Source organism: Lachnospiraceae bacterium oral taxon 500 (genome assembly GCA_002999035.1).
Taxonomy (GTDB): Bacteria; Bacillota; Clostridia; order Lachnospirales; family Vallitaleaceae; genus W11650.
Map to the genome: position 1 here is coordinate 1,009,388 of CP027241.1, position 115,343 is coordinate 1,124,730.

Consider the following 115,343-nt stretch of genomic DNA (forward strand, 5'->3'; position numbering starts at 1 on the left):
CCCGGCTTCCCCGATGCACGGCCTTAAGCGACACAGTCAAGGTTTTGATCTGGCCGCTGCTGCTGTCCGTATAATTTTTATAAAGGGAGGTACCTTCGGTCAGAACCGTTCTTTTTCGGATAATAACTAACGGTTTATTAGCCAGTCCGGCTATTCTGGTGGCCAACGGAATTCCTTTGGTTTCAATGGTTGCAACATAATCGATCGTCGACAAATCATAGTAGGAAAGAATGCCTTTGCTCATTTTCTCCAAAAGATTGGGGTCATAAAAAAGGTCATTCATGTACAATAGATCGCCCACGATAATCCTGTCCGTATCCTGTAATCGCCGACACAGTTCCTCTTTGAGCCTTTGTAAATCTTCCGGGCCGAAATAGGGCTGAAACATTACTCCGCCGGCCGCTCCGGCCGTGGTCAGAAGTTTTCCTTCTCTGGCTGTCTGCAAATAGCGTTCAATCTCAGCCAAATCCTCACTGATGGTCGACTTGGACGTGTTCCATTTGTCAGCAAAATATTGCAGGCGAAATTGACGATACGGATTTTCTGATAGTTCTTTAAGAATAAAACTGTAGCGAATCGGTTTGGGTAATTTTTCTGACGCCGTTTTGCTATCTGCTGTCTTTGTGTTCAATTTTATTATCCGCCTCCCTTCTTGCATCCATGATACTCCGGTTTTTAGGAAACAATGAACAGACGTTTCAACCCCCCGGCTCAAACGCCCAATCATAAAAGAAAGCCGATCGCTTTGTTCTTTGCGTATCAAACGCAACCTACCGCTTCTATCCCCGCCAAGCCTCAGTCCCCCCTTTTCTATCGAACAAAAGGGAAGCCTTCTTGCTTCTGTCTGCCCATGCCGGAAGGTTTATTTCCATGCCGCCAAACTTGCCTTCTACATAGACATGAGAAACATTTCTATCGCCTATATGCAAGAAGTTTTCTTGTTTGCCTGTGTGTGAAAAGTAACTTTCCGCATTTTCCACATGAATGCATCGTCTGTCCGCGCCTCCGCATAAACGCTTTCAAGCCTTTTTGCATGCACAGCAAAAAAGCCTGATTCTTCTTACACTTTGCACAGACGTACGGTCGGCTTGCATATCTGCATAGCCGCTTGACAAGGTTTTCACGATAATTCACCACAGCGAACCGCCTTTACTGCTTCTATTATATCACAAAATATTGGAATTGGAACATCTTTATAGAAACTTTTTATAAAATATGCATATATATACGTATTGCCTAGTTTTTTTCTTTCCAAAAATATAAATCGCCTTTTTCCCGTCATTTTTACTATTTTTCTGCATGTTTTTCATTCATTTTTTCGCGATTCAACTCCTTTTCATTTTTGCTTTTGTTTTACTTGAATAAATGAAACGTTCCCATTATAATAAGATAGTGTGATCAAACTTTATTTCAGGGGGGAAAATTATGCTGGACTCTCATCCGCTCGAACTTAAAAAACTAAAACATGTGCATTTTATCGGCATTGGCGGCATCAGTATGTCGGCGCTGGCCATGATGCTGAAAAACCAAAATATTTCGGTTTCCGGCTCGGACTTTCATGTCAGCCCGACAACCCAGTACCTGTCGGAACAGGGCGTGACTGTTGCTTTCGGCCACAACCCGGACAATATTCCGCCGGAGACGGATCTGGTCGTTTATACGGCGGCTATCGCCGGCGACAATCCTGAATATCTGGCCGCCCAAAAGCGGGGCATTCCCGAAATCTCACGAGCCAAATTATTGGGCCGGATCATGCAGGAATACGCCAAGTCAATCGCCGTTTCCGGAACGCATGGCAAAACCACGGTTACCTCCATGCTCAGCCATATTTTGCTGGCCGCCGATACTGATCCGACCATTACCGTCGGTGCATACTTAAATAAGCTGGCCGCTAATTACCGGATCGGTAATTCCGAGTATTTTCTGCTGGAAGCCTGCGAATACTGCAACAGCTTTCATAATTTTTTCCCGGCGGTATCCATCATTTTAAATATCTCCGAGGATCATCTTGACTTTTTTAAGGATTTAAAAGCCATTCAGGCTTCTTTTCATCAGTTTGGCCTGAATACGAAGGATGTGATTATTCTGCATTCTTCCCTGCTGGCCGTACCGGCTTTGACTGAGGGCTGGACGCAAAAGCTGATCAGCTTTGCTGAGGGTGGAGACTACCATGCCGAAAACCTCCGCTACCAGACGGACGGCACGCCGGAATTTGACGCTTTTTACCGGGATCGGCTGCTGGGGCATATTCAGCTGTCGGTATTTGGCAGGCATAATGTGTCCAACGCGCTGGCTGCCATCGCCGCCGCCGATACACTGGGGATTCCTTTTACCGCCGTCCAAAACGGCTTAGCCGAGTTTCACGGTGCCGACCGGCGCTTTCAGAAAAAAGGCTGCTTTGCCGGAATCGACGTGTACGACGATTATGCTCACCATCCGGAGGAAATCGCCGCCACCTTGCAGGCTGCCGAAAAGCTGCCGCATAAAAGGCTGTGGCTGATTTTTCAGCCGCATACCTATTCCCGGACCAAGCTCCTGTTCGATGACTTTGTTTCGGTTTTGCAAAAACCGGACTTCCTGATTTTAGCCGATATTTATGCCGCCCGTGAAAAAAATACTTACGGCATCCATTCCAAAGATTTGGCGGACGCTATTTCTGTTCATAATCCGAACGCTTATTATTTGGAATCTTTTGACGAAATCGAAAACTTTGTGCTGGAACACGCTGAGCCTGGCGACTTGTTGATAACCATGGGCGCGGGAGACATTTATTTTGTTGGCGAAGCACTGTTATCCTTTTAGTTTTCCACATTATCCACAGAGTTGTCAACAGATTGAACACAGGAAAAATCCTTTAAATACTTGACTTTTTGATTACATCCCTTTATTTTAAAGGATTTCTTCCTTTTTCCACATGTTCGAAATTTGAAAACCGGCAAAACAGTATTTTTTGCCGAGTTATCCACAGAATACACACGGCGTATTTTCTGTCGTCTGTTTATTCTAATATCAGACTTGAGAAAAACATCTCTTTCCCGCCAGGGAAAAGGGATTTCATTTGTTTTGCTTTTTTGCTGGCGCAAGGAAAGGAAATCCTATGATTCGTATGTTACCCACAAGTCACCGTTTTACTCCCGTTCCGGATTCCTTTATTTTGGAATCCATGTCCAAGATGAGCAGCACGGTGATTAAGGTTTATTTATTTTTGCTCTATCAATTTAATCACAATTATGAATATCTTGATTTGGACGAAATTGCCGACCGCCTGAATCTGACCGAAACCGATATTTTCCGAGCCATTCGCCATCTGACAAAGGAAAACCTTTTGCTGTCCGAAACAAAAGACGGCAAGTACCTCTCCGTCGCTCTGCCGGAGATTACTCCCCCGGCAGCCGAAAGCCTTTGCCGTCCGGAACATTCCGGTCATACCGCAGGCGGCGGTCCGGATTTTAATGACCATACTGCCGTCATTGCCGCTGACAGGATTGATTTGTCTGCGCCGGCTGTATCCGGGCTTTTCCCGGCACAGTCTAATCCTCTTCCCTCGGAAGTGCAGAAAAGTGCAACTACTGCAGTTCCTGCCGAAGCGCAGCCAGACTTTTTCGCCAGCCAGGCAGCAAACTCGGTTTCAGAGGAAAGTTTGACCGCGCCTAAAAAACCGGATGATTTGGTGTCAGAAGTTTATTCGCCGGTCGCTAAACCGGCCACAGCTGATACAGCCACGCCAGTTATGGCGCCGGCCGCCGGACCGGCTGAACATAGGCCGGCCTATTCGGCTGAGCTAATTGAGGATTTTGCCAAAAATAAAGACGGCGACCAGTTAATTTTTTACACGCAAACACTGCTCAAAAAAAATCTGACACCAAATGATCTCCATATTTTATTTGGTTTAAAGGATTGGCTGAAGATGAGCGATACTCTGATTTATTTCCTGATTGAACACTGCGCGGAAAGAAATCATACCCATTTAAGTTATATTGAAAAAATAGCAATTGACTGGCATGAAAAGCAAATTGAAACTGTCGAACAGGCTAAAGACTACCTGGCTTCTTACCCCAGCTATTATTATACAGTGCTGAAAGCTTACGGTATTTATAATCTGGCCCCGATTCCGGCTCAAATCAAAATGATTGACAAGTGGCTCAAGAACTACCAGCTGCCTATGGATTTGATTGTTTATGCCTGTGAAAAAACCATTTTGCAGGCCGGCAAGCCCGAGCTAAACTATACAGACAGCATTTTAAAGGCCTGGAAAGAAAAGCAACTCCTCAGCCGGGAACAGGTTGACCAGGCCGAAGCCAATAAGCCGAAAAAAGCGCCGACCCAAACTGCCGCCGGCCGCAGCACCAAACAGGCCGCCGCAGTCAAAACCACGACTTTTAACAACTATACTCAGCGCCGCGAAGATTATGACGCAATTGAAAAGAAAGCTCTCGCCATGCGGATTCAAAAAAAGGAGTCGGAACAATGAACTTACGCGAAAAATATTTACAGGAAGCCCTAAAGGAACTGGCCGAACGACGACAGCGCAATCAACGCATCACGGATCAGCGGCATGAACAGATTCGGAAAGAACTTCCGGAAATAGCAGCCTTACGCCGCCGGTTAGCCGAGCGAACTGCCGCACTGGTTCAGGAAACAATGGATTCGCCTCAAAAAAAAGCGGAATTTACCGAAGAATTAGCCGCCTTACAGCGCCAAACCGCTGACCGCACGGCTGCTCTTTTGCAGACGCATGCGCTGCCGGCCGATTTTATGGAACCGGTTTATGATTGTCCCGATTGCCGGGATACCGGCTTTTTACCGGATCAAAGCGCCTGTGCCTGCCTGAAAAAAGCCTTTATCAAGCGGGCCTACCAGCAGTCGAATTTAATCCTGACCCTAAAACGCCATAACTTTGCGGCCTTTTCCTTTACCGTTTATGATGAGGCGACCGACCCGGAATACGGCATCAGTCCGCGGGAGAATATGCGGACAATTCTTGACGTCTGCCGCCGGTTCGCCGCTGATTTCGGAACAGGAAGCCGCAATCTTTTGCTGCACGGCCCTTCCGGTCTCGGCAAGAGCTTTTTGTGCAGCTGCATTGCCAAAGAAGTTTTAGACAATGGCTTTTCTGTGATTTATTTGTCCGCTCCCGAATTTTTCGGCTTTTTTGAAAAATATCATTTTCACCACGGCGAGGAAACGGTTGATTACGACTTTTTGGAATCTTTATATGAATGTGATTTGCTGATTCTAGATGATTTGGGTACAGAAGTGATTTCCAGCGTGACCCAGTCCGACCTTTTTCAAACCATCAACCGGCGGATTAACGAGCAAAAATGTACGGTTATTTCCACCAATTTCTCAATCAGTCAGTTGTCCCAGGTTTACTCCGAGCGTATTACCTCCCGGATTTTAGGCGAATATGAGCCGCTTCTGTTCTTCGGCAGCGACATCCGCAAACGGAGATATATGCAATAAGAAAACACCGATAATTCGCTGCAAACGAATTATCGGTGCGCTTATCTGAACTTATTGTCGCAGAAAATCCTACTTGTTCCACTACCCCAACCGATAAGAAAGCCGCTAAAAATGTTAAATTCCTAACATTTTTAGCGGCTTTTGCTCATACAAATAAATCGCTATGCGTACCTGTGCGCATTAAATACAGTATCAGTTCTTCTTCCCTTAATTCATAAATCAAAAGCCAGTCCGGAGCAATATGACATTCCCTACAACCTTCATATTTTCCTGATAAGGTATGGTCTTTATATTTTTTATCCAATATTTTGCCCTCGGAAATCGTCGTAACCACCCTCTCGAGCAAGTTTAAATCATATCCTCGCTTTTCAGCTAATTTATAGTCTTTTTTAAATTTATTTGACGGAAAAATTTTATATTTCTTCATTTTCCATCTCTTTCATAAAATCTCGAAACGCAGCATACGTTTTTTTATTAGGGACATTATACATACTTCTTGTTTCTTCAATCGCTTCTATCGTTTCTGCATTAGGCATATTTTTTGATACTACAAAAGGAATCGCCTGTTCTCTGAGCGCCTGTTTTATAAAAATGATGACAGCGCTGGATAAATTTAAACCTAAATCTTGAAATAACTCGTCTGCCTGCTGCTTCATTTCTTTATCCATCTCAATGGTAACATTTACATTCTCCATCATACGCTCCTTTCCAATATATTTTTATTGATTTCCCCCTTTGTTCCGCTACCCCAACCCATAATGAAAAATCCGCGCCCGGCCGGTATAATCGGTCACCGCCATGGCTATCCGGGTAAAAAGGCGAAGTTTCTGCTTTAGCTGCTGTCTGGCCGCGGTAAAAAACGGGCGCTCGTCAATCAGCCTGAGTTTTGCTTCTTCACCGAACTGGCGGCCGCTGTTGACATAAAAATACATCTCAGCCGAAGCATTGCCGGTTCTTTTGACGTAGCGGTTGGCATAGCGCAGTCCGGTTTGATTGGCCGCGTCAAAAATTAACTCGCCCCGCGGGAAAAGCGCTTTCAGCTCTCCAATCAGCCGCAAAATATCGGTCTTATGAAAATACTGAAACACCCCCGACACAATCAAAAGACTGGGCCAGACGGTATTGATTCCTTGCGCCCACTCCTGTGGCCGAAACAAATCGCCGCCGGTCAGCACTTCTCTTGCCTGCTCGCCCAGCACCTGACGGCGGCCGGCAATCACCTCGGGTAAATCAATCTCATAAAAAACAGCCGTCTCACTTTTTATCCGGAAATAAGCCGTTTCCAGTCCTGCACCCAAATTGATGATATTGCACGGCCCGGCCGCCCGGCTGATAAAGTCCCTGGTCATTTGATCCAAATTGTAATATCTGGCTACGGAAGCCATCATCATATATTCAGTCGAAGTTTGTTCAATCTTATCATCCGGCAAATGCTCCTGCAAAGACAGCGCCATCTGGTCATAAAAATACTCCGGAAAACGTTTCGATACATAAATTCGCGCCGTCAGCGGAATAAATAAGGTATCGGCTACCCCTTTCATCTACTCATCTCCAAACTTAATCCCAATCAATCTGGCATTGCGCACAATCGTCGAATCCGGATTGACACTCTTGGTTTTACCCGCTATTTCCCGCAGCGGAGTAGCAACATATTCATTATTGCGAACCGACACCGTTACGCCGTAAGTTCCCTCTTTAATCAGCTTAGCGGCGTAAGCGCCGATATTGGTCGACAGCACCCGGTCATAGGGCGCAGGCGAACCGCCTCTTTGCTGATGCCCCGGCACACAGGCTCTGGTTTCAAACCGGCTCTTTTTATTCAGCTCATCCATCAGAAAATAGGCAACCGACGGATAACCCCAAGTTTTCCGATAGGCTTCAAAGTCCTCTTTTTTCATGGCCGCTTCCTGCTTGGTCTTTGCGCCCTCGGCTACCGCGATAATCGTAAAATCCTTACCCTCTCTGGTTCTTTTTTCAATTGCTGCAATCACCGATTCAATGCTGTAAGGAATTTCTGGCAGCAGAATTACATCCGCCCCGCCGGCCATACCGGCGTGCAGCGTCAACCAGCCGACCTTATTGCCCATAATCTCAATCACCATTACCCGGTCATGCGAATCGGCTGTCGTATGAATCCGGTCAATCACCTCGGTCGCGATATCAACCGCCGACTGAAAGCCAAAAGTTACGTCCGTGCCGTAAATATCATTATCAATCGTCTTGGGCAGACCGATTACATTTAATCCCTCTTCCGCCAGCAAATTAGCGTTTTTATGCGTTCCCTTGCCGCCCAAAGTCACCAAACAATCCAGCTTTAATTTCCGGTAGTTTTCCACCATCGCTTTGACTTTATCCACTCCGTCCTCTTCAATCACCCGCATTTTTTTAAAGGGTGTTCTGGCCGTGCCCAAAAAGGTACCGCCCAGCGTCAGCAGCCCGGAAAAATCCCGGGGCGTCATCTCCCGCCACTTGCCTTCTATCAGACCCTTATAGCCGTTTTCAATGCCGATAATCGTACAGTCCATCAATCCATACGCCGCCTTAGCCACGCCGCGAATAGTCGCGTTCAGTCCCGGACAGTCACCGCCGCTGGTTAAAATACCGATTCTTTTTTCCATTGATAAAGTCCTCCTTCCTTGCTTTTCTTCCTATTAAAATACGCGGCCATTCCCATTGGCACAAAGTTCCGCCGGCAATGCCGGTTTCACTTCCTTTTGTCATAAAGCCTGTCGATTTTGATTTCCCGGCCGCGTGTGATCTAAATCATTGCATAGACTGCCTACTTGCTTTGTTTGGAACTTTCCCCGCTTTCTTTATCCGGCTGATCCGGCACAGCCGCCTCCATCGGCGGCTCCTGTAACAGGATAATCTGCGGCAGCATCTCACCGAACAGCGTCATGGCAGCTTCCCGGGTATAAATCTTATCCAGGTACTGATGATAGGTGGTCATTAAATATTCCGCTCCGTCCGAAAGCTTGAGATAAATATACTTATCCTTATAGGAATAATAAACCGGCTTGACTCCGGCCGGCAGTTTCCCGGCATAAGACAACTCCTCCTCAATATTTTCCAAAGCATCGGCATCAATATAAATCAGCTTTGGATCCTCATAGCTGTCGGTATATAAGTTCAAATTAAAGGCGGCATCCTGTGCCTGCAGTTCCTGAATGTTTTTAAAATTGCTGGCAGTCGGCAGCCATTGATCATTGATCTTAGAAAAAGCAACCGCCTGCACATCCTGCGGCTTTTCCAGAAAAGACAGCAAAACAAAGGCATCTTTGCCGTCATCTTTCATATAGCGAATAAACAACTCCTCGGTTTTAAAGCTGGCTTTGAGTTTATCGCAAATCGCCTGCCAAACGGCACTGTCCCGCGTCAGTTCTCCGGCCGGGGGAACATCCCGCTGATAGCGGGCCAGATAGGTTTGCTCATCGGCCACAAAATAACTGTCTTCCTTGATGACAATATAGCTGGCGGCATCAACAATATAAAGCACTGCCGGCTTCTTATCTGCCATATCCAGTCCAAAATGCAGGCGGCGGCTGATGCTTTCGGAAATCGGCAGATTCCAGGCCGTAATCACATCGGCCACGCTTACCGTCCGCAAACTTTTTTTCAGGAAAGGATAGCCGCTATTATAAAACTCTCCGCCGGAGGTTTCCATCCAAGCATGCGCTGTCTTGAGAAGCTCCCGGCCATAGCGGCTGATCGACTGCGCAATTAAATCGCTCCGCTCTTCCAGCAGCTCATCCGCCGAATATTTACCCGCCAGAAAAGGATAGCGGACAAAAGTCTTTTCTAAAAGTTCCGCATTCATCAGCAGTAAAAGTTCTTTAAACAGAGAATCTTTCGCAAAATAAGAAGCTGCCAAATCCTTTTTCAATTCAGCCGCCGAAGCGGGATAGGAAGCCAGAAGGCTCACCAGTTTTTTCTGCCTTGCGCTGCCGGTTTCAAAAATATATTTCACCTCATTTTCCGGCAGGCTTTTCAGCTCCATCAGAATTTCATCCAAACCCTGCGCCGCCAGCCCCAGCTCAACCGTAACCGCCGTTTCCTCCTGCCGCCAGCCGCTGCACTCCCAGCCATAGCGCTGAAAATCTGCATCCGGAATCGGAAGCCCTTTCGGCAGCGACGTTTGCAGCATCAGATTTAAAGCTTTAAACAGCCCTCCCGGCAAAGGCAAACCCAGCTTCCCCAAGGCTTTCGGCTGCAGCCGGTAGGTAATAAGCGCCTCATCCTCCGCCGGTACAAGCGAATAAAGCACAGGAATATAAAATCCCTGTACTTTATAATTAATCATTGCTTTGCCCGCCGCCACGTCAAATTCCAAATTATACACATTTTTTTCCGTGGTCAGCGCTTGCCTCGTCAGTTCTTCATCAATCCGCACCAGCGGGATTTGCAAAGCAAAACCCTGCTCCGCCGCAGAAAGCCGGCTGAGCGCATCATTTTCGGCAAAATAATCGCTTAGCCCCCGGCCGGCTTGCTCTTTGACCGGAAAGGTATTAAACTGCAAAACAGAAACAAATAACCCCAGCAGCAAAATAAGACCCGCTGCCGCATATAGGGCAATTCGAGCCGCTTTTGCCGGGCGCTTTGATGCGGCCGCAGGAGTTTGCTCTTCCGTTATATTTTCCGGTTCTTTGTTCATTTTCTTTTCCTCTTTTTCTGCTCTTCTGCCGTGATTTACAGGCAATAGCCGGTCGTCCGCGGATAGGGGATTACGTCTCTGATATTGCTCATGCCGGTCACATACATCAACATCCGCTCAAAGCCAAGGCCATAGCCGGCATGGCGCGTGCTGCCGTATTTGCGCAGTTCTAAATACCAGCCGTATTCTTCCTCATTTAAGCCCTTTTCCCGAATCCGGCGCAGCAGTTCGTCATAATCATCCTCTCTCTGGCTGCCGCCGATAATCTCACCGATGGCCGGAACCAGCAAATCTGCCGCCGCTACGGTTTTGCCGTCCTCATTCAGCTTCATGTAAAAGGCCTTAATCTCTTTCGGATAATCGGTTACAAACACCGGTCGCTTGAAAATCTTTTCCGTCAAATAACGCTCGTGCTCGGTCTGCAAATCACAGCCCCAATAAACCGGATATTCAAAGCTTTCTTTGCTTTCCTGCAACAGTTTAACCGCCTCGGTATAAGTAACGCGGCCAAACTCGCTGCCAGCCACCAGATTCAGTCTTTCCAGCAAGCCCTTATCAACATATTCGTTGAAGAACTTCATTTCCTCCGGCGCATTTTCCAGTAAATCGCGGATAATAAACTTAATCATCGCCTCCGCTACTTCCATGTTGTCATTTAAATCGGCAAATGCCATTTCCGGCTCAATCATCCAAAACTCGGCGGCATGCCGGGTGGTGTTGGAGCGCTCGGCCCGGAAAGTCGGGCCAAAGGTATAAACATTGCGGAAAGCCTGCGCATAAGGCTCAACATTTAACTGACCGCTGACCGTCAAATTAACGGGCTTACCGAAAAAGTCCTCTTTCATATTGACCTTGCCGTTTTCCATCGGCGGATTATCAATCGGCAGGGTGGTGACCCGGAACATATCGCCCGCTCCTTCGGCATCACTTCCGGTGATAATTGGCGTATGGACATAAACAAAGCCCCGCTCCATGAAAAACTTATGAATGGCAAAAGCCATCAGCGAGCGCACCCGAAAGACTGCCATAAAGGTATTGGTCCGCATCCGCAAATGCTCCAGGCTTCTTAAAAACTCAAAGCTGTGCCGCTTCTTCTGCAAAGGATAATCCGGCGTGGATTCGCCTTCCACCAGGGCGCTTGCCGCCTGCACTTCAAAGGGCTGCTTCGCCTCCGGGGTAGCGATCAGTTTACCGGTGACAATAAGAGCCGCGCCGACGTTTTGCCGGGTAATTTCCTGATAATTAGGAAGCTCCGCACCGACCACAATCTGAATTGTCTGCAGGGTGGTACCGTCGTTTAAGACGACAAAGCCAAAGTTATTATTGGCTCTAATACTGCGCACCCAGCCGCCGATGGTTACTTCCCGGTCAATATACTTTTCCGGCTCTAAAAAAATATCCTTTACCAAATCCATCTTCATAATCCTGTTCTCCTTTTACTTTCCGCAATTTTCCCGACTCCGCCTCGCCGTCTTATACCCGGCCATTTATGCGATTCCGTTTTCGTGACTACAGTTCAGGCAAGCAGGTATTTATGCATGATACAACCAAAAAGCTTTCCTAAACTATAAGTTTTTTTTAAGTATATCACAAACTAATTGGTATTGCCAGAAAAATATCGGAGAAAGAAGCGCTATCCATTGCTTGCTCTTTTTTTGTAAAATCCCAATATCTAAGGATTGAAAAAAATTGCTTTTTCTGTTAAACTTAGAAAGCATAGAAGGAGGCTTTATGATAAAATCAAGCAAAACACGGTATTTAATTTTATTTTGTACTTTTTTTTGGTGCGCTTTGCATAACTCCTTTGCCTGGGATAAAATACTGATTGGCTTTCTATTGGCGCTGTTTGTCAATTTTCTCTACCGGCGTTTTCTGGCCGGACCTTCTTCCCCTTCCCATTCGGTTCCTCTGTCCGTGCTTTGGCGCTATCCCTTTTTGCTGCTGGCTCAGATTGCAAAGTCCGGCTTTTTCACCGCCCGGCTGATTCTGCAAAACGATGTTGCGCCAGTGCTGGCGATTCTTCCCTGCCGGTTAAAAAATGAATGGCTGCGTACCATTGTAGCCAATTCCATTACCCTGACCCCGGGCCGGGTGTCGGTCGAACTGACGGCGGATCATTATATTGTGCTGTGTATCGGCGCCATCGGTCAAAATCCAGAAAATCTTTACCGCCAAATTGCCGAGCCGTTTGAAACGCTGCTGATGAAAGGGGATACCGATGCTTAATTTATTTCTGCTGGGACTGGTTATTTCCAGCCTGTTTCATTTAGGCAAGATCATCAAAGGGCCCTCGATTTGGGACCGGCTGCTGGGTTTTAATCTTTTTTCGGTGCATATTGTTTTGATTATTTTGTTTTATTCCGTCCGGACCGGACTTTATTATCTGATTGATATTGCTCTGGTCTACGCGCTGTTAGGATTTATTTCCGTTATGTTTATCGCCCGGTATATCGACAAGGATAAAGGAGGAAATGTATAATGCAGGAGATGCTGAGTTATCTCATTTTTGCAGCCGGTTTTATCTTTTTGGCAATCGGTACTTATGGGATGTGGAAAAATAATGATTTTTTCATCAATATTACCCTGTCCTCTTTTTTTGATACCATCGGCTTTCTTTGCCTCGGTCTGGGACTGATGGTTTATCTGGGCTTTCAGGCAGCCAGTTTAAAGGTGCTGACGGTTTTATTCCTTTTCCTGTTTTTAAATCCGCTGGTAACACATACGCTCGCTCGCTCGGCGAATCTGCTGAAAACGCCGGCCAAGGAGGCAGCAAATGATAAATGACAGTTTGATTTTGATTCAGATGATTTTGTTATTGTTACTGGTCGGGCTGGCACTGGGGGCAATTCATACCCATGCTCTGCGTCATGCGGTTATTTATTTGGGCGTTTATTCCCTGATCTCCTCCCTGATTTATCTGCTCTACGGAGCGGCTGACGTGGCCATCACCGAAGCCATCATCGGCTGTACGCTGTCAACAATTCTGTTTTTGGTGGCTTTAAAAAAATACCAGGTCTTTATTTTATATTATAAAACCGATACGACTAACGGCGGCGTACCTTATCTGCGCCGGCAAATCGAGCAGCAAATCCGTCGCTTTGCCTATGAGGTTCTGGATTTTCAAATGGAAATAACCATGACCGAGCTCCCGCCGGAGGTGATTTTATCCGATCATGACTTTGATATCTTTATTCATCACACCAACGAGGAAATCCGCTGCTACGGACTAAAGGACAATTATCATTTTTCCGCCTTAAAAAAATATCTGGAGCAAAGCTTTCCGGAAGAGCCGCTTCAGTTTGTGGAGGTAGAGGAAAGGAGTCAAGATGTTTCCTAAAAATACTTTGCGGATAGCGGTTGGACTTTTTCTCTTGTTTTTTGTGGTTTTTGTGATTTTCTACGGTCAGCAGGATTGGTTCGGAACCGGCTATCCTGCTTCGGCTTCGATTCGGGAATATTATCTGACTCATGCGCTGGCCGGTACCGGTGCGGAAAATGCTGTCACCGCAGTTTATTTGGACTACCGGCTGTTTGCTACCTTATTTGAAACCATGCTGCTGTTTTGCTCGGTTATTGCAGTTTTTTACTTTTCCCGGCACCAAGGAGATCATGAATGAACACATCCTCTAAAATTGTCAACAATACGCTTGATTTGATTTATCCGGCCATTATGATGTTTGGGCTGTATATTATTTTTAACGGCCATCTCCGTGCCGGCGGCGGCTTTCAGGGCGGAGCGGTCTTAGCCGGCGCCTTTATCGTCCGTTTTTTCGCCGACAGCTCGCTGCCGCTTTCCCTGGCGCGCTTAAACCGTCTGGAAAAGGTGTTTTATCTCTTGCTGGTGCTTTCGGCGGTGTTTTATTCCTTTTTGCTTTTGGGCGTTTTCCCGCCGGCCGTAAAAACCGCTTATTTAATGGGCATGAATCTATTAATCGGCGCCAAAGTCTTTTGCGGATTGACCATCATTTTCTTCCGCTTTACGCTGTTTGAAGCAAACTAGGGCAAAAGGCCGGAAAGCCGATGGCAGCTGACCGGCTAAAGGGGTTATGTCCTTTTCCCCGGGCAAACCGTTGGGAAGCCCAGCTATTTTGCTCGGAGGAAGCCCCCAGTTTAGTCCCCAAAAAGGCCGTTAAATCGATCACAACTAAGGAGAACTCATATGGGCATGATTATTGCTTTTTTATTATTTTTTATCGGTATTTACGGTTTGATTGCCCGGCGCAATATCGTAAAATCCATTATTTCCTTTGCTATCATGCAGTCGGCGATTATTCTTTATTTTTTAAGCGCCCATCATCAAAACGGTGCGATTCCGCCGATGCTTGAGACAGGCGCAGCGCTTCCTTCCATGGCTGACCCGCTGCCGCAGGCACTGATGATTGCTTCCATCGTCATCGGCGTCTCCATCACTGCCGTTGGCCTGACCATGTTTATGAGCCTATATTATCACTACGGGACAACCAACTGGGCAAAAGTCGCCTTAAAGCGGAAGGAGGAAAAAGAATGACCATCGCTCTTTTTTGGCTGGTACTGCTGCCGATTTTATTCGGCGTAGCCGCTTATTTATTGCCCTTAAAAAAAGCCGTCATTCCGGCGCTTTTGTTTCAGCTTGTGCTTTTGTTTCTGGCGGCACAAAACTTTTTGGCGGTCAAAGCCGAGGATATTCGGCTGGAAGTTCTGGGCGGCTATCCTCTGGGTGTCGGTATTTCTCTCAAATCCGACCCGATTTCGGCGGTCCTAATTGTCCTGACGGTATTTTTATTTACCAATATGATTGTATTCAGCTGCCGCAAGACTTATTTTGACCCGCTCTTCCGTCTGCTCTACTTTATGCTGGAAGGTCTGATTTGTGCTTTTTTCCTGTCCAATGACTTATTTAATATTTTCGTTCTGATTGAGGCTTCGACCATTATTGTCAGCATTTTGATTGTTTTTAAAAAACACAGCCGCTCGATTTATGACGGCATTATTTATCTGTTTACCAATTTTACCGCCGCTTCCTTCTTTCTGTTTGGTATCGGCGTTTTGTACCGCTATTTCGGGGTTTTGGATATTGACCTGCTAAGCGAACAGATTCCGCAATTTGCGCGGCCGCAGGCGCTTTACCTGCCCTTTGCCCTGATTGCCACCGGCCTTAGCCTGAAAGCAGCGGTACTGCCGCTCTTTAGTTGGCTGCCCAAGGCTCACGGCTCGCCGGCTTCACCCTCGGTCGTGTCGGCGGTTTTATCCGGCATTTATATCAAAGGCGGCTTATTTCTTTTTGTCCGGGTCAGCGCCATATTTTCCCCGGTCATTCCGGTCGGACAAATCTATCTGGTACTGGGGGCACTGACCTGCATTGCCGGATTTATTCTGGCTCTGAGTCAAACCGATATCAAACTGATTCTGGCATACCATACCGTCAGTCAAGTCGGCCTGATGATGCTGGGCATTTCTCTGGGAACAAAATACGGCTATTACGGCGCTTTTTATCATTTAATCAATCATGCCGTCTTTAAATCAACCCTGTTTTTAACCGCCGGCATCATGGTCGAGGAATACCATACCCGAAACTTATATCAAATCAAGGGCTTTTTTCAAAAGCAGCCGGCCGCCGCAGCCGCTACTTTGGTGGCCATGCTGGGGATCACCGGTGCACCGCTGTTCAGCGGCTCTTACTCTAAGTACCTGATTGCCAAGGGCGGTGCGGAGATTGCTTATTTTTCAATCTTAATGCTGATTATCAATTTGGGAACACTTTCTTCTTTTGTCAAATACGCCAATATTTTTCGGCGGCCGGACACGCCGGTAACGAGCGAGCGGCTCCCCTGGAATCAAACGCTGGTGCTTTTGGTTCTGTCGCTTGCCACTTTCTTAGGCGGAGTTTTCGGACCGGTGCTGACCGACTTTTTCTTTGGCGTGCGCAAAGACCTGTCCGCGGGCGATTATCTGCATAAGCTCTGGGTTTATCTGGCCTGTGCGGCGGCCTGCTATCTCTTTTACCGCTTTCTCTACCATCGTATTTCGCTGTTTAAGAAGCTCCGGCAAATGGAGTTTAGCTTTAATCAAATTATTTTACTGATGCTCATTTTTTTCTGCGGTATGTATTTTTATCTGACAGTTTTTGTCAGCTAATGCGGCACGACACTTGGCTGATTGATTCGATTTGATTCGATTTTCCACGGCGGCGGCTTGCTTTGCCAGCGGACTATCTGCCGCGCTATCATCGGCAGACGCAAAAAGTTGCTCTGACCGGCAGGAATGTGAAGCGGAGTTTCGCTAGTGTCGAATTATTTATAGCACCTTGCAACAATTAGATATCATAAGGGAAAAACTTATTATGCTTAAACTATGGGGAAAACTGATAAAACATCATAAAATTATCCGCGATGCGGTTTTGGATACGGCGCTGACCGATGATTCCGCCCGGACGGTACGGGCGGCGTTAAATGATTTCGCACTGGCTTTGGATATTGCCCGGCCGATTTGGCTGCCGAAAAATGAAGCGGATTTGACCCGGTTCATCGTCACCCGCTTTTATCCCGACCAATTTATGGAAAGCGTTGATTTTGACTGGTTGGAAATAGAAATTATCGGTGACGACCGGAAAAAAAATTAAAGTTCGGACTGCCTTTCTCCCGCAATCGGGGAAAAAAGCAGTCCGAACTTCCTATTTTGCTGTATTTATTCCAATTCATATAAACTGCCAAAGCGATACCCCGCTTCGTCCAAACCGGTAATGATATCCGCCAGCGCTTCGGTATTGGAGCTGCTGACCGCGTGCAGCAGGATAACCACACCGGGATGGTAATTGGCCATTACATGCTGATAGGCATAGTCCTTCCCCGGCTGATCCTTGGTATCCCAATCCTTATAGGCCATGCTCCAGAAAATACTGCGAAAGCCCAGCTTGCGCACGATGTACAAATCTTTTTCACTATACCGGCCGCTGGGAAAGCGGAAAAACGGATCCATTTCCGTGCCGACCACTTCTTTAAACTTATCTGCAACCTGACTAACCTCAGCAATGACCTGCTCATCGGTCTGAGTGGTAAAATCCGGATGCGTCTGCGAGTGGTTACCGACAACATGTCCTTCCTCTTTCATTCTTTTAACCAACTCCGGACTATGTTTTAAATAAGAGCCGGTGATAAAAAAGGCGGCTTTGATTTGCTTTTCTTTTAAGGTATCCAAAATCGCCGGTGTAAAGCCGTTTTCATAGCCTTCATCAAAGGTCAGATAAACCACCTTTTCCTCGGTATTCCCCAAATAATATGCGCCGTACTTGGCCAAATCCAATTGATAATAGCCCGTAACCGGCAGATGCTCTTTATTGCGTTTAAAACTCCAGGATTGAGCCTCCGTACTTAATTCCTCCATAGTAATCGGCGGGTTATATTCGGTCTGATTACTGAATTGGTTGACAATTTCCGGTCCGGTATTTTTAACCGGTTCCTTCTTCTTGTTTTCCGTTTCACCGGAGGTTTCCGTTTCCGCCGGACCGGTTTTTGCCGGTTCCTTTTCTTCCGCCTTTTCCGGCTCGCCCTTCTGCTCCGGCACAGGCTCCGGCTTGGTCTCCTCTGTCTTTTCCGCTGCAGTTTTATTGCTTTCGCCCGCTGTCGTTTTTTCTTCCACCGCCTTCTCGTCCGGCTGCTTTGTATCCGCCGGCTGTCCGCTTTCGGTTGTTTCTTTGGGCTGCAAGGTCTTGGCCTTATCCTGCGGCAACTCCATAGAACCGCAGCCGGTCAGGATCGCCCACACCAGCACCAGTGCCAAATATCGCTTCATCTTATCCCATCCTTTCCGGCATTTGCCTGCTACTGAATGTCCTCCATCTTTTCTTTAATAAATTCCTTTCCCGTCGCTCCGGCCATTATCGACACCAAAACACCGTCGCTGCCGATAAAAGCATTGGTCGGAAAAGCACTGATTCGATAAGCCTGCATAACTTCTCCGGTTTCATCAAACAGAACCGGAATATCCTTGGAGTAGCCCTGCTCGTCATACCAGCTCTTAAAATCTTCTGCCGACTGCTCACCGCTAAAACCCGGCGCGACAATGGTATAAATCTCAAAATCCCGTTCTTCCGCCGCCAGTTCACCTAAAGACGGCATACTTTTGCGGCACGGCGGGCACCAGGATGCCCAAAACTTTAAATACACCTTTTTGCCCTGCAGGCTGCTCAGCGAAACTTCCTCGCCGTTCATATCCTTTAAGGTAAAATCCGGCGCCGCTACACCCTTATTTTTGGCTTTGCCGCTTTCCTTCTCTGCCGCCTCCTGCCGGTCAGTATTTGTTGTCTCCGAACTCTGGTCTGCTGCTTTTTCCTGACCGCTGTTTGCTTGCGATTCGGTATTTTTTCCATTTTCACCGCCGCATGCCGTAAACAGCATAACCGCCAGCAAAACGCTGAAATATTTGATCCATGTTTTTTTCATAAAGTTCCTCCTTTTCAGTAAGTCTAAACTTCCAAATCCCGGCATCCTGTCCGGGACTTTCTCTTGGTTCATAAAAGTATGCGTCTAATACAACCACCTTTGCAGATAGGCCGTGATTTGATTCAAACCGTTGCTCATCAACAGGATTCCCATAAAAATGATCAGCCCGCCGCCCAGCTTTTTAAACAGCGGCAGGTGCTTCCGCAGGCCGCTGATTTTTCCCAGAAAAATATCGGAAAAAACCGAGATAACAAAGAAGGGAATCATCATTCCGGCCGCATAAATCAGCATCAAAAGCACCGACCGGATTTCCTGACCGCCGGCTGAGGACAGCGCCAGCACCGAAAACATAATCGGCCCGATACAGGGCGTCCAGCCAAAACTAAAGAGCAGTCCCAGCAGAAAAGCCGACAGATATTCATTGCCGATGCTCCTTTTCATCGTCAGTTTTCTTTCTCTTTCCAAAAAGTTCAGCTTCAAAACGCCGACCTGATGAAGTCCCAGCAGCACTACCACGCCGCCGGCCACCGGATAAAAATATTTGCCCTGCAAAAGCTGCCCCAGTACCCCGGCGCCAAAGCCCAACATCAAAAAGGTAACGGAAATGCCGAGAACAAATAATATTGTTTTAATCAATTTGCCGGTTTGGATTTTTAAACGGCCAATCGCCAAACTTTTTCCCCGCCCGCTTTCATCCGATAAAATGCCGATATAAACCGGCAGCACCGGTAAAATGCAGGGTGAAAAAAAGGAAAGCAAACCGCCTAAAAAAACCGCTCCGCTGTTAATTGCCTGATTCATATTCTTCCTTTCTTAACTTACTCTGCCACAGTTCGGACAAGCAGATCTGAAAAAGCTTATCTGAACCGTCATCTATCTTGGTCAAGCCTTCTCTTAACCGGCCGCCGAAAGCAAAACTTCCTGCCTGTTTCCTGGCAAGCGCCCCAAGAAAGCCTTTCACCGGTTAAGGGAATGGCCTTAGTATATCATACCGCCACTGGCTTTGCTATAAAAATTCGGTTAATTCTCACAGCAAATCTTAATCCTTTTCGACTGTTTTCAATGTTTAGACAAAGAAAGCCGGCATCGGATTCGGCAAAGCTTGAAAAAGCAATGGTTTCGGTTCGGCGGAGCTTATTTTATTCCTAATCATTTTCTAAGCTGATTGCGCTTGATTTTTAAAGTATTTTTGTTAAAATTGTAATAAAGTAACAGCAGTGTCAAAAGTATGAAAATCCGTTGCCGGACTTTGCCGCAAAAGGGTTTATCGCGTTTGACCATTCCGGAAAAATGCTGTTACGCGATTCCTTATCCATGTGGGGGCTGATATGAATAGAATAAATTATTTCCATTTGTTTATGGCCATGTTTTTAAATGCCTTCCTGCTCATTCCCTTTGCGCTGGTATGGCTTGGTATTTTTGTATTGGTTTTTTTCGGAATTTCCGGCTTTTTAGGCGGTATTTTTTTGCTGCTCACTCATTTGACCACTTTTCGCGTCACTGCCATTCCGGCTGCACTGTATGATAATTCCCTGATTTTATTTGCTTATGTTTTCTTTTTAATTGGACTGGGCGGCCTGCTGCTGTTGCTGATGGCTTTTGCGATTCCGACGGTTTTGGCTCTGGCCAGAAAATATTATCGCTGGAATCAAAGTTTTGTCCGGGGAGGCATTCGATGAAAAACAAAAAAACTGTTTTTTTATTTTTTCTTTCTCTTTTTTCCGCCTGCCTGATCATCGCCTGCGGGCTTTTTTGCACTTTTCTGTATCAGAATGGTCTGACCTGGTCCGAATATTGGCAAAACTCACAAGTCTACGGCAGTATTCCTCTGCCTCAGATTAAGTTCACCAAAGGCATCAGTACCCGGCATCAGGAGCTGACTTTTGCAGCTGTGCCCAAAATCGGTATTACCGTGGATATTGAAACGGTTTCTTTTGTTGAGGAAGATCGGCAGGATATTCTGGTGGTTTACGATTATCGTCACCCCAATTCACCGGAATATGATATTGATTTTAAAGCCTTTGTAAGTGCTGATTTGCTGCAAATCAGCGCCACTACTAAGGCCCGGCAGCAAAGTACCCTGCCGATTGCCACGATTACTTCCGACGGCATTTACCGTGGCTCGGTAGCAGTTCATGTCCCTACGGGCTTTCATTTGCAGTCGCTGGCTTTAACCACTTCCCTCTTAGACATCAATCCGTCGCTGTTATATGAAAACAGCGATAACTATGTCCTGTCATCTTTGATGGGCAATATTGATCTGGTTTTGTCCGCCCCCAAACAGCTGATTTCACTGGACGCCGATTTAGGAAATGTCTCGGTCGTAGCCAATGCGCCGGTGGAAAGTCTGGATTTATTTTCCAATCTGGGAAATTCGTATTTGAACTTTGCCGATTCTTTAGGGACCTTGTATATTATCAATGATTTCGGCAACAGTGTTATTCTTTTGGAAAAGGATCTGACCGCCGCCACCGTGCAAAGCAATGTCGGCGATATTTCACTGTTTCTGGCTAATCTGCCGGAATCTCTGAATATATACACGCTGACCGGCAATATTAGCGCTTATCTGTCGGAAAATTCAGTTTCTTCCGCCGATTCTTCCCAAGGCAGTACGAACAGCTATTTCCCGCTGACGACTTCAGAAGACCCAGCCTTTTCGTTTTTTTCGGCCGGCGGTAACATTCGGCTGCTGCCGCCGAAAAAAGAGGATTTAGATACTTTAAAGGCGGAAAATTATTCCGGCGACGCGACGTGGCCGGTACAAAAAACCGTTCCCGCTAATTCATTGGAGGAATCCCACCCCGCCAGCGGGAGCAGCATTTGGGTAAAGTAAAAATACAGTAAAAAAGAGAAGCAGCTATTACTCTACTTCTCTAATCATTCATATCATTTAGTTTTTTATACTTGTGCAACGCTCGTTGCACAAGTTAGCAAACAGTGGCTGTTAAATTCTTATACTACAAATACAATTCTATTTTTTTATTCTAATTCTCTTTCTATCTCTTCAATAGACGGTAAACTACTCTTTAAATTTTCCGGTAATGAATTTTGTAATTGATTTTGCCATTCTGCAACACCTATCGGCTTATTAAACCCTGCTAAAGAATACTCTACCACCGTTTTATTTTTACCTTTAACAAGCAATAAACCTATGGTTTGATTATCATCAGGGTATTTCAAAATATCATCAACTATATTCTGATACATCGTTAATTGACTTACAAAACCCGGCTCAAAATCACAAGCTTTTAATTCAATTACCACATAGCAACGCAGCTTCAAATGATAAAATAACAAATCTATATAAAAGTCTTGATCTCCCACTTCCATATGAACTTGTCTTCCAACAAAAGCGAACCCTTGACCTAATTCTAATAAGAACTTTTGTATATGCTCTATAAGTCTCTTTTCTATTTCTAATTCCCTGCGTGGCATATCCGTTCCCAAAAAATCAAATAAATACGGGTCTTTAAAACTTTGAACTACCATATCAGAATCCACTGGTGGTAATGTATTAGAAAAATTATTAATTACTTTGCCTGTTCTTTCTTTAAGTTTGGTTTCAATCTGAATATCTAAAACATCCTTGCTCCAACCATTTTCAATAGCTTTATAAGCATACCACAGTCTACTTTCTCCATCAGAAAGTTTATCCAACAATGATATGTTTGTTCTCCATGGTAATTGTGCAACGATCCGTTGCACAATTTCATAATCTCTCCAACAGTCTGCAAATTTGCGCATATATTTAATATTTCTTGGTGAAAATCCATTCATATCAGGAAATGCTTCTTTTAAGTCTTTAGATATTCTATCGATAACTTTAGCACCCCAGCCTTGTTGATTCTGCTTTTCTAAAACAGCTCGTCCAATATTCCAATACATGCAAATCATACTTGAATTTGCAGATAGTACAGCGGTGATTCTCCTATTTTTTATTTCATTCTTTACGTCTTCAATAAATCTAAAATATGTTTCATCCATTTCAGATAAATTGGGGGCAGCAGGAATTATAACTCCCTGCTTCTCTTTTCCTATATGTTTCCTTTTATCCATAATTAGCCGTTCTCCATTCGCTACTTTATATTTTATATTGTACTATAAATATTAAGTCTATTCAATATAATATTTATTTATACACCAAAAGGATGTAACAAATCGTTACCCCCTCTTAGTTTTTTGTCATTTCCTTACTTAAACTTCTTAATTCATCGAAAGTTAATTCCTTATAATTCTTAGCTGAATTCAAAACAGAATCCGTTGTATCGGGCAATCCGGCCATAACTTTTTTGTCCGAAAGGGATTGCTCCGTAATCCCCGGAACATTCGCTTTTGCCCTGCTCCGCAGGTCAATCGCTCATGTTCCGGCCCTGCCATATGTCAAAGCCTCTTTGCGTGCAAGCACGCCTTCGGCTTTGCCGCATACCTCACTACTTTTTTGTCCGAAAGGGATTGCTCCGTAATCCCCGGAACATTCGCTTTTGCCCTGCTCCGCAGGTCAATCGCTCATGTTCCGGCCCTGCCATATGTCAAAGCCTCTTTGCGTGCAAGCACGCCTTCGGCTTTGCCGCATACCTCACTACTTTTTTGTCCGAAAGGAATTGCTCCGCAACCCCCGGAACATTCGCTTTTGCCCTGCTCCGCAGGTCAACCGCTCATGTTCCGGCCCTGCCATATGGCAAAGCCCCTTTGCGTGCAAGCACGCTTTCGGCTTTTGACGCATGGCTCACTACTTTTTGTCCGAAAGCGATTGCTTCGCAATCCCCAAAACATTCGCTTTTGCCCTGCTCCGCAGGTCAATCGCTCATGTTCCGGCCCTGCCATATGGCAAAAGCTTCCGTCGTGCAAGCACGCCTTCGGCTTTGCCGCATGGCTCACTACTTTTTTGTCCGAAAGCGATTGCTTCGCAATCCCCGGAACATTCGCTTTTGCCCTGCTCCGCAGGTCAATCGCTCATGTTCCGGCCCTGCCATATGGCAAAGCCCCTTTGCGTGCAAGCACGCTTTCGGCTTTGCCGCATGGCAGGGCTTTCGGACAAAAAAAGGAAGCCTTCGGTTGGAAGGCTTCAAAGAATTATATTTATCAAAATAAAAGGGGGGATAATTTTTACAAGATTATAATACCAAGAAGTTGTTTCAAACAAATAACGAAGTTGTTAAATTTCTGTGAATTATAAATAGCTTGTCTGAACGGTCATTCCTGCCTTCTTGTCTGATAAAAGCCTGATTTTTCAGGCGCCTATCGCTGCCGGTTCGTGCTCTCCCGCTCAATCAGTTTGGTTGCAAATGTCTTTTTCAAATCTTGTCTTGGCAGCATATGCCCGCCCGCACTTTGATTCATACTTTCAATCAATTCAACGGCCGCCTTACTCATCGCTTCTTTTTGCTGCTCAATTGTGGTGATGCCTGGGGTCATCAGCCGTGAAATACTGGAATTATCTACGCCCAAAATCATGATATCTTCCGGAATCTTCCGGCCAAGCGTTTGGGCAATTTGGGCGGCTGTAGCCGCCAATCGGTCATTTCTGGCAAAAATCGCGTCAATTTGCCGGTTCTTTACCAAATATTCGGCAAATTGGCTCTGCCACTGCTGCTCATCATAACCGATAAAGGTTTTCGCTAAAATTTGCCCGTCCGTCAGACCGTGCCGGCGGCCAACTGCCTGAAAAGCCAAAAACCGGATATCCTTTTTTAAGTTTCTTTTTTTGAGCGGTTCCGCCAAATAGACGATATTTTTTGCGCCTTTTTGCCAAAGTCTTTCCAAAGCGTCCGCCACTCCCTGATACAGACCCGAATCAATCGTTGCCACCCCCGCCGGAATCCGATCGTATTTTTTAGTTAAAAACAATACCACCGGTGTACCGGCGCGGGCAATCTGGCGGATATATTCTTCTTTAAAGCCGGCGGAATTAATGATAATCCCGTCAAACTGACTATTGACCACTCTGGCCAAATAGGAATCAACATTGTGATATTTGCACAGCGACACCAAATAGCCTTTATCATAGGCGTATTGATCTAATCGGAATAAAATTTCGCCATAATATTCATCCAATACCATATCGGCAATCAGCAGAATCTGGCGGCTGCTTTTCTTGCGCAGAGCCCTGGCAATCACATTAGGGTGATAATTCAGCTCCGCCACCGCTTTTTCCACGCGCTCACGCTTTTCGGCCGCCACATAGCGGTTGTTATTGATCACATAAGAGACTATAGTTTCGCTGACACCGGCATACTTAGCCACATCCGCCCGGGTCACTCTTATGCTTTTTCCTTCCGCTCTCTGCTTTTGCACCTCGGCATCTTTCGCTTTTGGTTTCACTTTGTTCCTTTCTGTTTTCAGCCGGGCTAATTAATATTTCCGGTTATATTCCGTAATCGGCAGCCCGGTGGAGTAGCCGTATTCGCCAACTTCTCCCGCCTCCCGGTGACGGCTCCTAGCGTAGCCGCCGCAGTTCCACGATACCTTTTGCCGGTCTTTCCGCCATGGTCTTTTCTCCCAATAATATCCTCTAAGCGGATCGCGGGTGTCATTCTGCCAGTCAAGCAGCAAATCGTGCAGCTGGTTGCGAATGGCTTCACAGGCCGGGTCATCAATTAAATTGTGTATTTCATTATAATCTTCTTCTAAATTATAAAGTTCATCCTGGGTCATCAGGTTGACGGTTAATTTCCACTTACCCTTGACCACACAGCGCACCGGCTGGAATCCGCCCCAACCGTCATGGTCGACCTCGTAACGGTTAAACTCAACAAATACCGGCCGGCCTTCCTTTTGCCGGCTAATTTCCTTGTCGGTAAGATTAGGCAGCAGACTTTGCCCTTCCAAACTGTTCGGCTGTGGCAAACCGTAAAAATCCAAAATCGTCGGAACAACATCGACATGCGAAACCGGCATTTCCGTAGTAATTCCAGCTTCAATGCGATCCTTCCAGCGAACAATCAGCGGAATATTGGTGATTTCCTCATACATGGCCGGCCCCTTAGAATAAATACCGTGCGAGCCTTGCGCATCACCATGATCGGAAGTATACAGCACCAGTGCATCTTCGGCGTTTTTCTCCGCTGCCTGTAAGACCCGGCCGATTTGCGAATCAATGTAAGAGTTCGACCCCAGCAAACCAACGGAAAAGCCATCTCTTTTGCTGCCCTTAAGTTCTAAAAATCTTTCATGCCATACCTTGATATGATCCGGCAGCTTGGAAAAATCCATATGCTGATTCGGTTTTTGCAAATAAGGCTGATAAAACGGCTCATAAAATGACTTGGGTGACAGGAACGGATCATGCGGCTCATCATAGGAAACAACTAAAAAATAATCCTCATCCTTGTGCTTTTCTATAAAGTCAAGCGCTCTTTGTGTGCAGCGGTAGCCAAAAGTAAACTCCTCGCTGATGCCGTTGCCCTCCAGCGCCGTAGCCAGCATTCGGGAGCGGGCTCTGTCCTCGTCACTGTCCAATTCGTCCAAATAGTTACGCATATCGTACCAATAGTTCTTATCCCAGCCATCCGGGCAAATCCCGTCACCGAAGTAATCGCCTCCGTCCAAATGCCATTTGCCGATATAGGCGGTATGAATCCCCGCCCGGCTAAGGCGCTGGCCAATGGTCAGGCTTTGCTGCGACAGAGCCATGCAGTTGCCCAACATGCCGTTGGTATGCGGATAGGTACCGGTAAACAGCCCCGCCCGAGCCGGGCCGCACACCGGCTGCGTGGTATAAGCCGCCTGAAAAGATAAACCCTGATCGCACAAATGATCAAGACAGGGCGTATGCATATCCTCGCCCCGCTCGTTACAGCGGCTGATCATATCCCGCCTTTGGCTGTCCGTCATGATTAAAATAAATTGTTTTTTAGCCATCATTGCCTCCTTTTTTGATTTCATGCAGGCATGCGGATCTTCGGCTAGGCTCGTATTTTGCCAAGTTCAGAATGCTTGCCTGAATGGTAACTTCTTCTGTCTGCTTTTCTCCGCTTTCGCTCCGGTATACACACGAATGTACATTGCCCGAAAAAAGAAAACTATGCTTCTGCCGCTGCTTTTGGCCCGGCATCCGCCATTATCCAAAAAATCTATTTAAAACTTAATTTATTTTTTTTATAAAAACAGTTTATCATAATCTGCTGCAAAAGACAATAGGGAAAAAAGTTTATTCCTTTTCAGCCAGCAACCCGCTTAGCTGCTGAAACTCCACCAGCGACAACCTCTCTCCCCGGATATCTTCCGGCAGCGCCATTTCGCTGAGTGCCGCCTTTATTTTTTCCTTGGGAGCAATGCCCTTATTGCTGAGTGCATTGAGCAGGGTCTTACGTCTTTGCTCAAAAGCCGCGGCAATCACCCGAAAAAGATACTTTTCCGCCTGTTCGGAAAGTTCCGGGTAAAGGTCCGGTTCCGTATCCGCCGGGCAAGCGTCCCGACTGCCGGCCGAAATCCTTTCCGCCCCGGCACCGGGTCGGGTTTTAATCTGCAAATGCAGCACTGCCGACATCACCTTGGGCGCGGGTAAAAAGACATGCGGCGGTACCGTCATCACGATTTTTGGTTCCGCATAATAGGCGGCCGCCAAAGTAATCGCTCCGTAATCCTTACCTCCCGGCTGCGCCTGAATCCGGTCGGCCACTTCCTTTTGCACCATAATTGTAATCGTCCGCAGCGGCAGTCTTTCTTCTAGCAGCTTCATCAAAATCGGAGTCGTGATGTAATACGGCAAATTGGCCACCACTTTGATACTTTCTCCGGGGTATTTTTCCTGCAGATAGGTTTTCAAGTCCCATTTCAGCACATCGGCAAAGATCAGCTCGACATTGGAAAATTCCTTTAAGCTTTCCTTTAAAACCGGCGCCAGTTCTATGTCAATCTCAACTGCCGTCACCGCCTTGGCCGCCTCAGCCAGCTGGGCCGTCAGCCCGCCGGCACCCGGACCGATTTCAATCACCACATCATCTTTCGTAATACCTGCTTTTTCGACAATTTCCTCAAAAATCCGGCGGTCGGTAATGAAGTTTTGGCCAAACTTTTTCTTGAGGACAAAGCCATGCTCCTGAACCAGTTTTTTAGTATCCGCTTTCATTTAAAATATATTTCTCCACAATTTCCGCCACACCGCCTTCGTTATTGGTTCTTTCTGTGACGACATCGGCAACTTCCTTGACCTTGGGGTTCGCGTTTTTCATAGCCACACCCAGCCCCGCATACTCAATCATATAGGCATCGTTAAAGCTGTCCCCGATGCAGATCACCTCGCCGGCCGGAATATTCAGATGCTCCGCCAGATATTTGACAGCCAGTCCCTTGTTGGAAGTTTTATAGACTGCTTCCAGATATTCCGGTTTGGAGAAAAAGTAATGATATTCCTCGCCGAACTCTGCTTCCAATTCGCTGCGCAGCGTTTCCAACACTTTTCTGTCGGTGGAATTGAATAAAATCTTAATCGAATACGGCAGCACCGTTAAATCTTCGACTACCCGGCCGACCACGCCGGTATTGGCTTCGTATTGATTAATCCTCGGATCGTCTTGGTCAACCGTCAGGCCGTCACAATAACATTGAATAATCACCGGATACCGGCGAGCGATCATTATCATTTTTTTCAGGTTTTCACCCTTAATTTCATCCCGCCACAAAGTTACTCCGCCCAAAGTCTGCACCACCGCCCCGTTATAGGAAATAAAATAATCTTCATCGGTAAACAGATCCGTTTTTTTCATAATATTTTCCATTGACGCGCTTTCCCGGCCGGAGCAAAGCACCACATAAACACCCTTTTCCTTCGCCTGCCGCAGCGTGCGGAAATTGTCCGGATGAATTGACAAATCATCCGCTAATAAAGTGTCATCCAAATCAATTGCAATCAAACGATACATATTTTTTCCCTTTCTGTTTGCGGTTCAGACCGGCATAAGCACTATTTACTGGACAATCTTTCCCGTTCCGAAACTGCTTTTTCCAGCACTGCTTGTTCTTCCTTGGACATAACCTGATCGACCTCGCCTCTGACCACTTCCTTAGCATAAGAAAAAGAAAAATCCGTGCTGTGAATACTATTAATTAAAACTCCGCTGTTTTCCTCATTGAGCAGTGCCAACGCATAGGATACCTTGCCGCCCTGCGTGGCAAAAGCATCATACTTAATGAGTCTGACTTTTTTGATGGCTTTTTTCTCTTTAGCCATAAACCTGGTCAGTCGCCGCTTTTCTTCCTTACATTCCTGACTCAGCCGTTCCAATTCCATTCTTAATTCTTTTGCTTCTTGTTCTAAAGTTTTATCTAAAGCGCCGCTTTCATGCGCTTTTATCCGTTTTTCCAGTTTTCGATACCTGCTGTTTTGCCACAGCAGCAAGAATAAAATCAGTAGGATGCCCGCTGCCAGCACCGCAAGCAGGATGCTCTGATTGCTTTCTACCCATTGCCAAATGTTTTCCATGTCAGTCTTCCCTGTAGTGCAGAATATCCAAAATCCGCTCCAAATCTTCAATGGAAGTATAGTTAATTTCTATCTTCCCACTGTTGTTTTTACGAGTGGTCAAGGTTACTTTGGAGCCGAAATGTTCCGCCATTTTTCTTTCCACTTCTTTCATCTCCGGACTCAACTTAAGTGTCGCCGGCATCGCTTTTGTCTGCCGGGTCAGGCTTTTGATATAGCTTTCCGTTTCCCGGACAGATAACTGCTTATCAAAAATCATCATGCCGATTTCGGCCTGCTGCTGTTCATCACTGATCGCCAACAGACACCGGGCATGGCCCATGCTGATCATCCCTTCGGCCGTCATCTTCTGAACAGCCGGACTTAATGCCAGCAGCCGGAGTGTATTGGTAATGGCTGTCCGGCTCTTGCCAATCCGGGCCGCCAACTCGTCATGGGTCAGAGAAAACTCTTCCAGTAATCTCTTGTAAGCGCCGGCCTCCTCCATAATATTCAAATCTTCTCTTTGAATGTTTTCAATCAGGCTGACTTCGGCCAACTCTTTTTCCGTCAACTGCTTAATAATAACCGGCATTTCTTTTAATCCCGCTAACTTCGCTGCCCGCCACCGGCGCTCACCGGTAATGATCTCATAGGTTTTTTCCTTTTTGATCACCAAGATCGGCTGAAGCACACCGAAGTTTTTCATCGATTCAGCCAGTTCCAGCAAACTGTCTTCTTCAAAAGTTTTTCTCGGCTGCAAAGGATTCGGCTCAATCATTGACACCGGTAAAAAAAACACCTCTTTACCGGCTGCGATATCTAATTCCGACTCCTGCCGGTTTTCACCGAAAAGAGCGCCCACGCCCTTTCCCAGTCCTTTTCTTTTCATACTATCTCCTTTCGATTACTTCCTGCGCCAGTTCCCGGTAAGCAATCGCTCCTTTGGATGAGGGATCATATGCGGCAATCGGCTGTCCGTAGCTTGGTGCTTCGCTCAACCTGACATTTCTGGGAATAATCGTTTTGTAAATATTGGTATTTTTTAATTCGTTTTTTACTTCTTCCACTACTTCCAGTGACAAATTGGTTCTGGCATCATACATGGTAAAAACAATACCCTCTATTTCGAGCGATGGGTTCAGCCTTTCCTGAATCAGCCGAATCGTATACATCAGCTGTGATAAGCCCTCCAAGGCATAAAACTCGCATTGCAGCGGTACCAGCACGGTATCGGCTGCTGTCAGGGCGTTAATCGTCAGCAGGCTTAAGGACGGCGGACAATCAATCAGGATAAATTCATAGTCCACTTTGATCTCGGCAATCGCCCGCTTTAATATTTCGCTGTTATCCGGCACCCGGATCAGTTCAATTTCTGCCCCGGCCAGGTCAATATTTGCCGGTAAAATATCCAAATTGGGGTAAACATTTTCCCCGATAATATCATATATTTTTTGAGTCTGTAAAAAAACGTCATAAGTAGTCTGGGTTAAAGAAGCTTTATTCACACCCAGCCCCTGCGTGGTATTGCCCTGCGGGTCACAGTCAATAATTAAGGTTTTCCTGCCCGCTTCGGCTAAGCAAGCGGAAAGATTAACAGCCGTTGTGGTTTTTCCCACCCCGCCCTTTTGGTTTGCAATGGCAATGACTCTGCCCATAATCTCCTCCCGTTTTGTGTTCCTGTTTTGCATTCAATTCAGACCAGCCAATCACTTATATAATACGGCCAAAAAACCGCACTGTCCAAGGGCGCATCAAACCTAAAGATCCATTACTTACCGCCCGCCCTCATAATTTGTTGATATTTTGCGGCTGCCTGAACTGTAACTGCTTTTTAGTATATCATAATCCTTGACCGGATACAACACCAAACAAAAATGTTTCACGTGAAACATTTCCGGGTTTAACCCTTTATTGTTTCACGTGAAACATCTGTCTGCTTTATAATTTTGGTTGCATAAATCGGGGTGTCAATATTGAAATTCTTCCTCGCTAACACCATTGTTTGGCCGGCGTCCCTTGCGTTTTCGATAACTTCTGTTTCAACCGACAATCCAATAGGGTACCCTCAATCTGTCAGGCCTCCATTTCCGATAATTCTACCAGGCCTGTCTTAATCGCATAAATTGCCGCCTGCGTCCGATCGGAAACGTCAATCTTTTTAAAGATGTTGGAAATATGATTCTTGACGGTCTTTTCACTGATGCGCAGCCGAATGGCAATTTCTTTATTCAACATGCCGTTGGTTACTAATTTTAGAACCTGAATCTCCCTTTTGGTCAAAAAGGTCTTTTTCCCGGCCGGCGTCTTTGGGCTGAAATCATTCAGCAAATAAATCGCCATCGTCGGCTGAATATAAATTGAGCCGTTATGAACTGCCCGGATGGCGCTGGCCAAAGCGTCCGATTCACTGTCTTTCAGAACATAGCCTTTGGCCCCCAGTTCCATGGCCCGTCTTAAATATTCAACCTCATCATGAATCGTCAGAACAATGGTTTTCAGATTCGGCAGTTCCTGCTCTAATTTTTCCAGAGTCTGCATCCCGTTTAGTTTCGGCATATTGACGTCTAAAAGCAAAACATCAATTTCATCCCGATGCTGCAGGCAGTAATTAATAGCATCCTGCCCATTGCCGGACTGAGCAACAACTTCAATGTCACCTTCTAATTCCAGCACTTTTTTTAAACCTTCTCTGATCATAGCATGATCGTCGGTTATCATTATCCTGATTTTATTCATGCTTTCCTCCTTTTTTCATCCACCTGACCTAACGGGATCGAAATCTGAATTTTAGTGCCCGCTCCCCGTTCCGAGTGAATATTTATGTCGCCCCTGAGCAAGTCAACTCTCTCTTTCATAATGGATAAGCCAAAACCATGATCTATTTCTTTTTCGGCAAAAGAAATATCCGGCATACCAACTCCATCATCTTCAATCCGAATTAACAGATCATCTTTGTCAATATTTATCGCAATCTGGGCATTTTTTGCCTGCGAATGTTTTCTGATATTAGAAAGTGCCTCCTGAAAAATTCGATAAATCGTCAGGATCATCGTTTCGGACAAAGTAAAATTGCCTTCGCCCAGTTCCTCGCCCAGAATAAGCTGTAAGTTCCGATTGGGGTAATTCTTTTGAAAACTTTCCACATCTCGTTTAATCGTCGGAATCAGGCCCAAATCATCCAGCGACATCGGCCGCAAATCATAAATCAAGCGGCGAATATTGCTGATACTGTCCCTTAACTCCGATTTCAGAGAATTTAATTCTCTTTTGGCCAAATTAATATCCTTATCCAAAAGCTTAACGCTAAATTCGGCATTAATCAGCACCTGGGACAACTGCTGCGCCAAACCGTCATGCATTTCCCGGGCAATCCGGCGCCTTTCTTCTTCCTGAATTTGTAAAATCTTAATGCCCAGCGCCTGCTTATTATTGATATCCTCAATCGTATCGGTCATTTTTTTGATATTTCCGTTCAGCAAAGAGACGGCAATATTAAAATCACTGGACAGCTTTTCCGCCCGGTCATTTAAATCTTTGGTGCTGCGCAGCTGAATTTCCAAATCATTCCGCCGCCGAATGATGGTGCTTTCTTTATTCTTTTCAATTTCCAGCCTGACCCGCAACTGTTCAGTTTCCTCCTGCAGCCGACGCAGCTCTTCCTCGCTGTAAGTACTGATATTGATCAGTTTTTTCCGATTCAGGTCATAACTCTGATATAATTTATCGACCGAAGCAATCAGGCTTGATGTTTCTACTTTTAAATCAATTAATTCTTTCTCCAGATCATCATATTCCCTCCGGGCGTAATTGCGGATCTCATAAATTTCTTTTTCCCCATCCGTAATAAATTCAATCGTTTGGTTCAAGATCTTGTCCAACGCTTTGGTTGGCTTCGAATTAACCGCAGGAGGTAATGAGCCGGATTTTACTTCTTTTGTTCCCATCTGATTTCTATTCATTTTCTCCATTTTGTTTATTCCTTTATGATCTGACTTGATTGTCTACGCTCTGCTGTTTGCTTTGAGTATTTAGTACAGTATACCACAAAAAATTAATTTATAAAGGCTTTTTTGCTATCTTTTCTGAATTTCTGGGATATTCCGGCGGTGTTTTTTTCTGCTTCCGAATCAACGGAAAAAACCGCCGCGCATCCAAAATCCGATCTTCTTCCATCGCTGTCATTTCTCCGCCCAAAAGCGAAATCGCCCGCTCCGACTCCGGAAGTTCGGCCAGCACCTTCTCCGCCTTATAGGGGATAAAATAGCCGCCCGGCCGCACCAGCGGCAGGCAGTATTCGGACAATTTATTTAAATGACTGACTGCTCGAGACACGCAGTAATCAAAGCTTTCCCGCAGTTCCGGCTGACGGCCGGCGCTTTCGGCCCGACTGTTAAGAACTTTGGCATTTTTTAAATCCAGCGCAGCAATGACCTCTTCCAAAAAATGAATCCGTTTGGTTAAAGAATCCAGCAGCACCACCGTTAGTTCCGGCTCCATCACCGCAATCGGGATTCCCGGAAAACCAGCGCCGGTACCGACATCAATCAGCCGGGTACCTGGCTCAAACTGAAAATGCCGGTGTAGCAGCAGGCTGTCCCGCAGATGTTTTTCCAAAAAGTCCTGCGGCTCAGCCAATGCCGTCAGATTCATCACCTTATTTTTTTCGCTCAAAAGCTGATAAAACTGTTCCAACTGGCTAATCTGCCCATCTGTCGGCTGATACTCCTCCGCCTGCAAAATTTTTCTGATTTCCTGCTTCAAGTTTACCTCCCTGAACTGTGCCGAATACTGATATCATGTCTGCGAAGAGCTTGCCTGAACTGTAACACTACTTACTCAAATAAATCAGCAACACGGAAATATCCGCCGGCGAAACGCCGGATATCCGGCTGGCCTGCCCGATATTTAAGGGTTTTACTTGTTTCAGCTTCTGCCGGGCCTCCGTTCTTAAGTTCCCGATTTGATCATAATCAACGGTATCGGGAATCCTTTTATTTTCCAATTTTTTATATTTTTCAACCTGCTCGGTCTGACGGGCAATATAGCCTTCGTATTTAACCTGAATATTGACCTGCTCCAGCACTTCCTCCGGCAGCACCGCCCGCTCGCGGTCAACCGCCGCCAGACTTTCATAAGTAATTTCCGGCCTTTTTAACAGTTCATATAAACTGATACCTGACTTCACCGGCGTTGAGCCTTGGCTTTCCAAAAATTGATTCAGCTCCGGGGTACAGCCTAAAATCTTCTTGTGCAGACGCTCCACCTCCGCCTCAATTTCTTCTCTTTTCCGGCAAAACGCCCGATAACGCTCCTCCGGCAACAGACCAACCTGCCAGCCATAATCCGACAACCGCAAATCGGCATTATCCTGCCGGAGCAGCAACCGGTATTCGGCCCGCGAAGTCATCATTCGATATGGCTCATTCGTTCCTTTGGTGACCAAATCATCTATCAGCACACCGATATAGGCTTCTGACCGGTCTAAAATCAAGGGTTGCGTTCCTTTGACAAAAGCCGTCGCATTGATGCCGGCCATCAGCCCCTGGGCCGCTGCTTCTTCATAGCCGCTGCTGCCGTTAAACTGACCGGCGCTGAACAGCCCCCGAATCGCCTTTAACTCCAAGGTCGGCTTCAGCTCCAGCGGATCAATACAGTCATATTCAATCGCATAGCCGATCCGCATCACCTCGCAATGCTCAAAGCCCTTCAGTGTCCGAATCATCCGGATTTGCACATCTTCCGGTAAAGAACTGCTAAGGCCCGCCAGATACATTTCATTGGTATCGGCTGCTTCCGGCTCAACAAAAATCTGATGCTTTTCCTTATCGGCAAAGCGGACCACCTTATCCTCAATCGAAGGGCAGTAGCGCGGCCCCGTACCTTTAATTACCCCGCCGTAAAGGGGCGAGCGATCCAGATTGGCGGAAATAATCTCGGCCGTCTGCTGATTGGTATAAGCCAGCCAGCAGGAAATCTGATCCTTACGAATTTCTTCCCCCTTATTTTCAAAAGAAAACGGTACAATCCGCTCATCGCCCGGCTGCTCCGTGAGTTGCGAAAAATCAATCGTCCGCCGATCAACCCGGGAGGGTGTTCCGGTCTTAAAACGATTCAGCTTAATGCCCAAAGCCCGGAGGCCATCCGATAAATGATTGGCCGCCTGCAAGCCGTTCGGCCCGCTGGCGATGCTGACATCACCGTAAATACATCTGGCCTTTAAATAAGTACCGGTTGCAATAATCACCGCTTTTGCCTGATAAATACCGCCGGAAATGACTTTAACTCCCCGGACATTTTTCTGCTCATCCACAACAATATCAATTACTTCAGTTTGTTTAATCTTCAAATTCGGCGTATTTTCCAGGGTTTTTTTCATTTCGCGGGAGTACGCATGCTTATCGGCCTGTGCCCGCAACGAATGAACGGCCGGCCCTTTGGCCTGATTAAGCATTCGGCTTTGAATGTAGGTTTTATCAATATTCTTGCCCATTTCGCCGCCGAGCGCATCAACCTCCCGTACTAAATGTCCCTTTGAAGTACCGCCGATACTGGGATTACATGGCAGCATGGCAATACTGTCTAAACTGACGGCAAACAAAATCGTTTTCAAATTGCTTCTGGCCGCCGCCAGGGCTGCCTCCGCTCCGGCATGGCCGCCGCCGATCACAACCACGTCGGCCGAATCTATAATGTATTCTGTCATTTATTTTTCCTTCTTTATGTTTAACTCAACTTTCTCCCCCCCCTCATCGAAGTGCTCCGCACTTCTGTCCGGGCGGGCAATCTGCCCCGATCGAAAGCTCCGCAGTCTGCCTAAAAAAGACAGTTCCAGTTTTGCAGAACATGAGAAAGCTGCATTTTTAACCTATCGGTTCTTTATCATATTAACATATATTAACAATCTTGTCATCTAAAAAACAAATTTTTCACAATTGTATATCCCGGCTCAGATAAGCGGATATTTATACCTGATATGAGGGCACGCAGCACCGACTCTCCTCTGTCCGCAAAACTGCCTTTTTAGCCGACAACCTTACTTGCCGACACAAAAGCGGGCAAAAATCTGTGTCACCACATCATCTTCCACACTTTCCCCCAAAATCTTAGACAACTCCAAATAAGCTGCCTTTAAATCCAGCGCCCAAAACTCCTCACTTAAGCCCGCCTGAACCGACGCAATCGCCTGCCGCATCGCCGCCGCCGCACCGACTAAGGCCTCCTTTTGCCGGAGATTGGTAATATAAAGACCGTCCGATTGCTCTAACTGTCCCAACGCAAATAAATCGGTAATAATCTTTTCCAGATGGTCAATTCCATATCCGGTCAAAGCCGAAGTCTCAATCACAACCGCTGCCGGGTAATTCTCGGCAAAATAACGGCGATCAATTTTACCGGCCAAATCCACTTTATTTAAAATGAAAATACATTTTTTATCGCGGATTTCCTCTAAAATTCGGTGATCCTCCGCCGCCAAATCAGAGGAAGAATCAATCACAAACAGGATCAAATCCGCCTGATGAATGGACTGCAGCGATCGTTCTATCCCGATTTTTTCAACTGTATCACCGCTTTCCCGAATACCGGCAGTATCAATCAGCTTTAAGGTCAGACCGTTTAAATAATAATATTCCTCCAGCGTATCCCGGGTCGTGCCGGCAATATCGGTCACAATCGCCCGGTTCGCCCGCAGCAATGCGTTCAAAATAGAGGATTTACCCACATTCGGCTTACCGATAATGGCCGTCCGAATGCCGTCCTTAATCAGTCGACCGTTTTCATAGGTAGCGCCCAGCGTTTCCACTTCCTCTAAAATATCCTTGATCCCGGCAATCATCGCCGGCTGCTCCAGCGTTTCAAACTCATACTCGGGATAATCAATGCCGACTTCAATATTTGCCAGCAGCTGAATCATTTTTTCGCGCAGGGCAGTAACTCTCTTTTTCAACTCACCCGATAAATGCGCCGCAAATCCGGCCAGTTCTCTTTCCGTCTTGGCCGAAATCATATCCATGACCGCCTCCGCTTGGGACAAGTCCAGCCGGCCGTTTAAAAAAGCCCTTTTGGTAAACTCACCGGCGGCGGCCAGTCTTGCTCCGTTTTCCAGCAAAAGTTTCATCACTTTTTGCAGCACGACCGGTCCGCCATGACAGTTAATCTCGGCAATATCCTCTCGGGTATAGGTATGCGGCGCTTTCATCACCGATACCAAAACTTCATCAATAATCCGGCTGCTTTCCACGATATGGCCGTAATGAATGGTATGTGATTTTCTCTCTTTTTCCGGATTCTTCGGCCGGAAAACTTTATCTAAAATAGTCAGGCTCTCCGGTCCCGACATTCGAATAATTCCAATGCCGGCGCTGCCCGGCGGCGTGCTGACAGCTGCAATTGTATCTTCCATTTTTTTCTCCACCTTTTTATTTTAAGCTATAAACACAGGCAAAAATCCTTATGATATCCTTATATCGGTCAATGACAGGATAATCTTCACATATTTATCACTTATTTGCTAAATAATTCCGGAATCTTCCCACACCGCATCGTGATAATTCGTCAGAAAACCGACTCATTGGGAAACAGCACTTTACTGTCATTGCCGGCTCCTTCGGCTTCCTGCAGCTGCATCAAAAGTTTTTTTTCAACCCGAACCCGCTCATAATCTTCAATATCCATGACTACAAATCGTCCTCTGCCGTTTTTGGTCAGATATACCGGTTCTCCTTTGCGGCAGTTTTTCAAAACTTCGTTATAATTTCTCAAATCCGACACCGGTAAAATATTAGCCATATTCTTTCTCCTCCTCCTTAATTTCTAAATCTTTCTACACTTATATTATATCTAAAATGCTGTAAAATTCAACGTAAATTTTTACAGCATTCCTCACAACTATGAAACTGGAGTTTTGAATGTAAAAAGCCAAGAATAAGCATTGCTTAATCTTGACTTTCTTCTTTTATTCACTTAACTTTCTCCCGATCGAAGCGCCGAGCACTTCTGCCGGGCGGTAAGTCTTCCTAAAAAAGACTGTTCCGTTTTTGCAGAACACAGGAAAGTTGAATTATTCGTTTTCTCTTTTTTTGGGAACGATAATCACCCGGCGGAACGGCTCTTCTCCCTCGCTGTACGTTTCGATAAACTTGTATTTTTGCAGCGTGGAATGAACAATCCGTCTTTCATTTGAGCTCATCGGCTCCAGCGTAAACTTTTTGCCGGTTTTCTTAACCTTCATCGCCAGATTATTCGCTAGGGACTCCAAAGTCTTGCGCCGGCGATTGCGGTAATCTTCCGTATCCATCTTAATCCGAACATAATGATCGGAATATTTATTGACCACCAGTGAGGTCAAATACTGAACGGCGTCTAAAGTCTGGCCTCTTTTACCGATTAAAACGCCCATTTCTTCGCCTTCCAAATTGATGGATAAGGTATTTTTATCTTCCTCTGTCAACGTAATTTTCGAAGAAATATCCATTGCCTTCAAAAGATCGCTTAAAAAGTTCTCAGCGATATCTTTTAAGTTTACCTTCTTTGTTACTCTGACTCTTGCCAATTTTGAACCGAACAGTCCTAAAAGTCCTTTGGAACCTTCGTCTAATATTTCCACATCGACTTGATCCGAAGTCAGACCGAGTTCTACCAAAGCGTCCGTCACTGCCTCATCAACCGTTTTTGCCGATTTTTCAAGCGATTCCATTCTATCCTCCATTAAATAACTACTCCTTTCCCCTGGTCTTTCTTTTTGACCATCGCGCCTGAACTGTACATTTTTTTGACAAACACAGGAAAGAAGTATTCCTTAAGCTTTTTTTTCATCCAAATACTTATTGATCACAATCTGCTGTACCAACTGGAATAAAGTACCAACTAACCAATAAAGACCCAAACCCGCCGGCATGCTGATCACAAAAAAGCCGGTCACAAAAGGCATCGTATACATCATGGTCTTATTGGTCTGCGCCGCCTGATCGTTTCCGCCGGCATTTTTATCCATCGACAGCTTCGATACCAAAAACTGCGCCGCTACGTTTAACACCGGAATCAACACACCGATACTCATTAAGTTCGGGTTATCCGCTAAATTAATCCCCAGCAGATAATTGATCTTGTTAATATGCGCCAAAGAATCCGCTAAAACGGTAGACAGCTGCGGCATTTTCTCAAACAACAGGTTCCACTGATCGGTGGTAAACTTACTGAACAAATCAATCAAATGATTTTCCGAAGTCGGATCGAAGTTGGGAACTCCCAAACTTTTAAGGCCTTCGTTAATCTCCAACAAAACCGAACTGATTCCGGAAATACCCGAAATCTTAGACACAATTCCCAAATAAATATCCCTGACGCTTCCGATATAAGCCGGTAAATTCCTTAACACCTGAAACAAAGCCCAAATAATCGGCAGCTGAACAATCAGCGGCAGACAGCCGGAAAAAGGACTGGTACCATGCTTCTGATAAAGCTGTGATATTTCCATCTGCATTTTTTGCTGCGATTCCGGATCTTTTTTATTTTTATACTTATCCTGAATTTTTTTCATTTCCGGCTGAAGTTTCTGCATCTCGCGCATGGACTTTTGCTGTTTAAAGGCCAGCGGCAAGAGCAAAAGCCGGGTAAAAATGGTAAACAGGATAATGGACATACCTATGGATTCCAGCCCTAAGCCGTTTTTTAAAATATTATAGATATAATCCATTACTACACCGAAGAACCGGGAAATCGGTCCGATTATCGGTGCCGTCGACTGGGTCAACGAAACTAACAACATCTCTTTTCCTCCTTGTCAGGCACAGGATCATACCCACCCTTATGAAAAGGGTGACAGGACAATACCCGCCTGACCGACAAATAGGTTCCTTTCCAAAAGCCAAACCGCCGGTAGGCTTCCAAAGCGTAAGCGGAGCAAGTCGGAACATAAATACAACTTGGCCTTTTCAGCGGCGAAATATATTTACGATAAAACTTCACCAAAACGATTGCCAAATGACTTAACATATCTCACCTTTGCCCAATTCTTTTGCGTTTTCCGCTATCATCTTACGCAAGCCAAGCAAATGCAATAAAGTGGCTTCGATCTCCTGATAATTCTTTCCTTTTGCTGCCGCCCGAACTACGATCACAATGTCATAGCCGGCTTTGATTTTCTGCTGATTTAAACGATAGGCTTCTTTTACTAATCTTTTCAGTCGATGCCTGACAACACTGTTTCCGACCTTTTTGCTGACCGAAATGCCGATCCGATTTTCCGCCGTTTGATTTTTTAGGAAATATCCAATCAAATGCTTATTAACACAAGAACAACTATGATTATAAACCTGCTTAAACTCCTGATTTTTTTTGAGTGAACAAACCGATCCCACGGTAATCCTCAAAACTCTTCTGCTTAAAAAAGACCACGAATGTGGTCCTTATGCCGCGAGTTTCTTTCTTCCTTTTGCCCGTCTGCGGCTTAAAACATTTCTGCCGTTTTTGGTTCTCATTCTTTTTCTGAACCCATGTTCTACTTGTCTTTGACGCTTTTTCGGCTGATAAGTCATTTTCATAGCGGCGCACCTCCTCTTTTTCTATTTTTGCTTATTTTCCGATTGCTCTTCCAATAAGGCTTTAAGAAGTTGTTCTGATATTGCAATGCTCCGAAAATCGGATTTCATCGAAAGCTTTGAAAAAAAGCACTGCTTTTATTATAATAAGGCAAGGCCGCTTCGTCAAGTTTTTTTTTCTATTATCGCTAATTTTTCAACTTTTTTTCAACTTAAAAAAGTAATTTGTAAAAAAAAAGACACACTGCTTCCGCATGTCTTTATAACATATCTTAATAAGTCCTGCTTTTATTTATAAAAAGTACTTAACAATCGCATAAATAACAACCCCTACTGCAAATCCCAAGAAAAAAATTAATTTTTTTCCAGTTTTCATAATCCATACTCCTTTTTTGTTATTTTAAATAAATGGATTTTTTGAATAAATTGTTACTTTTTTCTTTTAAATGCTTTATATTAATTTATATTAACATTTTTTTGGTTTTTGTCAATCTTTTTATTTAAAATAGTTTATTTTTTATTTATTTTTTATCTGCCGGCGATATAGTAAAAACGGCAGCCGACTAAAAAACCGCATTTTCAGAGCATAGTATATTGACAAGCCATTTTTAAATTGTTACAATTGAACCATGCTGGAAGTCTATGCAGAATCTTTTACCCCATAACAGCTTTTCTTTTAAAAAGTAAAATGCTTTGTCAAAGCCACAAACTTAATGCACTTGTTCCACTACACTCATGCACGGGAGGATTCCAATGAAACTAAAAAGCAAAATGTTATTTTTAATCGGCGTTCCGATGCTGTTAGTTATGATTATTCTGACCATCGTTTCTTACAGTTATTCCCGATCTCTGCTGGTCAGCGAAAGCCGGGAAACCATGCTGGCTTTCGCTCAAAAATACGCTTCCGATATTGAAACCATCATTTCTGAAAAAAAAACCTATGTTGAACTCTCGGCCAATAATATTTCTAAGGAACAAAAAAGAGGACAGGCGCTTTTAAGTGATCTAACCTATTTAACCAACCATGTGGACGGCGCTTTAACTTTTTACGCCGGTTTTGCCGATAAAACCTTTTTGGACGGCTCCGGCTGGGTACCGGAAGCCGGCTTTGACCCGACCAGCCGCAGTTGGTACCAAGGCGCCATCGGCCAAAATACCGCCTATGTTTCCGATCCTTACATCAACGCCATTGATAACAGCATTGTAGTTGCCATTAGCTATAACTTAAACTACAACGGCCAATCGGTCGGCGTTTTGGGCGGCGATATTTCGATGAAAGATTTTGAAGCTTTAGTCAAGGCAATTCAATTTAAAAAAACCGGCAAAGCATATTTAATGAATAAAACCGGCGCTTTTATCATTCACGATCAGTATTCCCTAAACGATAACATGGCGACCGTCAAAAACGGCGAGCTGGCGGCGGTTGCCGGCAAGCTTTCCACTAAAGATCCGGCATTTTTATCCCATCAGGACAGCGGCGTTGACCGTTTTTACGCTATTTGCCCGATCAAAAACACCAACTGGGCCATTGTTTTGGAAGCGCCGGTCCGGGAAGTCATTCAGGTATCTTATGAATTAGCTCTTTTTATGGCAATAATTGGAATTTTTTCTATTTTACTGCTGCTGCTTATTATTTATTTGATTGCCAATTCCATTTCCCGGCCGATTATCCGGTTAAGCGAATGCATTCAAGGCATGACCCAATATGATTTTACCCTGTCGGATACTTCGCCGTCCGTCATTTATTCGAAAAATAAAGATGAAATCGGCGTCATCTCCAGAGCCCTGATTACCGTTAAAAAAACGATTCAGGAAATCATGCTGCAAATTACCGATATTGCCAGCCAGGTTTCGGCCTCGTCCGAGGAACTGACCGCTTCCAGCGAACATTCCGCCGATACCTCCCGGAATTTGGCCCGAACCGTTGAGGAAATTTCCAACGGCGCCGTCATGCAGGCCGAAGACATGCAAAAGAGCGCGGAGGCGATGCAAACCATGGACGGAGCATTAAGCGCCAATGAAACAATTATTCAAACCTTAAATACTACTATTAATGAGGTATCTTCGGCCAAAGAAAAAGGAATCTTGACGGTCGGCCAGCTGATTGCCGCCACGCAAAAAGTGAAAGACGCATCGGAAAAGATTCATGAAGTAATTTTAAATACTAATGACCGGGCTTTGCAGATTTCCTCAGCCAGCAATATGATTCAGTCTATTTCCGACCAGACTAATCTATTGGCTTTAAACGCCGCTATTGAAGCCGCCCGGGCCGGAGAAGCCGGCAAAGGCTTTGCCGTTGTGGCGGAGGAAATTCGAAAATTAGCCGAGCAATCCAATCTTTTTACCAAGGAAATTCAGGAGATCGTTCAGGGCTTAACCTCCAAAGTAACGGAAACCGTGGATATTATGAATATTGTCGGCGATACGGTCACCGAGCAAAACGATAAGGTCAATGAAACCCGGCAGTTATTCCATTTAATTTCAGCGGAAGTGGATAAAAATATGCAGGAAGTTGGCAACTTAAATCATTCGGTCAAAGAACTGAAGCTGACCAAGCAATCGTTGATCGGCATCATTGAAAATCTGTCGGCTTTGTCCGAGGAAAATGCCGCCGCCGCTCAGGAATCCTCCGATTCCCTGAACTCGCAGCTGAACTCAGCCCAAGAGGTAGCCAGTGCCAGCGCCAGCTTAGCGGCTCTGGCTCAGGATATGATTGAAATGATTAATAAGTTTAAAATTTAAAATAACTCCAATATGATTTTCAACTAACTTTTAAAAAGTCTTTATATGCCGGTATAGCCTGTTGTTTCATGGCTTTCCGGCATTTTAAATGGCTATCTGCCTTGCAATTTGTGTATAATTCTGCTATAATTATGTACAAAGAAAGGAGACGGATACTATGCCACAGATCAGACCGATTACGGATTTAAGAAATACTACCGAAATTTCAGAACTTTGTCACGCGAAGCGTGAGCCCCTTTTTATCACCAAAAATGGCTATGGAGATTTGGTGATTATGAGTATTGAAGCATATGAGGAAATGCTTGAAACGGCACAGATAGATATTGCGATAAACGAAGCGGAAAAGGAGTTTGCCTCAGGCGGTGAACTACTTGATGCAAGGGATGCGCTTTCGTCTTTAAGGAGAAAGCATTTTGAATAAATATATTGTAAAGCTCTATGCTCGTGCCTATTGGGATTTAGACGAAATCTATACCTATATCGCAGGTAGTTTATTAGAACCTGCCACAGCTTCTAAAATAATTGACGAACTGGAAAATACAATTTTCAGCCTGGAAACTTTTCCCGAACGTGGAGCGATTCGGCGTGTAGGTGCCTATGCAAATCAAGGGTATAGACAGCTGTTTTATAAAAATTATACCATCATCTATCGCGTACTGAAGGAAAAGAAAGAGGTGCATATCGTTACGGTGAGATATACACCAAGTAATTTCTAACAACTGAGTATTTTTCTTTGCCAAAACCGTCCTCTAAAAGCCTTGTATTTTATCTGATAAGGTACTCCTGCATTTCGCATTCATTATAAGATAATAAGATATTTTTTTTCTATTCCAATAATTTCACTACCCATTTTTAAAAAAAAGGTGTATAATCAGAAAGATATCATTTATTTTTAAAAAAGGAGTAGTTATCATGGACAAAACAACTATTACTATCATTATTGTGGTCGCCGCCATCTGGATTGTATTAACCATTTTCTTTGTTTGGCTGAATAAGAAAAGAAAAGGCAGTCAATCTTCTTTCCTGGAAAAAAACAAAGACAAAGCCATTTTGCATTTGTACTGCAAAAATATTACCATTGATGGCCGTGATCTTGCGATTTTTGAGCCGGTTACCGGCGAGTACGCTCAAAAAATCGTCGCCCTGCCGGCCGGCAGTCATACCATAGAGGGCGTGTTTGAAACGACGGAAATCACCATGACCGGCAAAAACCGAAACCTCGTATCGGAAAAGCTTTCCTTTGACCTGGATTTAGAAGCCGGCCATCAATATACCGCCGGGATGTATTCCTATCCGCCGGAAGAAGGCAAATCTGACTATGAGGGCAATGCCGGCAAAGACATTTTCACCATGCCGCTGACCGCTTATGAAGGCAGCAGTAAAGTCGCCGCCTATATTATCTGCTATCAGGAAGATTAAACTTAGGATCTTTCTAATTTCACTATTTTATTGCTGTACGGATCAAAATCAGAATTATGACTGACGGCAACCATCGTCATTTGATTTTTTTGCTGATATGCTGTCAGTCTTTGCAGTAGGATCTGCCTCGTTGCTTCATCAAGTGCACTGGTCGCCTCGTCTAAAATTAAAACTTCCGGCTTTCGCAGCAGCATCCGGGCTAAACCCAAACGCTGTCTTTCGCCGCCGCTGATATTTTTCCCATTTTCCTGAATGAAAAAATCCATGCCTTTCTCCCGGCAAAATTCATCCAGCACACAGGTTTTAATGACCTCGTCTATTTCCTCTTTGGAATAGGAATCTCCCAACAGTAGATTTTCCAAAATACTGCCCTCAATCAAAACCGTTTCCTGCTGCACTTGCAATACATGCTGATAATATTTGGACTGCTCATATTCCGAGACCGAAGTTCCATTATATTTGATGCTGCCGTCTAAACCTTTAAAACGAAGAAAGCGAGAAAGCAAGTTTAAAATCGTTGATTTGCCGCTGCCGCTTTCGCCTTTTATCAGGACGGTATCTCCCTTTCCAATAGTAAAATCAGCCGACAAAGAAACTTCCCCGCCATCATATTGATATATTTTAAGCTTAACTTCCATTTCTGCAAAGGCGGCCGGTTCTTTCTCTCCGTTTTCTTCCTGCCAAGGAGTATAAATATCCTTCATCTGGTCGTAAACCGTCTGTGCATTTTGGCGATCAACCACCAGCGCTGCCAATAAAATAATAGGCTGATTTAATTTCTGTGCTAGCAGAAGAAGTGCCACTGCCCCGCCCGCGGTAATCTCACCCATTTTAACAAACAACAAACTTAATGCAAAAATCAACAATGGTAAGGTATTGACCATAAAAGTCAGCATCGCATCACTTAATGCCATAAAGCGGCTTAATCCGCCGATTACTTCCTGATTGCCCCGCCGATGCAGGGCTTTTAAGCGATTATAAAAATAATCGCCATTATGCAGCTGGCAAATCAGCGGAAAGTTTTCTAAACAGGATTGCAGATACGAATGAAGCCTGCCGTATAATTTTTGCTGCCCGGCGGTAAACTGTGATTCCTTTTCCCCAAAATAGCGAGATAGAGCAAACACAATCAAAATAACCGCCAGCGTAAGCAAGGTCAGCGGCCAATGATAACGAGCCATTAAAACCAAATAAATCAGCAAAATAAGGGACTGCAAAACCATATTAACCGGCCCCTTCGACAGCCAATTAGAAACCACGGCAGTGTCATTATGAATTGCCGAAATGCTTTCGCCTAAGTTTTTTTTCTTATTGCCGGTGTAATTTTGCAAAAAAGCGGCAAAAGTATATTTTTTTAACTCCATTTCACCATAATAACCCAATGCCCGAAAAAAATACTGATCCAGAATAATTATGCCAATAGAAATAATTAAAATTCCCAAAAACTCTGGCGCCAGCTGCCAAAACCGGGAAATATCCATTTGCGCCGCCGTATCAATCAGCTTTTGCAGCCGGTCAATCAGCACCAAACCAACCAATTCATTTCCCATAAATCCAAAAATAAAAAAAATTCGTTCTTTCCAAAACTTACGATAAACGGATTTTAATTGATTCATACTGCTTTCTCCTGTCCCATCAAAATAAATTTAACTTTCCCCTGAGCAAAGTGCTGCGCACTTCTGCCCAGCGGGCGGTCTGCATGGACTCCACTTTCGGCAATTTGCTCCGCAATTTATCTATCGTTCCCACCCGCTGCCGAAAAGTGCAGCCTTTCTAGAAGCAACGAGCCCCTAATCGAAGTACTGCACACTTTAAATATAAATAATTTTATCACTATATTTTTCAAAATCCTGTTTATGACTAATCGCTAAAATTGTGATAAAATGGCGGCGAGCAAAGGCAGCAACATTTTTAACTACCATTTCCGCCGTGTCCGCATCAAGCGCACTGGTCGCCTCGTCTAAAATCAAAAGTTCCGGTCGGCGTAGCAATATCCGGGCAAGCCCTATGCGCTGCCTTTGACCGCCGCTTAAATTACTGCCGGTATTTTCAATCATATAATCCAGTCCGTATTGCTGAATAAAACTCTCTAAACCGCAAATCTGAAAGATTTCAGTGAGCTCCTCATCGGCTGCTGCTTGCTCCATTAAAAGATTTTCCTTGACGGTTCCCGGAAACAGCAGTGTATCTTGACTAACCAGCAAAATATGTTTATGATATTCCGTCGGTGGCAGAGTTTGAATATCCTGACCATTATAGCTAATCCAGCCGCTCTGCCTGTTTATTTTTTTCAAACCGGCTATGATTTTAACTAAGGTTGATTTGCCACCGCCGCTGACGCCCTTAATCGTACAAATATCGCCCCTTTCTATCGTAATATCTGTACTTTTCAACAAAACCCGGCTGCTGTTTTCCGGCTGGTAACTTTCTATTTTAACTTCAATTTTATCAAAAGGGGTCAATCCTGCTCCATTATTCTCCCCCCAAGATGCACTTTCTCCAATCACCGCGCCAATCCGTTTTTCAATTTCCAGCGCTGCGCTTTTCTGTGGCAAAAAATCAGCCAGTGTCTGCACCGAATCGGCAATTCGCATGGTCAAATCCATCATAATAATCGCTTTGCCAATCGTCGCCCGACCCAGCACTGTCAAAATCACCCCCATAAACAACATCAAAAAGGGAATGACTTCCGTTGAAAAAATAAGCTGAGAAATAAAAAAAGTCTGACTTTTCACTAATTTTTTTATGACCGGTAAATATTCTTCCTTCATGTAATCATCATATTTTTGACTGAAAAAAGACATCTTACCCAACTGCCGAACCGTATCAATACTTTTGCCAATATTGAGCATATATTGATTCAGGCGGCTCCCAACCGCTTGCTGCTGATTCTTATATTTTCCCATCCGGTCACTTAAATAATTCGCCAAAAATAAGCTGCATATCACCAGAAAAAACGCTGCCAGTGCTAAAACAGCATCTGTCCAAAAGAGAAAAAGACAAAAACTGGCTAAATTCACCGCTTCCAAAATTAACTGTAGCTGACCATGCGTCTGCCACGGCATCCATTCATACATATCGCTGGTCAAATGATATAACAGCGCTCCGCTTTCCGTTTTTTCAAAAAAAGCATATTCCCGACCAAGTACGTTTTTAACTGCCTGCGCCTGTCCTTCCAAGTTTCCGTTTTTTTCAAGCGAAGTTTTTAAATATTCCTTGATATAACGAAGAACCGACAAAAAGAAATATGCAATGAGGAGGCCCCCAAAAAACAAAGGCTGAAAAGTCATAGCATCAACAAAGCGCTGGGTATAACCTTCCATGATCAAGGTTACAGCCGTAAGCGCAATCGAGGAAACAGCCAAAGCTATCCTTTTTTGATTGATTTGTTTAGAAAACTTTATTTTCATGATAAAAACTTTTTCTCCAATTCATAACTCAACTTTTCCATGTTCGTCAGAACAGTCTTTTTTAGGTAGACCACCCGCCCGGAATCAAGGGAAAGTTAATACTGCTATTATATAAGATAAAAAAAGTATTTGTCAATAATCCTTTGCTTGCACTTCTGCCATAGTCCGAAAGATAAATTTAATTTTTCCTGTACTTAATTGCCTGTCAGATTTTCCCCTGTGGAAAAAGAAAAGAATATATTAAATAGGAAGAAACTTTTTTTAATATTTCTTTTATCCACAAAAAAAGCCGATCATATATTCGCTTTTTGTGGATAAGTTGTGTATAACTGACCTACTGTTAAAAACCGGAAACAATTCTATATTACTTTCCATTTTCCGATTTTCAGACTAAGATATCCACAGATTTATTTTTTCGGTCGGCAGAGGTTATCATCATAATCCTCAGGCTTATCCACAAAAAAAAGGATTGAAAAGGGAGTTTAGATAGAGTATGATAGAACGTAATCAATAAAGTAATATTTCAGCAAAAGGGGGGCTTTTTATGGATAACCCAGTCATCCATAATTGGGAAAGCATACAGCAGGTATTAAAAAATGACTTTAATATCAAAGAGCAGATTTATAATGCTTTTTTAGCTGATATTTATCCGGCTGAGGTCAGCGGCGACCAAATTTTAATCGAGCTGGAAAATACCGGCCATATCAGCTTTTTGGAAAACAATTACAGCAAAATCATTCAAGTTGCCATTTCGATGGTAACGGATAAAAACTATGAAATCCGGTTTTCATTAAAAAGCAAAAAATCGGAGAATACCGCAAAGGAGTCGGTCATTTCTTCAGATTATGATAATAATGAAGATGTTTACCATTTAAATAAACGCTATACTTTTGAAAACTTTGTGGTCGGCAGCAACAATAAGTTTGCCAATGCTGCCGCCTTAGCCGTTGCCGAATTTCCATCCAGCAGCTATAACCCGCTGTTTATTTATGGCGGTGTGGGTTTGGGGAAAACCCATTTAATGCACGCGATTGCTCATTATATTTTTGAAAATCATAAGCATTTAAATGTTCTTTATGTGTCAAGCGAAACCTTTACCAATGAAATGATTCAATCCATTCACTCCAATAAAAATGAAGAGTTTCGCAGAAAATACCGCAATATTGACGTTCTTTTAGTTGACGATATTCAGTTTATTTCCGGTAAGGAAGGAACCCAGGAAGAGTTTTTCCATACCTTTAATACCTTGCATGAGGCCAAAAAACAGATTATTATCTCGTCCGACCGGCCGCCCAAAGATATTGAAACCTTAGAGGAAAGACTACGTTCCCGTTTTTCCGGTGGACTGATTGTCGATGTCCAGCCGCCGGATTTTGAAACCCGGATGGCCATTTTAAAAAACAAAACGGACTTTGATTTGATCAATATTGATGATGATGTCTTAGAATATATTGCCAATAACGTTAAATCCAATATCCGTGAATTAGAAGGAGCGGTCAATAAAATCGTTGCTTTTAATAATTACAATCATAACAGAGCCGACCGGATTACCATGGACATTGCCGAAGAAGCATTAAAAGACAGCATTATCAGCGTAGGTACCAGCCTGATCAATCCCAGCGTTATTTTAAACATTGTGGCCGAGCATTTCAGCATCAGCAATGCCGAAATTTTAAGCAAAAAAAGAAGCAAGGAAATTGTTGAACCCAGGCAAATCGTAATGTATCTTTGCCGTAAGCTGACCGATGCTTCCTATCCTGATTTGGGCAAGTTTTTTAACCGCGACCATTCCACTGTCATCAGCGGCTACGAAAAAATCTGCGCCGAACTGAAAAGCAACCGCAGCCTGCAAAAAAACATGGATATCCTGATTAAAAAAATCAATAACCGTTAGCCCTCACAGTTTTACTGTTTCCGAAAGACAGAGTAAAACTTTGTGGATAAGCAGTCAGAAAATTGTCATTTACCTGTTCATAAGCTTTTTTTTAAACAGGAAGAAAATCAGGAATAAAAAACAAGCTGTGCATAAAAAAGAATAACTTTTTATTTTATAAAGAGATTTATCCCGATGCTGCCTGCCGCTCCCGGTAAGGAGCACAGATATTTACCCACATATACACAGACCCCTACTGCGACTGCGACGATAAATCATATTCTTTTTATATTTCGGGGCTGCGCCCCAAAAGCCTGTTGATATTCGTTCTGATTTTTTCAGCAGGGAAAATTGTACTCAATTGCCATTCTTTGCAAAACTAAGATAGTCTTTTAAGTAGATCACCTTAAAAGAAGTGCAAAACACTGCAACCACAGGAACGAAACCAATTACAAAATCAACAAGAAAGGACATACCATGCGTTTTAAATGTGATAAAGATAAATTAGCCGATGGCTTAAATATTGCGCTCAAAGCCGTATCCTCCCGTTCCACTCTGCCGATTTTACAGTCTTTTTTATTAAAGTCGGCCGGGGAAACGGTGAAATGTATCGGCAATGATTTGGAAATGGGAATTGAAGCAACCGTGCCGGCAAATATTGAGGAAGAAGGCATGATTGCCGTTAATGCCCGAATGTTTTTTGAGATCGTGAAAAAAATGCCGGACGGGGAAATTACTATTTCTTCGGATTTGACAACGGTCAAGATTGTTTCCGGCCGGTCCGAGTTTAATATCAATGCCGAGGACAGCAAGGAATTTATTATGCTGCCGCAGGTTGAAAAGAAACAGGTTTTGACTTTGCCGCAGGCGACCTTAAAAAAGAAAATCGGTCAAACTATTTTTTCCATTTCTTTGGATGATAACCGCAAGGTATTGCAGGGAGAATTATTTGATATTGTCGGCGATCGCCTGAACTTAGTGGCAATTGACGGTTACCGGATCAGTATTCAGTCCTTGGAGTTAAAACAAGAATATCCGGAAAGCTCGATCATCATTCCGGGCAAGACTTTATCCGAGATTCAAAAAATATTGTCACCGGAAGAGGAAGAGCAGGTGTCGGTTTATTTTACCGATAAGCATGTTTTATTTGAAATGGATCAGACAATTGTGGTTTCCCGGATTATTGAAGGCTCTTTCCCTAAGTATATGCAAATGTTTTCCGAGGATTTTAAGACCATGGTCGAGATTGACCGGCATAAGTTCCTTTACGGCATTGAAAGAGCGGCGCTTTTAGCCAGAGAAAGCAAGAAAGCGCCGGTTAAACTGGAAATCAAAGACAGTCGCTTGATTATTACTTCCAATACCGAGCTGGGTACGGTTTACGAGGAACTGGAAATCAATCAAAGCGGCGATGATATTACCATTGCTTTTAATCCGCGCTATCTTTTGGAAGCATTAAAGGCGATTGAAGAAGAAACGGTTAACCTGCGCTTTACCATTGCTTCCAATCCTTGCATTATTCGGCCGGCACTGGCGGAGAAAAGCGAAGAATATAAATATTTAATTTTGCCGATTCGGATGGTGGATTAGATGAAGCATGAGTTTTATTTAAAAACGGATTTTATTAAACTGGGGCAGCTTCTGAAAGCGGCCGGAATTACCGATTCCGGCGCGCTCGCCAAGGAGTGGATAAGGCAGGGCAGCGTTACTGTCGGCGGACAGGAGGAAACAAGGCCCGGCCGAAAGATTTATCCCGGCGATATCATTTTTGTCGATGGGCAGGAAATGGAAGAAATATATGTATTTAAGGGAACTGAAACTGAAGTCTTTTCGGAATTATGATGATTTGGTTTTGCCGTTTGCGCCGGGCATCAATATTTTTTATGGAGAAAATGCGCAGGGGAAAACCAATATCTTGGAGGCGATTTATCTGGCGGCAACCAGTAAGTCGCATCGAACCAATTTTTATCGGGAAATGATTCAAAAAGGGCAGGAGTTTGCCCATATTTCTCTGCAAATTCAGGGTGAGTACCGTTCGGAAAAAATAGATATTCATATCGGCCAAAATAAGCGGAGTATTTTTATCGGGCAGGCGCCGGTTCGCAAGTTGGAAGAGCTGTTGGGGAATTTGTATTTAGTTATGTTTTCACCGGAGGACTTGGAGATTGTCAAGGGCGGCCCGGCTGTCCGGCGGCGGTTTATTGATTTGGAACTAAGTCAAATCAATCCGTATTATTATTATCAACTCCGCCGCTATCATCGATTGCTCAAGCAGCGCAATACTTTGTTAAAAAACTTTCAAAAGAGCAGTCCCGATTTATCGGAAATTTCGGTTTGGGATGAGGAGCTGGCAAGGGCCGGCAGTGAAATTATCCGCCTTCGGCGCGAGTTTATCAGGCAGTTAGCTGAGATTTACAGGAAAAGACATTCTCAGATTTCCGGCGGCCGGGAAGAGGTTTTGCTGGTGTATGAAAATAATGTGGCTGAGGAGCAATTTTTAGATAAATTAAAAAGCCGGCTGAAAAAGGATTTGCAGCTGGGCAGCACCTATTACGGACCGCATAAGGATGATATTTTGTTTTCCCTGGGGGAAATGGATTTGCGGATTTACGGTTCGCAGGGACAGTGCCGGACGGCGGCTCTGTCGCTGAAGCTGTCGGAAATTGATTTAATCCGGCAAAATAAAAATACTGCGCCGGTACTACTGTTAGATGATGTTTTGTCGGAACTGGACGATTCCCGGCAAAAAAAGCTGATTGAAAACTTAAAGGAGATTCAGGTGCTGTTAACCTGCACCGGAGTAGAGGATTTTTTGCGGCAGAATTTAAAGGCAGACGCTTTGTTTCGGATTGAAAAGGGGCAGGTTTTTCCGCAGGATAAGATGTAAAGTGAGAAAGTTGAGTTATTAAGCAGAAAAAGATGGGAGTAAATAAAGTATGGAACAGGAATGTTTGCGGATATTAGGTTTTTCTGCCCGACCCTCGGAAAAGGAATTGAAAAGCGCTTATAAGAGGCTGATTAAGCAGTATCATCCCGATGTGACCGGTGGTGAAACCAGTCCGGAATATACGAAGGTTGATACGGCGTATAAGTATTTAACCGGTAAAATTAATTACCAGCAGGCAGAGGCAATTTTGTTCCCGGAGAAAAAGAATCAAAGAACGACCGAGTATCGGCGTGCCTATGATTCGGCTGCCGGACAGACATCTTTTGAAGATGAGTTTTTCCGGAACTTTTATCAGCAGCATTCGGAGGAGTTTGATGAAAACGGTTATTACCGGCATCGGTACTATACCTATGATCTTTCTTTTCTGAAATATGTGCCTTTGATTTTGCTGCTTATTTTTATTATCGTGATGGTGCTTTTTTTCAGTTTTTTACGTTTTTTATTTACGCCGCTGGGCTTTGTGCTGCTGGCCGGATATTTGATTTGGCGGGTGTTTTTAAGAAAAACAAGGTAGTTTTGTCACAAAAGGAGAAGGTTTTATGAGAAAAATATTGGTGGTTTCACATTCTAAATTGGCGCAGGGGTTTACAGCGGCAATGGATTTAATTTGCGGCTGCGGAAATAAAGTTGATTTTATCAATGCTTATGTGGATAATACGCCTTTATCCGAGCAGCTTAAAAGTTATTTTTCAAAATTAGATCCTGAAGCTGAAAAAATTGTTTTGACGGATTTGGCTTTTGGCAGCCCCAATAATGAATGTACGCCATATATTAAAACGCATGGGATTAAATTGATCAGCGGTATTAATCTGGCTTTGCTTTTGGCGATTGTGATGGAAGATGAGAGTACGGCGTTTAGTGATGACAATATAGAGCGACTGATTCAAGATGCCAGGGATGGAATTTGTTATATCAATAAAAAGTTAGAAGAAAATTCATATACGGATGATTTGGATTTTTAATAAGCAACTAAATTTTGATTTAATGAAAAAGAGAGGATATCATGGAAGCTAAGATAAAAACGCGAAGTGTGGGTTTAAAGATGATTTTAGCTTTTACACTGGCAATGCTTATAGTAATGTCGGCTATGGGTTTTTTGCTTTTCAGTGTATTCGGAACAACGAATCGAACTTCAATCGCAAACAGTTCGGTTGAGGTTCAAAAACAGGTTGCGCATTCGATCAAAGGTTTTATTGAGCGTTATACCTATGCCATCAAACTGTCCTGCGACGCGGATGTGATAAAAAATTCAAAGCGGTTGACAGAAGATACAGAGCCAATTTATGAACATTTAAACTCTTTTGCGACCAGCTTTGAAGGAATCCTGTCTTATTATTATGGTCGAAATGACGGGATGACCTTTAAGGAAACTGACAGAAGCGTTCCTGAGGGGTATGACCCCAGAAAGCGGCCTTGGTATATCGCCGCGGAAAAGAAAAATGGGCTGGTAATAAGCGATCCCTATATCGATGCGTTTACGGGAGAGCTTGTCGTTACAGTTTCAGCGCCGGTGAAAGGCAGTGACGGTAAGCTGGCCGGTGTTATGGCTGCGGATATAACGATAGCTACTGTTATGAAGCAGGTGGACTCAGTAACGATCGGTGAAAAGGGGATCATTAAATTGGTGGATTCGGAGCTTAATCTTGTAGCCACCAATAGCGATCCATATAAGAATGAATTTGGCAGCGAGCAGGTAAAAAATATTCTTTCACAAAAAAAATCGGAACTGGTTTCTTATACTTTTAACGGTGAAAAAAAGTATATGGCGGTAGTGGAAGTTCCGGAAACAGGCTGGTTTGTGGTCAGTATCATTCCGCAGGCGGAGCTGGAGAGAGGTCTGGGCAGTCTTGCAATCATTATAATTCTAATAACTCTTGCTGCGATTGTTCTTTTGGCCGCTATTATTATGATGATAAGCCGGAAAATAATAGAAAAACCGATTAAACAAATAATCCGGTCGTTCGAGACGGATGCAAGCGGAAGGATAAGCCTGACGGAAGTTGACTTAAAACAAAATGATGAACTTAAGATGCTGGCAAATGCGTTAAATGCTTTTGCCGAGCAATTAAAGGATACCATAGGGCGGATCGCGGAAACTTCCACAGAAGTGGCAAATACTTCAAAGAAGCTGAGGGATAAGGCTGAGGGCGGAAAAAAGACTACGGAAAATATAACGAAATCAATAGTAGATTTGGCAGAAGCTTCCAATAATTCGGCAACACAGACTGAAAGCGGGTTGTCAAAGATGATTAAGCTCGGCAATCGGGTTCAGGAAAATGAAGACCTGGCGGAGGATGTCGGCGGTTCTGTCAATGAAACAAAGATTGCCATAAGCGATGGTAAAAAGGTGATATTGAATCTTTCAAAGTCTTCGGATGAATCGCATTCGGCGATTATGGATATCTATGGCATAGTGAAATCGACAGCCGAACAGTCAAGGGATATTATTTCTGCAAATGAGATTATACGTTCCATCGCGGAACAAACGAATTTGCTGGCACTTAATGCTTCCATCGAGGCGGCAAGAGCCGGAGAGGCAGGCAAGGGCTTTGCAGTGGTTGCCGAAGAAATCAGAAAACTGGCCGAACAGTCCTCAAAATCGGCGGATGATATCCACAAGGTAGTTGATGAATTGGTAAGCAGTGCTAACTTTGCCGTTTCAAAGATGACAGATACCTTGGAGATAGTGAATGAGCAGCAGGGGAATGTACAAAATATAGAAGAAAAGTATATATTAATTGAGAATTCGATGAATAAGGTTGATCAGGTTCTTGTAAAACTGGGCATGTCCTTTACTGATATGAGATTGCTTAAGGAAGAGGTAATGCAAATATTTGAAAATCTGGCGGCCATAACCGAGGAAACGGCGGCGCTGGCGCAGGTGACTTCGCAGGGAGCCGACGAGCAGAACGCCAGCATTCAGGATTTTGCTGATGCGGCGGATGAGCTTTTTGCGATGGCGGACTCACTGAAAGGCGAGATCAGCAGATTTTCGGTGTAAAAGTTCAGGCAGCGAAATTAGATATGCCGTATCAGACACTGATTAACTTATATTTATTGGATTGTGTCAATAACAAAAGAGAACTGCGGATGACATGGGAATAAATATAGTATTATATATTACATTCTCATTACAAATCGGCGGAAATGATAAAAATAAGAAAAAAGCTTTATTTTAAAGCTTTTTTTAATTTGCATTTTTTGCAAAAAGGGCTTATAATAAAGAATAGTGTGAAGATGGGGGAGTTTGTTCTTTCCTATTTATTGTCAGAAAGTTTTGCGGATTTTCTGCAATGATATTTGATAAGATAAGATTATACAAAAGGCGATTGGTTTGAATACAGAGTTCCGGCCGGTCAGTTTGGAGGACACATGGATCAGGAAAAGGATCATTTGGAATATTCAGAAAAACAGATACAGATTTTGGAGGGCTTGGAAGCGGTGCGCAAGCGCCCCGGTATGTATATCGGCAGTACTTCCGCCAGGGGGCTCCATCATTTGGTGTATGAGATTGTCGATAATGCCGTTGATGAGGCGCTGGCCGGCAGGTGCAGTCATATTTTAACCCAGATTTTGCCGGATAATTCGATTCAGGTCAGGGATGACGGCTACGGGATTCCGACCGGTATTCATGAGCAAAAGGGGATATCGGCGGTAGAAGTGGTTTTCACCATTTTGCACGCCGGCGGCAAGTTCGGCGGCGGCGGATATAAGGTATCGGGCGGACTGCACGGCGTGGGCGCCTCCGTCGTCAATGCTTTGTCGGAATGGCTGGAAGTGACGGTTTATCAGGACGGCAAGGTTTATTTTCAGCGCTATGAGCGGGGCATTCCGCAAGCCCCTTTAACAGTGATTGGCGAAACGACGGAACGAGGAACTTTGGTTCACTTTAAGCCCGATCCTTTGATTTTTGAAGAGTTGGTATTTGAATACGATACCCTCAGGAATCGCTTACAGGAAATGGCCTTTTTAACCAAGGGTCTGTCGATTACCATTGAAGATTTGCGGCCGGAGCATGAAAAAACGGAGAACTTTCAGTATAAGGGCGGTATCAAGGAATTTGTTGCTTACCGCAACCGCAATAAAGAAAAGCAGTACGAAGAAATTTTTTACTGCGAGGATGTCCGCGACAATGTGTCGGTCGAGATTGCTTTTCAGCATAACGATACCTATGTGGAAAATATTTTTACTTTTGTTAATAATATAACAACACCGGAGGGCGGCACCCATTTAAGCGGTTTCCGCTCGGCTCTGACCAAGACGATGAATGATTATGCCCGTAAAAACAAGCTGCTCAAGGACAATGAGGAAAACCTGACGGGTGAGGATTTACGCGAGGGTATGACGGCGGTTATCAGCGTGAAGCTGGAAAATCCGCAGTTTGAAGGCCAGACCAAGCAAAAGCTGGGTAACAGTGAAGCCCGGACGGCGGTGGAATCGGTGGCTGGCGAGTATTTGACTTATTTTTTGGAAGAAAATCCGCGTGTGGCCAAAATCATTATCAATAAATCGGTTCAGGCGGCCAGAGCCAGAGAAGCGGCCAGAAAGGCCAGAGATTTAGCCAGAAGAAAAACGGCAATGGAGTCCAATTCCCTGCCCGGCAAGTTAGCGGATTGCTCGGAAAAAGACCCGTCCTTATCCGAGATTTTTATCGTTGAGGGCGACAGTGCCGGCGGTTCGGCCAAATCGGCCAGAGACCGGAAAACGCAGGCAATTCTGCCTCTGCGCGGCAAGATTTTAAATGTGGAAAAAGCAAGACTTGATAAAATCTTGGGCAATAATGAAATCAAGGCAATGATTACCGCTTTTGGCGCAGGTATCAGTCAGGATTTTGACCGGGAAAAGCTGCGCTATCATAAAATTATCATTATGACCGATGCCGATGTTGACGGTGCGCATATCCGGACTTTGCTGCTGACTTTCTTTTACCGCTATATGCCGGAGCTGATTGAAAACGGCAATGTCTATATTGCGCAGCCGCCGCTGTACCGGGTAACGAAAAATAAGAAATCGGAATATGTTTATGACGATAAGGCCCTGGAGAAGCATTTGGCGATCATCGGCCGGGAAGGAATCGAACTTCAGCGCTACAAAGGTTTAGGTGAAATGGATACCGACCAGCTGTGGGAAACGACGATGAATCCGGAAAAGCGGATTTTGCTCAAGGTTGAGTTAGAGGATGCGGCCGGAGCCGATGAGATTTTTACGACCTTAATGGGCGATAAGGTCGAGCCGCGGCGTGAGTTTATCGAGGCGCATGCCAAGCATGTGACGAATTTGGATATTTAGGAGGAAACATGGACGAAAAGAATCTTGACAGGATTATACCCATTGACCTGCAGGGGGAAATGAAAAAGTCATATATTGATTATGCCATGAGCGTCATTGCCGCTCGGGCGCTGCCCGATGTCAGGGACGGTTTAAAACCGGTACAGCGCCGAATCCTTTATTCCATGGCCGAGCTTGGAGTTACGCCTGATAAGCCTTACCGTAAATCCGCCCGTATCGTCGGTGATACCATGGGTAAATATCATCCGCACGGCGACAGCTCGATTTATGATGCGATGGCCAGAATGGCGCAGGATTTTTCCATTCGCTATATGCTGGTGGACGGCCACGGTAACTTTGGCAGTGTTGACGGCGACAGTCCGGCGGCCATGCGTTATACCGAAGCCCGTTTATCGAAGATCAGTATGGAGATGCTGGCCGATATCAATAAAGATACCGTTGATTTCGGGCCGAACTTTGACGAGTCCTTACAGCAGCCGCTGGTGCTGCCGGCCCGTTTTCCCAATCTTTTGGTCAACGGCGTAAACGGCATTGCCGTCGGTATGGCGACCAATATCCCGCCGCACAATATCGGCGAGGTGATTGATGCGGTGGTAAAAATCATTGATAATAAAGTAATTGATCAGGATACGGAGATTGACGATTTGTTAAAAATCGTCAAAGGCCCGGATTTTCCGACCTATGGCCGGATTTTGGGCAAATCCGGAATTAAAAGGGCATATCGCACCGGCCGGGGAAAAATCTTGGTTCGGGCCAAAGCTGATATTGAAACCTATGCCGGCAATAAGCAGCGGATTTTGGTGACCGAGCTCCCCTATCAGGTCAATAAGGCCAGATTGATTATGAAAATCGCAGAGCTGGTCAAGGAAAAAAAGATTGAGGGTATTGCTGATTTGCGCGATGAATCCGGCCGCAGCGGTATGCGGATTGTGATTGAATTAAAGCGCGACGCCAACGCCAATATTGTTTTAAATAAGCTGTATAAGCATACCTCAATGCAGGAAACCTTTGGTTTTAATATGCTGGCGCTGGTGGACAATGAGCCGAAAATTTTAAACTTAAAGGAAATGCTGACGCATTATTTGGCGCATCAGGAGGATGTCGTTACCCGGCGGACCAAGTATGACCTGAAAAAGGCGGAGGAAAGAGCTCATATTTTAGAGGGCTTATTAAAAGCGCTGGACGTAATTGAAGAAGTCATCGCCCTGATTCGGGCCTCGAAAAACGTAGCCGAGGCCAAAACCGGCTTAATGGAAAAGTTTGCCTTTACCGAAGTGCAGGCGCAGGCGATTGTGGATATGCGGCTGCGGGCTTTGACGGGTCTGGAAAGAGAAAAGCTGGTCAAAGAACTGGAAGAACTGCATGCTTTAATTACCAGATTAAAGGCAATTTTGGCTGATGAAAAGCTGCTCTTGGGCGTAATCCGGGAAGAACTGACGGTCATTCGGGAAAAATATCAGGATCCCCGCCGGACAGTCATTACCTATGACGAGGGCGAAATCAATCTTGAGGACTTGATTAAGGATGAACTGGCTGCGATTACGATGACCCATTTGGGTTATATTAAACGGATGCCGATTTCGGTTTATAAAAATCAGCATCGCGGCGGCAAGGGGATGAAGGGCGTATCGACCCGCGAAGAAGATTTTGTGGAGGATATCTTTATCGCCGCAACCCACAGCTATCTCTTTTTCTTTACCAATAAGGGCAAGGTTTATCGCCTGAAGACCTATGAGGTTCCGGAAAGCAGCCGGACGGCACGGGGAACGGCTTTGGTTAATCTTTTGCAGTTGGGGCCGGATGAGAAGATTACGGCGGTTGTGCCGATTCGCGAATACAAAGAAGATAATTATCTGGTGATGGCCACCAAAAAGGGAATGCTCAAGAAAACTTCACTGGATGAATATGCCAATATCCGCAGCAATGGCCTGCAAGCCATCAATTTGCGGGAGGACGATGATTTGATCGAGGTCAAGCTGACCAACGGTCAGGCTGAGATTTTCCTTGGCACCAAAATGGGGCAGTGTATTCGCTTTAGCGAAAGTCATATTCGCAGCGTTGGCCGGAACTCGATCGGCGTGCGCGGTATGAGCCTGAATCCGGAAGATGAAGTGATCGGTATGCAGCTCCTGTCGCAGGGCAAATACATTTTAACCGTATCGGAGAAAGGCTTGGGCAAACGGACAGATATGGCCGAGTTTACCCTGCAAAACCGGGGCGGCAAGGGTCTGAAGTTTTATAAGATTACCGAAAAAACCGGCTGCGTGATCGGCATGAAGGCGGTTGACGAAGACAATGAGCTGATTTTGATTACAAATGAAGGCATTGTCATTCGGATTAATGTATCGGATATTTCTGAGCTGAGCCGGATTACTTCCGGGGTCAAACTGATGGATTTGGACGCGGGGATTTTCATTGCCGGCATCGCCAGATTAAAGGCTTTGGAGGAAATCAGCGAAGAAATCGAGGAAAGCGAAGACGAAATGTTGGAATCGGACGAGGATTTTGACGATATTTCCGAGGCCGATGATGACTGGGAAGAAGACTTAGAGGACGCAGACGAGGATCTGGAAGAATAAGCGGCCGCGGCGGATTGCCAGGCAAAGCCTTGAATGGCAGAGCCTGGGATAGGCAAGCGCCGGGAAAAATGACAGAAAGGAGGCAAGGATGAAGCATTTATCAAGATGGATTGTTATGATTTTACTGCTGGCGGCATTTTCCGGGTATTGCAGCGCGTCTGCCGTGGACCGGGAAGCCATTCGCTCGATTCAGGAATTAAACCAGATCCGCAATGCCGAGTCTTTGCCGCCTCTGTTAGCCAATGACAAATTGGAAGAAGCGGCTGCCACTCATAACCGCTATATGAATTACGGCAATGTCCTGTCCTCGATCGAGGAAGCCGGCAAGACTTATTACCGGGGCCGCTATCCGTGGGATCGGGCGGCCTATGCCGGATATGACAAAGGTTATATCACGGAGATGATTGGCAAGGATTTTAATAATTTCAGTCAGGGCTGGAAAAAGTTTATGGGCGACCCGTATCTGCGCTACCAGCTGCTTAGCCCGAATTATACCGATGTGGGAATGGATCGGTATTTGGATTATTCGACCTATCTGTTAGGCGGCACTCAAACAGACAGTGTTTACGAGGTGATTTATCCCTATCATCAGCAGACCAATATTCCGGTCAACAATTTATACTATTTTGCCAAAAATCCCTATGAGCAGGCGCAAAGATACGGTTATCAGGGCTTTCCGCTGACGTATACCTATTATGGGGATAAGAAGGTGGAGCGGTTTGAAATTGAAAGCATTTCCTTAGTTCGGCTGAATACTTATCAGAATGTGCCGCTGACTTATTTGACCGATCAGCTGAATAATACGATTATTATTCTGCCGCTGGCAACGTTTGAGCACTTTTCCAGTTATGAGTTTAAGCTGAAAATGAACATGATTTTTACCGGCGGCAAAGTCCAGACGGTTAACCGGGTAACGCGGTTTACGACCGAAAGTTTGGAGGGTAATAAGAAACCGGAAAATGTCCGTTATCTGACTCGGGTCGAGTTTCTGAAAAAATTATTGCAGAGCCTGAAATATGAGACCAAAACCAATTTGGGTATTATTTTTAAGGATGTTAATCCGTCTTCTGCCGATTATAAGTATATTTATACTGCGTATGCGGAAAATCTGGTACAGGGTACGCCCAGCGGCGAGTTTTTGCCCAACGCCAATATCCGTGAGCAGGACGTTTATGTAATCCTGATTCGTGCCTATGAAAAGAAAAAGCGGCCGATTTTGCTGACTTTGCAGGACTCGCTTTCATTTCGAAATGATATCAAAGACGAATATGTGGTTGACCCGCTGCGCAAGGCCGTTAAAATCGGTTTAATTGATGCCGGCCGCCGCAGTTTTGATCCCAATCATTATTTGTCGGTGGCGGAGTTTGACCAGATTTTAAAGCGATTTGAGGAAGTTATACGCTAAGCCGCGTTCCCACGCAGTATAAGCGCAAAATATTCGACCGGATTCCAAATCAGCGGAAACCCGCCGGCAAAAACTTTGAATAAAAAACAAGCTAAAAACCCGAAAAAATATTGAATTTCTCATATTTTTTCGGGTTTTTGTGTGCTGCGCGTTTTTAAGGGGAAAAGTGCCGAATCCGCCGGCGGCGGAAGGGCGCAGCCGAACGCCGGATCAGGAATATAAGCGGCAACTTGGGATAATCCCATATCGGCAAAAGCTTAATATTTTTGGCATAAAATATGCCGGAATTTTGGCATGGCCATTTCGGCATAGCCGGTTGCATCGGCTGCCGCCGCAGGCTAAAATGAAAATATACAGACAAGGAGCGGCAATATGCGGATTTTCAGTAAAAGAGGATTTAAGCAATGCGGGCGGACAGATCCCGGATGCGGGAGGGAGGTGGAGTTTTTCACGAGATGCGGAAAACGGAGTTGGCGGGGGATTCATAGCGAAGGCGGAAAGAAGGAAAGACGGGAAAAACAAAAAGCAACAGGACGATGATCGCTCGGAAGTTTGAGTGAGGCCGGTGAAACTCCGGCCGGAGGGGAAAAGGAAATAGTAGCGGCGAAATAGAAAAAAGCAGGCGGAGCAAAAGGAACTTTTAACAACAGATTAGGATAATATGTCCGAGGATTTACTTAATCATGAAGGAGGTCAATCAATATGACTATCAGAAAAAAGCTTTTGGCAATCGTGCTTTCAATAGCAATGCTGTGCGGCCTGATGCCGGGCATGGCGCTGGCGGCAGAAAATGGTGAAAATCTGCTGCAAAATCCCAGCTTTGAAGACGGATTGTCCGGTTGGACAAATCCGGATAATGCATGGGTAGCAATACCGAATGTGCCAGGTTATTCGGAGCATAGTGCTGTTCATGGAAAATATTTCGTATGGGTTCCAAAGGCAGAGGGAAAAGATACTATTTGCGTATATCAGGATGTTGCGCTGAACGGACATAATCCCGGTGAAGTTCTGGAGCTAAGCACGCAAACCCGCAATTGGGATCAAACTCCTAGAGATGAGAGTAAAATAGTTCTGAAATTTTTAGATGCTGCCGGTAATGTTTTAAAGGAATATAGCCAGCAAGACAGTAATACTAAATGGCACAAATTAACGGTTTCGGGACCGTTGCCCGGCGGCGCTGTAAAAGCTCGTGCTGAGTTATGGGCAATAAGGCATACGGTGGATGCAGATGCATATTATGACGATGTTTCTTTAAAGGTTTTAGGAGGCACTGTGCCTGTCATAAATAATCAGGTTACCCCAAGCAGCAGCTGGTCCGGTACATGGAGCGCAAAAGGAGTAAGCGGTACAACAAACGATTTGGATTTAAATGATGCTTTTTATATCGAGCAAGAGGGAGAAGTTGTTTATATTACGTATTACAGCAGTGCGGAATCTAATACTGTTTACGGAAATATGAAAGGAAAAATCAATTCCGACGGCAGCATTACAGGATTAAACTGGTTTGGTGAAAATACAGGACAGCCTGATGTGACCGTCAGTATTACAAGAAGCGGTAATACAATGAAAATTATACGGACATATCCTAACGGCAGCCAACGCGATATTTTAGCAGCAGAGAAAATTGCCGACAGCTATCCGAAGGATAAAATTTTTACCGGCAACAAGAATGCCATTCTGGGAAATACAACAGAGCAGCCGGCTAATAATACAGTACCTACTCCCGACAATGCCGTACCGGTTACAGTTACCGGCGGAAAGAACCAAGCAACGACCTCCGTATTTAACGGAGTAACGGGCGTAACGGTCAGCTTTAGGACAAGCGGTGTTATCGGCTATAGGCTGTACCGGTCAGAAAGCGCCGGCAGCCTGGGGATATCGGTAACGGATTTTTATATCACAGCCAATAACTTTACCGATGTAAATGTAGAGCCGAACACAACCTACTATTATACTTTAAAAGAAGTGCTGGCCGAGGCTGATCCGTTAAATGGAAAGAGAGAGCAGATTGGCGACGTGCTCGCTACCTGGACGGTTAAGACAGCGGGAACGGTAGGACATGGCTTTGCCGATACATCAAAGACTCGTCATTTCATCATGCTGAAGATTGATGATCCGAAGATGAGCGTGGACGGAGAGGCGAAGGAAGTCGATCCGGGCAGAGGAACGGCGCCGATAATTTTAAGAGGACGGACAATGGTGCCGATCCGCTCGATAGTTGAAGCCATGGGAGGAAATGTAGGCTGGGATCAGGGAAGCAGAGAGGTTTCGCTCAAGGTCAGCAGCATTGATGTCAGAATGTGGGTGGACAAGAACGAGCTGACCAAGAATTCTACTAAGAGTAAGATCGATGTTGCGCCGAGCATAATCAACAACAGAACCTTCGTGCCGCTGCGATTCGGCACCGAAAATCTGGATTGTCAGGTTGACTGGATCAATTCCACGAAGTCGATCGTCATAGTTTGGAGCGAATAAATACTTACCTTTTTAAGCAATGCTCGCTCGGAAGCTTGAGTGATCCGGCCGCCGAAACTCCGGACGGAGGGGAAAAGGAAATAGTAGTTTGGAGCGAATAAATACTTCCTTTTTTAAGCAATGCTCGCTTGGAAGCTTGAGTGAGACCGGTGAAGCTCCGGCCGGAGGGGAAAGGAAATACAAGTAATCGGGTGCAAATGATTCGTTAAGGCTCTGCCTTTTGGCAGAGCCTTAATTTTTGTATGCCGTTACGCCGCCAGCAGCCGAATCAAGCCGATAATCACTAAATGCGCCGGATAAAAGATATAAAATCCCCATTTGACGAGTTTACTTTGCTTTCCGTTTGCGCTGGGCTGCCCGTTATAAAACATCAGCAGAAAAAAGGGAATCAAAAAGCCTAAGCTGATATAATTATCGGCGGAGCAATAGTAATCAAGCGTAAACTTTTTCTCATAAATCCACGACCAGAAGGGATGAGTAAAGAAAGACAAAACATCAAAATCAAACAGCGCAATTAGAAAATATCCGGCTAATTGATTTTTTAGACTGCCATAGAAAAAATCAAAAACAAGGATGAGAATAACGCCGGTCGTGCCGTAATCAGCCGGCAAGCTAAACAGGATTAAAAGATAAATAACCGCGATTTTTAAAAAGATATTTTTAATCTTTCGTCTGGCGCAGACCGCCAAAACGCCGAATAAAATGGTAAAGATAACATTCAGGCGCAAGGGGTTAAAGTGGTCAGACCAAGCATACATAAAGGGCAGGTAGCTGATCAGGGCAAAGAGCAGCAGGCGTAGCAGGTATTTTTTTAAATTTTTAGTATGATGATAGCCCTCCACCGCAGCAAAAAACATAATCGGCCCGGTGATCCGGCCAATCAAATCCATAACCGTATATAAAAAAACATGTTCGCCGTCGTCAAGAAAAGCAAGAGCGATATGGTCAATCAGCATGGCGGCAATGGCAATGTATTTTAAAGCGCTGATTGACAATCCGGTTTTGACGTTGGTTTGTTCGTTCATTGTAAGCTGGTCTCCTTTTTAGCCAGAGGATGATGGAGAAATGCAAGGCAAAGTCCACGTGGAAGAGTTTAGAAAAACCTACCAATTTATGCTATGTTTATGCTATAATAGACACGTCGTCGATAACCTTTGACCAATAGGGAGGAGGTGAAAAAAATATGGACGACGTGATAATTACTATTTTAGTCTCTGTACTATCCGATATTTTATCATATTATGTGATTAAATGGCTGGATAAAGATGACTAAGCAAAAGGGCAAGCGCGCCAATCGCTTGCCCTTTTTGTCATCAAAAAATATAAACGACATTGTGATAATCACTTTTTACACTTATACTATACCATTTGCTCCGGCTTTTTGTCAAGGAAAAAATCAGGAGAATACAGCAGCATAGATATAAAATTCCCATTTGACGAGTTTACTTTGCTTTCCGTTTGCGCAGGGCTGCCCGTTATAAAACATCAGCAGAAAAAAGGAAATCAGATAGCCCAAGCTGATATCATCATAAGCAGGGTAGTCAAGCGTAAACTTTTCCATGGAAACCCACGACCAAAAAGGATGAATTATGAAAATGTGCTAAAATTTTTCACGAATTCGGCGTTTGTTTCTTGATATCGCATGATAAAATGGATATAATATAAATAAGCGGCCAGAACAGGGGGAACATGTTCAAAAAGAATTTTAATTCGGCCGAATTAAATCAGAAGCGGGATATAATTTTTTACATTACTGCCTAAGCGCTAAAAATTCTAATAGGGTGTTAAAAAATAAAAAATAGAGCGGAGGAGAGTATCGTATGGGCAGAGAAATATTAAATATTGCTTGTCCGCAGTGCGGAGCGCCGGCCAAGTTTGACATTGTTCGGCAGATTTACCGGTGCGGCTATTGCGGCGGGCAGGTGGCGGTCGAGAACGTTCGCCGGCAAAAGGCGGAGTTTCAGTGGCAGCAAAGCCAAAGAGTCATGCAGTCAGCGAGGAGCTTTCCGATGGCGACCGCTTCCTGCACCGGCTGCGGGGCGACACTGGTATTTGAGAAAAATGAAGCGCTGTCGACCTGTGCTTTTTGTGGCCGGAGTTTAGTCCGGAAGGACTATGTTTATGACAACCGAATGCCGCAGAATATCATTCCGTTTGCCATCACCAAGGAAGAAGCGGTGCAGCTTTTGCTCGGCTGGTGCGATCAGAATCCAAAGAGGCCCGAAGCCGAGCATCTGCGGGGAAGGATAGCCGAGCTAAAGGGATATTACCTGCCCTATGAAATGGTGCATGGCCCGGTTCGCTGTCGGGTGAATAAAAAAGGAGAAACCGCCGCTTATGAAGCCGGCGGCTATTTGAACGATGAATTTGTCAACTGGTCCGCGCAGCTGGATAACTTGGTTTTAGACTGTATGGAGCCGTATGACCTGAATGCTCTCCGCGAATTTGATTTTTCCTATGCTGCCGGTCAGCGGATCAAAATCGCCGATATCAACGGAGCGGAAGCACAGCAGCGGCTTAACTCGGAAACCGCTGAAAATTACCGGGGCGGCATGGAAAAAATCTGGGGAACAAAAGATATCGACATTCTCGCCCAGGTTGATCCGGTGGTTAAAATTCCGGTGCTGCTGCCGGTGTATTACATCACTGACGGAAATGTGCATGCCGCCGTCAACGGGCAAACCGGTAAGGTTAGCGTGCGTGCCGAAAAAGAGACAAAATATATTGCCTTTCCGTGGTGGATGAAGGGTCTGTTGGTGCTGCTTGTCACCTGCGCTGCGCTTTATTCGGCTATTCTTTTGGGCAGTAAAGAGCCGGGAACGGCGCTGACAATAACCGGCATGGTGGCCTTTCTGTATGTAATTATATTTGCCGCCATGTTTGACGGCGCCAATAACCGGTTCAGCGTTATCAGGTATTGGGATATCTTTTCCTCCGGTGAGCAGACGTACCGGCGGGAGCGGGGAAAACTGATCCTGCGGGAAGATATTATCAAGCGCAAGATTGAAGCGCCGGTATTTAAGCACGTCTTAGACGGCAGAGAGTGGGTGGTCACCTATACCTTTCGTTCTGTGGCCAGAACCCTGCGCATGATTTTGCTGGGGCTTACTGCCATCTTTTTTCCGGTCATGATTGCTTTATTGGTCAATGGTTTTGATTTTTCCAGACTTTATCTTCAGGGATCGGCCGTTTGGTTCTGTATTGCGGTGCCGCTTGTGCCGATTATTTTTATCAAATACGGCATTCAATCGTTGTATGAATCGCCCCTGATTTATATTATATCCGAAAATGGAAAGAAAAGGCGTTACCGGAAAAAGAGCGGCATAAAAGGAAAGGATGTCTTAAACTTTACCAAGGAAGCTCTGTTTTCCGCTCCGATTTGTTTTTTGACTTGGTTTGCAGTCTTCGTGTTTGTTATGACCATATACTTTACCGCGTTTGGGATGGAGTAGGGTTAGGGGGGAATTTGGCAGGTTTAAAAAATGAAACCGCTGCTCGGGCAGGCGGTTTTCCTTTTGATGTTCGTTTGGAACGTCCTAATCAGGAAACGATAGCGACAATGCTCGAAGCAGAGCGGCTTGCCCGAGATCCGAATGGAAGGTTGGTAAAATTTTTGAAGGTTGTTGCTATTGCATGGCAAAACATGTATAATATAAGTGCAATAGCATGGAAAGGGGTGGATAATATGGCTGCAACAACTAATTTCAGCGTCCGCATGAATAGTGAAATTAAAGAACAATGCGAAGCCCTGTATGGTGAATTGGGTATAAATCTTACGACGGCTATCAATGTGTTTCTTCGGCAATCGCTCCGGGCAGGCGGTTTTCCTTTTGATGTTCGTTTGGAACGTCCTAATCAGGAAACGATAGCGGCAATGCTCGAAGCAGAGCGGCTGGTCCGAGATCCGGCAGCAAAACGGTATTCAAATGTTGAAGATGCACTGAAGGCGTTGAAAGAATGAGAAACTTGGATATTGTCTGGTCCTGCCTCTCGATGTAGACGGATTGCTCGCCGGGGCCGAGTTAAAACACGCTTCAAGTTTATGGGCGGAGATTTTCTAAATGAGCAAACTTTATGCTCGGCCGCCGGAAAGGAATAGGCTGCTGTGTGGAATTGGCGTAAGGGTCGAACGGAAATGCTGCGCATTTCCTGCCTCTCGATGTAGACGGATTGCTCGCCGGGGCCGAGTTAAAACACGCTTCAAGTTTACAGGCAGAGATTTTGAATTCGAGCGTGTTTTATACTTGCCTATTTTTTGAAAGTATAATATAATGAGGAAGTAGCAAAGCATTGTATGAAAAAAAGGGAGGATTTACAATGAAGAAATTATTTTCAATACTGCTTGCGTTGACTTTGATGTTGTCGATGGCGGCTTGCTCGACGACGGAAAAGAAAACGGAACCGACGACCGACACCAAGACGGAGACGGGAAATAAGACGGAAGAGACGAAAACGGACACGCCGAAAGCGGACGAGACAAAAGAAAAAACGGACGCAAAAGATGTGGAAGTAAAGAGCGTTTTTGATGTGGAAATTACCGACGCGATGAAAGAAAAAGCCAAGGACTTTTCGGTTCGATTAGTGACCGACCTTGGAGGAATTGATGACCGTTCGTTTAACCAGGGTACATGGGAAGGCGTTTTAAAGTTCAGCGAGCTGACCGGCGCCAATGTGAATTATGCTCAGTCCAATTCCGATGCAGACTATATTCCGAGCCTTTCTACTTTCTCGGAAGAAGGCCACGATTTAATCGTTGCCACCGGATTTTTATTCCATGATTCGATTCAGGAAGTTTCCAAGACCTTCCCGGATCAAAAATATTTGCTGATTGACTCGGTTGCCGAAGATTGCCCGAATGTTGTATCGGCTGTCTTTTCCGAACAGCAAGGCTCTTTTTTAGTGGGCGTAGCGGCTGCTCAGGCTGCCAAAGAAGCAGGCAAAACAGTTGTTGGTTATATCGGCGGTATGGATTTTGATATTATTCAAAGATTTGAAGCCGGGTATGAAGCCGGTGTGCATGCAGTTGACCCGAATATGGAAGTTAAAGTCGAGTATGTCGGCAGCTTTGATGATACGGGGAAAGCCCAGGTTTTGGCCAAGAAGCTCTATGACGAAGGCGCGTATGTTATTTATCATGCCTCCGGTGCAGCCGGAAACGGTATGTTTAAAGAAGCAAAAGAAAGAAGACTGGCCGGTCAGGATATTTGGACGATTGGCGTGGACAGAGATCAATACGAAGAAGGCATTTACGACAAGGATAATAATAAGTCCTGTACTTTAACCTCGATGGTAAAAAGAGTTGACGTGGCTTCCTTTACGACTGCTCTGATGACCTTAAAGGATGAATATCCGGGCGGACAGGTTTTGGTCTTTGACATGAAGAACGGCGGAATTGATATTCCGGCGGAAAATCCGAATATGTCAGCGGAATCGGTTAAGTTAGTCAATGAATATAAAGAAAAGATTAAGAGCGGCGAGATTGAAGTACCGGCCGTTCCGAGCAGAATAAAATAAGTTTAAAAGATTGCCGCCGGAAGGAGCAGAAAGCAGCTGCAAAGCTAGGCTATTTCTTCCGCAGATAAATACCTTTTGATTTGGAAAAGAAAAACGTCCGATGTGATGCGCATCGGGCGTTTTTTGCTGCCCTATGGTATCTTGGATATTTTTTACAAAAAAAATTAAATTTGATTGCCAAACAGGAGTAAAAATGATATAATAATTCCGGAAGTTAGTAAGACCAGTGGACAAACCAAATAAAGGATAAGCAGAATGAAGATTTTGAATCAGCAGATTATGAAAAATCATAATTTAAAAAAGATTTTTTCCCTGATCCTGCGTCATGGTTCCATTTCCCGGATTGAACTGGCAGCTTTGACTGAGCTTAGTAAGACAACAATATCTTCTTTGGTAGACAGCTTGATTCAAGGGAACTTCATTATGGATACCGGAGAGATTACCACTGGCCGACAGGGCAGAAAACCAAGTCTTTTGCGGGTGAATGCCGAAAAAAATATTGTGGCGGTGATTAATTGGCGCCTGGAGGAACTGGAACTGAGTTTGGTTGATATGAACGGCCAAGTCATTTATTATCAGCAACAGGAAATCGGCGGTCAAACAGATTTTGCGGAATTGATTCCACAGGCATATTATGAAGTTCTGGAACCGCAGATCGGCCGGCGCAACTTTTTGGGTCTTTGTCTGATTGTGCCCAGTATGCTGGATGTCAGCAGTTATCGCATGATTTCGACGGTACTGCCGGTCAGAGAAGAGGATGACGTACTCCGGCAAATTCATGAGAAATTAAAAGGAAAATTAACAGCGGTTTTTAATGATACCGCCTGTTATGCCTATGCTGAAAATGTATTCAGTCAGCGGGAGTTTGACACTTTTTTATTTATTAATATCAACAAAGGTGTCGGTGCGGTGATTGTGCAGGATGGAACCATGATTAAAGGCGAAGCCGGAATGCGCTCGCAGCTGGGACATTTTTCGATTGACCGCTATGGCAGTCCCTGTGTCTGTGGGAATCGAGGCTGTTTAGAAAACCTGATTGGGGAAAGCGCTTTGCTTAGCCGGGCAGAAAAATTGGGCATTGCCAAAGAATTATTGCCGAAAAACGAGAAAATCAGTTTTGAATATTTGGGTAAGCTGGCTGACGGCGGTGACCGGACGGCGATGGACTTTGTGTCTGGTCTGGCTGCTGATTTGGCTTTTGCCATCAGCAATGTACTGGTTATTTATAATACCGATCATATTATTATCGGCGGTAAAGGGCAAAGGCTGGGGCGGTATTATCTGCAGCAATTGGAGATGCATTTAAAAAAACAGGGATTTTTTATTTTTGTCTCCCGTGCCGGTGTGCGGTATACCGATTTGAGTGATGATGCGATTATGCGCGGGGCGGCACGTTATTATATTGATAAGTTTTATCAGTTTTTTGAGGATATGAGCGGATTTTTTGTAATTGAGTGAGTCAGCTTTGGCGAAAGGGTCTTTTATATTTAACCGATTGCTGCCGGGCAGTAAGTCGAAGCGCTTTATCCGGCGCTGCTGCCGGAAAGATGGTGCTTTTCGGCGGTGCCTGTGGTAAGCAATGGTGATACTGCCTGATGCGGCGGCCGGTAAGTCTGTCTATAGGCTGTACTGCCTGGCGGCAAGGTTTTGACCGGAGAAACGGAGTTTAAAACGAAAAACAGCAAGAACAGGAGGAAGCAAGATGATGAAAGCGGGAATTGTCGGCGTAGGCTTTATCGGCGCCGTTCATTTGGAGCAGCTGCGCCGGTTGGGCAATGTCGAGGTAGTGGCCCTGGCCGATGAGAGCCAGGCGGAAGAAAAAGCCCGGCAGTATTTTGTACCCAGAGGCTACCGGGATTACAAAGAGATGCTGGACAAAGAAGAACTGGACTGCGTCCATATTTGCACGCCGAACAACACGCATTATGAAATTGCCAAATATGCTTTGGAAAGGGGCGTCAATGTGCTTTGTGAAAAGCCGATGACGCACACGCTGGCAGAAGCCGATGAGCTGCGGAAGTTAGCGGCGGCAAAAGGGCTGGTTCACGCCATGAACTTCACATATCGTTTTTATCCGATGGCTTATCAAATGCGGGAAATGGTGAAAAGCGGAGAAGTCGGCGAGATTTATACCATTCACGGCAGTTATTTGCAGGACTGGCTGTTTTTGGATACCGATTACAGCTGGCGGCTGGAAAAGGCGCTGTCCGGAGATTCGCGGGCGTTTGCCGATATCGGCAGCCACTGGATTGATTTAGCGGAGTATGTGACCGGCCTTAAGGTCACGGAAGTGTTGGCGGATTTTGCTATTTTCCATAAAACCCGAAAAAAGCCGAAAAAGGCGATTGATACCTATTCGGGCATGGTCTTAAAAAATGAGGATTATGAAGAAGTACCGATTGAAACGGAAGATTATGCGACCGTGCTGTTTCATATGAATAACGGTGCGCATGCCTGCTGCAATATCAGTCAGGTTTATGCCGGCAAGAAAAATCAGCTGCGGCTGGCGGTCAGCGGTTCAAAATGCGCCATGGAATGGGATACCGAAAGATCCAATGAACTTTGGGTCGGCCGGCGCGAGGAAGCCAATCGGCTTTATACCAAGGAGCCGTCGATTTTAGCGCCGGATACCAGAAAGATTATCAGTTATCCGGGCGGCCATGTGGAAGGCTTTGCGGATTCCTTTAAGCAAAACTTCAAGCAGATTTATGCTCGGATTGCTTCCGGACCAAGGGGTGATTACGGCGATTTTGAGACCGGTTACCGAGAAATGGCTTTGGGCGAGAAAATTATTCAGAGCGCCAGAGAAAAACGCTGGATTGCAGTCGATTAAAAGCACTTGAATTAAAAAAGGAGAAAGTATCATGATGAAATTGGGCTTGGTTTCAGCGATTTTACCGGATTTTTCATTTGAGCAGGTGTTTGATTATGCGGCGGAAGTAGGTTTTCAATGCGTTGAGGTTTGCTGCTGGCCGAAAGGCAAGGCCCTCAGGCGTTATGCCGGCATCACGCATATTGATTTGGATGAATTAACGGCAGACAAAATGAAATATTATTTGGATTATGCCAAAAGCAAAGGCGTGGCTATCAGCAGTCTCGGCTATTACCCCAACCCGCTCAGTGCCGACGCTGAGGAATCGGAAACAGCGATTAAGCATTTGTACCGGCTGATTGATGCATCGGCGCAAATGGGCATTTATATGGTGACTACCTTTATCGGCAAAGATAAAAGCAAGACAGTGGAAGAGAATCTGGATTTGTTTGAAGCCAAATGGACGCCGATTATTCGCTATGCAGAGGAAAAGCAGGTGAAAATTGCGATTGAAAACTGTCCGATGCTCTACACCAAGGATGAATGGCCGGGCGGCAATAATTTAGCCAGTACGCCCCATATCTGGCGGGAAATGTTTCGCCGGATTCCCAGCGATTACTTCGGTTTAAATTATGATCCGTCGCATCCCTATTTAATTCAGGCCGATTATGTGAGGCCAATTTATGAGTTCAAAGACAAGCTCTTTCATGTTCATTTTAAGGATATTAAAATTTATCAGGAAAAATTAGATGAATACGGTGTGTTTGCCTATCCGGCGCTGTGGCATTCGCCTAAGCTCCCGGGACTGGGCGGCGTTGATTTTGCCGCTCTGTGCTCGGCGCTGAATGATGTGCGCTATCAGGGATATGCCTGTATTGAGGTCGAGGATAAGGCATACGAGGCATCCATAGAGGATGTTAAAAGAGGAATCGAGCAAAGCTATCGTTTTATGCGCCAGTTTGTATGAGATGAGAAGGCGTAAAGCGTTAGCCGAAGCCTGTACCTGATGGGGTAAAACCTCGGTTTTATCGCGGAAAGAAGATGGAACCGAAGAATTTATAAACCATTTCATTTTTATGAAATTTCTTTTGTAATAGGATATTGCCGGCAAATGGCGTTTTAACCGGCAATGGAATAGGAAAAAAGAGTTTATTAAGAATGAAAAAATAAAAATCAAAAAAAGGAGGATTTTTTATGAAGAAAGCATTGAGTTTATTTTTAACGCTCATGCTGGTCGCAGGTTTATTTGCCGGCTGCGGCGGCGAGACCAAGACGACCCAGCAGGAACCGAAAAAAGAGGAAACTCAGACCGCCAAGGAAGATGGAAAATCGACGGAGACTAAGACAGAAACGCCGACCGAAACCAAGACAGAGAAAAAGGGTTTTAAAGTTGCTTCACACAATGCCGTTATCGAGGGCAATCCTTACCGGGCAGTGTATGAAACACAAATGGCGGCGGCGGCTCAAAAAGCCAAAGAAATGGGTTTAATCAGCCAATTTGACAGCTTTGTCGCCAACAATGATCCGGCGCTGGAAGCGCAGCAGATTGAGCAGTCAATCAATGAAGGCTATGATATCATCATTGTTAACCCGATTGCGGCGTCGGGCCTGGATGCCTTGATTCAAAAGGCGACCGATGCCGGCATTACTTATATCAATGCGGACTGTATTTATGATTCCGACAAGATATTAAACGTGGTGGTTGATCAGGCGGCTTGGGCGGAGATTCAGGCGGATTATGTCATCAAAACTTTGGGCAAGGGCGCAAAAATCGTTCAGTTTAATGGTATTGACGGCAACTCTGCATCCGAGATTCGGAGTGAAGTTTGGCAGAAGAAGCTGACCGAAGCCGGGATTGATATCGTTAAGACCGTGGCTCACAATTGGAGCGACGTTGAAGCCAAGCAGCTGATGAATGAAATCATTGCTTCCGGCCTTGAGTTTGATGGAATTATCAATCAGGAAAGCGCCAATGGCATTATGGACGCAATTGAAGAATCCAAAATCGAGTATCCCAAGTGCATTACTTCTTCGGAAGAGGTTTCCTGGATTCGCCGGATTGCCAAAGTCAATGAAGACCATGAAGCATTTCCTTATATTGTAGTGGAGAACCCTCCGGGAATCGGTGCGACGGCATTGGCGATTGCTCTGAATATCAGAATGGGCAATGAACTGGACCCGGCGAAAATGAGCGGTGAAAATCTGATTTATTATACGCCGCAATGGATTATGACCTATGAGAACCAGAAAGAGCGGCTGGAAAGCATTGCTGATTTGCCGGATTCAACTTCCGTATCTTCGTTCTTATCGGTGGAAGAAGCCAAGGAAAAATACTTTAAATAAAAACTCAAACTAAAAAAGCCATACAGATATTTCTCCGGCAACTGTCCGGAGAAATATTTGTATAGCAAGCTTTCCGACCCGAGGATAAATGTTGTTTAAAAAGTGGGAAACGGGGTTTATGAAAATCGTAAAGGAGGAACATCCTTTGTTAGAAATGCGGAATATCAGCAAAAACTTTGAAGCGGTCCAGGCTTTAAAAAATGCTAATTTGAGTTTGAAAAAAGGAGAAATTCGGGCGCTGCTAGGCAGTAACGGTTCGGGCAAATCAACCTTGGTCAAGGTGTTGAGCGGATTGGTTGCGCCCTCTGGCGGAGAAATTTATTTTGATGGTCAGCCGGTCCCCATCAGAAATGCCAAAGAAGCCAGAGACTTGGGGATTGCGGTGGCGTATCAGGATTACAGCTTGATTCCGAAAATGAGCGTGCTGGATAATATCATGCTGTCTTTAGCTCCCTGCGGCCGGGGAGGACGGATTGATGAAGCCGGAGCCAGAGAAACGGCGCAATTTTATTTAAATTTATTAAAAATCGAAGTGCCTTTGGAGGCAGTGGTTGAGCTGTTAATGCCGTCAACGCAGAGCATGATTGAGATTGCCAAAGCGCTGGCTTTAAAGCCTAAAATTTTAATTTTGGATGAAGCAACGGCTTCACTTCATTCCGATGAAGTGGATATCGTATTTGAAGTCCTGCGCAAGTTAAAGGAGGAAGGCACGTCAGTTATTGTGGTAACTCACAGGATGAATGAAATTTTCCGCATTTGCGACAGCTGCACGATTTTAAAAAGCGGTGAAACCGTGGCGGAGGGCAAGATTGACCAATTGGATTTGGACGAGATTGTTTTTCATATGACCGGAAAATACCCGGATAAAACCATCGGCCGGAAAGCAGCGGAAAGCAATAGCGGTGAAAAAGAAGCGGTCCTCGACATCCAAGCCATGACCATGCCGCCCAAGATTAAATCGGTTGACTTTAAGGTTTATCAGGGTGAGATTGTCGGGATCGGGGGCTTGGACGGGCAGGGTCAATCCGAGTTTATTCGGGCGATTTTAGCCGATAAAAAATATAGCGGCGGAACGATTATTTATAAAGGCAGAGAAATTCATTACAAATCAACGGCCGATGCGGTGGCTGACGGGATTGGCTTTATCTCCGGCGACCGCAGCCGGGAAAGCGTGTTTCCGCTGCGCAGCGTAGCGGAAAACTTATTTGCCGGCGATGCGGCCAAGGGCGCGCTGCTGGCTTACTTACCGCCCAAGGAAATTGAGGATTTTGCACAGCAGGCAATGAAGGATTATGGGGTGGTGGCCGGCAGCAGCAAGCATCCGGCGAATTCCCTGTCCGGCGGCAATCAGCAGAAATTGGTTATCGGCCGGTGGATTGCCCTGTCGCCGCAGCTGTTGCTGCTGGATGACCCGACTAAGGGCGTGGATATTAATTCCCGTCAGGAAATTCACCGTATTTTACGAGAATGTGTCAAAAACGGAATGAGTGTGGTTTATGTTTCCAGTGATAATGAAGAGCTGCTGGAAATTGCCGACCGGATTTATGTTTTTTACGAGGGCAGAATCAGCGCTTTGCTGGAAGGGGCTGACCGGGCGGAAGAAAAACTGATTGCGGCCATGCTGGGAATTTCCGGTCAAGCGGCGGAGAAAGGGAAAACGGCAGATGAAAAAAAGGCTTAACCAATGGAAAAAATCACCGGCATTTTCCGGGATGATCTTATTTTTGGGCGCGCTGGTTGTATATTTTCTGGTGCAGTATTTGCAGGTGCCGGAATCTTTTTGGAGTGTAAAAACCTACCGCAATTTCATGTCGCTGTTTAAAAGCTTCAGTCCCTTAATTTTAGTGACGATGGGTCAAGCGCTGCTGATGCTGATGGGTATTATTGATATCTCGATTGGTATGCAGATGAGCTTTGCCAATGTCTTGGCGGCCATGCTGCCGCAGCTTTTGGGGATTCCGGTGCCCCTGGCGTGGCTGATTGCTTTAGCGGCCACGGTGCTGCTGGCGGCGGTCAACGGAATGGTGGTGTCTTATTTGCGGATACCGCCGCTGCTGGCCGGTTTCGCCATGATTTCGGTCGTTAAGGGGATTAACCTTTTAATTGCGCCCAAACCCGGCGGTACGGTGCCGATGATTGCCAATCAGGTTTTTGACAGTATGATTTTCGGTGTAATTCCGTTTAGCGTGATTTTATTGGCGGTACTCTATGGAGCTTGGGTTTATTTGGAAAAAACGCCGTTAATGAAATCGGTTTATGCCGTCGGCGGAAATGAGCGGAATGCTTACGCCACCGGCATCAACACCACGGCTGTTAAGGTTAAGATGTATCTGCTGGCGGGGGTTCTGACCGGCTTAGCGGGGCTTTGCTATACTGCGGCCTATACAACGGGCAATCCGATTACCGGTGAAATTTACGGACTGCAAAGCATCAGCGCTTGTATTTTGGGCGGGATTGCTTTGGCCGGCGGCTGGGGGAACATGATTTGCGCCCTTTATGGCGTGGGCTTTCAAATTTTGATTCAAACAACCGTACCAAAAATTTTCGCGATGATTTCCAAGACGACGGGAGTGAATTATAATACCTATTGGCACAATCTGTTTTCCGACAGCATTATTTTACTGGGGCTGGTGCTGACGATTTTTGCGGTGAAAGCGCAGCGCAGCAGCTTACTGACCGGTTTGCAGAAGCAGGTAAAGGGGGGCGCAGCACATGGACAGTAAAAATCGAATTCAGACTTTCGTAAAAAACAATCAAATTGGGATGGTGCTGATTATTTCGCTGGGCTTGTTTGTGCTGACGATTGTTTTAAATCCCAAATCGTTTAATGTCAATGCCTTTGGCAGTATTCTGTCGCTGACTTCCATGCTGACGATTGCCGCCGCCGGGCAAACTCTGGTGGTTATCGCCGATGGAATTGATATGTCGCTGGGGGCAACCATGTCGATGACGGCTTTACTGACCGTTGGGATTTTGGCGGGGCGAAGCGATGCCTTGCTTTTTCTGGCGGCGCTCTTGGCGGCGGTCTTAGTCGGCGGTTTTATTGGGTTCTGCAATGGTCTTGGCTCGGTTAAAGCCGGTCTGCCGCCGATGGTGGTGACGCTTTATATTTCCAATGTCGTTACCCGGCTGCAATATGTGATTACCGGCGGCACGCCCAAGTTTACCAGTGTGCCGGTCGCGTATAAGTCATTTGTGACCGAGCGGCTGTTTCAGTTTTTGCCGGTTATCTTCTTTTTTGCGGCGACAATGTATCTGCTGATTTTTCTGTTAATGAACCGAACCCGCTACGGCCAGCAGATTTTTCTAACCGGAAACAATAACCGGGCGGCGTATTTAACCGGTATTCGCACCACTCGGCTGAAAATGCTGAACTATACAGTTGCCGGAGTGCTGGGCGGGCTGGCCGGGTTTATCGGTTCAGCCAATTCCGGCTATATCAACTGTGGTACTTTTGACGGCATGACGATTGACACCATTGTTGCGGTGGTCATCGGCGGTACACTTTTATCCGGCGGCAAAGGCAGTTATGCCGGAACAGCGGCCGGAGCTCTGCTTTTGATTGTGCTCAGCAACGGACTGACGGTGCTGTCGGTCTCGCCCAGTATGAAAAACCTGATTATGGGAGTTATTTTAATTTTACTCCTGGCAGTCTATAATCGGGCGAAACCGGTGAGACAGTAACAAAGGAGGAAGAGTCATGCTTGCAAATAAATTAGGGCTGACCAGCTCGGCGGAGCTTGCCCGAGCGGAAGAAAGAATCAGCAAAAAAAAGGCGGCGGAGCTTTTTGAACAGAGTATTTTGGAGCATTTGCCCGCCGGCACATTTTCGACCTTACAGGTAATTCACCAGTACCTGTTTGCGGATATTTACGATTTTGCCGGTCAAATCCGAAACGGAAATATGGCGAAAGGAAACTTTCGTTTTGTGCCGCTGATGTATTTACAAGCGGCACTGGAAACCATTGATAAAATGCCGCAGGCAAGCTTTGATGAAATCATAGAAAAATATGTGGAAATGAATATCGCCCATCCCTTTCGCGAGGGGAACGGGCGCAGCATGCGGATCTGGCTTGATCATATCCTGAAAACCGAAATTGGCAGGGTGGTTGATTGGAGCAGGGTTGAGAAAGAAGATTATTTGCTGGCGATGGAGCGCAGTCCGGTTAAGGATATTGAAATCAAGCATCTTTTACAAGCCGCTTTGACCGATAAGGTAGATGACCGGGAAATCTTTATCAAAGGCATTGACCACAGCTATTATTATGAAGGCTATACGACTTTTCGGACGGAGGAGTTGTAGGTGGTTAATGTGGTTTTAACTCGAAAATAAATGAAAGCAAAAATCTAACTCACGAGTTAATATCCCCGATAATTTCGACGTTGAGTTGTTTTTGGCTTTTATTTACTGGACACAGTGAATAGCTCTCTGCACATTATTTTCTGTTTTATATGCAGAAAATAATGTGATTTTTTTTGTTTTTCTGCACATAATATGATATAATTATATGCAGAAAGGATGGTGTGAAATGAGAAAATTTGATTACTCTTTTTTAAAAGATGGTTTATTGCCGGCAAATCTGGTAAATCTCACGGCGAGCATTGCCGCTTTGAAAACGATGGCTGGGGTACGAAAAGAGGAATATAAGCGAGTTTTTACGGAACTGGAAGCGGTTGCTAAGGTACAGTCAATTAAGAGTTCCAATGCGATTGAGGGCATTGTGACAAGCGATGAGCGGATTATAGCGATTGTCAATCAAAACAGTGCGCCGCTGAACCATGATGAAGCGGAAATTGCCGGATACAGGGATGCGTTGAATGAAATTCATTTGCACTATGAATTGCTTGATTTTAGACAAGCTGATATTCTGCGGCTGCATGAAATGATGATAAATCTTGCGGGATATGGATACGGTGGTCAGTACAAGACAGAGGATAATGTGATTTTGGAGATTGACGCGGACGGCAGGCGGCGTGTTCGCTTTCGGCCTGTACCGGCCAAGGAAACGCCGGAAGCAATGGAACAGCTGGTGCTTGCCTATTTGGATGCCAGAAGCAACGTCAATATCAATCAGCTGCTTTTGATTCCCTGCGTAATTTTAGATTTTCTCTGTATTCATCCGTTTCAGGACGGCAACGGCAGAATGTCCCGGCTGCTCTCGCTGCTGCTTTTATATAAAAATGGCTTTGATGCCGGAAAATATGTGTCCTTTGAAGAACAGATCAATCATCACAAAGCCTACTATTATGAAGCACTGCGGCAGTCATCCGATGGCTGGGAAGTAAATGAGAACAGCTATTTTCCCTTTATGGAAAATTTTCTGTCCTCTCTTTATCTTTGCTATAAAGAATTGGACAAGCGTTTTGCGGTTGTACATGGCCGGAAAATCACCAAAAAAGCGCGAGTGGAAGCCACGGTTTTAAACAGTCTAACACCGCTTTCCAAAGCTGAAATCTGCCAAATCCTGCCGGATATCAGCCCGACTACAGTGGAAGCCGTTTTGGGTGCAATGGTGAAAAATGGTTCCATAAAGCGGCTTGGTGCCTCCCGAGCAGCGCGCTATATTAGGAGGAATGACTAACTCAGCTTTCCCCGGATCGACCCTTTTCCCTTTCCCTACGTTTAACCATAAAAATAGATTGCGGATTGTCCGGAAAAAAGTTATAATGGGCTTGGGGTAGGGCAGATAAGGAGGACTATCATGGCTGGTTTTTGTACTAATTGTGGGAATCCTGTAGAGGATAATGCGTTTTACTGTGCGAACTGCGGCAGCAAAATCGCGCCGATGGTTCAAACTCAAGTACCGGTGCCGCCGGAATATGTGGGAGCACCGGCTGGTCCGATACCGTCATCAGGGTATGCGGGAGCGCCGGTCGGCCCAATGCGGCCCAAGAAAAAGAAGAAACATGGTTTCCTTAAATTCCTGCTTGTTATGGCGATTCTGATTGGACTTGTTTATACGGGACTATATAAGCCAGGTTGGATTCATGATGTCGTTCGGCTGACAAAGCCAATGCCGGAGGTTTATAAGGAAGGCTCCCGTGTATCGAAAGTGATCGATAACAGTCAAGTCTGCACGGTAGGAACCATGTCGCAGAATGGATACTCAATTACGATTGAGCCGGGTACCTTTCCGGATGGGACAGAAATTACGGTCGAGTATGTTCCGATTGCCGAGAAGAAAGAAAAAGATTTTCAGGCGATCGGCTCGCCTATCCGCATCAAGGCCTCCGGTTATGAAGGCGGCTATCTGGGAAAGGGTGTTACGGTTACCATGGAGATTCCGGAAAGGATGCGGACGGACAAACACAGCCGGTACTTCATGGCTTATTACAATGAAGAAAAACGAGCCTACGAATACTATCCGTTTGATGAAACGGATTGGGCAAACAATATGCTGACCTATACACTGCCGCATTTCTCGGAAAATACACCGGTGCTTGCCGGTAAAAATAAAGCGGTAGATGTTTACCTTGACGCCTACTGTATGCAGGCGGTTATAGATCAGAAGGGCATCAAGAGATTAAAAGAAACGCTTGGCCCGGAGCTGGAAAAAAATCTGCAGGAGCTGGGAATTCCAAAAGAAGAGACGGCAGACTTTGTAAATGCCATTGCCGGCGTAATCATGGATCAGACTTTATCCGGCAATACGGGTGAAGTGGCCGGCCATGCGGCAAACCTGGCTACGGCCGGTTATAAGTACAAGCAGAACAAAGATATAGATGAGTTTAATGAGGCGCTGACTCAGACAGCCTGTGAAGTCGTTGCCCAGAAATTGCTGCTGGCCAAGGTCGGCGATAGCTTAAGCCCAAACCCGGCCAAGATTATCGCCGGTGTCACCGCCAAGTCCGGCAGTATTGTCGGCAGTTTAGAGACCGGTGATTACCTGCAGGTGGCAAAAGATATCGGCAGTGTGATTGTTTCCCTGAACCCGACGGCAGCCGCTGTCGATGCGACGGCAGCACTGGTGGTTGCGACTGCCAATACAATCAAGCAGAACTTCAAAGCGACAGAGGTTGAAAAGCTTTACCAGATGTATAAGAAAGGCTCCCGTGAGTTTGCGGAAAAGAACTTTGAGGATTTATGGTATTCCGTTGACTATTCATTCTGGTACGGAAGCTGCCGGGGAGCTTATGTTTTGCTGAAAGATGATTATGTAAAAGAATACTGCTATCAAAGAGGCTGGAGCGAGCAACAGCTGAAAAATCTCCCGCAAGACAAGCTCCAAGAGATCAATAATTTCACCAAGGAACGCCTGAAAGCATATTTTGAGGAAAGAGTCAAATGTGAAGAAGCAGCCGAGCAGATGAAGAAAAAAGAGCGCCGGTTCATTGAAGATTTGGGTTCGACTCTTGATTTCTCGGGATATGACAGATTTCTTGGCAAGGATCCGATGACCAGACTGGAAACGATTTACAAAATGCGGGCATTTCTGACCAGCCTGATTGACAAGCAGAAGCAGGAGCAGGCAGATTATGCCGGACTGATTTTGGAATGGATCGGTGATGAAGTGGACGGCAAGAGCTTTGATGAAATTAAACAGCATATGCTCAGAAGCCTGAAAAAGAAAGGCCTTTTGAGAGCCGGGATTGAAGTTAAGGAGGAAAGCATTCCCACCGTCTCGGAAGTATGCGGTACTTTGAGTGTGAAAGTCTCTCTCAAGGTGGAATCAAACTGGCTGAAACGGTTTGCCGATTACATGAATGATACTTTTGGGGAAGGAACTGTTACCGGCCCGATGGCAGATTCGAATACCGCTGCCATGGAAAATGTTCCGCATACATTCACGTTCTATCAGGAGAACGGAGGCATCAAGCTTAAAATGGTTTCAAATGAATCACCGAATGAGGTGTTTATGTATGCCTGTACTTACAATGAAAGCACCGGAATCATGAAGGCTAAGTTAGAGTCTGATCCCGGCAATGCGATTCAGCTGGGAAGCACTGATATTCAGTTCCGGTTTACAAAGCAGGGGAATATGATTTATCTGCATGCCGAGCAGAATGTAGACATTGCCATCGGTAAATATAATCTCAAGGTTAGTGGACAGAGGAGCCTCAAATAAAGGGGCCGACTATTTCTCCTTGCCCTGCTTTTAACCATAAAAATAGATTGCGGATTGCCCGAAAAAAAGTTATTAAAAAAGAATGGAGATGAATACTATGCTTGCCACCAAGGAAGATATTTTGCAAATCGCGACCAACCCGGCGCTGACCTATCAGCAAAAGCTGTTTAATTTGGCCAATGCAGCGGAGCGAATGATTTCGCCGGTTGAGCTGCTCGGCTATACCGAGGAAGAATGGGAATATATTGAAAATCAAATGATTTGTGATTTAAACGAAGGCTATGCGATTTACCGGCCGCGCTACATTGTACCGGATTATTCGGTTTATATTAAAAAAGGCTGTCAGTTTTTAGAACTGCCGGCGCCGAAGGACTTGGAAGAGTGTTTGGACGGGCTGCTGATTTTGTATGCGCATGTGCCGTCGATTACTTCCTTTCCGGTCTTTATCGGGCATTTAGACCGTTTGCTGGAGCCGTTTATCACGGATGAAGAAGCGGATTATAAGCGAATCAAGCGCTTTTTAAACCATATTGACAAGACTATTACCGATTCCTTTTGCCATGCCGATATCGGGCCGGTTGAAACCAGAGCGGGCCGGCTGATTTTAAAAGCGGTAATTGAGCTGGAAAACACCACGCCCAATATGAGTATTAAATACGATCGGGCCAAGACTTCACGGGAGTTTGCCGAACTTGCAGCTAAGGCCTGCCTATTGGTATCCAAGCCATCCTTTGCCAATGATGCTTATTATACCAAGGATTTGGGCGAATATGCGATTGCCAGCTGCTATAATGCGCTGCCGCTGGCGGGCGGGGCCTATACTTTGACTCGCCTGCGGTTGGGGACGATTGCCAAAGCGGCTGCTTCGGCGGAAGATATGGTTGATCACTGGATTCCCAAGGTGGCTAGGCTGGCGCTGTCGACCATGGATAAACGCCACCGCTTTATCGTTGAGCGTTCCAATTATTTTGCCAGCAGCTTTTTGCAAAAAGAGGGCTTTATCCGGCAGGAAAACTTTACTTCTATGCTGGCGATTGTAGGTCTGGCGGATGCGGTCAATTATTTGCTGCGCTTAGAGGGGAGACAGGAAACCTTTGGCCAGTCTGAGCGGGGCGATGCGATTGCTTTTGCCATCATGGATAAATTAGAGGAGATCAATGCGGCGCATCCGGGCGTTTATGCCGAGAGAACCGGCGGGCATTATCTCTTGCATGCCCAGGTTGGTGCGAGCCTTCATGAGGAAGATAAAAACAACACACCGGCGCACCGGATTCGGGTCGGCGAAGAGCCAACGCTCCTTGCCCATTTAAAGCAGTCGGCGCCGTTCCACCGCTATTTCCCATCCGGAACAGGTGATTTATTTGCCTTTGACCAGACCTCTGTTGACCATTTGGACGCGGTGGTGGACATCATTGACGGCGCGTTTGCGCTGGGCTACCGGTATATTACAACTTATTTAAAAAATACGGATTTGGTTCGGGTAACCGGTTATTTGGTCAAAAAAAGTGAAGTGGCCAAAGCCCGGGCCGGACAGGCGGTGCTGCAAGATACGACTTGGTTTGGTTCGGGCACGGATGAAAATGCCCATGTCTTTGACCGGAGCCTGCGCAAGGAAGAAGAAGTTGTATTTTAAAGAAAATAGTAATTATTTTATGGATTCGCGCGAGCCGCTTTTGTACTTAGCGGTGGGTGGCAATTTAAGGCAAAATGCGGCGAGCTGACCGGCAGAGCTTTTAGGCCAGACGGCCGCAAAACAAGGGCAGGCAGGCCTTAGAAGTCTGCTAAGAAAAAAGGAGCGGAATGAGCGATTTATCAGAGATTTTTTTGCCGGTGCAAAGGATTATTCCGTTTTCCAATGTTGAGGGAAGCGGCAACCGAACCAGTATTTTTTTGCAGGGCTGCAATATTAACTGCCTATACTGTCACAATCCGGAAACCATTCCGCTGACCTCGCCGTTGGCTCGTTTCTTCTCTTTGGCGGAGCTGATGGAAACCATTCGCGGGTCGATGCCTTTTATTCGGGGAATAACGGTGTCCGGCGGGGAACCGACGATTTATGCGAAGGAGTTGGCAGTTTTGTTTCGCGAGGTACATCAGTTGGGCCTGACCTGCTATGTTGACAGTAACGGCTTTTTTGATTATGAAGCGATTTTCCCGCTGATTCAGGAAACAGACCGTTTTTTGTTTGATATCAAAGGAATGGGCGAGGGCCTGGCGGCACTGTGCTTTACCAGAAGCCATGCCCGGTCAGGGACGACAGAAGCGGATGACAGGCTTTTGCACGTTGGCGGGCAGCCGAATAACAAGGGAGTGGGCGAGTCGGGTTTTACTCATAGTCATGATGCTTTGGTAATGCCCGGCAAAGAAGCGGCCGGGGCAGGAAAGCGGCAGAGTGAAGCACTTGCCGCGGAAGCAGGAGCAGCGAAATTTCCGCCTTTAGCGGCGCGGCCGGAAGCGGCCGATTTGACAGAGAAGGCGGGAGAGGTAATTTTTGCCCGAAATTTGGAAAATCTGCGGCGGCTTTTGCCGCTGGGCAAGGTTGAGGAGGTGCGGCTGGTTTATATTAAGGATTTTTATGATGAAAGGGAAACCGTCCGGGAGATTGCAGCCTGCTTAAAGGATTATCCGCAAGTGCTTTTTAAACTGATTCGGGTACATGGCAAAGGGGCGCGAAATGGCAGGGAAGTGGCGCTGCATTTGCCTAAACCGGCAGAAGCGGAGGATTTATTTGGCTTTGCCGGAGAACAGGGCTTGAAAAATCGGAAGCTGATTTTATGATCTCAACTTTTTCCTGTCGAAAGGCTTCGCCTTTCTGCCCGGACGGGCAACCTGCCTAAAAAAGACTGTTCTGACGAACATGGGAAAGTTGAGATATGATTAAACAAGAAGGGGCAGAAAATGGATTATATTATTGAAATGCTGGGAATCACCAAAGATTTTCCCGGAATCCGGGCAAACGATGATGTTACCCTCCAGCTGCGCAAAGGAGAAATTCATGCGCTTTTGGGGGAAAACGGAGCGGGAAAGTCAACCCTGATGAGCATTTTGTTCGGGCTGTATCAGCCGGATCAGGGGATAATTAAGATTAAAGGTCAGGAGGTCAAAGTAACCGACCCCAATGTTGCGACCGAGCATGGTATCGGCATGGTGCATCAGCATTTTAAGCTGGTCGAAAACTTTACCGTTACGGAAAATATCGTTTTGGGCGCCGAGCCCAAAAAAGCATTTGATTTTTTGGATATGCCGACTGCCCGGCAGAAGGTGAAGCAAATCAGTGAGCGCTACGGGCTGGAAGTTGACCCGGATGCGAAAATTATGGATATTTCGGTCGGTATGCAGCAGCGGGTTGAGATTTTAAAAATGCTTTACCGCAATGCCGAGATTTTGATTTTGGATGAACCGACGGCGGTGCTGACGCCGCAGGAAATTCGGGAATTGATTAAGATTATGCAGCGTTTGATTGCCGAGGGCAAATCCATTTTGCTGATTACTCATAAGCTGGCGGAGATTAAGGCAGTGGCTGACCGCTGTACGGTTTTGCGCAAGGGAAAATATATCGGTACGATTGATGTCAAAGATACCAGCGAAGAACAAATGGCGGAAATGATGGTCGGTCGGGCGGTTTCCTTTAAAGTCGATAAAGCACCGGCTCAGCCGGCGGAGGTCGTGCTGTCGATTAAGGACTTAAATGTCAAAAGCAGCCGCGATTTACCGGCGGTCAAAAACTTGAGTCTGGAAGTGCGTAAGGGAGAAATCTTTTGCTTGGCCGGAATTGACGGCAACGGACAGATGGAGTTGATTGAGGCGATTACGGGCTTACGCCGGGTGGAAAGCGGCAGTATTTCCTTTAAAGGGCAGGATATCACGAAAGAATCCGTTCGGCAGCGGACACTGGCCGGTATCGGGCATATTCCGGAGGACCGGCATAAATACGGCCTGGTTTTGGACTTTACGCTGGAGGAAAATATGGCTTTGCAGACTTACTTTATGGAGCCTTTAGCGAAAAAGGGTCTGATTCAGTTCGGGCCGCGCCGGGAATTATCGGATCAGCTGATTGAGGAGTTTGATGTTCGTTCCGGCATGGGCAGTGAAACGGTAGCCCGGTCAATGAGCGGCGGTAATCAGCAGAAAGCGATCATTGCCAGAGAGGTCAGCCGTTCGCCGGAGCTTTTAATTGCGGCGCAGCCGACCCGGGGATTGGACGTAGGGGCGATTGAGTATATCCATGAGCGCCTGGTTAAGGAAAGGGATAAAGGGCATGCGGTTTTTCTGATGTCACTGGAGCTGGATGAGGTGCTGAATGTGGCGGATCGGATTGCCGTCATCCACGGCGGTGAACTGGTCGGAACCGTTATGGCTGATCAGACCGATGAAAATGAATTGGGGCTGATGATGGCTGGCAAACGCAGAGAGGAGAGTCAAAATGGGAAATAAATCCGACGACAAGCGGTTAAGCCAATGGATACCGATGATTGCCGTTTTGCTGGGATTTTTATTTGGGGCGCTGGTCATGCTGCTTACCGGGGAAAATCCGATTATTCTTTTTAAATCGGTAATCCGGGCGGTGTTCGGCCTTAACTTTGATTATTTCGGCGATGCCAAGAGATTTTTCTCGGTGCGGACACTGGCGAATTATTTTGTTTATATCATGCCGATTGTTTTGACGGGATTGTCGGTGGCGTTTGCCTTTCGGACAGGACTGTTTAATATCGGCGCTGAAGGGCAGGTTATTGTCGGCTCAATGATGGCGGCAATGGTTGGTGTGCTCTTTGATGGGCCGAAAATTATCCTGCTGCCGGCGGTTATTTTAAGCGGCGCTTTGGCGGGAGCCTTATGGGGTTTTATCGCCGGTTATTTAAAGGCCAAATACAATGTGCATGAAGTGGTGGTCACCATTATGCTCAATTATACGGCCAGGTATTTATCGAATTATGTGCTGAAGCAACTCCCCGGTTCGAAACCGCATGAAACTGTCATGCTGCACAGCGGTGCTCTACTGCAAAGCAAACTGCTGTCGAAATTGACCGGCAATTCCCAACTGCACTGGGGTTTTATCATTGTGATTATTGCCATTCTTGTTTTTGGGTATATTATTAATAAAACGACTTTCGGCTATGAATTGAAAGCGGTCGGTTATAATCCCTTTGCCGCCGAATATGCCGGCATGAAAGTTAAGCGCAATGCGGCGCTGTCAATGGCGATTGCCGGCGCCTTTTCGGGGTTAGCGGGGGTGGTTATTGTAGCCGGCACCTTTGGCAAAGGCCGGGTATTGGCGTCGTTTGAAAATTATGGCTTTGACGGAATTGCGGTTGCTTTGATCGGCGGCAATACAGGGATTGGCTCGCTCTTTAGCGGTATGCTGCTGGCGGCGCTGAAAGCCTCTCAGCCGATTATGGACGGACAGGGAATCCCGAATGCAATTGCAGTTATTATTTCGGCCTCGATTATTGTTTTTGTGGCAATGAAAACTGGCCTAATCGAACTGATCCAAAAATTAAGGAGGGCAAAATAATGGATATATTAGCGTCAATTATTCAGGCGACTCTGATTTATGGAACACCGATTATTATTGCCGGTCTGGGCGGTCTTTATTCGGAGCGTTCGGGTGTTGTCAACATTGCTTTAGAGGGAATTATGATGATCGGCGGCTTTACGGCGGCGACGATGATTTATTTTTTGGAGCCGTTTACGGCTTGGGCGCCGTGGATTTCCATTTTGGGCGGAGCGGCGGCCGGCATTTTGATTTCGCTGCTGCACGCTTATCTGAGCATTAATCTGCGCGCCGATCAAACGATTTCCGGTACGGCCATCAATATTTTTGCCGGCGGCATTACCGTTTATTTGGCCGGGATCATCTTTCATCAGCAGAGAACGGAAGCATTCAGCAAGGGCTTTTTGCGGTCGCCTTTTCCGCTCCTGAACCGGATTCCGCTGATTGGGAACTTGTTTTTTAACAATGTTTATCCGACGGTTTATGTGGCAATACTGGTAGTGGTACTTTCCTGGTATCTGCTGTATAAGACGGCGTTTGGCCTGCGGCTGCGGGCGACCGGAGAAAATCCGCAGGCGGTTGACAGTTTGGGTATCAATGTTTATAAAATGCGCTATATCGGCGTGCTGACCTCGGGATTTTTGGGTGGCCTGGCCGGCGGTATTATGATTTTGACCCAAACCACGCAGTATACGATTACCGGCATTCACGGTACCGGCTTTATTGCTCTGGCCGCTTTGATTTTCGGCAAATGGAAGCCGTTCGGCGTTTTGGGTGCGAGCCTGTTCTTTGCCTTTGCGCAAATCCTCAGTATTTACGCTGATTCTTTGGGAGTGGCTTTAGGGATGCCGATTTTGGGGCAATTGCCCAAGGAGATGTATGATGCGATTCCGTATCTGCTGACCATTGTGGCTTTGATTTTGTTCAGCGGCCGGGCCGTTGGTCCGAAAGCAGCCGGTGAGCCGTATGATAAGGGCAAGAGATAACAGCTGATATCAATGTCGCGAGTAGTCTTTTGGGATGACATATCGTTGGCAGGAGAGGACACTACCACAGGATAAGAGAAAAGAACTGTTCATCAAATAGGAAAAAAGAACCATTAACAACAGGTCTTAAATTTAGCTGAATAAATATGAAAAGATTAAAGAATAACAATCCATTTATTCTTTAATCTTTTTTATATAATAAATTTTATAAAAAATTTTAAATATTAATTTGAATTAAAAATAAAATATTATAAACAATTAAAATTTGACAACTTCTAATAGGCTTATCAGATTAATAAATAAAAATATAAACAAGACTATTGACTTATTCTGAAAAATGGAATAAAATATAGCCATGACATCAAAAGGCAAACCAAAAGAAATTTTGGGACGCAAAATCAGGAATCTAAGGGAAACTATGATGGTCCGATTGCAGAGTGTTAAAGTCCGGCTTTATGACCGGGCTAAAATCTGAAAGGAAATCAAGATAGTTTTGCATAGATTCTTTTTTATTTCCGCCAATTGACCGGTAACAACGAATACCGGCTTTTGAGCGATTGATGGCTTGAACCTTGGCGGAATGTAAATAAAATATACCCTCTATTGATAAAAATAATACAAAGATAGTCTGATCAGGGAGAAATTGATAAATCGTTAGCATATCTTAGACAAGTTTGTGTAAAAATAGACTTTTCTAAGATAAAGATAAAGAAAAGACAAAGAACTTCAAAACGATCAAGAGAGGAGCAAGATTATGAGTGGAGAGAGGATCAAACGAAAATCCATGCTGGCCAAATTGATGGTGCTGATCATGACCGTTAATTTGCTGCAAGGCATGGTCACTCTGCCGATCACGGCGGAGGCAGGCGAGACAGACCATGTGAAGAATTTAGGGGCTGTGAATGGTGCCGGAAACAATGAAGGTATCACGATTGAAGAATATGTCACAGACTATAACAATGGTCAATTTAAGGTAAATCTTAAAGTAAATGGTGCCGAAAGCACAACCCAGCAGATTGGCAAATTGGATGTATTTTTGCTGATTGATCGCTCCGGCAGTATGAATGACCATAACAGAATGAAAAATGCCAAAAAGGCAGCGAAAAGTTTTGTAGATAAGTTATTGATTACTGGCAAAGATAATGTTCGAGTAGGTGTGGTTAGCTTTGCCAGCGATCATGGTGCTGCGGCGGTGTCTGTAGACCATGGGCTTTCTACCAATAAGCCAGCTCTAAAAACTGCGATTGATGGTATTATAGCAGTTGGCGGCACTTATGTCGATAAGGGCTTGGAAGCGGTAAAAGAGCAATTCCGCTTGTATGGGCACAGTGATGCGAGAAAGATTGTGATTCTGATAGCAGATGGACAGCCGACTTTTGCTTATGAAAGAGAAGAAAAGAAAGTAAATTCTAATCTTCCGGCAGCCGGCTATGAAATTTGGCATCATGAAGGAAGTTTGACAAATCAGTCACTTTGGAACAAGGACTATGGCAATAATACCAATAGCTATAAAGTAAAATTGGTGCATGGTACTGAACACATCGGAAACGGAAATAATACCGGTGATATCGGCAGAGTCGCTAGAAATACCATAATGACAGCAGATGATCTCAAAGCTGCAAATATTGAAATCATACCGGTCGGTATTGATATGACCACAGGCACCGAAAGACATTTTATGACTTTGGTTTCTTCAACCGGTCAATATTATAATGCTAATACAACTGCCAGCAACTTAGACAAGATATTAAATGACCTGCATCAAACCATTACTACCGCAAAGGTAAGAGATGGCGTGATGACGGTACCGGTTAGTGATAAGATTAACTTTAGCGGAGAACTTGATAAGATTAAGATTTCCGTTATTAACACGAACACCAATCAACCAATTGCAAATAATATTTCCAAAAAATGGGATTCGACAAAGAGAATCATTACTTTGGATAAGATTACTCTGAAAAAAAATGAGCAATTGCTTGTGACTTATCCTGCCAGCTTAAAAGAAGAATGGATGGATCATGCTTGGCACGAGGTAACGGTTGACCGAAAAACAGTATTAAAACCGATGCTGTCATCTCCGGAAACTGATGTGATGGCGTTTAAAGTGCCGGAAGTAAAAGATTTCAAATCGGTTGATATCGTTGTCAATAAAACCTGGACAGTCAATCCGCCGGCGACAGTGGAGGAAGTACCAGTGTCCATTGAAAAAACGGTGGACGGAACTACCACTACCCTGCCGGAAAAACTCATTGTTAAAAAGCAAGGAAATACTTGGACGGGTTCAAAGGCGGGTCTGCCTATGTATCAAGGCGGACAGAAAATCAAGTATGATATCAAGGAAGATTCCATTACCAATTATCAGCCGGAATACACCAGGCCGAATGAAATGGTAAATGGAAAACTTACTTTTGGTATTAAAAACATCAATACCGAAATGCTGCAAGTCAAGGTAGTGAAAAAATGGTTGGGTACGATGCCGAGTGTTTTGAAGATTGACTTGTATCAAGAGGGCAGTCAGCAATTTATTGACAGTATCACCCTAAAAAAACCGGAAAATAATGCCAGCACTTGGGAAGGTACTTTTACGAAATCCGTCAGAAAATATGATGATGACGGAAAACTGCTTCGCTACAAATTGGTAGAGCATATTGATGAAACCAAATATCAAGCGGATGAAACGGAAATCATCTTAACTCCTTCTGAAGATAAGGTCTTAATGGGAACCTTTACCAATCGGGATAAAAGGACCCAAGATCTTAAAGTAGAAAAGAAATGGGTGAATACTCCGGTAGAATTCCAAAAGGAAGTAGTTGTTCAACTTTACAGAAAAACAGATGAAAATGCCGCTCCGCAAAAAGTAGAGGGAAAAAGAGTTAAGTTAAATAAAGACGGCAGTTTTAAAGGTGAGTTCGAAAACTTACCGGTTTATGACAGCATGGGTAATGGGGCGACCGGCAAGAAATTCATCTATTCCGTTCAGGAAGAAGATGTTCCTGTTGGCTATGACGTAAAATATAGCGGTGACGGCAGTGCGGATAATCCGTTTGTTGTGACCAATACCAATATTGAAACCACGACAATTCAGGTAACTAAAATCTGGAAGGGTGAGCCTTTGTCTGAAGGTGCAACCATTGAACTGTATAAGGGTGCAGCCAAAATCAATGAAGCGAAGGTAAAAGAAAATCATACCTTTACCACAGATTCTGCCGGTAAAGAATTACCAAAATATGAAAACGGCAAACTGGTAAGTTATACGGTCAAAGAAAAGTCGATGCCAAATTATAACAATGGTAAGCCTGCCACTGCTACCGGCAACCAGGAAAAGGGCTTCCAGTTTACCAACTTAAATACCGTCAAAGATGTTTCCGTAACGGTGACCAAGAAATGGGTAGGAAAAGTAGGGGATAAGATTACTTTGACCTTAAGTTCCGACCAATTGGTAGACGGTCAGAAAGTGGAAATTACCGAAGAAGTTACCGGAACCGGCAAGGAATGGAAACATACTTTCACTGGCCTGAGAAAATATGACGATGAAGGCAATAAGATGGTCTACACCGTCAAAGAAGCTAAGCTGGAGAATTATGAAACCAGTATAGACGAAACCGGACTGGTATTTACCAATACCTATTCCAATAAGACAACTACGGCAGTGACCGTTTCTAAGATTTGGAAGGGCAATGTCGGCAGTAAGGCGAAGATTCAGCTGCTTGCAAATGGCAAGGAAGAAATTGAGCTGGTTATTAACGGTCAGTTCCAGACGCTGCAAACACAAATTGTTGAGTTAAAAGATGGCAATTGGCAGCATACCTTCCAAAATCTTCGCAAAGAAGATCAAAATGGAAAGGATATTAAGTACACCGTAAAAGAACTGGAGGTAGACGCCAATTATACGATGGCTGATCCGGAAGAAATCGCTGCCAACAATTTCACCATTACCAATACCAATCATGAAAAGGTAAAGGTAGTGGTCAAGAAGACTTGGCGCGGTGAGAAGCAGGACACGGTTTTTGAATTGCTGAAAAATGGCAGCCCGACTGGCAAAGAAATGCCTTTAACAAAGGGGCAAAGCCAAGTTGAGTTTACTGATTTAGACAAATATGAAGACAAAGAAGTGACCGCAGCGGCGAAACCGATTGTCTATACCGTTCAAGAAAAGGGACAAACAGGACAAACCGTTACTCTTGGTGGTATTGAATACAAAGTGGAAATAAGTGATGCTGTTGTGGATAACGATGGTAATACCACTATCAATGTCATCAATATCAGCCAGGAAAAAGTAGTCATTCAAGTGAGAAAAGAATGGGTTCGCCGAGTTGGTCAGAGTGTAGAAATTGTTCTTTTAGAAAAAGATACAGACAATCCGATTCCGGGAGTGGATCCGATCACTTTGACCAAAGAGGATAAAGAATGGGATAATCTTCCGTTCAGTAAGAGTATCTCTGTCTTAAAGTATGACCAAACAGACGGCAGAGAATATAAGTTCTGGATCAAAGAAACCAAGATCAATGGAACAGCCATTACAGGAAATGACTATGACTCTAAAGTTGAGCCAGTCGGTCAACTGGGTTATTGCTTCAAAGCCATAAATACCAATAAAGAAGCAACCGATGTGACGGTAAGTAAAGCTTGGGTAAATGGAGAAACCAAGCGTCCTCAGAGCGTTGTGGTAACCTTAAAGGCAACCGTCGGCACCGATGATGCGGATGTTATTGATGCTGTTTTGGCAGGTTGGGCAAATGCTCCGGCGAAGGAACAAACTTTAAAGGAGCCAAATTGGAACTATGTCTATACCAATTTACCAAAATACTACAACAATCAAGCAGTTAAATATTCGGTAACTGAAAAAACGGTACCTCTCTTTACTGCTTCGGTAACCGAGACTGCCAACGGCATACTGGTAACCAATACATTTAAAGAAGAAAAAGCCGATGTTCAGGCGATGAAGATTTGGGTTGGCGGAACAGAAGCGGAACATGTCGAAGTAGAATTGACCTTGCAATATCGTGTCAAAGGATCAGCCAATGAGGCAGATTGGAAAAATTGGACAGGCAGTGCAGCTGCAGTCAAAGAAAATGCCAATACTTGGACATACACTTGGAAAGAGGTTCCTCAAACAGACAGTCAAGGCAGAGCTTATGAATTTAGAGCCATTGAAACCAAGACTCCAGACAATTACCAAGTGGAGCATAAGGGCTTAACCGTTACCAATACATCCTTTGAAAAGACATCCCGTAAGGTCATTAAGACTTGGCTTGGAGATGCCAAGGAAGTAAATGTTACCTTAACCGGAACCGTCGATGATACGGAAGTTTATAAGAGCAGCAGGACGATTTCGGCAACTCCTGACAACAATGGAGTTTATCAAGTAGAGTTTAAAGATTTGCTTCGTTATGATGTGCAAAGAACGGACGGCTCTACCCCTACTGGTAAGGAAATTGAGTACAAGCTGGTTGAAGAAACAGGAACCGGCTTTACATTAGTATCCGGTCCTACGTGGAATCAAATTGCCAATGCCTTTATGATTACCAACCGCAATACGGAAAGTAAGGAGATCACCATTGTCAAAGAATGGGAAAACACTCCCAAGGCATTGATTGATGCGGCACGAGTTGTCGTTAAATTATATCGGCAATCCGAAAATGCGGCAGCGCAGGTATTTGGCGCTCCAATTACCTTAAATGAAGCAGATTATGATACGGCAGGCGAAAAGTTTGTCAAGACTCTTTCCGTACCGAAGTTTGATGAGCAAGGAAATGCCTACATTTATACTGTGAAAGAAGTTTCCATCAATGGTAAGAAACCGGCGGAAGCAGGTTATAATCATACGGAAAATGGTTTGATCATTGTCAATACCAATGATGAGAAAGTAACAGTAGAAGTGCAAAAGAGCTGGCAAGGTCCAAAGAAAGATGTCACGTTCACTTTATATAAGGGCAATCCGGATGCAGCAACTGCTCAAAAGGTAGGCGAAGAGATTTTGACTGCCGGCACAGAAAAACTGAGCTTTGCACCGGTTGCAAAATATGAAAATGGTGAACTGATTGAATACTATGTTAAGGAAGAAAAACTGGACGGTTATGAAGAAACTGCTGCTCAAAAAGTAGATTCGATAAAACCGCAAGTCAGCTTCGTTAATAAGAATGTAGAAACAGTCAGCATTTCTGTAAACAAAGTTTGGGATAATGCACCGAAAGAACATCAAAAAGAGGTAGAAGTTACTCTTTATGTTCAAAATCTAAACGGAAATCAAGAGATTGTAGAGGCAGTGCCGGAGCAAAAGGCAACCTTAAAGCAAAATGCTCTGACGCATATCTTTACCGCACCAAAATATGATGAATCCGGTAATCAGCTGGCCTATTATGTGTTTGAAACCAAGGTCGGAACAACCGGATTAAATGCAAGCGATCAATTCGATAATGAAGATTCCTATCAGTTATCGGGTGAAAAGTATCAATTGGAGATTAAACGCGATCCGGCGAATTCCGGTGATGTGACCGTTATTTTAACCAATACCAATGTTCAAACCACAGAAGTTAAAGTGGAAAAACAATGGGTTGGACCAACAGCAACAGCTCAAATTACTTTATGGAATGGTCAAGAGCAAATAGCGAAAACAGAAATTAAGGGTAATACTTCCTTTACCTTTACTAAAGATGCCGGTGAAAAACCATTGCCAAAACGGAAAGAAGGAGAGATAATTACCTATACCGTAACAGAAGAGGCGATAGTAAATTACAATAATGACAGTGCGGCGGATGCACAGAAGCAAGATGACGGCTCGTATCTCTTTGTCAATCAATACACCAAGACCAGAGATATTACCGTGCAGAAGGTATGGAAACCTGCCAAGACCGAACTAACGGAGGTGGAAATCGCCTTGGTTGGTAAAGTTGGTGATACGGTTGTAGTACCGGAGCAAAAAGTTGCCTTAAAGGCAAGCGAAGGCTGGAAATATAGCTTTACAGGGCTTGCTGAATATCATGGTGCGGATAAGATTATCTACACTGTAACAGAAGAAGCCTTGGCAAACTATCCCAATCCGAGGATTGTCGATGATAGCAACAACCAAAGCGAAAATGACAAGAATGTCTTTACCATTACCAATACCTATAAGAATGATGATACAGTAGAAGTTAGTGTCAGCAAGGTTTGGAAAGGCTATAAGACAGATTCCGTCACAGTAGCTTTGTTGAGAGATGGTGTAGCAACCGGTGATCCACTTGTTCTGAATGGCCAAAACAAGTGGACTGGTAAGTTTACTGGTTTGAAGAAAATGAATGATGCCACAGCAGAAGCTTATGCTTATGATGTCAAAGAGCTTAGCATCACCGGCTTTACGTCCGTAAAGACAGGCAGCACGGAAAATGGCTTTACCTTTACCAATACCGTAAAGCCGGATATTCCGGACCATAAGATTACTCTGGAAGTGGAGAAATTCTTTATTGGCCAAGAGCAGGACAGCGTCGATGTACAAATCTTTGCAAACGGCATAGCCCTGCCGGGAACCTTGACACTTACTAAGGATGCCGCCGGCAAGTGGATTGGCAGCAGAGAATTACCGAAGTATGATGCCAATGTAGTGGTAACCAATGCTGATATAGCGCAGATCCAGCCGATTGTGTATACAGTGAAAGAGCTTGATGATGCGGGTGTAGCTTTTGGTGATGGTCAGCTGATTACTTTAAATAATCATGAGTATAAGATTAAGATCAATAATGCGGGCCAAAACAAATGGGAAATTACCAATATCAGTCAGGCTAAGATGACTATTAATATCACCAAAAAATGGGTACGCAAGGTTGGTGATAAAGTTAGTTTCAAGCTGTTATTGACAGACGGTAGTCAATATGGCGATCCTTTGGTATTAGAAGGTCAGAATGGCAATTCCTGGACCGGTAACTTTAATGTACCGATTTATGATGATGAGGGTAGGCCAATTGCTTATGCGGATGTAACTGAAGAAATCAGTGCTGAGTATGAGCAAACTTCTAAGACTGGCAGCATTGAAGATGGCTATACCTTTACCAATACCAATAAAGAAACGACAAATGGTGAAAAGGGTGTTACCATTAAAAAGGTTTGGATTGGTGGAGAAAATAAGAAACAAGAAGTTACAGTTAACTTAATTGCCACTGACGGGGAAAATGCCTTAACATTAGCTGATGTTTTAGCAGACTTTTATACCGGCCCGACCAGCTTTGAGTTAAACGTAGACAATGAATGGACAGTTACAGTCAAAGGTTTGCCGAAATACTTCAATAATAAGGAAGTCGTTTATTCGGTTGAGGAAGTGGAAGTGCCATGCTTTACCACGAAGATCACTCCGATGAATAGTAATTCGGTTGATTATGTTATTACTGTCATCAATACCTTTAAATCACCGCAGAAAGAAGTTAAGGTTAAAAAGCTTTGGGTTAATACACCGGATAGCATTACCGAATCGCTGAATTCTTCTGTAACCGTGCAGTTATACCGGCGAATTGCAGACGAGCCAGTAGCGACCGCTGTTATTCCTGAAGAAACCCGGCTGCTAAATCTTAATACCGGCTGGACTAATAGTTTCCTTAATGTGGACGAGCTGGATCCGAAGGGCAATCCATACATTTACTCAGTCAAAGAAACTTTGATCAATGGTCAGCCAATTGATAACAGTCAATATCTGGTTGATGATAGCGGAGAGGGTTATGACTTAACAGTAACCAATACCAATATTGAAACCATGACCATTAAAGTAGTGAAGAAGTGGCTGGGAGAGGATGCGGCAGATGATGGCGCAAGCTTCAACTTATGGGCTGACGGAGTATTGACAGAAAATACCTTGCACTTGGATAAAAATACCAATGAAGGCAGCTTTACTGGTGTTTTCCCGAAATATATAAATAGGCGGTTAGTCGTTTATAAGATTAGTGAAGATGAAATCCCCGGCTATAAGCAATACGGTGAGATTGATTCGGCAACACAGGGCAATACGATTACCTTTACCGTAACCAATAGTAAGGTCAAGGATATCACCGTTCAAAAGACTTGGATCGGTGCAGCGGCAGAGGAAGTCAGCTTTGGCTTATACCAAGGCGAGGTCTTGCTCAAGAAGTTGACTTTAAAAGAAGCAAACTTAAATAGCGGCGTTTGGACAGATACTTTTAAGGATGTCTTTGTCTATGATGAAAACGGCAATATCATTGATTACTCCGTCAGAGAGCTAAATCAAGACGGCACACCGGTCTTGCCGCTGCCTGGAGGAATCACCAAAGCCATCATAGGCGGCACCACTTATCAGGTGACCGTGGAAGTGACAGGAGATGTCCATAAGTTTACCAATACCGCACTGAGCGAAATTGAAGTCGAAAAAGTTTGGAAAGGACAAGTAGCTACCGGAGCGAGTGTGACCTTAGCACTTTATGATGTGGAAAGTCCGGACGCAAATACAAATCCGGTTCAAACAATGGAACTTCCGATCAACGATGGCTGGACTGGCAAATTTGAAAACTTACCGACTCATACACCGGCTGGCGAGAAGATTCGTTACAGCGTGAAAGAAACAAAGAAAAATGCAGATGATACTTATCAGATCATTCAGCCGGATAGGATTTTTGAGCTGGGCGGCATTAAGTATAAATTGCAGGAAAGCACTGACAATGGCAAATTAATCTTTACCAATATTGAGTACCTTGACATTGCCATGACGAAGGTCTGGGATGATAAGTTTTCAATGGTTTTAAGAGAGAGCGTGATGCTTACTCTTTACTCCTTTGAAGATGGCACAGCCGACTTTATGAAACTGGAAGATTTTATTCTGAATGAGGCTAATGACTGGACACAGGTAAAAACTGACCTGCCAAGATGGGCAAATGGTAAATACATCAGCTATCGGGTGGTTGAGAAAAATATCAATGACGAAGCTACCCTGATGCCGTGGGACTATCAAAATCCTTTCCTATATAAGGTATTTGCAGTCAGCATCGAGCCGAAAGATATCACTGCCACTGCCAAAGTGACCGTGACAAATGGTGTTATCGAGGTTGAGCAGCCGGAGGATCCGAACTATCGGAATCTTCGAGTGGCTAAGTTCTGGGGAGCGACAGCTGAGGAACATCAAAAACTGGTCAGAGTGGAGCTTTTTGTAAAGAATGAAGAAGGACATCTGGAACCAACCGGTCAAACCTTGGTTTTAAATCAAGCGAATAATTGGGTAGGTATGTTTGAAAATCTGCCAAAATTCCGGGTAAGGAAAGTTTCGGCTGACAAGTTATCAACCGAAACGGAGTTAAAGGATGAGGAATTACCGGCCGGTGCACCAAATGCGGAAGAAGCGCAAAAACCGGCGGATGGTGATAATCAGCCGACCACTCAAACCGGCAATAATTCTGAGCCGATAAGCGAAGAAAAGACCGAACCGGCTGAAGATTCGTCCACAACCACAGAAGAACCAGCTGCACCGGAAGAAAGCACTGAAAATTCAGATGCAAATGCAACAGAAGAAAGTTCGGCTGCCGAGCAAGCAGCGGAAACGGAAATTCAAAGCGGCGGCAGCGCACACTTGAAACCGGCCGAGGAAGCCGAGGAAACGCCGGCGGCCGAAGAGGGTCAAAGCGAAGAAGCACCGCAGACCGAGCAAGGCCAAGGTGAAGAAGTGCCGCGGGCTAAGGACGGCCAAGAGCTAACAATTGAGGAAGAAACATTACCATTAGGAGAACCGCTAGCTTTGAAGGAAATTGAATACTTTGTGTTTGAAACTGAGATTGATGGACAAAGGATTCTATTTACTCCGGAAGAAGGATTAACGGATTATCATTTTGGTGATTATCAAATCAAGATTGTAGCGCAGGAAGATACCGTTTACATTAAGAACCTGCACGCAAGTGCGATTCCTGATGATGAAAAAATTAATATCAATGTTGCCAAGGATTGGACCGGTGTTGCCCAAATCAGAATTAAAGATGTAGAAGTTGCTCTTTATGTTCAGGTAGGCGATACCTTAAAACAAGTGGTAAAAGAACCTTTGGTACTTGGTGAAGCCAATAATTTCAAGGGCGTATTTGCTAACTTGCGCAAGAAAAATGATGATGGTGAAGAACTGAGATACTATGTCTTTGAAACCAAGATCGGAGAGGAGGTATTAAGCTTTGAACCGGCAGTTGACTTGACCCAATATTATCATGGAGCTTATCGGATCACGATTATTGATAATGGTTCCGTCAATGTCACGCTTAAAAACTACTATCAAGAAGAGCCGTTGGATCCGTGGAAGCCGGATGATGATGACGATGATGAACAACCCAAGCCCCAAGATCCGCAAGATCCGACACCGGATCAACCCAAGCCGCCGGTTGGAGAAGAGGAAACCATTCCGGAGTCCAAGGTTCCAGAGGGAAATCCCACGGAAACCCTGACAGAAACCCCGGCTACAGAAGAAACGGTAATAGACGAGGAGATTCCGCAAGGTAAGACCGAGTTACCAAAAACCGATGGTGTGGCTCGTAGTTTATTCTATCTTTTAGGCAGTGGTCTGGCAGCATTAGGTCTGGGCTTAAAAAGAAAGAAAAAATAAGAAGTAAATAAAATCCGCTCTATCCTTTCTTAGGGGCTGTTGCAAAACAGCCTCTTTTTTAATGGTTTTTCCTTTCCGCGGGATGGCGGATGATTTATGGAAGGCCTTTCGGTATCAGGAAGTTTCTGTATTTAGGCTAAAGCGAAATTAACTCAGCTATTCGAGCGCAGTACACAGAAAAGAGCGGGAAGGAAACAATAAGTGAAAGGTTTAAGAATCGCGGGCATAACTATATATGGTAGAAAAGCTGGAAAAATGGGAGTGGGAAGACCAGATATTGTGCGCTGAAAATTGTATATTTTTTTCAAACAATTTAAAGTCAAAATTCATAAAAGTCTTAATATCAGCGGGGAAAGGGGAATAGAGCATTTTTGAAAAATTATGAAAAATAGCCTTGACATCGGTCAGACGATTTGCTATAATAATTTTTGCACTTGACCAGTGCGAAATTAAATAATAAGAAAAAACTTTGGAGAAGTACTCAAGAGGCCGAAGAGGTGCCCCTGCTAAGGGCATAGGTCGGGAAACCGGCGCGAGGGTTCAAATCCCTCCTTCTCCGTTTCAAGCTCGATCGGCACTTAAAACTTTTTTGAAAAAATTGAAAAAAGTTGTTGACAAGTAAGTGAGAGTTTGATATAATGATTTTCGTTGCTCCGCAAGGAAGCAATGAAGCGGCAAACGCCGCAGGGCTTTTGAAAAGCCTAAAAACTTAACAATTTCAAAAAGAAGAAAAACCAAGTAATACCAAGTTAATTCAAACACCGAGCGCAAGCGAGGCGATGAGTAACAGTCAAGCCAGTAGCTCTGTAAAAGAGCAGGCAGATAAGAGCGAAGGAGAAAATTATTTTTAAGAGTTTGATCCTGGCTCAGGATGAACGCTGGCGGCATGCCTAACACATGCAAGTTGAACGAGAAGTTCCGGAACAAGTCTTCGGACAAGGGAAGGGACGGGAAGTAGCGAACGGGTGAGTAACGCGTGGGCAACCAACCTTACACAGGGGGATAACGCAGAGAAATTTGCGCTAATACCGCATAAGCGCACAGGATCACATGATCTGGTGTGAAAAACTCCGGTGGTGTAAGACGGGCCCGCGTCTGATTAGCTAGTTGGTGAGGTAAAGGCTCACCAAGGCGACGATCAGTAGCCGACCTGAGAGGGTGATCGGCCACATTGGGACTGAGACACGGCCCAAACTCCTACGGGAGGCAGCAGTGGGGGATATTGCACAATGGAGGGAACTCTGATGCAGCAATGCCGCGTGAAGGAAGAAGGTTTTCGGATTGTAAACTTCTATCAGCAGGGAAGAAAATGACGGTACCTGACTAAGAAGCCCCGGCTAACTATGTGCCAGCAGCCGCGGTAATACATAGGGGGCAAGCGTTATCCGGAATGACTGGGTGTAAAGGGTGCGTAGGCGGTAAGGTAAGTCTGATGTGAAAGACTGGGGCTCAACTCCAGGGGTGCATTGGAAACTATGTTACTAGAGTACAGGAGAGGAAAGCGGAATTCCTAGTGTAGCGGTGAAATGCGTAGATATTAGGAGGAACACCGGTGGCGAAGGCGGCTTTCTGGACTGAAACTGACGCTGAGGCACGAAAGCGTGGGGAGCAAACAGGATTAGATACCCTGGTAGTCCACGCTGTAAACGATGAGTGCTAGGTGCTGGCCTATAGAGGGTCGGTGCCGAAGTTAACGCAATAAGCACTCCACCTGGGGAGTACGGCCGCAAGGCTGAAACTCAAAGGAATTGACGGGGGCCCGCACAAGCGGTGGAGCATGTGGTTTAATTCGAAGCAACGCGAAGAACCTTACCAGATCTTGACATCTTCCTGAAGTATTCTATAAAATGGATATGTCCTTCGGGACAGGAATGACAGGTGGTGCATGGTTGTCGTCAGCTCGTGTCGTGAGATGTTAGGTTAAGTCCTGTAACGAGCGCAACCCTTATGTTTAGTAGCCAGCGGGTTAGGCCGGGCACTCTGAACAGACTGCCGTGGAGAACACGGAGGAAGGCGGGGATGACGTCAAATCATCATGCCCCTTATGATCTGGGCTACACACGTGCTACAATGGCGGATACAAAGGGAAGCGAAGGGGAGACCTGGAGCGAATCCGAGAAAGTCCGTCCCAGTTCGGATTGTAGTCTGCAACTCGACTACATGAAGTTGGAATCGCTAGTAATCGCAGATCAGCATGCTGCGGTGAATACGTTCCCGGGCCTTGTACACACCGCCCGTCACACCATGGGAGTTGGGAGTGCCCAAAAGCAGTGGTCCAACCGCAAGGAGGAAGCTGTCTAAGGCAAGACCGATGACTGGGGTGAAGTCGTAACAAGGTAGCCGTATCGGAAGGTGCGGCTGGATCACCTCCTTTCTAAGGAAGAGTAGGGGGAGTGAGGGTACTCATGAACCTGAAAGAATAGGCGTGCGATGGCCTTGGGGAACCAAAACAGTCGCAAAGACCAAAGCAATTATCGAGGGTGTTGCTTGGTTTCTTCTTGAAATTGGAAATTTATGGTGACGATACGTCCATGGGAAACACCCGTTCCCATCCCGAACACGATGGTTAAGCCGTGGGCGGCCGATGGTACTTAGCTGGAGACGGCTTGGGAGAGTAGGTGGTCGCCATTTCCGGGGGTATAGCTCAGCTGGGAGAGCACCTGCCTTGCAAGCAGGGGGTCAGGAGTTCGATTCTCCTTACCTCCACGGAAGCAATTATCTTGCTTCAAGCACAATCGTGCGGACAGAGAAATCTGTAAGCTTAACAATTAAATAAGAAAAATAAACTGATGATTAGACAAGAGAGAAAAACATGGAAATGTTTTTGTTATCCTGGAAACGGAGAAGAAAAACTTTGAAGTTTCCAATCTAAGAAAATGTCAGGGTAAAAAACTTTAATTTTACTAAATTAAACTTGAAAGAACAACATATACAATGTTGATTCTCAGGAAAGTCAAGCTACAACGTTTTACTTAATCAGTAAAGCGAAAGGACAAAGTTCAAGGAAGTAAGAGCATAGGGGGAATGCCTTGGCACTAGGAGCCGAAGAAGGTCGTGATAAGCTGCGAAAAGCCGTGGGGAGGAGCAAATATCCTGTGATCCACGGATTACCGAATGGGGAAACCCGGCATGTGGAAGACATGTCATGCTGACGTAAATCAAATAGCGTCAGTAAGGGAACCCGGGGAACTGAAACATCTAAGTACCCGGAGGAAGAGAAAGAAACATCGATTTCCTGAGTAGTGGCGAGCGAAAGGGAAAGAGGCCAAACCATGGGGCGAAAGCCTGATGGGGTTCGGACTGCAGGAAGCGAAAGATAGCTACCCGAAAGGTTTTGGGAAAGCCTACCAAAGAAAGTGAAAGTCTTGTAGGGGAAAGCGAAAGATAGCCGGCAGGATCCAGAGTAGCGTAAGACACGAGAAACCTTGCGTGAACGAGCGGGGACCACCCCGTAAGCCTAAATACTACCTAGTGACCGATAGAGAAGCAGTACTGTGAAGGAAAGGTGAAAAGAACCCCGGGAGGGGAGTGAAAAAGAACCTGAAACCCTATGTTTACAAGCAGACGAAGCGCGAGCGACGTCGTACTTTTTGTAGAACGGTCCGGCGAGTTACGTGTATCAGGCGAGGTTAAGTGCGAAAGGCACGGAGCCGAAGGGAAACCAAGTCTTAATAGGGCGAAAGAGTCTGATGCAGTAGACCCGAAACCGGGTGACCTATCCATGAGCAGGTTGAAGTTTCCGTAACAGGGAATGGAGGACCGGACCCACGTCTGTTGAAAAAGGCGGGGATGACTTGTGGATAGCGGAGAAATTTCAATCGAACCCGGAGATAGCTGGTTCTCCTCGAAATAGCTTTAGGGCTAGCCTTGTATTACTTCCATGGAGGTAGAGCACTGACTTCTGGAGGGGGCCTCACCGCTTACCAAAAGATATCAAACTACGAATGCCATAGGAAGGATGTACAGGAGTCAGACAGTCGGAGATAAGTTCGATTGTCGAAAGGGAAAGAGCCCAGACCACCAGCTAAGGTCCCAAAGTACATGTTAAGTGGAAAAGGATGTGAGATTTCAAAGACAACTAGGATGTTGGCTTAGAAGCAGCCATACATTCAAAGAGTGCGTAATAGCTCACTAGTCGAGAGATTTTGCGCCGAAAATGTCCGGGGCTAAAACATGACACCGAAGCTGTGGGATGTAGAAATACATCGGTAGAGGAGCATTGTGCAGATGAAGAAGCGGGATCGGAAGGCACCGTGGAGGATGCACAAGAGAGAATGCCGGAATGAGTAGCGAGATGGAAGTGAGAATCTTTCAGGCCGAATATCCAAGGTTTCCAGAGTAAAGCTGATCTGCTCTGGGTAAGTCGGGGCCTAAGGCGAGGGCGAAAGCCGTAGTCGATGGAGAACTGGTGATAATTCCAGTACCTTGTAGGAACAGAACTGTGGGGACGCAGGAAGATAAGAAGAGCCGGGAAAGGAAAGACCGGTATAAGCGCAAAGGCGGAGCGGGGGAGATACCGCGAGAAAGCTGAAGCGTGATAAGGAGCGAAGGGAAGTAGCGAAGCTTCTGAATCTAAACTGCCAAGAAAAGCCACTATAGATTGTTACAAGCCCGTACCGCAAACCGACACAGGTGGATGAGGAGAGAATCCTAAGGCCGACGGGAGAAGCGTTGTTAAGGAACTCGGCAAAATGACCCCGTAACTTCGGGAAAAGGGGTGCCGGAGAGAAACCGGCCACAGAAAAAAGGCCCAAGCGACTGTTTAGCAAAAACACAGGTCTCTGCGAAACCGAAAGGTGAAGTATAGGGGCTGACGCCTGCCCGGTGCTGGAAGGTTAAGGGGAATGGTTAGACGCGAGTCGAAGCTAGGAACTTAAGCCCCAGTAAACGGCGGCCGTAACTATAACGGTCCTAAGGTAGCGAAATTCCTTGTCGGGTAAGTTCCGACCCGCACGAAAGGCGTAACGATTTGGGCACTGTCTCAACAACGCGCCCGGTGAAGTTGAAGTACTGGTAAAGATGCCAGTTACCCGCGACAGGACGGAAAGACCCCATGGAGCTTTACTCTAGCTTGATATTGGGACTTGATACTGCATGTACAGGATAGGAGGGAGACTGAGAAACTAGCCCGTCAGGGTTGGTGGAGTCGCTGTTGGGATACCTCCCTTGTAGTATTAGGTTTCTAACCTCGTGCCGTAAGCCGGTACAGGGACAGTGTCAGGTGGGGAGTTTGACTGGGGCGGTCGCCTCCGAAAGGGTATCGGAGGCGCTCAAAGGTCATCTCAGAATGGTTAGGAATCATTCGCAGAGTGTAAAGGCAGAAGATGGCTTGACTGTGACACCAACAAGTGGAGCAGGTACGAAAGTAGGACTTAGTGATCCGGTGGTAAGAAAGTGGGATTGCCATCGCTCAACGGATAAAAGCTACCCTGGGGATAACAGGCTAATCACTCCCAAGAGTTCACATCGACGGAGTGGTTTGGCACCTCGATGTCGGCTCATCGCATCCTGGGGCTGAATTCGGTCCCAAGGGTTGGGCTGTTCGCCCATTAAAGCGGTACGCGAGCTGGGTTCAGAACGTCGTGAGACAGTTCGGTCCCTATCCGTCGTGGGCGCAGGATATTTGAGAGGAGCTGTCCTTAGTACGAGAGGACCGGGATGGACTGACCTCTGGTGAATCTGTTGTTTTACCAAGAGCATAGCAGAGTAGCCAAGTTGGGAAGGGATAAACGCTGAAGGCATCTAAGCGTGAAGCCCCCCTCAAGATAAGATATCCCATTCGAAAGAAGTAAGACCCCTGGAAGACGACCAGGTTGATAGGCTCTGGGTGTAAGTGCAGTAATGCACTCAGCTGAGGAGTACTAATCGGTCGAGGCCTTGAACTAAGAAAGTCCGAGCGGACTTTCCTGGGAATCAAGATTGTATATGAATGCAAAGCGCCTGACATAAAAGTTTAGGTTTTAAACATCGGTTATTTTTCTTATTATTCCTCAATAGCTCAATGGCAGAGCATTCGGCTGTTAACCGAAGGGTTGTTGGTTCGAGTCCGACTTGGGGAGTTTTAGGCCCATTGGTCAAGCGGTTAAGACATCGCCCTTTCACGGCGGTAACAGGAGTTCGAATCTCCTATGGGTCAGTTTATGGTAGCGATACGTCTGCGGGAAACACCCGTTTCCATTCCGAACACGATGGTTAAGCCGTGGGCGGCCGATGGTACTTAGCTGGAGACGGCTTGGGAGAGTAGGTGGCTGCCATTTTTTATATGGCGACGTAGCCAAGTGGTAAGGCATGGGTCTGCAACACCCTGATCACCGGTTCAAATCCGGTCGTCGCCTTGAAAAAGAGAGTTGATAGCGATCAGCTCTCTTTTTTAAAACAAAAGCACGAAGCAACACCCTGATCACTGGTTTCGGCGTAAGTAACATAAAATTTCATATGGCGACGTAGCCAAGTGGTACGGTCCGTACTTTTGCTTTGCAAAAGTACAAAGTCTGCAACACCCTGATCACCGGTTCAAATCCGGTCGTCGCCTTGAAAAAGAGAGTTGATAGTTAATCGGCTCTTTTTTTTGTTGGTAAGACTAGCCGATAAAGCGGACGCGACGTAGCCAAGTGGTACAGCACGTGCTTTTGTCTTGTAAAAGTACGAAGCAACACCCTGATCACCGGTTCAAATCCGGTCGCGCCTTGCCTTTACGTCGATTCTTGACAGAACTTCTAAAAGCTGTTATGATAAAAATATAACAAACTGAAAGAAAGAATGGAAAGGAGAATGGTGATGAACGGGGAAGCAATGACAAAAAGCGGAGAAAAGAAGATTTGGAGCAAGGAAGAGAACATTAAGCTGCGGGATCGCGGAGCCGTTTTTTCAGTGGTAACAGCGGCTGTTTTTGGTTTAATCATTGCTTGGACTAAGATCGACCGGGGGCAGAGTATTAACGATATTATGACTTTATTTTTTGTTATACTGGCGGCTTCTTTTCTTTATCAGGCGGTAAAACGTAAAACTTTACTGGATATTGCGGCAGCCATAGTCGTATGTTTAGTAGCCGGATATTTTTTTTATCAGTTTTTGATTGCCGGCTGATGGTGGATGATAAGATAAAAATTGCTGTCAAAAAGCCTTTAAAACTGGCGCAAATACTTTTTTTGTGATAGAATAGGTCATGACAAAAGTAATATGCGGGTATCGATGGCTTTCCATGAGCCGGCGGTACTTCGCACAATCAGAAAGGGAGAAAAGAATGGAACTCAGAACAGCGGCGTCACCCAAGGACGTCAAATATTATACAACCCAACGGTTAAGAGAAGAATTTTTAATTGAAAACTTGTTTGTGAAGGATGAAATCAAATTGGTTTACAGCCATATCGACCGGATTATTACCGGAGCAGCGGTACCGGCGGAAAAAGAACTGACGTTGACAGCCGGCGCGGAGCTGCGGGCGGAATATTTCCTGCAGCGGCGGGAAATGGGCGTCATCAATATCGGCGGCGCCGGCCGGATCACGATTGACGGCAAGGTCTATGAAGTTGGCGCCAGAGAAGGTATGTATATCGGTATGGGCGCAAGGGATATCCGCTTTGCCAGCCTGGATTCAAGCAGTCCGGCCAAGTTTTATTTAAACAGCGCGCCGGCGCATCATTCCTATCCGACCGTCCTGATCAAGCGGGAGGGCGCGCCGGCCGAGGGCGTGGTGATTATCAAGGAAGAAAATAAGGTGCGGCTGGGCAGTCTGGAAAGCTCCAATCATCGCACCATCTGCAAATATATTCTGCCGGGGCAGGTTGAAAGCTGCCAGCTGGAAATGGGCATGACCAGCCTTGAACCGGGCAGTGTGTGGAACACGATGCCTTGCCATACGCATGACCGGCGAATGGAGGTTTATTTGTATTTTGACTTGCCGGAGGACGCTTTTGTCATGCACTATATGGGCGAGCCCCAGGAAACCAGACATTTGGTAGTCAGAAACGAACAAGCCGTGATTTCCCCAAGCTGGTCGATCCACTCGGGCAGCGGCAGCCGCAACTATACCTTTATTTGGGGAATGGTCGGCGAGAATCAGGATTTTGACGACATGGATCATGTGGCCATGCAGGACTTGAGATAGGGGAAGAAAATGACGGAAATCAGTATTAAAGTATTGGATCAAAGCGGCAAAACTCTGGCTGTCAGCCGGGGAGAAAATGAGGTCAATTTAGTGTATTCGGCGCCATATCAGGAGGGCGACCGGATCGTAATCGACACTTTTGACCGGAACGATCATTACTGGGTTCAGGTTGACGACGCGCTAGGGCGGGCGCTGATGTTTTTAAAGGAAGGAAACTTTGTCTATCCGGTGCCCTTTGGCAGTAAGCGGATTAATCTTTCGCCGAAGGTTTTTTCCGGCAGCAAGCATCTGCTCCATGTCAGGAAAGCAAGGCCTTTTGAGTATTTGGCTTACCGGAATTTGTCCAAAAATGTCAATGATCATCATGACAATACCAAGGCCTTTCCGCATGCCTCAGCCAATGTCGAAACCAGGGGCGAATCGGTGTTTGCGGCCATGAATGCGGTTGACGGGGTGACGGCAGCAGCCAGCCACGGCGAATGGCCGTACCAATCATGGGGCATTAATCAAAGACCAGACGCAGAACTGACGCTGGACTTTGGCCGGCTGATCACCATGGATCGGATTGTGTTTTATCTGCGGGCGGATTTTCCACATGATAACTGGTGGGAAAAGGTAACGATTGAGTTTTCTGACGGCAGCGAGCAGGAGTTTGCGCTGAAGAGAACCGGAGAAGCGCAGGAGTTTAGCATCGAAGCGAGGCAAATTTTGTGGCTGAAAATGAAAAATATGATTAAGTCCGGTGAGCCGTCACCGTTTCCGGCGCTGACTCAAATTGAAGTTTACGGCAAGGAAGCAGATTAGGAAAGAAAGCCGGTTCCCGGAGCCGCCGCAAAATGCGGCTGGGAACCGGTAATTTACGGAGGATTTTGGTTGAAATCGGAAAATAAAATGACAGTTTTTTTTGTCATCACCTTTTTGCATTATGCGGCTGCCAATTTTGCCCATCCCATTACGCCCACTTTGATTGTGGAGTTACAGCTCCCCAGTTATACTTTTGGTACGGCGTTTGCGACGATGGCACTGACCGGCTTTTTGTTTTCGCCCTTTTGGGCCAAAATGAGAGAGTTTTTTTCGGCCAGATCGCTCCTGCTGACCGGCTCGCTTGGCTATGGACTGGGTCAGCTTTTCTTCGGACTGGCGAAAACCGAGGTCAGCGTTATTTTTGCCCGCGCGTTTTCCGGTTTCTTTGTCGGGGCAATCGGCGTTTCGATCCTGATCTATATTACGGAAATGTCCGGTGAGGAGAAGGCCGGCGTTAATTTGGCCAAATACGCGATTGTTCAGGCGCTGGGCGGAGCGGTCGGCTTCCTTTTGGGCGGCACGATCGGCGTATACTCGATTCAGCTGACATTTTGGATGCAGGCGGCCAGTTTGGTCTTGTGCGGCGTGCTCTTTTTTCTGCTGCTGGAAAATAATACGGTGGCCGGACGGCCATCCATCCCCCTGCGCAGCTTGGCGAAAGAGATGAACCCGATCCGTTCTTTCCTCGACTGTCGCGGCTTTATGACGAAAAGCTTTGTGCTGCTCTTTATCGTTATTGCCTTAGCCAATATCGGCATCACGGTTTTTGATCAGGCGTTTAATTATTACCTGAAAGCGCAGCTGGATTTGACCTCGGTTTATAACGGCTTTTTTAAAGCGGCCATCGGCCTGATTACTTTGCTGGTCAACAGTACGGTTTGCCTGTGGATCATTCGCCGCGGCAATATTCAAAGGGCGCTCAGTATTATCCTGCTCTGCTGCGCGGTCAGCGTTTCCGCATTGTTTGGGATTTTTAGTGTGCCGCTGTTTTTGGCAGTTTGCTTTGTTTATTATTCCTTTCATTCGCTGATTGTGCCGCTGTTGCAGGATAATGCTGCGCATGAGGCTAATTATCAAAACCGGAACCTGGTGATGGGGCTTTACAATGCCGTCCGCTCCTTGGGTATGATTGGCGGGGCATTATCTGCCGGCTTTTTTTATCAGACTCACGCCATGCTGCCGTTTGCTTTAGCAGTGCTGTGCTTTGCTCTGGCGGCCGGGTTTATGGTGTGGCATCAAGTCTCCCGATAGGAAGAGGGTTAAGGGACGAAAGTCTTTCTCATTTTGCCGAATGGCTGACCGGATGCCAACTTATTATTTGCTGGTATTTCGACAGTTACCCAAGGCATCAATGATTTTTACAGGAGGATGACCATGGCAGAAACGTTTTCATCGAAGTTGAGCATCGGTCAAATGGCGAAGCTAAACAATATTTCGGTTCAGACCTTACGCTACTATGAAAAAATGGGACTTCTTAGTCCCAAATGGGTGGATGCCGGGAGCAAGTACCGCTATTATGACATTGAACAATCCTGTATTTTGGATATGATTAAGTATTTGAAAAAATGTGATTTGAGTCTGGAGGAGATTCATCACATTTTATCGGCCGAGCAAATTGACGCCGGGCAGCTGTCCTGTTTGCTGGAGCAAAAGCAGAATGAGATCGACCGGGAGATGCGGGAGTTGGATTTTAAAAAAGCGGCGATCCGCAATATTTTGAACAGTTTGGATGCCTATCAGCTGATGCCGGCACTGGGGACGATTGTGCTGGAGTATTTTCCCAAGCGTTATGCCTTTGTCTACCGGGGCGACTGTAATTATTATCAAAACACACGTCGGTATGAACAGGGGCTGATGGAATTAAAGGCAGAAATGGCCAAGTATCATTTGCCGCATTTTTACTCCTTTAACCCGGCCTCACTGATTCGCAGGGAGGTGTTAAGTCCGGGTAAACTCTACTGCAACGAACTTTTTGTCTATATTGATGAACTCTATGCTAAGGATAGAGTTCCGTTAATTGAAATCAGCGGCGGAACCTATTTTTGCATTTACTGCAATGAGGTTCTGCATGAAGAAAAATACACCTATCAGCTGATTGAACATATTCAGAACAATCATATGGAAATTGTCGGCGACGGCATTGAAGAGTCGATCAGTGATTTGATTGCTATTCGGGAAAACCGGAAAAATCTGCTTATGCGGGTCAAAATTCCGGTTCGCTTTCAGCGCTTTGCGTGAATAACTCATAATCCGGCTGTGCTTAAGCGTTTTCGTATTTGTATAGCTGGATTTTGATTATAGTTTAGGAATGATACAGGATATGACGGAGAACTTGCCCTCCGCTCGTATCCTGTATTATTATCTGCCTGTTTAATGCCTGACCTATAATTTTCTGATGAATCATGGGCGTTTTGCTTGGTTTTAGAAACTTTTAAATCGGTCTTGACTCTATACTAACTATATTTGCTATGATGATAATGCAAATCAAAGGGATGAAAATCGGAGCAGAGTTTGTCAGCAAAGGATTCATCGTTTTTTGATGCCGTATCATTTAGATAACAAAAAAGGCGATTTCTGCCTTTATTTGTTATAATTTTAACAAATATGACTTAAAGGAGGACAGGAATATGAAGGTTGTACAAGTTGGTTGCGGAAAAATGTCGGCTTACAGTATGCGCTATGTATTAGAGAGAAAAGGCCAGTTGGTTGGCGCTTATGATATTCGCACCGAACTGGTCGGCAAGGATGTTTCGGAAATCATCGGCGGCGCACCGATTGGTGTAAAGATAGAGCATATCGACCAGTTGGATGAGTCGTTAAAGCGGGTGCAGCCGGATATTGCGGTCATTACCACGCAAAGTCTGATTGCTTCGATTTATCCCTTGCTGGAAGTACTGGCCAAAAATCATGTCAATGCCGTGTCGATTTGCGAAGAACTGTTTTATGCCTGGGATTCCAACCCGGTGGTATCGAAAAAGATTGATGATTTAGCCAAAGAGAATGGCGTGACGATTACCGGCAGCGGCTATCAGGATGTTTCCTGGGGCAGCATGGTAACGGCTTTGGCGGCAACGGCTGCGTCGATCAAGACCATTCATGGCATCAGCAGCTATAATCTGGAAGATTATGGTTTGGAAACGGCCGCCATGCATGGTGCCGGTTTAAATACGGCCGAGTTTGAGAAGCAAATCTTAGAGGTCAATAATGTTACGGCCGAGGAGCAGGAACGCCTGATTGCTGCCGGCAAGTTTTTACCTGGCTATATGTGGCCGGTTAACGGCTGGGTGGCTTCGGCGCTGGGCCTGCATGTGACGAAGATCTCTCAGCGGGCAGAGGCAACGACCTATTCGACGGATTTATATTCCAACACCCTGAAAAAGACTATTCCTGCCGGAGAGCCGACGGGGCTGCGCACAATTGTCACCAGTGAAACCGAAGAAGGAATTACGATTATTACCGAATGTATTGGCCGTGTCTTTTCCCCGGATGAAAAGGATGTCAATGAATGGTTGATTAAGGGCGAACCGGATATGCGCTTTGTGATGGAAAACCCGGCGACCGTAGAAATGACCTGTGCCTGCGCAGTCAACCGTCTGCCGGACATTGTTGCGGCCGAGCCGGGATATGTGACCTCGGAAAAAATGCAGGATCTGAAGTTTAGAGCGAAACTTTAAAAGTGCTGATGATTAAGCGCCGGTTGGTTTTGTGGTTTAGACTGCTATGGAAAACGGTTGTCATGGGTGTCAAAAGATGATAAATCCTTTTGCAAGTAAGTTCTGCTTGGATTTTCATGCTTTTGTCACTTGTATCATAAATATATTTTAAGCAGAGGAGGATTTTAACATGGACAAAGTAAAAATCGCGGTTGTTGGTGACGGCACAATGGGGCATGGCATTACCGAGGTATTTGCCAAAGCCGGGTATCCGGTGACAATGATTGGTTTAAATGAAACCACGATAAAAAAAGGATTGGAAAGAATCGAAATCAGCTTAAAGGAATTTGTGGCGCATGGTTTGCTGGCTGAGGGAGAGATTCAGGCGACACTGGGTCGGGTATCGACCAGTGAGGACTTGGAAGCGGCCAAAGACGCAGCGATTGTGATTGAGGCGGTGCCGGAGAATATGGCACTGAAGACAGAAATCTTCGGCAAGCTGGAAAAGATTTGCACGCCGGAAGCGGTTTTAGCAACAGCCAGCGGTCACTCGGTATCAGAAGTAATTGCCGAAGTCAACAAACGCGACCGGGTGATTGCAACGCATTTCTGGTTCCCACCCCAGCTGTTGCCGCTGGTTGAGGTTTGTGGTGCACCGGAAACAAGCAAAGCAACGCTGGATTGGACTTGTGAATTATTGCATAGTATCGGCAAAAAGCCGGTTGTGATTGACAAGGAAATTGACGGCTTTATCGGCAACCGGATTCAGTTTGCGGCTTTGCGGGAAGCCTGGGCGCTTTATGCAGCAGGTGTAGCGACGGCTGAGGCGATTGACTCCATCGTAAAATATAGTATTGGCCGTCGTTATTCAGTAACCGGTCCGATCGAATCGGCCGATGTTGCCGGACTGCCGGTGATGGTAAACTTTGCCGCTTATTTGCAGCCATCGCTGTCGATTGATAAGGAACCGCCGGCTAAACTGTTTGAATTGATGAGAAAAGAAGGCGGTACGGTTTATGACCGGCCTCAAGCCGAAACGGATAAACTCTTGGCTGCCCGTAAGGAAGAATTGTTCCGCTGGCTGGCCGCTGATCAGGAAGAAATGAAATAGCAGAGCAAGCAGTGACAAACGGTCATTTTTAGTATCATAAGAGGCAGAAGTATTTGTGATTTCTGCCTCTTATATTAAAAAGAAAGAGGTATTTTATGCCGAAAGAATATGTTTTGTATCTTATTTTTGCGGGAATTATTGTAGTGAACGGGCTGTTTGCTTACCTTTTTTTAAAGGATTATTGGAAGCATCGGGAGGAAGCCAAAAAGGAACCCGGCCCACCCTTGCTTATTTGCATTAGTTCGTTTATTATTTACTTTTTATCAACCTTTGGTGTGTCCGATTATGCGATTTCC

90 protein-coding genes, 5 tRNA genes, 4 rRNA genes, 3 pseudogenes and 1 riboswitch (2 of these 103 running past the window's edge) are annotated in these 115,343 nt (G+C 45.4%); of the genes and pseudogenes, 69 read left to right on the top strand and 33 right to left on the bottom strand.

The annotated features are described in order from the left end of the window. Positions 1-769 carry the 5' portion of a pur operon repressor gene (locus tag C3V36_04660; protein AVM68599.1) on the bottom strand. Its footprint begins 203 nt before the window's first position, so 769 of the gene's 972 nt are visible here — the first part of the coding sequence; its start codon is at positions 767-769; its stop codon lies beyond the left edge, outside the window. A gap of 10 nt (positions 770-779) precedes the next feature. Continuing rightward, entirely contained in the window at positions 780-980 is a 201-nt protein-coding gene (locus C3V36_04665) for a hypothetical protein (protein AVM68600.1), read from the bottom strand. Between the two features lie 445 nt (positions 981-1,425). On the opposite strand from C3V36_04665, the gene murC reads away from it, so the two are divergent. The 3 genes from murC (at position 1,426) to C3V36_04680 (ending at position 5,463) form a co-directional block, all read left to right on the top strand. Next, positions 1,426-2,802: a UDP-N-acetylmuramate--L-alanine ligase gene (murC, locus tag C3V36_04670; protein AVM68601.1), complete on the top strand. Its 1,377-nt coding sequence runs from the start codon at positions 1,426-1,428 to the stop codon at positions 2,800-2,802. 295 nt (positions 2,803-3,097) lie between these two features. Continuing rightward, the gene (locus tag C3V36_04675; GenBank protein AVM68602.1) at positions 3,098-4,471 is read left to right on the top strand and encodes a hypothetical protein; all 1,374 of its coding nucleotides are present in this window, start codon (positions 3,098-3,100) and stop codon (positions 4,469-4,471) included. After that, positions 4,468-5,463, top strand: coding sequence for a DNA replication protein DnaC (locus C3V36_04680; GenBank protein ID AVM68603.1), 996 nt, complete (start codon positions 4,468-4,470; stop codon positions 5,461-5,463). Before C3V36_04675 ends, C3V36_04680 begins: the two co-directional genes overlap by 4 nt. A 145-nt stretch (positions 5,464-5,608) precedes the next feature. Here C3V36_04680 and C3V36_04685 read toward each other — a convergent pair whose 3' ends face one another. From C3V36_04685 to C3V36_04705, 5 genes and pseudogenes are all read right to left on the bottom strand, one after another. After that, entirely contained in the window at positions 5,609-5,890 is a 282-nt protein-coding gene (locus C3V36_04685; protein AVM68604.1) for a type II toxin-antitoxin system mRNA interferase toxin, RelE/StbE family, read from the bottom strand. After that, a complete protein-coding gene (locus C3V36_04690) occupies positions 5,877-6,161 on the bottom strand; it encodes a type II toxin-antitoxin system antitoxin, RelB/DinJ family (protein ID AVM68605.1) in 285 nt (94 codons plus the stop codon). Before C3V36_04690 ends, C3V36_04685 begins: the two co-directional genes overlap by 14 nt. Positions 6,162-6,206: 45 nt before the next feature. Then, a pseudogene (locus C3V36_04695) lies at positions 6,207-8,081 on the bottom strand (hypothetical protein). Positions 8,082-8,242: 161 nt separating this feature from the next. Then, positions 8,243-10,114, bottom strand: coding sequence for a hypothetical protein (locus tag C3V36_04700; GenBank protein AVM68606.1), 1,872 nt, complete (start codon positions 10,112-10,114; stop codon positions 8,243-8,245). Between the two features lie 35 nt (positions 10,115-10,149). After that, positions 10,150-11,535 carry an asparagine--tRNA ligase gene (locus C3V36_04705; protein AVM68607.1) on the bottom strand — a complete coding sequence of 462 codons (1,386 nt, stop codon included), beginning with the start codon at positions 11,533-11,535 and terminating at the stop codon, positions 10,150-10,152. A 310-nt stretch (positions 11,536-11,845) separates the two neighbouring features. Between C3V36_04705 and C3V36_04710 the strand changes: the two genes are divergently transcribed. The 9 genes from C3V36_04710 (at position 11,846) to C3V36_04750 (ending at position 16,712) form a co-directional block, all read left to right on the top strand. Further along, positions 11,846-12,340, top strand: coding sequence for a hypothetical protein (locus C3V36_04710; GenBank protein AVM68608.1), 495 nt, complete (start codon positions 11,846-11,848; stop codon positions 12,338-12,340). Then, the gene (locus C3V36_04715; GenBank protein ID AVM68609.1) at positions 12,333-12,593 is read left to right on the top strand and encodes a pH regulation protein F; all 261 of its coding nucleotides are present in this window, start codon (positions 12,333-12,335) and stop codon (positions 12,591-12,593) included. The genes C3V36_04710 and C3V36_04715 overlap by 8 nt, the downstream gene beginning before the upstream one ends. Continuing rightward, positions 12,593-12,898 carry a hypothetical protein gene (locus C3V36_04720; protein AVM68610.1) on the top strand — a complete coding sequence of 102 codons (306 nt, stop codon included), beginning with the start codon at positions 12,593-12,595 and terminating at the stop codon, positions 12,896-12,898. Before C3V36_04715 ends, C3V36_04720 begins: the two co-directional genes overlap by 1 nt. Then, positions 12,888-13,451: a hypothetical protein gene (locus tag C3V36_04725; GenBank protein AVM68611.1), complete on the top strand. Its 564-nt coding sequence runs from the start codon at positions 12,888-12,890 to the stop codon at positions 13,449-13,451. Before C3V36_04720 ends, C3V36_04725 begins: the two co-directional genes overlap by 11 nt. Continuing rightward, on the top strand, positions 13,441-13,731 hold the full coding sequence (locus C3V36_04730) for a hypothetical protein (protein ID AVM68612.1): 291 nt from the start codon (positions 13,441-13,443) through the stop codon (positions 13,729-13,731). The genes C3V36_04725 and C3V36_04730 overlap by 11 nt, the downstream gene beginning before the upstream one ends. Next, positions 13,728-14,114 (top strand): sodium:proton antiporter, encoded by a 387-nt coding sequence (locus C3V36_04735; GenBank protein AVM68613.1) that lies wholly within the window; start codon positions 13,728-13,730, stop codon positions 14,112-14,114. Before C3V36_04730 ends, C3V36_04735 begins: the two co-directional genes overlap by 4 nt. A 159-nt stretch (positions 14,115-14,273) precedes the next feature. Next, positions 14,274-14,621: a sodium:proton antiporter gene (locus C3V36_04740; protein AVM68614.1), complete on the top strand. Its 348-nt coding sequence runs from the start codon at positions 14,274-14,276 to the stop codon at positions 14,619-14,621. After that, the gene (locus C3V36_04745) at positions 14,618-16,228 is read left to right on the top strand and encodes a proton-conducting membrane transporter (protein ID AVM68615.1); all 1,611 of its coding nucleotides are present in this window, start codon (positions 14,618-14,620) and stop codon (positions 16,226-16,228) included. Before C3V36_04740 ends, C3V36_04745 begins: the two co-directional genes overlap by 4 nt. A 205-nt stretch (positions 16,229-16,433) precedes the next feature. After that, positions 16,434-16,712 (top strand): hypothetical protein, encoded by a 279-nt coding sequence (locus tag C3V36_04750; GenBank protein AVM68616.1) that lies wholly within the window; start codon positions 16,434-16,436, stop codon positions 16,710-16,712. A 65-nt stretch (positions 16,713-16,777) separates the two neighbouring features. Here C3V36_04750 and C3V36_04755 read toward each other — a convergent pair whose 3' ends face one another. The 3 genes from C3V36_04755 to C3V36_04765 form a co-directional block, all read right to left on the bottom strand. Continuing rightward, positions 16,778-17,881 (bottom strand): hypothetical protein, encoded by a 1,104-nt coding sequence (locus C3V36_04755; protein AVM68617.1) that lies wholly within the window; start codon positions 17,879-17,881, stop codon positions 16,778-16,780. A gap of 29 nt (positions 17,882-17,910) precedes the next feature. Next, complete coding sequence (locus C3V36_04760; GenBank protein ID AVM70442.1) at positions 17,911-18,486, bottom strand: thioredoxin; 576 nt, start codon at positions 18,484-18,486, stop codon at positions 17,911-17,913. 129 nt (positions 18,487-18,615) lie between these two features. Then, on the bottom strand, positions 18,616-19,332 hold the full coding sequence (locus C3V36_04765) for a cytochrome C biogenesis protein (protein ID AVM68618.1): 717 nt from the start codon (positions 19,330-19,332) through the stop codon (positions 18,616-18,618). A gap of 527 nt (positions 19,333-19,859) precedes the next feature. Here C3V36_04765 and C3V36_04770 point away from each other — a divergent pair. Both C3V36_04770 and C3V36_04775 read left to right on the top strand, forming a co-directional pair. Continuing rightward, on the top strand, positions 19,860-20,210 hold the full coding sequence (locus C3V36_04770) for a hypothetical protein (protein ID AVM68619.1): 351 nt from the start codon (positions 19,860-19,862) through the stop codon (positions 20,208-20,210). Continuing rightward, positions 20,207-21,364: a hypothetical protein gene (locus C3V36_04775; protein ID AVM68620.1), complete on the top strand. Its 1,158-nt coding sequence runs from the start codon at positions 20,207-20,209 to the stop codon at positions 21,362-21,364. Before C3V36_04770 ends, C3V36_04775 begins: the two co-directional genes overlap by 4 nt. A 146-nt stretch (positions 21,365-21,510) precedes the next feature. Here the strand turns inward: C3V36_04775 and C3V36_04780 are convergent, their stop codons facing one another. After that, positions 21,511-22,569, bottom strand: a complete 1,059-nt coding sequence (locus C3V36_04780) for a DUF1016 domain-containing protein (protein AVM70443.1) — start codon at positions 22,567-22,569, stop codon at positions 21,511-21,513. A 637-nt stretch (positions 22,570-23,206) separates the two neighbouring features. On the opposite strand from C3V36_04780, the gene C3V36_04785 reads away from it, so the two are divergent. After that, a complete protein-coding gene (locus tag C3V36_04785) occupies positions 23,207-23,707 on the top strand; it encodes a hypothetical protein (protein ID AVM68621.1) in 501 nt (166 codons plus the stop codon). A 62-nt stretch (positions 23,708-23,769) separates the two neighbouring features. Here C3V36_04785 and C3V36_04790 read toward each other — a convergent pair whose 3' ends face one another. The 19 genes from C3V36_04790 to C3V36_04880 all read right to left on the bottom strand — a co-directional run bounded on the left by C3V36_04790 (position 23,770) and on the right by C3V36_04880 (position 40,476). Further along, positions 23,770-24,852: a LacI family transcriptional regulator gene (locus C3V36_04790; protein AVM68622.1), complete on the bottom strand. Its 1,083-nt coding sequence runs from the start codon at positions 24,850-24,852 to the stop codon at positions 23,770-23,772. Positions 24,853-24,882: 30 nt separating this feature from the next. Then, on the bottom strand, positions 24,883-26,391 hold the full coding sequence (locus C3V36_04795; GenBank protein AVM68623.1) for a sulfatase: 1,509 nt from the start codon (positions 26,389-26,391) through the stop codon (positions 24,883-24,885). Then, the gene (locus C3V36_04800; GenBank protein ID AVM68624.1) at positions 26,384-26,584 is read right to left on the bottom strand and encodes a hypothetical protein; all 201 of its coding nucleotides are present in this window, start codon (positions 26,582-26,584) and stop codon (positions 26,384-26,386) included. The genes C3V36_04795 and C3V36_04800 overlap by 8 nt, the downstream gene beginning before the upstream one ends. Before the next feature lie 96 nt (positions 26,585-26,680). Then, the gene (locus C3V36_04805; GenBank protein ID AVM68625.1) at positions 26,681-27,601 is read right to left on the bottom strand and encodes a 16S rRNA (adenine(1518)-N(6)/adenine(1519)-N(6))-dimethyltransferase; all 921 of its coding nucleotides are present in this window, start codon (positions 27,599-27,601) and stop codon (positions 26,681-26,683) included. Next, the gene (locus C3V36_04810; protein AVM68626.1) at positions 27,585-28,394 is read right to left on the bottom strand and encodes a hypothetical protein; all 810 of its coding nucleotides are present in this window, start codon (positions 28,392-28,394) and stop codon (positions 27,585-27,587) included. The genes C3V36_04805 and C3V36_04810 overlap by 17 nt, the downstream gene beginning before the upstream one ends. Positions 28,395-28,435: 41 nt before the next feature. Beyond that, complete coding sequence (locus tag C3V36_04815) at positions 28,436-28,954, bottom strand: hypothetical protein (protein AVM68627.1); 519 nt, start codon at positions 28,952-28,954, stop codon at positions 28,436-28,438. Between the two features lies 1 nt (position 28,955). Next, entirely contained in the window at positions 28,956-29,825 is an 870-nt protein-coding gene (locus tag C3V36_04820) for a chromosome partitioning protein ParB (GenBank protein ID AVM68628.1), read from the bottom strand. Position 29,826: 1 nt separating this feature from the next. Continuing rightward, positions 29,827-30,591 (bottom strand): chromosome partitioning protein ParA, encoded by a 765-nt coding sequence (locus tag C3V36_04825; protein ID AVM68629.1) that lies wholly within the window; start codon positions 30,589-30,591, stop codon positions 29,827-29,829. A gap of 418 nt (positions 30,592-31,009) precedes the next feature. Beyond that, positions 31,010-31,672 carry a DNA-binding response regulator gene (locus tag C3V36_04830; GenBank protein AVM68630.1) on the bottom strand — a complete coding sequence of 221 codons (663 nt, stop codon included), beginning with the start codon at positions 31,670-31,672 and terminating at the stop codon, positions 31,010-31,012. Beyond that, positions 31,669-32,904 (bottom strand): histidine kinase, encoded by a 1,236-nt coding sequence (locus tag C3V36_04835; protein ID AVM68631.1) that lies wholly within the window; start codon positions 32,902-32,904, stop codon positions 31,669-31,671. The genes C3V36_04830 and C3V36_04835 overlap by 4 nt, the downstream gene beginning before the upstream one ends. 88 nt (positions 32,905-32,992) lie before the next feature. Then, entirely contained in the window at positions 32,993-33,697 is a 705-nt protein-coding gene (locus C3V36_04840; protein ID AVM68632.1) for a 16S rRNA (guanine(527)-N(7))-methyltransferase RsmG, read from the bottom strand. Positions 33,698-33,764: 67 nt separating this feature from the next. Then, positions 33,765-35,639 (bottom strand): tRNA uridine-5-carboxymethylaminomethyl(34) synthesis enzyme MnmG, encoded by a 1,875-nt coding sequence (locus tag C3V36_04845; GenBank protein ID AVM68633.1) that lies wholly within the window; start codon positions 35,637-35,639, stop codon positions 33,765-33,767. A 330-nt stretch (positions 35,640-35,969) separates the two neighbouring features. Next, positions 35,970-37,337, bottom strand: coding sequence for a tRNA uridine-5-carboxymethylaminomethyl(34) synthesis GTPase MnmE (locus C3V36_04850; protein AVM68634.1), 1,368 nt, complete (start codon positions 37,335-37,337; stop codon positions 35,970-35,972). A gap of 152 nt (positions 37,338-37,489) precedes the next feature. Further along, positions 37,490-37,723, bottom strand: a complete 234-nt coding sequence (locus C3V36_04855; GenBank protein ID AVM68635.1) for a prevent-host-death protein — start codon at positions 37,721-37,723, stop codon at positions 37,490-37,492. A 271-nt stretch (positions 37,724-37,994) separates the two neighbouring features. Then, positions 37,995-38,630, bottom strand: a complete 636-nt coding sequence (locus C3V36_04860) for a DNA-binding protein (GenBank protein ID AVM70444.1) — start codon at positions 38,628-38,630, stop codon at positions 37,995-37,997. A gap of 102 nt (positions 38,631-38,732) precedes the next feature. Then, positions 38,733-39,701: a hypothetical protein gene (locus C3V36_04865; GenBank protein ID AVM68636.1), complete on the bottom strand. Its 969-nt coding sequence runs from the start codon at positions 39,699-39,701 to the stop codon at positions 38,733-38,735. Continuing rightward, positions 39,692-39,928: a membrane protein insertion efficiency factor YidD gene (locus C3V36_04870; protein AVM68637.1), complete on the bottom strand. Its 237-nt coding sequence runs from the start codon at positions 39,926-39,928 to the stop codon at positions 39,692-39,694. The genes C3V36_04865 and C3V36_04870 overlap by 10 nt, the downstream gene beginning before the upstream one ends. Then, the gene (locus C3V36_04875; protein ID AVM70445.1) at positions 39,922-40,293 is read right to left on the bottom strand and encodes a ribonuclease P protein component; all 372 of its coding nucleotides are present in this window, start codon (positions 40,291-40,293) and stop codon (positions 39,922-39,924) included. The genes C3V36_04870 and C3V36_04875 overlap by 7 nt, the downstream gene beginning before the upstream one ends. A gap of 48 nt (positions 40,294-40,341) precedes the next feature. Next, the gene (locus tag C3V36_04880; GenBank protein AVM68638.1) at positions 40,342-40,476 is read right to left on the bottom strand and encodes a 50S ribosomal protein L34; all 135 of its coding nucleotides are present in this window, start codon (positions 40,474-40,476) and stop codon (positions 40,342-40,344) included. Between the two features lie 85 nt (positions 40,477-40,561). On the opposite strand from C3V36_04880, the gene C3V36_04885 reads away from it, so the two are divergent. The 5 genes from C3V36_04885 (at position 40,562) to C3V36_04905 (ending at position 44,634) form a co-directional block, all read left to right on the top strand. Next, on the top strand, positions 40,562-40,771 hold the full coding sequence (locus C3V36_04885) for a hypothetical protein (GenBank protein ID AVM68639.1): 210 nt from the start codon (positions 40,562-40,564) through the stop codon (positions 40,769-40,771). A gap of 455 nt (positions 40,772-41,226) precedes the next feature. Beyond that, complete coding sequence (locus C3V36_04890; GenBank protein ID AVM68640.1) at positions 41,227-43,215, top strand: methyl-accepting chemotaxis protein; 1,989 nt, start codon at positions 41,227-41,229, stop codon at positions 43,213-43,215. 157 nt (positions 43,216-43,372) lie between these two features. Continuing rightward, positions 43,373-43,636 carry a prevent-host-death protein gene (locus C3V36_04895; protein ID AVM68641.1) on the top strand — a complete coding sequence of 88 codons (264 nt, stop codon included), beginning with the start codon at positions 43,373-43,375 and terminating at the stop codon, positions 43,634-43,636. Continuing rightward, positions 43,629-43,931 carry a type II toxin-antitoxin system RelE/ParE family toxin gene (locus C3V36_04900; protein ID AVM68642.1) on the top strand — a complete coding sequence of 101 codons (303 nt, stop codon included), beginning with the start codon at positions 43,629-43,631 and terminating at the stop codon, positions 43,929-43,931. The genes C3V36_04895 and C3V36_04900 overlap by 8 nt, the downstream gene beginning before the upstream one ends. Before the next feature lie 196 nt (positions 43,932-44,127). Beyond that, a complete protein-coding gene (locus C3V36_04905; protein AVM68643.1) occupies positions 44,128-44,634 on the top strand; it encodes a hypothetical protein in 507 nt (168 codons plus the stop codon). Positions 44,635-44,636: 2 nt separating this feature from the next. On the opposite strand, the gene C3V36_04910 is transcribed toward C3V36_04905, so the two are convergent. Together C3V36_04910 and C3V36_04915 are read right to left on the bottom strand one after the other, a co-directional pair. Beyond that, positions 44,637-46,250, bottom strand: a complete 1,614-nt coding sequence (locus C3V36_04910) for a hypothetical protein (GenBank protein ID AVM68644.1) — start codon at positions 46,248-46,250, stop codon at positions 44,637-44,639. Positions 46,251-46,445: 195 nt separating this feature from the next. After that, entirely contained in the window at positions 46,446-48,044 is a 1,599-nt protein-coding gene (locus tag C3V36_04915; protein AVM68645.1) for a hypothetical protein, read from the bottom strand. Positions 48,045-48,588: 544 nt separating this feature from the next. Between C3V36_04915 and C3V36_04920 the strand changes: the two genes are divergently transcribed. From C3V36_04920 to C3V36_04975, 12 genes are all read left to right on the top strand, one after another. Further along, positions 48,589-49,938: a chromosomal replication initiator protein DnaA gene (locus C3V36_04920; protein ID AVM68646.1), complete on the top strand. Its 1,350-nt coding sequence runs from the start codon at positions 48,589-48,591 to the stop codon at positions 49,936-49,938. A 456-nt stretch (positions 49,939-50,394) separates the two neighbouring features. Continuing rightward, entirely contained in the window at positions 50,395-51,507 is a 1,113-nt protein-coding gene (dnaN, locus tag C3V36_04925) for a DNA polymerase III subunit beta (GenBank protein ID AVM68647.1), read from the top strand. Next, positions 51,508-51,759, top strand: a complete 252-nt coding sequence (locus C3V36_04930) for an RNA-binding protein (protein AVM70446.1) — start codon at positions 51,508-51,510, stop codon at positions 51,757-51,759. Then, entirely contained in the window at positions 51,692-52,804 is a 1,113-nt protein-coding gene (locus C3V36_04935; protein ID AVM68648.1) for a DNA replication/repair protein RecF, read from the top strand. The genes C3V36_04930 and C3V36_04935 overlap by 68 nt, the downstream gene beginning before the upstream one ends. Positions 52,805-52,853: 49 nt before the next feature. After that, positions 52,854-53,378 (top strand): hypothetical protein, encoded by a 525-nt coding sequence (locus C3V36_04940; GenBank protein AVM68649.1) that lies wholly within the window; start codon positions 52,854-52,856, stop codon positions 53,376-53,378. Between the two features lie 25 nt (positions 53,379-53,403). Beyond that, entirely contained in the window at positions 53,404-53,826 is a 423-nt protein-coding gene (locus C3V36_04945) for a PTS N-acetylglucosamine transporter subunit IIBC (GenBank protein AVM68650.1), read from the top strand. Positions 53,827-53,867: 41 nt separating this feature from the next. Further along, the gene (locus C3V36_04950; protein AVM68651.1) at positions 53,868-55,865 is read left to right on the top strand and encodes a methyl-accepting chemotaxis protein; all 1,998 of its coding nucleotides are present in this window, start codon (positions 53,868-53,870) and stop codon (positions 55,863-55,865) included. A gap of 371 nt (positions 55,866-56,236) precedes the next feature. Continuing rightward, a complete protein-coding gene (gyrB, locus tag C3V36_04955) occupies positions 56,237-58,153 on the top strand; it encodes a DNA topoisomerase (ATP-hydrolyzing) subunit B (GenBank protein ID AVM68652.1) in 1,917 nt (638 codons plus the stop codon). Positions 58,154-58,161: 8 nt separating this feature from the next. Then, positions 58,162-60,732 (top strand): DNA gyrase subunit A, encoded by a 2,571-nt coding sequence (locus C3V36_04960; GenBank protein AVM68653.1) that lies wholly within the window; start codon positions 58,162-58,164, stop codon positions 60,730-60,732. An 88-nt stretch (positions 60,733-60,820) separates the two neighbouring features. Beyond that, positions 60,821-62,137 carry a hypothetical protein gene (locus tag C3V36_04965; GenBank protein ID AVM68654.1) on the top strand — a complete coding sequence of 439 codons (1,317 nt, stop codon included), beginning with the start codon at positions 60,821-60,823 and terminating at the stop codon, positions 62,135-62,137. A gap of 166 nt (positions 62,138-62,303) precedes the next feature. Further along, entirely contained in the window at positions 62,304-62,693 is a 390-nt protein-coding gene (locus C3V36_04970; protein ID AVM68655.1) for a hypothetical protein, read from the top strand. A 146-nt stretch (positions 62,694-62,839) separates the two neighbouring features. Next, entirely contained in the window at positions 62,840-64,612 is a 1,773-nt protein-coding gene (locus C3V36_04975; protein ID AVM68656.1) for a hypothetical protein, read from the top strand. A gap of 248 nt (positions 64,613-64,860) precedes the next feature. Here the strand turns inward: C3V36_04975 and C3V36_04980 are convergent, their stop codons facing one another. Beyond that, entirely contained in the window at positions 64,861-65,637 is a 777-nt protein-coding gene (locus C3V36_04980) for a conjugal transfer protein TraX (GenBank protein AVM68657.1), read from the bottom strand. 795 nt (positions 65,638-66,432) lie between these two features. Between C3V36_04980 and C3V36_04985 the strand changes: the two genes are divergently transcribed. The 37 genes and pseudogenes from C3V36_04985 to C3V36_05165 form a co-directional block, all read left to right on the top strand. Continuing rightward, on the top strand, positions 66,433-68,064 hold the full coding sequence (locus C3V36_04985; protein AVM68658.1) for a hypothetical protein: 1,632 nt from the start codon (positions 66,433-66,435) through the stop codon (positions 68,062-68,064). A 38-nt stretch (positions 68,065-68,102) separates the two neighbouring features. After that, positions 68,103-68,207: pseudogene (locus tag C3V36_04990) on the top strand (type II toxin-antitoxin system antitoxin, RelB/DinJ family). 90 nt (positions 68,208-68,297) lie between these two features. Next, complete coding sequence (locus tag C3V36_04995; GenBank protein ID AVM70447.1) at positions 68,298-68,573, top strand: type II toxin-antitoxin system antitoxin, RelB/DinJ family; 276 nt, start codon at positions 68,298-68,300, stop codon at positions 68,571-68,573. Positions 68,574-68,929: 356 nt separating this feature from the next. Then, complete coding sequence (locus tag C3V36_05000) at positions 68,930-70,126, top strand: BMP family ABC transporter substrate-binding protein (protein AVM68659.1); 1,197 nt, start codon at positions 68,930-68,932, stop codon at positions 70,124-70,126. A 255-nt stretch (positions 70,127-70,381) separates the two neighbouring features. Further along, positions 70,382-71,584, top strand: a complete 1,203-nt coding sequence (locus C3V36_05005; GenBank protein AVM68660.1) for a hypothetical protein — start codon at positions 70,382-70,384, stop codon at positions 71,582-71,584. 244 nt (positions 71,585-71,828) lie between these two features. Beyond that, positions 71,829-72,959, top strand: coding sequence for a dehydrogenase (locus tag C3V36_05010; protein AVM68661.1), 1,131 nt, complete (start codon positions 71,829-71,831; stop codon positions 72,957-72,959). A gap of 34 nt (positions 72,960-72,993) precedes the next feature. Further along, positions 72,994-73,905 carry an AP endonuclease gene (locus C3V36_05015; GenBank protein ID AVM70448.1) on the top strand — a complete coding sequence of 304 codons (912 nt, stop codon included), beginning with the start codon at positions 72,994-72,996 and terminating at the stop codon, positions 73,903-73,905. Between the two features lie 227 nt (positions 73,906-74,132). After that, positions 74,133-75,281 (top strand): hypothetical protein, encoded by a 1,149-nt coding sequence (locus tag C3V36_05020; protein AVM68662.1) that lies wholly within the window; start codon positions 74,133-74,135, stop codon positions 75,279-75,281. 88 nt (positions 75,282-75,369) lie between these two features. Then, complete coding sequence (locus C3V36_05025; GenBank protein AVM68663.1) at positions 75,370-76,962, top strand: hypothetical protein; 1,593 nt, start codon at positions 75,370-75,372, stop codon at positions 76,960-76,962. Beyond that, complete coding sequence (locus C3V36_05030) at positions 76,946-78,004, top strand: hypothetical protein (protein ID AVM68664.1); 1,059 nt, start codon at positions 76,946-76,948, stop codon at positions 78,002-78,004. The genes C3V36_05025 and C3V36_05030 overlap by 17 nt, the downstream gene beginning before the upstream one ends. Then, positions 77,994-78,965 carry a hypothetical protein gene (locus C3V36_05035; protein AVM68665.1) on the top strand — a complete coding sequence of 324 codons (972 nt, stop codon included), beginning with the start codon at positions 77,994-77,996 and terminating at the stop codon, positions 78,963-78,965. The genes C3V36_05030 and C3V36_05035 overlap by 11 nt, the downstream gene beginning before the upstream one ends. 16 nt (positions 78,966-78,981) lie before the next feature. Then, positions 78,982-79,584, top strand: coding sequence for a cell filamentation protein Fic (locus tag C3V36_05040; GenBank protein ID AVM68666.1), 603 nt, complete (start codon positions 78,982-78,984; stop codon positions 79,582-79,584). 226 nt (positions 79,585-79,810) lie between these two features. Beyond that, on the top strand, positions 79,811-80,863 hold the full coding sequence (locus C3V36_05045) for a hypothetical protein (GenBank protein AVM68667.1): 1,053 nt from the start codon (positions 79,811-79,813) through the stop codon (positions 80,861-80,863). Positions 80,864-80,983: 120 nt separating this feature from the next. Next, a complete protein-coding gene (locus tag C3V36_05050; GenBank protein ID AVM68668.1) occupies positions 80,984-83,347 on the top strand; it encodes a hypothetical protein in 2,364 nt (787 codons plus the stop codon). Between the two features lie 97 nt (positions 83,348-83,444). Next, entirely contained in the window at positions 83,445-84,980 is a 1,536-nt protein-coding gene (gene yjjI / locus C3V36_05055) for a YjjI family glycine radical enzyme (GenBank protein AVM68669.1), read from the top strand. Between the two features lie 167 nt (positions 84,981-85,147). Further along, positions 85,148-85,582, top strand: a pseudogene (locus tag C3V36_05060) (radical SAM protein). 663 nt (positions 85,583-86,245) lie between these two features. Then, positions 86,246-87,781 carry a heme ABC transporter ATP-binding protein gene (locus C3V36_05065; protein AVM68670.1) on the top strand — a complete coding sequence of 512 codons (1,536 nt, stop codon included), beginning with the start codon at positions 86,246-86,248 and terminating at the stop codon, positions 87,779-87,781. Next, on the top strand, positions 87,771-88,859 hold the full coding sequence (locus tag C3V36_05070) for an ABC transporter permease (protein ID AVM68671.1): 1,089 nt from the start codon (positions 87,771-87,773) through the stop codon (positions 88,857-88,859). Before C3V36_05065 ends, C3V36_05070 begins: the two co-directional genes overlap by 11 nt. After that, positions 88,859-89,824, top strand: a complete 966-nt coding sequence (locus C3V36_05075; GenBank protein ID AVM68672.1) for a sugar ABC transporter permease — start codon at positions 88,859-88,861, stop codon at positions 89,822-89,824. The genes C3V36_05070 and C3V36_05075 overlap by 1 nt, the downstream gene beginning before the upstream one ends. Before the next feature lie 357 nt (positions 89,825-90,181). Then, positions 90,182-90,262, top strand: a riboswitch (cyclic di-GMP riboswitch). A gap of 316 nt (positions 90,263-90,578) precedes the next feature. Beyond that, complete coding sequence (locus C3V36_05080; GenBank protein AVM68673.1) at positions 90,579-101,372, top strand: hypothetical protein; 10,794 nt, start codon at positions 90,579-90,581, stop codon at positions 101,370-101,372. A 471-nt stretch (positions 101,373-101,843) separates the two neighbouring features. Then, a tRNA-Ser gene (locus C3V36_05085) sits at positions 101,844-101,931 on the top strand. A gap of 285 nt (positions 101,932-102,216) precedes the next feature. Further along, a 16S ribosomal RNA gene (locus C3V36_05090) occupies positions 102,217-103,754 on the top strand. 131 nt (positions 103,755-103,885) lie between these two features. Beyond that, positions 103,886-104,003 (top strand): 5S ribosomal RNA (gene rrf, locus C3V36_05095). A 2-nt stretch (positions 104,004-104,005) separates the two neighbouring features. Next, positions 104,006-104,078: transfer RNA gene (locus C3V36_05100), tRNA-Ala, on the top strand. A gap of 290 nt (positions 104,079-104,368) precedes the next feature. Continuing rightward, positions 104,369-107,259, top strand: a 23S ribosomal RNA gene (locus tag C3V36_05105). A gap of 100 nt (positions 107,260-107,359) precedes the next feature. Beyond that, positions 107,360-107,431: transfer RNA gene (locus C3V36_05110), tRNA-Asn, on the top strand. 5 nt (positions 107,432-107,436) lie between these two features. Continuing rightward, positions 107,437-107,508, top strand: a tRNA-Glu gene (locus C3V36_05115). A gap of 3 nt (positions 107,509-107,511) precedes the next feature. Continuing rightward, positions 107,512-107,629, top strand: a 5S ribosomal RNA gene (gene rrf / locus C3V36_05120). The 16S, 23S and 5S rRNA genes sit together here with 5 tRNA genes alongside, the layout of an rRNA operon. Positions 107,630-107,636: 7 nt before the next feature. After that, positions 107,637-107,707 (top strand) — tRNA-Cys (locus C3V36_05125). A 442-nt stretch (positions 107,708-108,149) separates the two neighbouring features. After that, positions 108,150-108,458, top strand: a complete 309-nt coding sequence (locus C3V36_05130) for a hypothetical protein (GenBank protein AVM68674.1) — start codon at positions 108,150-108,152, stop codon at positions 108,456-108,458. A gap of 157 nt (positions 108,459-108,615) precedes the next feature. Then, positions 108,616-109,479: a 5-dehydro-4-deoxy-D-glucuronate isomerase gene (locus tag C3V36_05135; protein ID AVM68675.1), complete on the top strand. Its 864-nt coding sequence runs from the start codon at positions 108,616-108,618 to the stop codon at positions 109,477-109,479. 9 nt (positions 109,480-109,488) lie between these two features. Further along, positions 109,489-110,283 (top strand): carbohydrate-binding protein, encoded by a 795-nt coding sequence (locus C3V36_05140; GenBank protein ID AVM68676.1) that lies wholly within the window; start codon positions 109,489-109,491, stop codon positions 110,281-110,283. A 69-nt stretch (positions 110,284-110,352) separates the two neighbouring features. Continuing rightward, positions 110,353-111,534, top strand: a complete 1,182-nt coding sequence (locus tag C3V36_05145; protein AVM68677.1) for an MFS transporter — start codon at positions 110,353-110,355, stop codon at positions 111,532-111,534. Between the two features lie 117 nt (positions 111,535-111,651). Beyond that, positions 111,652-112,521, top strand: coding sequence for a hypothetical protein (locus tag C3V36_05150; GenBank protein ID AVM68678.1), 870 nt, complete (start codon positions 111,652-111,654; stop codon positions 112,519-112,521). Positions 112,522-112,910: 389 nt separating this feature from the next. Beyond that, positions 112,911-113,957, top strand: a complete 1,047-nt coding sequence (locus C3V36_05155) for a dihydrodipicolinate reductase (GenBank protein ID AVM68679.1) — start codon at positions 112,911-112,913, stop codon at positions 113,955-113,957. 169 nt (positions 113,958-114,126) lie between these two features. Then, complete coding sequence (locus C3V36_05160) at positions 114,127-115,047, top strand: hypothetical protein (protein ID AVM68680.1); 921 nt, start codon at positions 114,127-114,129, stop codon at positions 115,045-115,047. 95 nt (positions 115,048-115,142) lie between these two features. Beyond that, a protein-coding gene (locus tag C3V36_05165; protein ID AVM68681.1) for a hypothetical protein crosses the window boundary here: on the top strand, positions 115,143-115,343 show its 5' portion. The gene runs 690 nt beyond the window's last position; 201 of the gene's 891 nt are visible here — the first part of the coding sequence; its start codon is at positions 115,143-115,145; the stop codon falls past the right edge of the window.

Bases quoted from the DNA above. Each gene is read 5' to 3' on its own strand.
- murC (AVM68601.1), top strand. From the start codon at position 1,426: ATGCTGGACTCTCATCCGCTCGAACTTAAAAAACTAAAACATGTGCAT.
- C3V36_04675 (AVM68602.1), top strand. From the start codon at position 3,098: ATGATTCGTATGTTACCCACAAGTCACCGTTTTACTCCCGTTCCGGAT.
- C3V36_04680 (AVM68603.1), top strand. From the start codon at position 4,468: ATGAACTTACGCGAAAAATATTTACAGGAAGCCCTAAAGGAACTGGCC.
- C3V36_04685 (AVM68604.1), bottom strand. From the start codon at position 5,890: ATGAAGAAATATAAAATTTTTCCGTCAAATAAATTTAAAAAAGACTAT.
- C3V36_04690 (AVM68605.1), bottom strand. From the start codon at position 6,161: ATGATGGAGAATGTAAATGTTACCATTGAGATGGATAAAGAAATGAAG.
- C3V36_04700 (AVM68606.1), bottom strand. From the start codon at position 10,114: ATGAACAAAGAACCGGAAAATATAACGGAAGAGCAAACTCCTGCGGCC.
- C3V36_04705 (AVM68607.1), bottom strand. From the start codon at position 11,535: ATGAAGATGGATTTGGTAAAGGATATTTTTTTAGAGCCGGAAAAGTAT.
- C3V36_04710 (AVM68608.1), top strand. From the start codon at position 11,846: ATGATAAAATCAAGCAAAACACGGTATTTAATTTTATTTTGTACTTTT.
- C3V36_04715 (AVM68609.1), top strand. From the start codon at position 12,333: ATGCTTAATTTATTTCTGCTGGGACTGGTTATTTCCAGCCTGTTTCAT.
- C3V36_04720 (AVM68610.1), top strand. From the start codon at position 12,593: ATGCAGGAGATGCTGAGTTATCTCATTTTTGCAGCCGGTTTTATCTTT.
- C3V36_04725 (AVM68611.1), top strand. From the start codon at position 12,888: ATGATAAATGACAGTTTGATTTTGATTCAGATGATTTTGTTATTGTTA.
- C3V36_04730 (AVM68612.1), top strand. From the start codon at position 13,441: ATGTTTCCTAAAAATACTTTGCGGATAGCGGTTGGACTTTTTCTCTTG.
- C3V36_04735 (AVM68613.1), top strand. From the start codon at position 13,728: ATGAACACATCCTCTAAAATTGTCAACAATACGCTTGATTTGATTTAT.
- C3V36_04740 (AVM68614.1), top strand. From the start codon at position 14,274: ATGGGCATGATTATTGCTTTTTTATTATTTTTTATCGGTATTTACGGT.
- C3V36_04745 (AVM68615.1), top strand. From the start codon at position 14,618: ATGACCATCGCTCTTTTTTGGCTGGTACTGCTGCCGATTTTATTCGGC.
- C3V36_04750 (AVM68616.1), top strand. From the start codon at position 16,434: ATGCTTAAACTATGGGGAAAACTGATAAAACATCATAAAATTATCCGC.
- C3V36_04755 (AVM68617.1), bottom strand. From the start codon at position 17,881: ATGAAGCGATATTTGGCACTGGTGCTGGTGTGGGCGATCCTGACCGGC.
- C3V36_04760 (AVM70442.1), bottom strand. From the start codon at position 18,486: ATGCTGTTTACGGCATGCGGCGGTGAAAATGGAAAAAATACCGAATCG.
- C3V36_04765 (AVM68618.1), bottom strand. From the start codon at position 19,332: ATGAATCAGGCAATTAACAGCGGAGCGGTTTTTTTAGGCGGTTTGCTT.
- C3V36_04770 (AVM68619.1), top strand. From the start codon at position 19,860: ATGAATAGAATAAATTATTTCCATTTGTTTATGGCCATGTTTTTAAAT.
- C3V36_04775 (AVM68620.1), top strand. From the start codon at position 20,207: ATGAAAAACAAAAAAACTGTTTTTTTATTTTTTCTTTCTCTTTTTTCC.
- C3V36_04785 (AVM68621.1), top strand. From the start codon at position 23,207: ATGGCAAAGCCCCTTTGCGTGCAAGCACGCTTTCGGCTTTTGACGCAT.
- C3V36_04795 (AVM68623.1), bottom strand. From the start codon at position 26,391: ATGGCTAAAAAACAATTTATTTTAATCATGACGGACAGCCAAAGGCGG.
- C3V36_04800 (AVM68624.1), bottom strand. From the start codon at position 26,584: ATGCCGGGCCAAAAGCAGCGGCAGAAGCATAGTTTTCTTTTTTCGGGC.
- C3V36_04805 (AVM68625.1), bottom strand. From the start codon at position 27,601: ATGAAAGCGGATACTAAAAAACTGGTTCAGGAGCATGGCTTTGTCCTC.
- C3V36_04810 (AVM68626.1), bottom strand. From the start codon at position 28,394: ATGTATCGTTTGATTGCAATTGATTTGGATGACACTTTATTAGCGGAT.
- C3V36_04815 (AVM68627.1), bottom strand. From the start codon at position 28,954: ATGGAAAACATTTGGCAATGGGTAGAAAGCAATCAGAGCATCCTGCTT.
- C3V36_04820 (AVM68628.1), bottom strand. From the start codon at position 29,825: ATGAAAAGAAAAGGACTGGGAAAGGGCGTGGGCGCTCTTTTCGGTGAA.
- C3V36_04825 (AVM68629.1), bottom strand. From the start codon at position 30,591: ATGGGCAGAGTCATTGCCATTGCAAACCAAAAGGGCGGGGTGGGAAAA.
- C3V36_04830 (AVM68630.1), bottom strand. From the start codon at position 31,672: ATGAATAAAATCAGGATAATGATAACCGACGATCATGCTATGATCAGA.
- C3V36_04835 (AVM68631.1), bottom strand. From the start codon at position 32,904: ATGGAGAAAATGAATAGAAATCAGATGGGAACAAAAGAAGTAAAATCC.
- C3V36_04845 (AVM68633.1), bottom strand. From the start codon at position 35,639: ATGACAGAATACATTATAGATTCGGCCGACGTGGTTGTGATCGGCGGC.
- C3V36_04850 (AVM68634.1), bottom strand. From the start codon at position 37,337: ATGGAAGATACAATTGCAGCTGTCAGCACGCCGCCGGGCAGCGCCGGC.
- C3V36_04855 (AVM68635.1), bottom strand. From the start codon at position 37,723: ATGGCTAATATTTTACCGGTGTCGGATTTGAGAAATTATAACGAAGTT.
- C3V36_04860 (AVM70444.1), bottom strand. From the start codon at position 38,630: ATGGAATCGCTTGAAAAATCGGCAAAAACGGTTGATGAGGCAGTGACG.
- C3V36_04865 (AVM68636.1), bottom strand. From the start codon at position 39,701: ATGTTGTTAGTTTCGTTGACCCAGTCGACGGCACCGATAATCGGACCG.
- C3V36_04870 (AVM68637.1), bottom strand. From the start codon at position 39,928: ATGTTAAGTCATTTGGCAATCGTTTTGGTGAAGTTTTATCGTAAATAT.
- C3V36_04880 (AVM68638.1), bottom strand. From the start codon at position 40,476: ATGAAAATGACTTATCAGCCGAAAAAGCGTCAAAGACAAGTAGAACAT.
- C3V36_04885 (AVM68639.1), top strand. From the start codon at position 40,562: ATGCTCCGAAAATCGGATTTCATCGAAAGCTTTGAAAAAAAGCACTGC.
- C3V36_04890 (AVM68640.1), top strand. From the start codon at position 41,227: ATGAAACTAAAAAGCAAAATGTTATTTTTAATCGGCGTTCCGATGCTG.
- C3V36_04895 (AVM68641.1), top strand. From the start codon at position 43,373: ATGCCACAGATCAGACCGATTACGGATTTAAGAAATACTACCGAAATT.
- C3V36_04905 (AVM68643.1), top strand. From the start codon at position 44,128: ATGGACAAAACAACTATTACTATCATTATTGTGGTCGCCGCCATCTGG.
- C3V36_04910 (AVM68644.1), bottom strand. From the start codon at position 46,250: ATGAATCAATTAAAATCCGTTTATCGTAAGTTTTGGAAAGAACGAATT.
- C3V36_04915 (AVM68645.1), bottom strand. From the start codon at position 48,044: ATGAAAATAAAGTTTTCTAAACAAATCAATCAAAAAAGGATAGCTTTG.
- C3V36_04920 (AVM68646.1), top strand. From the start codon at position 48,589: ATGGATAACCCAGTCATCCATAATTGGGAAAGCATACAGCAGGTATTA.
- dnaN (AVM68647.1), top strand. From the start codon at position 50,395: ATGCGTTTTAAATGTGATAAAGATAAATTAGCCGATGGCTTAAATATT.
- C3V36_04930 (AVM70446.1), top strand. From the start codon at position 51,508: ATGAAGCATGAGTTTTATTTAAAAACGGATTTTATTAAACTGGGGCAG.
- C3V36_04935 (AVM68648.1), top strand. From the start codon at position 51,692: ATGGGCAGGAAATGGAAGAAATATATGTATTTAAGGGAACTGAAACTG.
- C3V36_04940 (AVM68649.1), top strand. From the start codon at position 52,854: ATGGAACAGGAATGTTTGCGGATATTAGGTTTTTCTGCCCGACCCTCG.
- C3V36_04945 (AVM68650.1), top strand. From the start codon at position 53,404: ATGAGAAAAATATTGGTGGTTTCACATTCTAAATTGGCGCAGGGGTTT.
- C3V36_04950 (AVM68651.1), top strand. From the start codon at position 53,868: ATGGAAGCTAAGATAAAAACGCGAAGTGTGGGTTTAAAGATGATTTTA.
- gyrB (AVM68652.1), top strand. From the start codon at position 56,237: ATGGATCAGGAAAAGGATCATTTGGAATATTCAGAAAAACAGATACAG.
- C3V36_04960 (AVM68653.1), top strand. From the start codon at position 58,162: ATGGACGAAAAGAATCTTGACAGGATTATACCCATTGACCTGCAGGGG.
- C3V36_04965 (AVM68654.1), top strand. From the start codon at position 60,821: ATGAAGCATTTATCAAGATGGATTGTTATGATTTTACTGCTGGCGGCA.
- C3V36_04975 (AVM68656.1), top strand. From the start codon at position 62,840: ATGACTATCAGAAAAAAGCTTTTGGCAATCGTGCTTTCAATAGCAATG.
- C3V36_04980 (AVM68657.1), bottom strand. From the start codon at position 65,637: ATGAACGAACAAACCAACGTCAAAACCGGATTGTCAATCAGCGCTTTA.
- C3V36_04985 (AVM68658.1), top strand. From the start codon at position 66,433: ATGGGCAGAGAAATATTAAATATTGCTTGTCCGCAGTGCGGAGCGCCG.
- C3V36_04995 (AVM70447.1), top strand. From the start codon at position 68,298: ATGGCTGCAACAACTAATTTCAGCGTCCGCATGAATAGTGAAATTAAA.
- C3V36_05000 (AVM68659.1), top strand. From the start codon at position 68,930: ATGAAGAAATTATTTTCAATACTGCTTGCGTTGACTTTGATGTTGTCG.
- C3V36_05005 (AVM68660.1), top strand. From the start codon at position 70,382: ATGAAGATTTTGAATCAGCAGATTATGAAAAATCATAATTTAAAAAAG.
- C3V36_05010 (AVM68661.1), top strand. From the start codon at position 71,829: ATGATGAAAGCGGGAATTGTCGGCGTAGGCTTTATCGGCGCCGTTCAT.
- C3V36_05015 (AVM70448.1), top strand. From the start codon at position 72,994: ATGAAATTGGGCTTGGTTTCAGCGATTTTACCGGATTTTTCATTTGAG.
- C3V36_05020 (AVM68662.1), top strand. From the start codon at position 74,133: ATGAAGAAAGCATTGAGTTTATTTTTAACGCTCATGCTGGTCGCAGGT.
- C3V36_05025 (AVM68663.1), top strand. From the start codon at position 75,370: ATGTTGTTTAAAAAGTGGGAAACGGGGTTTATGAAAATCGTAAAGGAG.
- C3V36_05030 (AVM68664.1), top strand. From the start codon at position 76,946: ATGAAAAAAAGGCTTAACCAATGGAAAAAATCACCGGCATTTTCCGGG.
- C3V36_05035 (AVM68665.1), top strand. From the start codon at position 77,994: ATGGACAGTAAAAATCGAATTCAGACTTTCGTAAAAAACAATCAAATT.
- C3V36_05040 (AVM68666.1), top strand. From the start codon at position 78,982: ATGCTTGCAAATAAATTAGGGCTGACCAGCTCGGCGGAGCTTGCCCGA.
- C3V36_05045 (AVM68667.1), top strand. From the start codon at position 79,811: ATGAGAAAATTTGATTACTCTTTTTTAAAAGATGGTTTATTGCCGGCA.
- C3V36_05050 (AVM68668.1), top strand. From the start codon at position 80,984: ATGGCTGGTTTTTGTACTAATTGTGGGAATCCTGTAGAGGATAATGCG.
- yjjI (AVM68669.1), top strand. From the start codon at position 83,445: ATGCTTGCCACCAAGGAAGATATTTTGCAAATCGCGACCAACCCGGCG.
- C3V36_05065 (AVM68670.1), top strand. From the start codon at position 86,246: ATGGATTATATTATTGAAATGCTGGGAATCACCAAAGATTTTCCCGGA.
- C3V36_05070 (AVM68671.1), top strand. From the start codon at position 87,771: ATGGGAAATAAATCCGACGACAAGCGGTTAAGCCAATGGATACCGATG.
- C3V36_05075 (AVM68672.1), top strand. From the start codon at position 88,859: ATGGATATATTAGCGTCAATTATTCAGGCGACTCTGATTTATGGAACA.
- C3V36_05080 (AVM68673.1), top strand. From the start codon at position 90,579: ATGAGTGGAGAGAGGATCAAACGAAAATCCATGCTGGCCAAATTGATG.
- C3V36_05130 (AVM68674.1), top strand. From the start codon at position 108,150: ATGAACGGGGAAGCAATGACAAAAAGCGGAGAAAAGAAGATTTGGAGC.
- C3V36_05135 (AVM68675.1), top strand. From the start codon at position 108,616: ATGGAACTCAGAACAGCGGCGTCACCCAAGGACGTCAAATATTATACA.
- C3V36_05140 (AVM68676.1), top strand. From the start codon at position 109,489: ATGACGGAAATCAGTATTAAAGTATTGGATCAAAGCGGCAAAACTCTG.
- C3V36_05150 (AVM68678.1), top strand. From the start codon at position 111,652: ATGACCATGGCAGAAACGTTTTCATCGAAGTTGAGCATCGGTCAAATG.
- C3V36_05155 (AVM68679.1), top strand. From the start codon at position 112,911: ATGAAGGTTGTACAAGTTGGTTGCGGAAAAATGTCGGCTTACAGTATG.
- C3V36_05160 (AVM68680.1), top strand. From the start codon at position 114,127: ATGGACAAAGTAAAAATCGCGGTTGTTGGTGACGGCACAATGGGGCAT.